The 114,239-nt window shown below is 61.2% G+C and carries 114 protein-coding genes (2 of these 114 cut by a window edge); 88 read left to right on the top strand and 26 right to left on the bottom strand.

Annotated elements, in window-relative coordinates:
- Nucleotides 1-902, bottom strand: the 5' portion of a protein-coding gene (locus tag BKK80_RS35240; RefSeq protein ID WP_071073871.1) for a conjugal transfer protein TraF. 91 nt of this gene lie to the left of the window's left edge; the window shows 902 of its 993 coding nt (coding positions 1-902); the start codon lies at nt 900-902; its stop codon lies off the left edge, out of view.
- Between the two features lie 295 nt (nt 903-1,197).
- Between BKK80_RS35240 and BKK80_RS35235 the strand changes: the two genes are divergently transcribed.
- The 22 genes from BKK80_RS35235 (at nt 1,198) to BKK80_RS35135 (ending at nt 26,458) form a co-directional block, all read left to right on the top strand.
- Nucleotides 1,198-1,800 carry a lytic transglycosylase domain-containing protein gene (locus tag BKK80_RS35235; RefSeq protein ID WP_071073869.1) on the top strand — a complete coding sequence of 201 codons (603 nt, stop codon included), beginning with the start codon at nt 1,198-1,200 and terminating at the stop codon, nt 1,798-1,800.
- A 60-nt stretch (nt 1,801-1,860) separates the two neighbouring features.
- On the top strand, nt 1,861-2,130 hold the full coding sequence (locus BKK80_RS35230; RefSeq protein ID WP_157903487.1) for a hypothetical protein: 270 nt from the start codon (nt 1,861-1,863) through the stop codon (nt 2,128-2,130).
- Nucleotides 2,127-3,428, top strand: a complete 1,302-nt coding sequence (locus BKK80_RS35225) for a GspE/PulE family protein (protein ID WP_071073864.1) — start codon at nt 2,127-2,129, stop codon at nt 3,426-3,428. The genes BKK80_RS35230 and BKK80_RS35225 overlap by 4 nt, the downstream gene beginning before the upstream one ends.
- The gene (locus tag BKK80_RS35220; RefSeq protein ID WP_071073862.1) at nt 3,425-4,078 is read left to right on the top strand and encodes a thioredoxin domain-containing protein; all 654 of its coding nucleotides are present in this window, start codon (nt 3,425-3,427) and stop codon (nt 4,076-4,078) included. Before BKK80_RS35225 ends, BKK80_RS35220 begins: the two co-directional genes overlap by 4 nt.
- A gap of 15 nt (nt 4,079-4,093) precedes the next feature.
- Nucleotides 4,094-4,876 (top strand): thioredoxin domain-containing protein, encoded by a 783-nt coding sequence (locus tag BKK80_RS35215; RefSeq protein WP_071073860.1) that lies wholly within the window; start codon nt 4,094-4,096, stop codon nt 4,874-4,876.
- Nucleotides 4,873-5,253 (top strand): hypothetical protein, encoded by a 381-nt coding sequence (locus BKK80_RS37015; protein ID WP_157903486.1) that lies wholly within the window; start codon nt 4,873-4,875, stop codon nt 5,251-5,253. Before BKK80_RS35215 ends, BKK80_RS37015 begins: the two co-directional genes overlap by 4 nt.
- Nucleotides 5,246-5,869: an OmpA family protein gene (locus BKK80_RS35205; protein WP_071073856.1), complete on the top strand. Its 624-nt coding sequence runs from the start codon at nt 5,246-5,248 to the stop codon at nt 5,867-5,869. Before BKK80_RS37015 ends, BKK80_RS35205 begins: the two co-directional genes overlap by 8 nt.
- 87 nt (nt 5,870-5,956) lie before the next feature.
- Nucleotides 5,957-6,235, top strand: a complete 279-nt coding sequence (gene traL / locus BKK80_RS35200; protein ID WP_071073854.1) for a type IV conjugative transfer system protein TraL — start codon at nt 5,957-5,959, stop codon at nt 6,233-6,235.
- A gap of 3 nt (nt 6,236-6,238) precedes the next feature.
- Nucleotides 6,239-7,105 carry a TraE/TraK family type IV conjugative transfer system protein gene (locus BKK80_RS35195; protein WP_071073852.1) on the top strand — a complete coding sequence of 289 codons (867 nt, stop codon included), beginning with the start codon at nt 6,239-6,241 and terminating at the stop codon, nt 7,103-7,105.
- 596 nt (nt 7,106-7,701) lie between these two features.
- Nucleotides 7,702-8,322, top strand: coding sequence for a TraK domain-containing protein (locus BKK80_RS38100; protein ID WP_236904061.1), 621 nt, complete (start codon nt 7,702-7,704; stop codon nt 8,320-8,322).
- Between the two features lie 5 nt (nt 8,323-8,327).
- Complete coding sequence (locus BKK80_RS35185) at nt 8,328-9,740, top strand: TraB/VirB10 family protein (protein ID WP_071073848.1); 1,413 nt, start codon at nt 8,328-8,330, stop codon at nt 9,738-9,740.
- A 10-nt stretch (nt 9,741-9,750) separates the two neighbouring features.
- Entirely contained in the window at nt 9,751-10,467 is a 717-nt protein-coding gene (locus BKK80_RS36115; RefSeq protein WP_084545965.1) for a TraV family lipoprotein, read from the top strand.
- 255 nt (nt 10,468-10,722) lie between these two features.
- On the top strand, nt 10,723-11,067 hold the full coding sequence (gene traA / locus BKK80_RS35180; protein ID WP_071073847.1) for a TraA family conjugative transfer protein: 345 nt from the start codon (nt 10,723-10,725) through the stop codon (nt 11,065-11,067).
- Between the two features lie 58 nt (nt 11,068-11,125).
- Nucleotides 11,126-13,654 carry a TraC family protein gene (locus tag BKK80_RS35175; protein WP_157903485.1) on the top strand — a complete coding sequence of 843 codons (2,529 nt, stop codon included), beginning with the start codon at nt 11,126-11,128 and terminating at the stop codon, nt 13,652-13,654.
- A 248-nt stretch (nt 13,655-13,902) separates the two neighbouring features.
- Nucleotides 13,903-14,409, top strand: coding sequence for a hypothetical protein (locus BKK80_RS35170; RefSeq protein ID WP_162287364.1), 507 nt, complete (start codon nt 13,903-13,905; stop codon nt 14,407-14,409).
- A complete protein-coding gene (locus BKK80_RS35165; protein ID WP_084545964.1) occupies nt 14,406-14,987 on the top strand; it encodes a S26 family signal peptidase in 582 nt (193 codons plus the stop codon). The genes BKK80_RS35170 and BKK80_RS35165 overlap by 4 nt, the downstream gene beginning before the upstream one ends.
- Nucleotides 14,988-15,069: 82 nt before the next feature.
- The gene (locus BKK80_RS35160; RefSeq protein WP_071073839.1) at nt 15,070-16,122 is read left to right on the top strand and encodes a TrbC family F-type conjugative pilus assembly protein; all 1,053 of its coding nucleotides are present in this window, start codon (nt 15,070-15,072) and stop codon (nt 16,120-16,122) included.
- A gap of 89 nt (nt 16,123-16,211) precedes the next feature.
- Nucleotides 16,212-17,357, top strand: coding sequence for a TraU family protein (locus BKK80_RS37725; RefSeq protein WP_335582983.1), 1,146 nt, complete (start codon nt 16,212-16,214; stop codon nt 17,355-17,357).
- A 10-nt stretch (nt 17,358-17,367) separates the two neighbouring features.
- A complete protein-coding gene (traN, locus tag BKK80_RS35150; protein ID WP_071073833.1) occupies nt 17,368-20,127 on the top strand; it encodes a conjugal transfer protein TraN in 2,760 nt (919 codons plus the stop codon).
- Between the two features lie 128 nt (nt 20,128-20,255).
- Nucleotides 20,256-25,505: an Ig-like domain-containing protein gene (locus BKK80_RS35145; protein WP_071073831.1), complete on the top strand. Its 5,250-nt coding sequence runs from the start codon at nt 20,256-20,258 to the stop codon at nt 25,503-25,505.
- A gap of 287 nt (nt 25,506-25,792) precedes the next feature.
- Entirely contained in the window at nt 25,793-25,948 is a 156-nt protein-coding gene (locus tag BKK80_RS37000; RefSeq protein WP_157903481.1) for a hypothetical protein, read from the top strand.
- A gap of 18 nt (nt 25,949-25,966) precedes the next feature.
- Entirely contained in the window at nt 25,967-26,458 is a 492-nt protein-coding gene (locus BKK80_RS35135; RefSeq protein WP_157903480.1) for a hypothetical protein, read from the top strand.
- A 460-nt stretch (nt 26,459-26,918) separates the two neighbouring features.
- On the opposite strand, the gene BKK80_RS35130 is transcribed toward BKK80_RS35135, so the two are convergent.
- Nucleotides 26,919-27,737 carry a tetratricopeptide repeat protein gene (locus tag BKK80_RS35130; RefSeq protein WP_071073825.1) on the bottom strand — a complete coding sequence of 273 codons (819 nt, stop codon included), beginning with the start codon at nt 27,735-27,737 and terminating at the stop codon, nt 26,919-26,921.
- 226 nt (nt 27,738-27,963) lie between these two features.
- On the opposite strand from BKK80_RS35130, the gene BKK80_RS35125 reads away from it, so the two are divergent.
- From BKK80_RS35125 to BKK80_RS35080, 9 genes are all read left to right on the top strand, one after another.
- Nucleotides 27,964-28,377 (top strand): hypothetical protein, encoded by a 414-nt coding sequence (locus BKK80_RS35125; RefSeq protein ID WP_071073823.1) that lies wholly within the window; start codon nt 27,964-27,966, stop codon nt 28,375-28,377.
- A 568-nt stretch (nt 28,378-28,945) separates the two neighbouring features.
- Nucleotides 28,946-29,485, top strand: a complete 540-nt coding sequence (locus BKK80_RS36995) for an OmpA family protein (RefSeq protein WP_157903479.1) — start codon at nt 28,946-28,948, stop codon at nt 29,483-29,485.
- Between the two features lie 98 nt (nt 29,486-29,583).
- Nucleotides 29,584-29,955 carry a hypothetical protein gene (locus tag BKK80_RS35115; RefSeq protein ID WP_157903478.1) on the top strand — a complete coding sequence of 124 codons (372 nt, stop codon included), beginning with the start codon at nt 29,584-29,586 and terminating at the stop codon, nt 29,953-29,955.
- Nucleotides 29,952-30,287, top strand: coding sequence for an HU family DNA-binding protein (locus tag BKK80_RS35110; protein ID WP_071073817.1), 336 nt, complete (start codon nt 29,952-29,954; stop codon nt 30,285-30,287). The genes BKK80_RS35115 and BKK80_RS35110 overlap by 4 nt, the downstream gene beginning before the upstream one ends.
- Before the next feature lie 160 nt (nt 30,288-30,447).
- Complete coding sequence (locus BKK80_RS35105) at nt 30,448-30,837, top strand: hypothetical protein (RefSeq protein ID WP_157903477.1); 390 nt, start codon at nt 30,448-30,450, stop codon at nt 30,835-30,837.
- Nucleotides 30,838-32,043: 1,206 nt separating this feature from the next.
- Nucleotides 32,044-34,062 (top strand): DNA-primase RepB domain-containing protein, encoded by a 2,019-nt coding sequence (locus BKK80_RS35095; protein WP_084545959.1) that lies wholly within the window; start codon nt 32,044-32,046, stop codon nt 34,060-34,062.
- A 653-nt stretch (nt 34,063-34,715) separates the two neighbouring features.
- The gene (locus tag BKK80_RS35090) at nt 34,716-35,165 is read left to right on the top strand and encodes a single-stranded DNA-binding protein (RefSeq protein WP_071073809.1); all 450 of its coding nucleotides are present in this window, start codon (nt 34,716-34,718) and stop codon (nt 35,163-35,165) included.
- A gap of 129 nt (nt 35,166-35,294) precedes the next feature.
- Nucleotides 35,295-35,459, top strand: a complete 165-nt coding sequence (locus BKK80_RS35085; protein WP_157903476.1) for a hypothetical protein — start codon at nt 35,295-35,297, stop codon at nt 35,457-35,459.
- Nucleotides 35,456-36,019: a hypothetical protein gene (locus tag BKK80_RS35080; RefSeq protein ID WP_071073804.1), complete on the top strand. Its 564-nt coding sequence runs from the start codon at nt 35,456-35,458 to the stop codon at nt 36,017-36,019. Before BKK80_RS35085 ends, BKK80_RS35080 begins: the two co-directional genes overlap by 4 nt.
- A 41-nt stretch (nt 36,020-36,060) precedes the next feature.
- Here BKK80_RS35080 and BKK80_RS35075 read toward each other — a convergent pair whose 3' ends face one another.
- The gene (locus tag BKK80_RS35075) at nt 36,061-36,540 is read right to left on the bottom strand and encodes a helix-turn-helix domain-containing protein (RefSeq protein WP_071073802.1); all 480 of its coding nucleotides are present in this window, start codon (nt 36,538-36,540) and stop codon (nt 36,061-36,063) included.
- A gap of 196 nt (nt 36,541-36,736) precedes the next feature.
- On the opposite strand from BKK80_RS35075, the gene BKK80_RS35070 reads away from it, so the two are divergent.
- Both BKK80_RS35070 and BKK80_RS35065 read left to right on the top strand, forming a co-directional pair.
- On the top strand, nt 36,737-37,750 hold the full coding sequence (locus BKK80_RS35070) for a hypothetical protein (protein WP_071073800.1): 1,014 nt from the start codon (nt 36,737-36,739) through the stop codon (nt 37,748-37,750).
- Between the two features lie 8 nt (nt 37,751-37,758).
- Nucleotides 37,759-39,912, top strand: a complete 2,154-nt coding sequence (locus BKK80_RS35065; RefSeq protein ID WP_071073798.1) for an HD domain-containing protein — start codon at nt 37,759-37,761, stop codon at nt 39,910-39,912.
- Here BKK80_RS35065 and BKK80_RS35060 read toward each other — a convergent pair.
- Nucleotides 39,863-40,828 carry a LysR family transcriptional regulator gene (locus tag BKK80_RS35060; protein WP_071073796.1) on the bottom strand — a complete coding sequence of 322 codons (966 nt, stop codon included), beginning with the start codon at nt 40,826-40,828 and terminating at the stop codon, nt 39,863-39,865. The genes BKK80_RS35065 and BKK80_RS35060 overlap by 50 nt on opposite strands.
- 96 nt (nt 40,829-40,924) lie before the next feature.
- Here BKK80_RS35060 and BKK80_RS35055 point away from each other — a divergent pair, with 96 nt between their 5' ends.
- From BKK80_RS35055 to BKK80_RS35040, 4 genes are all read left to right on the top strand, one after another.
- Complete coding sequence (locus BKK80_RS35055) at nt 40,925-42,124, top strand: CaiB/BaiF CoA transferase family protein (RefSeq protein ID WP_071073794.1); 1,200 nt, start codon at nt 40,925-40,927, stop codon at nt 42,122-42,124.
- Nucleotides 42,121-42,630 carry a MaoC family dehydratase gene (locus tag BKK80_RS35050; protein ID WP_071073792.1) on the top strand — a complete coding sequence of 170 codons (510 nt, stop codon included), beginning with the start codon at nt 42,121-42,123 and terminating at the stop codon, nt 42,628-42,630. The genes BKK80_RS35055 and BKK80_RS35050 overlap by 4 nt, the downstream gene beginning before the upstream one ends.
- Nucleotides 42,627-43,601: a tripartite tricarboxylate transporter substrate binding protein gene (locus BKK80_RS35045; protein ID WP_071073789.1), complete on the top strand. Its 975-nt coding sequence runs from the start codon at nt 42,627-42,629 to the stop codon at nt 43,599-43,601. The genes BKK80_RS35050 and BKK80_RS35045 overlap by 4 nt, the downstream gene beginning before the upstream one ends.
- A gap of 260 nt (nt 43,602-43,861) precedes the next feature.
- Complete coding sequence (locus BKK80_RS35040) at nt 43,862-44,101, top strand: hypothetical protein (protein WP_071073787.1); 240 nt, start codon at nt 43,862-43,864, stop codon at nt 44,099-44,101.
- A gap of 107 nt (nt 44,102-44,208) precedes the next feature.
- Here BKK80_RS35040 and BKK80_RS35035 read toward each other — a convergent pair whose 3' ends face one another.
- From BKK80_RS35035 to BKK80_RS35025, 4 genes are all read right to left on the bottom strand, one after another.
- On the bottom strand, nt 44,209-45,276 hold the full coding sequence (locus BKK80_RS35035; RefSeq protein WP_071073785.1) for a hypothetical protein: 1,068 nt from the start codon (nt 45,274-45,276) through the stop codon (nt 44,209-44,211).
- Nucleotides 45,249-45,488 (bottom strand): hypothetical protein, encoded by a 240-nt coding sequence (locus BKK80_RS36990; RefSeq protein WP_157903475.1) that lies wholly within the window; start codon nt 45,486-45,488, stop codon nt 45,249-45,251. Before BKK80_RS36990 ends, BKK80_RS35035 begins: the two co-directional genes overlap by 28 nt.
- A gap of 223 nt (nt 45,489-45,711) precedes the next feature.
- Nucleotides 45,712-46,602 (bottom strand): DNA-binding protein, encoded by an 891-nt coding sequence (locus BKK80_RS35030; protein WP_071073783.1) that lies wholly within the window; start codon nt 46,600-46,602, stop codon nt 45,712-45,714.
- 2 nt (nt 46,603-46,604) lie between these two features.
- The gene (locus tag BKK80_RS35025) at nt 46,605-46,871 is read right to left on the bottom strand and encodes a hypothetical protein (RefSeq protein ID WP_071073781.1); all 267 of its coding nucleotides are present in this window, start codon (nt 46,869-46,871) and stop codon (nt 46,605-46,607) included.
- Nucleotides 46,872-47,642: 771 nt separating this feature from the next.
- Here BKK80_RS35025 and BKK80_RS36985 point away from each other — a divergent pair.
- The gene (locus BKK80_RS36985) at nt 47,643-48,449 is read left to right on the top strand and encodes a papain-like cysteine protease family protein (RefSeq protein ID WP_157903474.1); all 807 of its coding nucleotides are present in this window, start codon (nt 47,643-47,645) and stop codon (nt 48,447-48,449) included.
- Nucleotides 48,450-49,245: 796 nt separating this feature from the next.
- Nucleotides 49,246-49,887, top strand: coding sequence for a hypothetical protein (locus BKK80_RS36980; RefSeq protein WP_157903473.1), 642 nt, complete (start codon nt 49,246-49,248; stop codon nt 49,885-49,887).
- Between the two features lie 1,212 nt (nt 49,888-51,099).
- Here the strand turns inward: BKK80_RS36980 and BKK80_RS35020 are convergent.
- Nucleotides 51,100-52,479 carry an ISNCY family transposase gene (locus tag BKK80_RS35020; protein ID WP_084545957.1) on the bottom strand — a complete coding sequence of 460 codons (1,380 nt, stop codon included), beginning with the start codon at nt 52,477-52,479 and terminating at the stop codon, nt 51,100-51,102.
- A gap of 935 nt (nt 52,480-53,414) precedes the next feature.
- Between BKK80_RS35020 and BKK80_RS35015 the strand changes: the two genes are divergently transcribed.
- Nucleotides 53,415-53,750 carry a hypothetical protein gene (locus tag BKK80_RS35015; protein WP_071073779.1) on the top strand — a complete coding sequence of 112 codons (336 nt, stop codon included), beginning with the start codon at nt 53,415-53,417 and terminating at the stop codon, nt 53,748-53,750.
- A 158-nt stretch (nt 53,751-53,908) separates the two neighbouring features.
- On the opposite strand, the gene BKK80_RS35010 is transcribed toward BKK80_RS35015, so the two are convergent.
- Nucleotides 53,909-55,288: an ISNCY family transposase gene (locus BKK80_RS35010; RefSeq protein ID WP_084545955.1), complete on the bottom strand. Its 1,380-nt coding sequence runs from the start codon at nt 55,286-55,288 to the stop codon at nt 53,909-53,911.
- A gap of 199 nt (nt 55,289-55,487) precedes the next feature.
- A complete protein-coding gene (locus BKK80_RS35005; protein WP_071073778.1) occupies nt 55,488-56,198 on the bottom strand; it encodes a hypothetical protein in 711 nt (236 codons plus the stop codon).
- A 135-nt stretch (nt 56,199-56,333) separates the two neighbouring features.
- On the opposite strand from BKK80_RS35005, the gene imuA reads away from it, so the two are divergent.
- The 28 genes from imuA to BKK80_RS34895 all read left to right on the top strand — a co-directional run bounded on the left by imuA (nt 56,334) and on the right by BKK80_RS34895 (nt 76,495).
- Complete coding sequence (gene imuA / locus BKK80_RS35000) at nt 56,334-57,038, top strand: translesion DNA synthesis-associated protein ImuA (RefSeq protein ID WP_071073776.1); 705 nt, start codon at nt 56,334-56,336, stop codon at nt 57,036-57,038.
- Nucleotides 56,965-58,428, top strand: coding sequence for a Y-family DNA polymerase (locus BKK80_RS34995; RefSeq protein ID WP_071073774.1), 1,464 nt, complete (start codon nt 56,965-56,967; stop codon nt 58,426-58,428). The genes imuA and BKK80_RS34995 overlap by 74 nt, the downstream gene beginning before the upstream one ends.
- A 9-nt stretch (nt 58,429-58,437) precedes the next feature.
- Nucleotides 58,438-61,593: an error-prone DNA polymerase gene (locus tag BKK80_RS34990; RefSeq protein WP_071073772.1), complete on the top strand. Its 3,156-nt coding sequence runs from the start codon at nt 58,438-58,440 to the stop codon at nt 61,591-61,593.
- 378 nt (nt 61,594-61,971) lie between these two features.
- Nucleotides 61,972-62,319, top strand: a complete 348-nt coding sequence (locus tag BKK80_RS34985; RefSeq protein ID WP_157903472.1) for a hypothetical protein — start codon at nt 61,972-61,974, stop codon at nt 62,317-62,319.
- Between the two features lie 36 nt (nt 62,320-62,355).
- Nucleotides 62,356-62,604: a hypothetical protein gene (locus BKK80_RS34980; protein WP_071073768.1), complete on the top strand. Its 249-nt coding sequence runs from the start codon at nt 62,356-62,358 to the stop codon at nt 62,602-62,604.
- Nucleotides 62,591-62,782 (top strand): hypothetical protein, encoded by a 192-nt coding sequence (locus tag BKK80_RS36975; RefSeq protein WP_157903471.1) that lies wholly within the window; start codon nt 62,591-62,593, stop codon nt 62,780-62,782. Before BKK80_RS34980 ends, BKK80_RS36975 begins: the two co-directional genes overlap by 14 nt.
- 14 nt (nt 62,783-62,796) lie before the next feature.
- The gene (locus BKK80_RS37715; protein WP_335582982.1) at nt 62,797-63,192 is read left to right on the top strand and encodes a DUF6283 family protein; all 396 of its coding nucleotides are present in this window, start codon (nt 62,797-62,799) and stop codon (nt 63,190-63,192) included.
- Entirely contained in the window at nt 63,122-63,673 is a 552-nt protein-coding gene (locus BKK80_RS38095; RefSeq protein WP_418235929.1) for a site-2 protease family protein, read from the top strand. The genes BKK80_RS37715 and BKK80_RS38095 overlap by 71 nt, the downstream gene beginning before the upstream one ends.
- Nucleotides 63,674-64,354: 681 nt before the next feature.
- Complete coding sequence (locus tag BKK80_RS36970; RefSeq protein WP_157903470.1) at nt 64,355-64,999, top strand: hypothetical protein; 645 nt, start codon at nt 64,355-64,357, stop codon at nt 64,997-64,999.
- A gap of 561 nt (nt 65,000-65,560) precedes the next feature.
- Nucleotides 65,561-65,851: a hypothetical protein gene (locus BKK80_RS34975; RefSeq protein ID WP_071073766.1), complete on the top strand. Its 291-nt coding sequence runs from the start codon at nt 65,561-65,563 to the stop codon at nt 65,849-65,851.
- A gap of 174 nt (nt 65,852-66,025) precedes the next feature.
- Nucleotides 66,026-66,247, top strand: a complete 222-nt coding sequence (locus BKK80_RS34970) for a hypothetical protein (RefSeq protein ID WP_071073764.1) — start codon at nt 66,026-66,028, stop codon at nt 66,245-66,247.
- A gap of 96 nt (nt 66,248-66,343) precedes the next feature.
- Nucleotides 66,344-66,820, top strand: a complete 477-nt coding sequence (locus BKK80_RS38090) for a hypothetical protein (protein ID WP_418235928.1) — start codon at nt 66,344-66,346, stop codon at nt 66,818-66,820.
- 110 nt (nt 66,821-66,930) lie between these two features.
- Nucleotides 66,931-67,701 (top strand): CBS domain-containing protein, encoded by a 771-nt coding sequence (locus tag BKK80_RS36965; RefSeq protein ID WP_157903469.1) that lies wholly within the window; start codon nt 66,931-66,933, stop codon nt 67,699-67,701.
- Nucleotides 67,702-67,937: 236 nt separating this feature from the next.
- Nucleotides 67,938-69,029 (top strand): hypothetical protein, encoded by a 1,092-nt coding sequence (locus BKK80_RS34960; protein WP_071073900.1) that lies wholly within the window; start codon nt 67,938-67,940, stop codon nt 69,027-69,029.
- A gap of 102 nt (nt 69,030-69,131) precedes the next feature.
- The gene (locus BKK80_RS34955) at nt 69,132-69,389 is read left to right on the top strand and encodes a hypothetical protein (protein WP_071073760.1); all 258 of its coding nucleotides are present in this window, start codon (nt 69,132-69,134) and stop codon (nt 69,387-69,389) included.
- 48 nt (nt 69,390-69,437) lie between these two features.
- A complete protein-coding gene (locus BKK80_RS36095) occupies nt 69,438-69,662 on the top strand; it encodes a hypothetical protein (protein WP_084545954.1) in 225 nt (74 codons plus the stop codon).
- Nucleotides 69,663-69,673: 11 nt separating this feature from the next.
- The gene (locus BKK80_RS34950) at nt 69,674-70,219 is read left to right on the top strand and encodes a hypothetical protein (protein WP_157903468.1); all 546 of its coding nucleotides are present in this window, start codon (nt 69,674-69,676) and stop codon (nt 70,217-70,219) included.
- Entirely contained in the window at nt 70,216-70,860 is a 645-nt protein-coding gene (locus BKK80_RS34945) for a hypothetical protein (RefSeq protein WP_071073755.1), read from the top strand. Before BKK80_RS34950 ends, BKK80_RS34945 begins: the two co-directional genes overlap by 4 nt.
- Before the next feature lie 215 nt (nt 70,861-71,075).
- Nucleotides 71,076-71,741, top strand: coding sequence for a uracil-DNA glycosylase (locus tag BKK80_RS34940; RefSeq protein ID WP_236904057.1), 666 nt, complete (start codon nt 71,076-71,078; stop codon nt 71,739-71,741).
- Nucleotides 71,742-71,942: 201 nt separating this feature from the next.
- A complete protein-coding gene (locus tag BKK80_RS34935) occupies nt 71,943-72,839 on the top strand; it encodes an HNH endonuclease (RefSeq protein ID WP_071073754.1) in 897 nt (298 codons plus the stop codon).
- Nucleotides 72,840-72,843: 4 nt separating this feature from the next.
- A complete protein-coding gene (locus BKK80_RS36960; protein ID WP_071073752.1) occupies nt 72,844-73,221 on the top strand; it encodes a hypothetical protein in 378 nt (125 codons plus the stop codon).
- A gap of 140 nt (nt 73,222-73,361) precedes the next feature.
- Nucleotides 73,362-73,532: an N-acetylmuramoyl-L-alanine amidase gene (locus tag BKK80_RS37710; protein WP_236904055.1), complete on the top strand. Its 171-nt coding sequence runs from the start codon at nt 73,362-73,364 to the stop codon at nt 73,530-73,532.
- A gap of 187 nt (nt 73,533-73,719) precedes the next feature.
- Nucleotides 73,720-74,298, top strand: a complete 579-nt coding sequence (locus tag BKK80_RS34920; RefSeq protein WP_071073748.1) for a hypothetical protein — start codon at nt 73,720-73,722, stop codon at nt 74,296-74,298.
- A complete protein-coding gene (locus BKK80_RS34915) occupies nt 74,295-74,567 on the top strand; it encodes a hypothetical protein (protein WP_157903467.1) in 273 nt (90 codons plus the stop codon). The genes BKK80_RS34920 and BKK80_RS34915 overlap by 4 nt, the downstream gene beginning before the upstream one ends.
- A 362-nt stretch (nt 74,568-74,929) precedes the next feature.
- Nucleotides 74,930-75,154, top strand: coding sequence for a hypothetical protein (locus BKK80_RS34910; RefSeq protein WP_071073745.1), 225 nt, complete (start codon nt 74,930-74,932; stop codon nt 75,152-75,154).
- A 156-nt stretch (nt 75,155-75,310) separates the two neighbouring features.
- The gene (locus tag BKK80_RS34905) at nt 75,311-75,502 is read left to right on the top strand and encodes a hypothetical protein (RefSeq protein WP_071073743.1); all 192 of its coding nucleotides are present in this window, start codon (nt 75,311-75,313) and stop codon (nt 75,500-75,502) included.
- A 164-nt stretch (nt 75,503-75,666) separates the two neighbouring features.
- Nucleotides 75,667-75,906, top strand: a complete 240-nt coding sequence (locus tag BKK80_RS34900; RefSeq protein WP_071073740.1) for a hypothetical protein — start codon at nt 75,667-75,669, stop codon at nt 75,904-75,906.
- Between the two features lie 184 nt (nt 75,907-76,090).
- Nucleotides 76,091-76,495, top strand: a complete 405-nt coding sequence (locus BKK80_RS34895; protein WP_071073738.1) for a hypothetical protein — start codon at nt 76,091-76,093, stop codon at nt 76,493-76,495.
- Nucleotides 76,496-76,521: 26 nt separating this feature from the next.
- Here BKK80_RS34895 and BKK80_RS34890 read toward each other — a convergent pair whose 3' ends face one another.
- Nucleotides 76,522-77,487 carry an SOS response-associated peptidase family protein gene (locus BKK80_RS34890; RefSeq protein WP_071073733.1) on the bottom strand — a complete coding sequence of 322 codons (966 nt, stop codon included), beginning with the start codon at nt 77,485-77,487 and terminating at the stop codon, nt 76,522-76,524.
- Nucleotides 77,488-77,882: 395 nt separating this feature from the next.
- Nucleotides 77,883-78,074, bottom strand: coding sequence for a hypothetical protein (locus BKK80_RS36085; protein ID WP_084545952.1), 192 nt, complete (start codon nt 78,072-78,074; stop codon nt 77,883-77,885).
- Nucleotides 78,075-78,433: 359 nt separating this feature from the next.
- Here BKK80_RS36085 and BKK80_RS34885 point away from each other — a divergent pair, with 359 nt between their 5' ends.
- On the top strand, nt 78,434-81,118 hold the full coding sequence (locus BKK80_RS34885) for a TrlF family AAA-like ATPase (protein WP_071073897.1): 2,685 nt from the start codon (nt 78,434-78,436) through the stop codon (nt 81,116-81,118).
- 240 nt (nt 81,119-81,358) lie between these two features.
- Here BKK80_RS34885 and BKK80_RS34880 read toward each other — a convergent pair whose 3' ends face one another.
- Entirely contained in the window at nt 81,359-82,402 is a 1,044-nt protein-coding gene (locus BKK80_RS34880) for a DNA-binding protein (protein WP_071073731.1), read from the bottom strand.
- A 160-nt stretch (nt 82,403-82,562) separates the two neighbouring features.
- On the opposite strand from BKK80_RS34880, the gene BKK80_RS34875 reads away from it, so the two are divergent.
- Nucleotides 82,563-83,798 (top strand): tyrosine-type recombinase/integrase, encoded by a 1,236-nt coding sequence (locus tag BKK80_RS34875; protein WP_071073729.1) that lies wholly within the window; start codon nt 82,563-82,565, stop codon nt 83,796-83,798.
- 502 nt (nt 83,799-84,300) lie between these two features.
- Nucleotides 84,301-84,702, top strand: a complete 402-nt coding sequence (locus BKK80_RS34870; RefSeq protein WP_071073727.1) for a hypothetical protein — start codon at nt 84,301-84,303, stop codon at nt 84,700-84,702.
- Nucleotides 84,703-84,891: 189 nt separating this feature from the next.
- Here the strand turns inward: BKK80_RS34870 and BKK80_RS34865 are convergent, their stop codons facing one another.
- On the bottom strand, nt 84,892-86,619 hold the full coding sequence (locus BKK80_RS34865; protein WP_157903466.1) for a hypothetical protein: 1,728 nt from the start codon (nt 86,617-86,619) through the stop codon (nt 84,892-84,894).
- 465 nt (nt 86,620-87,084) lie between these two features.
- Between BKK80_RS34865 and BKK80_RS34860 the strand changes: the two genes are divergently transcribed.
- On the top strand, nt 87,085-87,666 hold the full coding sequence (locus tag BKK80_RS34860) for a DUF4304 domain-containing protein (protein WP_071073723.1): 582 nt from the start codon (nt 87,085-87,087) through the stop codon (nt 87,664-87,666).
- A 200-nt stretch (nt 87,667-87,866) separates the two neighbouring features.
- Here the strand turns inward: BKK80_RS34860 and BKK80_RS38085 are convergent, their stop codons facing one another.
- Nucleotides 87,867-88,661 (bottom strand): surface-adhesin E family protein, encoded by a 795-nt coding sequence (locus BKK80_RS38085; RefSeq protein WP_418235932.1) that lies wholly within the window; start codon nt 88,659-88,661, stop codon nt 87,867-87,869.
- 853 nt (nt 88,662-89,514) lie between these two features.
- Between BKK80_RS38085 and BKK80_RS34855 the strand changes: the two genes are divergently transcribed.
- The 3 genes from BKK80_RS34855 to BKK80_RS38080 all read left to right on the top strand — a co-directional run bounded on the left by BKK80_RS34855 (nt 89,515) and on the right by BKK80_RS38080 (nt 91,091).
- A complete protein-coding gene (locus tag BKK80_RS34855) occupies nt 89,515-89,745 on the top strand; it encodes a hypothetical protein (RefSeq protein WP_071073721.1) in 231 nt (76 codons plus the stop codon).
- Between the two features lie 97 nt (nt 89,746-89,842).
- A complete protein-coding gene (locus BKK80_RS34850; RefSeq protein WP_071073719.1) occupies nt 89,843-90,280 on the top strand; it encodes an HU family DNA-binding protein in 438 nt (145 codons plus the stop codon).
- A 478-nt stretch (nt 90,281-90,758) separates the two neighbouring features.
- A complete protein-coding gene (locus BKK80_RS38080; RefSeq protein WP_084545950.1) occupies nt 90,759-91,091 on the top strand; it encodes an HAD family hydrolase in 333 nt (110 codons plus the stop codon).
- Between the two features lie 109 nt (nt 91,092-91,200).
- Here the strand turns inward: BKK80_RS38080 and BKK80_RS36070 are convergent, their stop codons facing one another.
- The 4 genes from BKK80_RS36070 to BKK80_RS34835 all read right to left on the bottom strand — a co-directional run bounded on the left by BKK80_RS36070 (nt 91,201) and on the right by BKK80_RS34835 (nt 94,868).
- The gene (locus BKK80_RS36070) at nt 91,201-91,707 is read right to left on the bottom strand and encodes a GNAT family N-acetyltransferase (RefSeq protein WP_084545949.1); all 507 of its coding nucleotides are present in this window, start codon (nt 91,705-91,707) and stop codon (nt 91,201-91,203) included.
- A 915-nt stretch (nt 91,708-92,622) separates the two neighbouring features.
- Nucleotides 92,623-92,889 carry a hypothetical protein gene (locus BKK80_RS36955; protein ID WP_157903463.1) on the bottom strand — a complete coding sequence of 89 codons (267 nt, stop codon included), beginning with the start codon at nt 92,887-92,889 and terminating at the stop codon, nt 92,623-92,625.
- Between the two features lie 253 nt (nt 92,890-93,142).
- Nucleotides 93,143-94,351: a hypothetical protein gene (locus BKK80_RS36950; protein ID WP_157903462.1), complete on the bottom strand. Its 1,209-nt coding sequence runs from the start codon at nt 94,349-94,351 to the stop codon at nt 93,143-93,145.
- A gap of 196 nt (nt 94,352-94,547) precedes the next feature.
- A complete protein-coding gene (locus tag BKK80_RS34835) occupies nt 94,548-94,868 on the bottom strand; it encodes a DUF5320 domain-containing protein (protein WP_071073713.1) in 321 nt (106 codons plus the stop codon).
- Between the two features lie 524 nt (nt 94,869-95,392).
- Here BKK80_RS34835 and BKK80_RS34830 point away from each other — a divergent pair.
- The 5 genes from BKK80_RS34830 (at nt 95,393) to BKK80_RS34815 (ending at nt 104,524) form a co-directional block, all read left to right on the top strand.
- Nucleotides 95,393-97,123 (top strand): P-loop NTPase fold protein, encoded by a 1,731-nt coding sequence (locus BKK80_RS34830; RefSeq protein ID WP_071073710.1) that lies wholly within the window; start codon nt 95,393-95,395, stop codon nt 97,121-97,123.
- 445 nt (nt 97,124-97,568) lie between these two features.
- Entirely contained in the window at nt 97,569-98,129 is a 561-nt protein-coding gene (locus BKK80_RS34825) for a hypothetical protein (RefSeq protein ID WP_236904077.1), read from the top strand.
- A gap of 2,858 nt (nt 98,130-100,987) precedes the next feature.
- Nucleotides 100,988-101,710, top strand: a complete 723-nt coding sequence (locus BKK80_RS34820; protein ID WP_071073708.1) for a ParA family protein — start codon at nt 100,988-100,990, stop codon at nt 101,708-101,710.
- Nucleotides 101,707-102,069, top strand: a complete 363-nt coding sequence (locus tag BKK80_RS36945; protein WP_157903461.1) for a stability/partitioning determinant — start codon at nt 101,707-101,709, stop codon at nt 102,067-102,069. The genes BKK80_RS34820 and BKK80_RS36945 overlap by 4 nt, the downstream gene beginning before the upstream one ends.
- 1,099 nt (nt 102,070-103,168) lie before the next feature.
- Nucleotides 103,169-104,524, top strand: a complete 1,356-nt coding sequence (locus BKK80_RS34815) for a RepB family plasmid replication initiator protein (protein WP_418235930.1) — start codon at nt 103,169-103,171, stop codon at nt 104,522-104,524.
- A gap of 107 nt (nt 104,525-104,631) precedes the next feature.
- Here the strand turns inward: BKK80_RS34815 and BKK80_RS34810 are convergent, their stop codons facing one another.
- The 6 genes from BKK80_RS34810 to BKK80_RS34795 all read right to left on the bottom strand — a co-directional run bounded on the left by BKK80_RS34810 (nt 104,632) and on the right by BKK80_RS34795 (nt 108,658).
- Nucleotides 104,632-104,934, bottom strand: a complete 303-nt coding sequence (locus BKK80_RS34810) for an H-NS histone family protein (RefSeq protein WP_071073706.1) — start codon at nt 104,932-104,934, stop codon at nt 104,632-104,634.
- A gap of 442 nt (nt 104,935-105,376) precedes the next feature.
- Nucleotides 105,377-105,616, bottom strand: a complete 240-nt coding sequence (locus BKK80_RS34805) for a hypothetical protein (protein ID WP_071073704.1) — start codon at nt 105,614-105,616, stop codon at nt 105,377-105,379.
- A 9-nt stretch (nt 105,617-105,625) separates the two neighbouring features.
- Nucleotides 105,626-105,769 (bottom strand): hypothetical protein, encoded by a 144-nt coding sequence (locus BKK80_RS36940; protein ID WP_157903460.1) that lies wholly within the window; start codon nt 105,767-105,769, stop codon nt 105,626-105,628.
- A gap of 391 nt (nt 105,770-106,160) precedes the next feature.
- A complete protein-coding gene (locus tag BKK80_RS34800) occupies nt 106,161-107,153 on the bottom strand; it encodes a S49 family peptidase (protein ID WP_157903459.1) in 993 nt (330 codons plus the stop codon).
- A gap of 33 nt (nt 107,154-107,186) precedes the next feature.
- Complete coding sequence (locus BKK80_RS36935; RefSeq protein WP_157903458.1) at nt 107,187-107,627, bottom strand: hypothetical protein; 441 nt, start codon at nt 107,625-107,627, stop codon at nt 107,187-107,189.
- A complete protein-coding gene (locus BKK80_RS34795) occupies nt 107,627-108,658 on the bottom strand; it encodes a ParM/StbA family protein (protein ID WP_071073700.1) in 1,032 nt (343 codons plus the stop codon). The genes BKK80_RS36935 and BKK80_RS34795 overlap by 1 nt, the downstream gene beginning before the upstream one ends.
- 186 nt (nt 108,659-108,844) lie before the next feature.
- Here BKK80_RS34795 and BKK80_RS34790 point away from each other — a divergent pair, with 186 nt between their 5' ends.
- From BKK80_RS34790 to BKK80_RS34755, 8 genes are all read left to right on the top strand, one after another.
- Nucleotides 108,845-109,540: a hypothetical protein gene (locus tag BKK80_RS34790; protein ID WP_157903457.1), complete on the top strand. Its 696-nt coding sequence runs from the start codon at nt 108,845-108,847 to the stop codon at nt 109,538-109,540.
- Nucleotides 109,541-109,601: 61 nt separating this feature from the next.
- Complete coding sequence (locus BKK80_RS34785; protein ID WP_071073695.1) at nt 109,602-110,081, top strand: hypothetical protein; 480 nt, start codon at nt 109,602-109,604, stop codon at nt 110,079-110,081.
- 81 nt (nt 110,082-110,162) lie between these two features.
- Nucleotides 110,163-110,528, top strand: coding sequence for a hypothetical protein (locus tag BKK80_RS34780; RefSeq protein ID WP_071073693.1), 366 nt, complete (start codon nt 110,163-110,165; stop codon nt 110,526-110,528).
- 222 nt (nt 110,529-110,750) lie between these two features.
- Entirely contained in the window at nt 110,751-111,026 is a 276-nt protein-coding gene (locus BKK80_RS36065) for a hypothetical protein (RefSeq protein WP_236904075.1), read from the top strand.
- Between the two features lie 19 nt (nt 111,027-111,045).
- Nucleotides 111,046-111,666, top strand: coding sequence for a hypothetical protein (locus BKK80_RS34775; RefSeq protein ID WP_071073692.1), 621 nt, complete (start codon nt 111,046-111,048; stop codon nt 111,664-111,666).
- 270 nt (nt 111,667-111,936) lie between these two features.
- Nucleotides 111,937-112,467, top strand: a complete 531-nt coding sequence (locus tag BKK80_RS34770; RefSeq protein ID WP_071073690.1) for a hypothetical protein — start codon at nt 111,937-111,939, stop codon at nt 112,465-112,467.
- A 445-nt stretch (nt 112,468-112,912) separates the two neighbouring features.
- Nucleotides 112,913-113,335 (top strand): antirestriction protein, encoded by a 423-nt coding sequence (locus BKK80_RS34760; protein WP_071073686.1) that lies wholly within the window; start codon nt 112,913-112,915, stop codon nt 113,333-113,335.
- Nucleotides 113,336-113,632: 297 nt separating this feature from the next.
- A protein-coding gene (locus BKK80_RS34755; RefSeq protein ID WP_071073684.1) for a hypothetical protein crosses the window boundary here: on the top strand, nt 113,633-114,239 show its 5' portion. 224 nt of this gene lie beyond the right edge of the window; 607 of the gene's 831 nt are visible here — the first part of the coding sequence; it begins with the start codon at nt 113,633-113,635; its stop codon lies off the right edge, out of view.

Here is a 114,239-nt window from a genome sequence, read left to right as displayed (position 1 = left end):
ACGTCGTCGGGCTTCAGGATGCCCCGCTGCTGAAGCGTAGCGATATCCGTCAGCTCCTTCGGGACCAGCTGCCTCTCCATCGCCGCAAGGGCGATCTTGTCCTTCAGGCCGTCGGCAGCCATCGCCCCGTGAGCCACCACCAGGTACTGCGCCGGCTCCTTGTTCGTGCCCGGCACCGCGAGTACGACCGCCGGGGCGACCTTCAGATCCAGGGACCGAAACACCGCCCGGTCCTTGTCCACGACAAACTCTGACCGGCCCATTCCACGCAGCGGCCGCCCGTCCAACGAAATCGCCTTCACCGGTATCTTGGTTTCACGCTGCACCTCCTGCATGGTCTGGTACTGTGCGTCGCAGAAGGCGCAGGTGCTGTCGAAGAAGAAGAACAGGCCTCCGCGGCTTGACAGGGACTTCAGGATCTCGCCCTTGGCCTTCTCGACCGTGAACAGCATGCCGCGCCGCGCGAACGTAGCGGACGGTACGCGGAACTCCTCGTTCAGGTAGGGGTCCGCCTGCGTCACGCGTTGCCCAGCGGTCGCGAACGCGTCGCTCATGTCCAACATGAGACGTTGGGCGTACAGGAACGCGCGCATGTTTTCGTCGCTTGGCTTCTCGATCGCGTTGTCACGCAGGATCTCAACCTTTTTGCGCAGCCAGGGGACCGAGAACGGCCGCTTCTCAGGTTCCGGGGGGGCTTGGGGTGGCCGTGGCTCGGGGGCCGGCGGCGGAGGGGGCTCCTCCAGGGACTGCTTGCGTGCTCGAGGATCCTTGTAGAAGTACCAGCCTTCCTCCTTCGACGTGTAGTAGCCGAAGTTGTCCCGCGGCTGCGCGAGTGCCTCAGAGCCGAAGGTCAAACAGATCGCGAGAACGCAGCTGACCCCAATCTCTTGACGGTAGTGCATCCATAGCTCCACTTGAACTCCAGCCAATCTACTGCAGCCCGACCGGTTCAGAAAAAGCAATTTGTCGAGCGCCGCGGCCACTGTCGATGTTGACAGCGCCAGAAACTGGCACTGGCGCGCGCTGGCCCGCAACCACGCCTTTCAGCAGACTATGGCCGCGGCCGAAAAGGCTCCCGCGCAGCCTTTAAAGTTCTTTTTCTGAACCCGCGATCGCGTGCAAGAATCCGCCGCAATCGAACTCGCCACGCGGGGAAAGTCAACGATGCATCGACACCACCGACTACCGGCAAGACAAGTGCGCACCGTCATCGGCGGCGCCGTGGCGGCCATGGTGTTCCACGGTGGGGCGCTTGCCTCTGAGAACTGCTTCGATCAGGCCTCTAAGCGTTTCGGCCGAGACCCTTGGCTGTATTACGCGATTGCAGAGGCTGAATCCTCCATGCGGGTCGGGATCGTCAACGACTCCCACTACGCCCGCACGAAAAGTGTCGGCCTGGGTCTCATGCAGATCGACTCGCGCCACCTGAAATGGCTCTCCCAGTATGGGATCACACAAGAGACGCTCCTCACCCAGCCTTGCCAGAACGTGATGGTTGGCGCGGCCGTCCTCGAGGAGATCATAGGCCGGGAGGGCGCGACATGGAATGCGGTCGGGGCGTACAACGCGGGCTGTACGCAGTTGAAGGGTGCGGCATGCGAGGCCGCGCGAAATGCCTACGTTAAGCGCGTATGGCGGGCGTACCAGAAGAAGTTTGAGCTGATGGGCGCGAAGGGGACACAGCCCGTCTCCGCGCCGCCTGCAGCAGCGCGGCGGCCGCTGCGGGTCAGCAGCCACGGGTCGCCAGTCGCGGGCGATCAAGGCACTCAGGGCGATGCCGCCAACGCAGGAGGTCAGTGAATGGGACGCCTACTGTCTTGGCTTCTCGCGGCTGGAACGGGCCTATGGATCGGATGGGTGATGCTCGCCGCTGACGAATCCGTGCGGATCGAGCGCGCGGCGGCGGCGTGCGGCACCGTAGCTAAGGCACTGGGCAGCACTGTGCGGATGGTCAGCCCAGCCGTCGGCGAGTCGCTATTCGCGCTCCACGACGAATGGTCGCAGCGCTGCCAGGAGTCGATCTGGTATGGGTTCTACAGTGAGAACCAGGAGCCCGGCGAGGCGAGCGAGAAGCCCGCCGCCACCGTTCGCGCCCGCAAGAGCCGGGTCGCGCCGGAGGACCAGCTTTGAACAAGCTAAGGGAGGGCGTGCCGGCATTCCACTCGTTGCTCATCGACCCGGTGAAGCAGCGAGCGCGGGCTCATGTACCCAAGCCGGCAACGCGCTTCTCCTCCGCCTGGCGCGGCGACGATGAAGTGGTCGCATTCCTGAACCACATCTTCACCGAGGCGGCAGCGCTCTGCGCGTCCGATGTCCACTTCCACGATCGCGATGGATGGACCGAAGTCCGGCTGCGGATCGACGGCGACTTGAAAACTCTGTACTGCCTCGACCAGAGCGCTTCTCGATTCATTGACGACCACCTCCGCGCCAAATGCTCCCTGTCGCCCTCCGAGCGGCAGATGCCACTGGACGGCCGATTCCGGTTCGACCTGGGGGACAGAATGCTCGATGTTCGCGTCAGCATCATCGGAACCGACGCCCATGGCGACGCTCAGTCGATCGTCTGTCGTGTCATCGATGCGGGCCTCGGCAATGGCACGATCGACGACATCGAGATGCCCTCATCGACGCGCAACGCGCTGGCTGTGGCGCTACAGGCGACTGAGGGAATTGTTCTGGTGGTCGGGCCAACGGGATCGGGCAAGACAACGACCCTCTACGCCTGCCTCGGCACGCTCGATCGCCCCGAGAAGCACCTCGTCACGGCCGAGGACCCCGTCGAACGCAGGCTCGAGCGGGCCAACCAAGTCATCAAGAACCCGCAAAGAAACTTTCCTACGATCCTGCGCGCATTCCTGCGTCAAGACTTCGACGTTTGCCTCGTGGGCGAGATCCGCGACGCGGAGACCGCTGCAATCGCCTATCAGGGGGCCAACACGGGCCATCTGATGCTCTCTACGCTGCACTCCAAGACAACGGCGTCGACTGTTACCCGTCTGGGAGACTTCGGCATTGACCCATACACCATCGGCTCCGCCACTCTCGCTATTCTCGCGCAAAGACTCGAACGCGCGCTCTGTCCACATTGCAAGGTGGAGTACTACCCGACAGAAGGCGAGTTGCATACCCTGGAGCACGAGGCAGGGTACGTCATCCCTGCGAGCTACGACGACGGCGCGCCATTTCACAAATGCAATGAGGCCGGCTGCGAGCATTGCCGGGACGGACGAAAAGGGCGCATTCCGATCATCGAACTCCTGGTTGCCGACGACGCTGTTCGTGCCGCCATCGCCTGCAAGGATCCGGGCGCGATCGCGGAGGCGGCGACACTCCAGCCACAGTTCCGCGCACTCCAGCACGCCGCATTGGACTGGAGCCTGGCGGGGCGCCTGGACTTCCACACAGCGATGAAGGTGGGCAAATGAACAATCGACGGCGATTCACGCTCGCGGCCGTGGCGAGTCTCTTCATTCCAGCCTCGCACGCAGGTGCCAACGATCGGCCTTCGCCTGGGCCCGGCCTGGGTGATGGTCCCGGGCGGGGCGACCTGAAGCCGTTTCTCAGTATCGGGGACTTCAAGGAGGATCGCCAGAAGGTTTTCTTCTTCTTCTCGTACGGCTGTCCATACTGCGCGCAGCACTGGCGCGCGATCAGCGCGTGGGGCGCCTCATTGCCGAAAGGCTGGAGCCTGGTGAAAGTACCGGTCCTCCTGACGGACGATGCAAGCCGCGCCGCCGCGATCGCCTTCTATGCCGTGCTCAAGCAGATGCCAACCAGGATCATGGAGTTCGAGGAGCACGCGTATCGCGCCGGCATGCCACAGGACCCGACCGTGTACGCAAAGATCCTGCGCGCGATGGGCATCGTAGTAGACCCCTCGTACGTGCGAGGCGACGCGTTCAAGCTGGCGGTCACGCGCAATCTCCAACTCACGCAACGCTACCAAGTCCAGGTCACACCGCACTTCGGGATTGGCGGTCTCTGGGCGACCAACAGTAACTTCACCAACGGCGACTACGCCGTACTGATGCGGTTGATCAACGGATTGATCTCTCAGCAGATCGAAAATCCCTAACGCCAAGGAGCATTCATGCGTCGAATCCTCACCTCGCTCGCGCTGTGCCTGCCGATCGCCGCCGGCGCTGCCGAGTCGCCGGCGAAGGCCACGATCGAGCTGTTGACGAGGGGCCTCAGCAACGTCAAGACCTTCGAGGGGCCTGCCGGTATGACCGGGGTCGTGGGAATGGCCCCCGCGAAGGCGGCGGGAGGCAAGGCCCAGCCGGTCACCTTCTTCGTGGATCAGACCGGCACTGCGGTCATCTACGGCATCGCGTTCAACACGAAGACGCAGCGCATGATCGGCGCTGAGACGATCGTCACTGTGGCCCAGTCCATCGGTGAGTTGCCCGCACCAGGTCGGCCGGCTGCGCAGTCCGTCGCGCCACAGGAACTGGCGGCACTGAAGAACGCGAGCGCCATCGAGACCGGGCCCGCGCAGGGTTCGACCATCATCTATGCGTTCATCGAACCCAACTGCATCTACTGTCAGCGCGCGTGGCGCGAGATCACCGCGGCACAGAAGGCGAGTCGCCTCCCGAACACCGTCGTCCGCTGGATACCGATCGGGTTCGAGCAGAGCGGGGTCGGCCGGGCCTCTGCGGGGATGGCCACTTCGGGGGACGGGTTCGCGAAGCTCGATCGGCTTTTCGATGGCACCCCCGCCGCCCCGAACGACTTCACGCAGAAGGTGATGGCGAACTCCGCCCTCTACGAGTCGCTCGGACTACAGGGCACGCCGACCTTCTTTGTGGTCAAGGGCAACGCCTCGAAGAAGGTGCAAGGCTGGCTGGATCTCGCGAGCCTCTCTCTATGAGTGGCCGTCATTCTCTGCACGGCATGCGGGACGTCATTGTTGCGATCTCGCTGGCCACGGTTGTGGCAACCCCTTCGCAGGCAGTTGCCGAGGCAGGGCCTGGCCGGCTGGACAGCTTCCAGATCCGCCACCCCATGGCCACGGCGCTGCTGTCGACCTTGACTGCGGGCCTCTGGCCGTCGCAGTTCGCGTCTGACCTTGCTCCCCCGCCCAATGCGTATCAGCACAGTTGGACGCCCCTACAGGTCGAGTATCTGCGGCCCCCGGCGGAGAAGTCGTTCCGCAGCTGGCGCCGCTTCTTCGCCAAGACCATGGTCGGTGGGGGCCTGGCGTGGTCATTGTGGCTCATCTACCGAAAGAGGAGACGAAATGTCTGACCAACTGCGGATTGCCGGTGCTCGCCTACTCGTCCTGGCCTTGGCGGTCGGCGCGCTGGAGGGCTGCGTGACCGGACAGGGGCGCCAAGGGCCCGTCACCTACGCCGCGACTCGCTCTCAGTTCCAGATCCTTGACGTCGTTGGGACGTCCGATATTGCGAAGACGGGAGACGGACCGCAGACGTACATCTGGCGCGGAGGGCAAGAGTACAGGGAGCTTCGATTCACCTGGCAGGCGCCAGTGCTGGACGACGCGGCCATCAAGGAGGGGTTGGCGGCCGCAATCCCCACGCCGATCGCCTCTCACCACTACGTCGTCACCTTTCCGTTCAATGGGTGGCAGCTTGGCACGACGCAGCGCAGCGTGCTCGACGAGCTCCCGACGTCGGCGTCCGAGTATGCAGTGACCGGGCATACCGACAGTGTTGGCTCGGACCGCTACAACGAGCAGCTCTCGGCCAAGCGAGCGGAGACGGTCAAGAACTACCTGATTGTGCGTGGGGTGGACCGGAAGAAGATCGAAACCCGCGCGGCGGGCGAGCGCGAGCCCGCCGTGCCAAACGATACGCCCGACCACCGAGCGCAGAACCGCAGGGCAGAGGTCGAATTGAACTAGAACGCACGGCAGACGCGATTCTTTTTCTGAACAGCGAGTTATGGGCCAGGATGCTCTCACGTCAACCACGCCTGCGCGGGACTCGCCATGAAAGACGTCAACATCGCCAGCCATCTCGATGCCCTCCCACAGCTGATCTGGTTCGAGGTGGATGAGCTTTTTCCCTTCTTCATCTGCCTCTTCGTCGGCATCTACTTCAAGATCATGACGCCTATGCTGGTTGCTGGCGTCGTCGGCAGCATGTGGTACATGCGGCAAAAACGGGACGCTCCCCGTGGTGGCCTCTTCCACATGTTCTACTACTTTGGCCTGCGTCCCTTGAACGGCGCGCATCAGAACGGGCTAATCGCGGACATGATGGAGTAGCTCGTGAACTTCAAGAACCTCTTCTCCACCTGGGATAACGCCATGGGTGTCGCCAAGATCGCGATGCTTGTGGCGGCTGGAAGTGTTGCTGTCAACGTCCTGCTGGCGGTCAAGTTGGTCATGTCCCATGAGCGGGTGACGCTCATCCCGCCGCACCTGACCGACAAGGCCGCGGTCGCGTGGAAATCCGCGTCTGGCAGCTACAAAGAAGGCATCGCTCTCTACGTCTCTTCGATGCTTGGCTCGGTGACGCCTCAAACCGCGCTCTTCGTTGCCGACGCACTCGCGTACTTCTTCGATCCGAAGATCTATCCGTCGGTGCGAACGCAGATCCTGTCGATCGTCGACGACCCCAACTATGCAAAGTCGGGGACCATCAACGTGTTCACACCTCAGAAGGTTTTTTATGAGGCAAGTACCGAGAAGACGTTTGTCACGGGTGTGCTTGCCACCACAGCGTACCGGACGAACGCGACGCCGATCGGAAACCTGGGAGTCACCTACGAGATGATCATCGAAATAGATCGGGGCCTGCCGAGGATCCGCCGATTTACGAGTTACGGCGGTGAGCCTCACACCGTGAAGTGGACACAGACCCATAAGAAGGAGGCCGACGCTGCAGCGGCGAAGGCGCAAAAGGGCGAAGACATCAATTTGCTCCCGCAGGACGCTGAAACGAAGAAGCGGCTCGAAGAGTCGGCCACGCAGGCTGCAGCGCAGGCGGCGGCGAGCGAAGCGGGGGCCTCGGCGCCTGGCGCTTCCGGCGAGCCGGCGAAGGATATGACCAACGATAGCGCGATAGACCCCGCTACGGGCGGTGGCCGGACCCCTGCAAAGAGTGACGGCGCGACGCAAGGAGGGCTGCTGTGAAAGGACTTCCCCCCTCGATTGCTCAGCTCATCGCGGCCTTGTTGGCGGTATACGCCCTGCCCAGTCTTGCTCAGACGCCGCCAAAGATTGGCGAAGATAGCCAGGAGGCGGCAGCTATTCCGTTCACCCGTAACGGCAACCCGGTGACGACCGGCGCGCCGGCAGTACCAGGGTCGCCACCTGCGCCAGGCACACCGGCCCCTACAGTACAGAAGCCTAGCAGCGGTCCGGGCCACGTTGCTGGACAGGCCGGGATGGACTCTGGGCGCGCGCCAGGGGCCGGAAGGGCGCCAGCGGGCAACTCGGCGGGTGCTCCTGCGGGTAGCAAGGCGGCTCTCGCAGAAGAGCAGGGGAAGCTGGCGGCCGCTAGCGGGGCCGCGGCAGCCCCTGCTGCGGCGGGAGCGGCCACGGCTGCGCCATCGACCCAGCCAGGAAAGCTGCGTAGGCCGATGGCGTTCCCGGGGAGCGCTGGTACCCCGTCGATCACGCCCCAGACCGTGGCGACGCCGCCCTACAACACCAGGCTGCCTGCGCTTGGGATGCCGCCTGGGGCGAAGCAGAGCGCGAAGCCGACGGTGATACGAACCCGTCCAGGTATGACTGAGATCGTGACGATTGCGTCCCAGTACCCGAATCGCATTGCGACGCCGTTCGCGAAGCCAAACGTCATCGATCAGCAGGACGTCGAGTTCAAGATCGTCGGGAACTCGGTCTATGTCAGCGCGATGAGCGAGCGGCCCGTCGCCATCTTCCTCTCGGACGTGGACAACCCGGCTGCGGTCATTTCGCTGACTCTCGTGCCGCAGAACGTGCCCCAGCAGACCATCACGCTCGAGCTCGACGTTGCGGGCAAAACCCCCGGTGCGGCCTCGGAGGAGACCGGTCGGGAGTCCGAGTACATCGTGAACCTCCGGACCCTCCTGCGGACTGTCGCGCGCGGCGGTACGCCGCGCGGATTCACGCTGGAAGAGCTCTCGATCCCGATGGCTGTCTCCAATGGTATCCAGGTCGTCCCGCAGACACGGTACTCCGGTAACAAGTACGACATCTTCCGGTACCGACTGACGAACGCGAACGCAGCGTCGGTCACGCTAAGTGAAGAGGCCTTCGAGAGCAAGGGCGTTCGGGCTGTGGCGCTGTTCCCTCGCTTACAGCTACCGCCCGGCGGCGAAACGGACGTGCTGATCGTCGCCGACAAAATCGACGCGGAGGAGTGACTGGTATGAATCTCGTCACCCAAGCACAGCGCTGGTACCAGCAAGCCTCCCCATCCAAGCGCCGCAATACCATCATCTGGGGTGGTTGCGCTGTGGCACTCGGACTCGTTGTGGCGGTGTCCCAGTTCCAACCGGACCGGCCGAAGAAGCTTGATGACCGCCTCGACGTGAAGGTCGTGGCACCGCCGAAGCGCAACGTGGATCTGGAGTCGATTGCCGGACAACTCACGGCCCTCCAGCGCCAACTGCAGGACGTGACGTCGAAGCAGGCGTCCGACCAGGCGCGCAACGAGACGAGCCTCAAGCAGCTGAAGGACAACGTCACGGATGTCGCGGCAGGGAAGCTCGGCGACGCGAACCTGAAGAAGCAGCTGGACCAGGCGATCGAGCATCAGATTGAGGCGATATGGGACAAGAAGAAGGAGGCGGCGGAGCGCGCCGGCGGCGGCCAGCCGATCGCAGGTGGTGGCACCGGCGGCGGCTCGGGGGGGCAACTTGGTTTCCCTGAGCTACCCGTCGTCTCGCAGCCACCGGCTGCCGGGACGGACAGTGCACCGCCGGCGAGCCGCCTCCGGCTTTCGGATGAGCGATCACAGGGTGGGGTGGACGGCGCAACCGCGGATGGTGCAGGCGGTCAGGGTGCCGGGGGGGGCACCAAGCACGCGGCCGGGGTGCCGCCGCTAGGCAAGCCCAATGCGCCCTCGGCAGACATACGGGGTCAATCTGGCGGAGTGGCCTCGCCAACGTGGCTGCCGGCCGGCTCGATTCTCACCGGGACGAACCTGACTGGTATGGACGTCCCGGTCTCGCAGGCGTCGCAGAAGCACCCGACTCCAACCCTGATCCGTATCAAGCACGAGGCGATCCTTCCGAACTATTACACGGCAGACGTCAGCGAGTGCTTCGTTCTCGCCTCAGGCCACGGCGAGCTTTCTACCGAGCGGGCGAAGCTGCGCACGGAGCGCATCACATGCGTGCGTAACGACGGCGGTGTCGTCGAGGCCAGCCTCGATGGCTACATTGTCGGGGAGGACGGAAAGGCGGGGCTGCGCGGCAAGCTCGTGTCCCGTGAGGGAGCCGCAATCGCCCGGACGGTTGCTTCGGGTTGGCTGGCAGCGTTCGGTCGTGGCTTGGGAGCGGCCTTTGCGCTGCAGAACAGTGGCAATTCCCTTTCGATCGGCCGTAGCGCGGTAGACCAGGGTGGCATCACGCTTCGCGGCGGGCGCAGTCCCACTGAGGCGATTCAGGGCGCGGCGCTCTCGGGGGCTGGGCAGGGGCTGGGAGACGCGTTCGAGAAAATCGCGGACTACTACATGGATCTCGCCAAGGAAGCGGTCCCTACGATCGAAGTCGAGCCAGCACGAAAGATTACGATCGTGCTCGTGCGCGGAACGAGCATCAAGTTCAACAAGAGTTGAGGGCGCAGCGATGGAAACGAAACAGCTTGGTGTGGCGGTCCTTGTCGTTTGGTTGCTGGGAGGCTGCGCGTCTGCATGGAATATCGGAGCGCCTGAATCGTCGTGCCCGGGCGTGAAGTCGGGAGTCGTTTGCAAGACCCCCGCGGAAGTCTATCGATTGACCAACAGTCGGGACTCTCTGGTCGTTGTGGATGCGGAGGGCAACAAGGGCGAAGCGCCAGGCGCTGACCAGGCGGGCGAAGCCTCAGGGAAGGCTGCCCGCGGTGGAGGTAAAACCGTGCAGTTGCCGCAGCCGCTTGCCCAGCCGCAACCGATCCTTGAGCCTGCGCAAGTGATGCGCATTCGCGTGTCGCCGTGGATCGACCACAACGGCGATCTGCACTATCCGAGCCTGCTGTTCACCGAGGTAACGCCGAGACGTTGGGCGGTGGGGAACCTGGTCACAGGCGCGTCGGGAAGGGTGCCGACCGCATATCAGGTTGAAGGCGCGGATGGCGACGAAGGGCAATCGCGGCACTCATCCGCGGTGCCGAACTTCAACTCTCAACAAGGTGGGACGATTCCCATGGCGCCTGCCGGTATCGCGCCCTATTCCAAGCGGTCAACCGGGCCCAACGGCAATAGCATCGCTAACGCGTCGAAGGCGGCAATGTCCGGAGCCGTGGCGGGCGCGCGCGACATGATCGACAAGGTAGGTGTGCCGAGCTTGGGCTCGTCATTACCCTAAGCGCGGCACGCGCCGCGTCCTCCGCCGGAGAACGGACGGGCCCTGATCGGGCCCGTTTTCCATTGTGAAGACCAGCGCGATGCCGTCGGCGCGCAGCGACGTGGTGAGGGTAGCGACAAGGGTGCGTCAAAAACCCCCTAGTTAGCGGAGCTTCTGCCGCACTGATTATGCAGCCGCAGGGGCTCATAGACTGCATTCGCGTCGCCGCCTTCTAGTCATCGGTGACCGTCCTTTGCAAACCAGGAGCCACCCAACATGAATGCTATCACCCTGAAACTCGGCGTCGCCGACAAGCTCGCCATGCTGCGCGATCGCAAGAACCAGAAGGCCCTCGCCACGGCCGCCGTCGTTGCCATCGGCCTGGGCGCCTCCATGGCGTTCGCCGGTACCGACACCACCTTCGACAGCATCGTCGCGATGCTGCAGAACTGGCTGGAAGGCTCCCTCGGTAAGGTCCTGGCGCTGGCGGGCTTCGCCATCGCGCTGGGTGCCGGCCTGGTTCGCGGCTCGGCGACCGGCGTGATCTTCGGCGTCGCGATCGCCCTGTGCGCTGTGTACGGCCCCGGCATCTTGACCGCGCTGTTCTCGGGCACCTTCTGACGCCCGCTTCCGGGTTTCGACCAGCCATCCCCAAGTAGCTGGTAGGGGCACTCCTTGAGTGCCCCATTTTCTTTTTCTGAACTCGATCATCTCGCGTAAAAAACCATCAGGTCTTAGCACTTTGGAGAGCATGGTGGGAGCGAATGAGCTTCGCATTGGCGCCTCAGCGCGCTACCGCCCCGCAGAATGGCTTACGCCACTGGCGAGCGAGAACGGGGTGATCTTTCTCGAGGATGGTGCGATCGGGTGCCTCTACGAGGGCATCCTGATGCCGGGCGTGGATGCCCAGGTACAGGCGGCGCAGGTGGCAGTTTTGAAGCAAGGCTACCCTGCCGGCACGGTCATGCAGTGCATTCAGCGTGGCGACGCAGACCTGCGGCAAGCCGTCGAGGATTACCGGAATGCTCGCGCGGACTACGCCCTTGCCGAGTTAGCGCCAGATCGAGCACGCATGCGCGATATCGCCATCTCGTTCATGGAGCGGCGCGGGGCATTCCTCGAGGCAGGGGCAAAAACACCGCCCCTTGGGGATACCGGTGCGCTGGCGCTCGACGTCCGCCTGTTCTTCACCCTGCGTGTCCCGATCAAAGGTCATCCGTTCCCGTCGGACGAGGACCTCGCTGATTTTGCCGAGCTGCGAGAGAAGATGACCGGTGCGCTGGAGGCGGCAGGACAGATCCTGCGGCCGATTACGGCGATGGAGGAGATTCTCGGGGTATACCGCTGGTACTTCGATCCATACGGTGACCGCGATACGTCGTACAACCCGCATGCCACGATCAAAGACCAGGTGGTACCGCCCGGCACGCATGTGCGGCGCCAACTCCGGCAGCTGCGAATCAAGCGGCCGACGACGGGCCAGGTGTTCGCAAGGACTCTGGTGGTATCGGGCTTTCCGAAGCGCACGAACCTGCGGGTCGTCAATCCGCTCGCTGGTGATCCCTCCGGTCTCGGCGCTCAGATCGGTCTGCCCTATGCATTGACCACCACGATCCACTTCCCTGATCAGGGTAGCAAAGTCTCCGGCTTCCGCCAGAAGCAGGCCGTGATCAACCAGCAGGCGTTCGGTCCCATGCTGAAATGGTCTCCGGTTCTTGCGGCAAAGAAGGAGGGCTTCGACTGCATGGGCGCCGCGCTCGACGGCGGCGACATCGCAGTCGAGATGTCGATGACGCTGACGATGTACCACACGAGCCCTGCCCGCCTGAACAAGGCGACCGCCCGAGTGCTCGGGCACTACAACACGCTCCAGTTTCGTACGTTCAACGAGTGGTTCATTACTTGGGCCACCTTCCTGAATCAACTGCCATTGCAGGCATCTCCTGAGACCATCAAGGGTACGTACCGCTTCGTCACGATGTCTGCCGAGATGGCTGCCCAGTTCCTCCCGATCATCGGGGACTGGCTGGGTTACGGCTCCGCAATGAAGCTGCATACCCGCCGGCTGCGCCCTGCCAGCTACGACGTCTTCCATCGCGCAAACAAGAACAAGAATTGGCTGCTGTTTGCTGAGTCCGGGGCGGGCAAGTCGTTCGCGGTGGAGCGCATCATTCAGGACCACCTCTCCCTTGGGGATGAGATCGTGATCATCGACCGCGGGCGGTCCCATGTGAAGTCGACCGCGGCCGCTGGCGGTCAGGTGATCGAGTTCCTGCCAGATTCGAAAATCTGTCTCAACGGGTTCACCAATGTGACAGATATCGACGAAGAGATCGGCATGCACCAGGCATCGATCGGGAAAATGGTCTCGCCGTCGAAGCCGGCCACCGATCAGCAGAACGCACGAATCGTCGAGGCGATCAAGTCGGTTTGGGCCAACAAAGGCCGTTCGATGGGGATCGACGATATCTATCGCTACTTCCAGGCGCAGGCCGATGATCCGGTCGCGCTCGAGATGGGGAGGATGTTGTTTCCATTCTCGGCGCGTGGGCCATATGGGCACTGGTTCAATGGCGAGAATAACCTCGATCTGTACGCACCACTCATCTGCCTTGAGTTGAACGGCCTGGAGCGCGACAAGCTGCTTCAAGACGTGGTGCTGATGCAGCTGTATCTGACCATCAACCAGCGGATCTACCACGGTGACGACCGGGTAAGGAAGATGGTGATCGGTGAGGAAATGGGGGACCTCTTACCGGACGAGGCGAACGCGAAGTTCTTCGCGCAGCTCTACTCGAAGTCACGCAAGCACTCATCGTCAATCGGGATCGTGCTGCAGTCACTGTCCCAGCTGTATCGCACCGGGTATGGGGCGGAGATTGCAGCGTCTGCCTCCACGATGTTCATCATGTCGCAGACGCAAGAAGCGATTCAAGCGGCGCGAGAGAAGAATTGGCTCGTCATGAGCGACGCAGCGTTCGAGCTGCTGTCGACCGTTCACACGCGCATTGGTGCCCACTCCTACTCCGAGATCTTCGTGAAGTCGGATTCGGGTATGGGGATCATGCGATTGATCGAGTCGCGATTCAACCAGATCCTGTTCTCAACCGAGGGCCGCGAGCGTACGGACATCCTAGCGGCCGTGAAAGAAGGACGGAACGTCGTCGAGGCCATTGAGGACTTCATGCGCGCGGAGGGAACGCTGTGAACGCACACACGGAAGCAACGGCCGCAGAGGCAGCCGAACTGACGAAAGGGAACCTGTGCTCCACGCACGTACTGGATCCGGACAAGGCGACGTCCCCTCCAGACGGAGGCGACGCTCTCGCGAGCGAGGGCGCCCAATCCCCGAGGTCAAGCCCGCGGCCAAAGAAGGAGGCCCGCGGCGACGGCGGGAGTGGGGTGTCGAGTCTTGGTGTGGTGGTGCTAAGCGTTCTCCTGTCGGTCAGTGGGACGTTGCTCTACATCCAGAAGTTCAGTCCTTCGCCCCCGCAGGTGCTCTCGGTGAATATCCCGCTGCTCATCAAGGCGAACGGTCTGAAGCTCAATGCACAGAAGCTGGACGTCCAGGCCCAGGCCGCGGCAATGACGACGTTCGCTGTTTCGCTCAATGAGGCGCTTGAGGAGATCGGTCGGAACGCCGTACTTGTCCGTGCGGACTTACTGGCCGTGCCACCACAGGGCACAGGCACCGACATCACCTCTGCGGTCGCCCAGCAGTTCTCGCTTGCGCCGTTCGTCGTCGAGGCGGCGACACAAGAACGCCGCGCTGCGACCGCCTACCGCCAGGCCCTCGAGGCTCAGCTCGGGCTCGTGCGATCTGGCGCGCTTGAGGGCACCGCTGGCGCGGCAGACGGTGTGGCCTCGGCGGGCGTTGAGGCCGTTCCGGAGTCACGGGCTGGAGTCGCATCGACTTCGGACGGCGAGGCCGCCGCGACGCGACAATCGGAGGGCGGCCGATGAAGCGGTTTGCAGCGTGGTGGCGTGGCCTATCGATGGCACGGAAGGTCGTTGTCGTGATGACGATCCCTGTGACCGCTGGGCCAATGTGGGCGGGGTGGTACGGGACGTACGTGTCGCGTGAGCCCGGTCTCACCGCGGTGCTGGGTGACTTCTCCCTCTGGTACGAAGGCAAGGCAACCGGATGCCTTCCGTGGAGCTTCTATCTGGGACAGGCGAGGCGGGGGCTGAGAAGTGCGGTGCCGACCGACATCAAGCGCGGCGATCTCCTTGTATTCCGATCGAAGGGGGCTCTGCCGATTTTTCCTGACGGCACGTTCCTGTTCAAGTTCGTAGCGGGGACGCCAGGCGACCACATCCTGATTCACCGGGACCAGGTCTACATCAATGGTGTCCGCTGGGGCGGACTTCATGCCTACCTGCGCAAGGCGGACCTGCCTGCAGGGCACTTCGACCGCGATTTCATCGTGCCACCTGGTGAGCTCTTCATGCTCGGAACGGAAGAGCGGACCTTTGACGGACGGTATTGGGGAACCATCAAGTATGAGCAAATCATCGCGCGCCTCGCGCTACTGGGCTAGCCTGGCGATAGGAGTGGGAATTCTCGCGGCTGGAGCCAATGCCCAGGGCGACGCTGGAGGCAGAACGCCGGCCGACTCGCTCATGCCGTTCGACGCTGCCGGTGCCGCTCAACTGCTCGAGCGCGCGGGCATCTCTCTGAACACGGTCCAGGGCGCCGACGCGGTACAAGCCGCCCAGCGACTTGCGGGGTCAAAGGGCGCGGTTCAGAACCTCGTGACGGGGCAGGGTAACCCCAATTTGCAGGGGCTGGAGGGCGTCACGACGGTCGTCTTCATCAGCCTTGCGATGCCGGCCCGCACACTCCAAAGTTACTTTCGGCAAGCCGAAGGGCGGAAGGACATTGTGTTTCTCCTGCGAGGCTGGGTGCCGCCTCTCTTCTCCGAAACCGTTGGCCAGGTCAACAGTTTGATGAAGGGCATGAAGAGCCCAGCCAACGTGCTGGTACACCCGGAAGCGTTCCGCACGTATCGAGTGGACCAGGTTCCTGTTGTGCTGCATCGTCGGCAGGCGGATCAAGGGTGGTACCGGGTGACGGGTGAGATCTCGCTGGCAGGAGCTGTTTCGGAGATCGAGGCCGGGCGTGTTGCGAAGATCGTTGGCAACACCCATCCGATCAGTGAACCGGACGTGATCGAGGTGATGGAGAAGCGCTACGCCGCCCTCGACTTCGAGAAGATACGGCGAAGCGCGATCCAGTCCGCAGCCGACCGATATTTCTCGGGCCTCGTGGTCCAGCATGCTACGCGGTCGGAGACCCGGCTCTTTGATCCGTCGATCACAGTCGAATACGACCACGTAGATCCGGTGAATGGGAACGTTCTCCTGAAGAAGGGAACCCGTATCAACCCGCTGGAGAAGCGGCCCTTCCCTTACACAGTGATCGCGTTTGACCCGACGGATCCGAAGCAGCTCGAATTCGCGAATGCCTTGTTGCGCACCGCGCAGAAACCGATGGTGTTCGTGACGCGCAACGCCCTCCATGAGGGCGGCCGCACGACCGAGCAGGTGCTCGGCACGCGCACCTACCCAATCAATGAGCTCTATATGCAGCGCTTCGGCATCTCTGCTGTGCCGGCGGTCGTGCGCCAGCGCGGCCTCCAGATGGAAGTGACGACCTACGCGGGGACACAATAATGCGCCGACTCCTGGCAGCCGTTCTCTTCGTTTGCGCTATGGCCATGACGGGGGGGTACACCGATCTCCGTGCCCAGGGAACGTCGGGGTTGACGCAAGGCCTGAACAAGCTCTCGTGTCCGGACGCGGGCATCCTGTCCCGGCTCTTCACCGGTATCTGTTGGTCGTCGATGTTCCCGCTACGTATCGCAGGGTTCAGTACCTTTCACCCGAAGGACGGCATCGAGGAACCGTACAACGCCACCAAGCGGATGGTCTGTACCTGCCGAGGCGGTGGCGGGCAGCTGCCGACGGTTGGTTTGACGGTTGGCTTCTGGACGCCTTCGAAGCTGATCGAAACCACCCGATACCCGTACTGCTCACCGACGCTTGGCGGCATTTCGCTCAATGGGAGCAATCCAAGCGGTGCCGGGCCGCTCGGCCGCGGTGCCCTCGGCGGCGACGGGGCCCTCAGTGGGTTCCGACATTTCAACATGTACTCGTTCCCGCTGATGACAATGCTGCAGATGATGAACGTGCCAGGCTGCAGCGCCGACAACACGCTTTCTCTCGACCTGGCAGAGATGTCGATGTTCTATCCCCAGTGGGATGCCCCGGAGAGTGGGTTCTTCCTCAACCCGGAGACCGCATTTTTCGCGAATCCAGTAGCAATGCTGGCGCTGCCTGTCAGCTGTACCTTGGCCAGCAGCGGGATCAGCCAGGAAGCGGACGACATGATGTTCTGGGCCATGGGTTGCTGGGGCATGTCGTACCCGGTCAACGGATACCACGGGAACAGCAGCTCCGTGACGGGTTCGTCGCTTGTAATGGCACGCGCACTCTTCATGATGGCGCGCTTGCCGTGGACCACCATTGCATATTCTCGGGTCGGCGATGATGCCATCGGTGGCACCTGCGAGCCCGTCTACCGGCCGATGCTGCAAAAGTCGGCCTACAAGGTGTCGATGATGTTCCCTGTCTCGGAGTCGACCAGTGGGATCGGGGGCGCACCGACCGCTGGGGCCCCGATCAACCTTACCGCGCCGCCGGTCATCTCCAGTCCTTCCGCGCCGTCCATGCCATCAAACGGCAGCGCACGGGAGATCGATTTTTCCACCATCAGCGGGGGGCGGTGCGCACATCGTATCGGAGAAACCTCCCTGCGGTGGGGCGAGTGGCGGACCCGTCCGGGTACTGGTGAAGATCAGGTCTACATGTTGTGGCAGTGGGTCGACTGCTGCGTTGGTGTCTTCTGAGAGGTGGCCGATGGCAAGCATCTTCTCCCGCTACGTCGCGACCTTCACCGCGGCGTCCCTGGCGTTTCTGCCAGTTGCCCAAGCACGCGCACAGTCCGGCATGACGTCGGCTGACCAGGGCGACTTCACCAGTGGCACGTCCATGGGGATCGACACGATCCTGACGCTCTCCAACTTCCTCCTGAAGGGCGAGTCGCAGGTTGGAGCAGAATGCGACGGATCCAAAGTGTGCGCCTCCGACTCCGTGCCCGGTTCGCGGGCGAGCCTCCAGAACTTCACCGCCCAGAACGGCGGGAGCGGCAACGCCGCGAACGTCCAAGCGAGATCGAAGCAGCAATATGACTCGGATCGTGCTGCGGCCCAATCCGGCGGGAACGACCCCGTCCAGTGGCTCTACAACTCCGCCAACACTGGGAAGGCAACCCGCGATGAGGCTGCCGCACTCGCGAACAACATGGCCAATACCGCCACGGGTATTGGGATGGGAAACGATCCTGCTGGCAGTCCTGGTCTGATCAGTTCATTGTTCAGTGGCTGTACCCAGACCGCGGACGGTGCAAATGGGGTCAACGAAGTCTGTCAGACCGCGGTGCGTTGCATGGGGAACGAGTGCTACAAGCCGGCGGGCGAGAACAACTCCGACTTTGGTGCCGCCGTGACCGCCGCGCAGATCGTCGAGACCATTCGAAATGGCGCAGTCTGTGCCGAAACCGGAAAGCCACCCCGTGAAGCGAACAATTGCACGCCGAAGCGGTCTCAGGAGACCGTCAAGCGGGCGAAGGACTGCTCCCTGGATGTGTATCACGCGGACCCGGATTGCGTAACGGAGTCGCTATGCGAACCCGGCATGTGGGTGCCTGACCCCTTTTTCTGGGGAACGGGTTACTGCTCGGGCATGGCGAACATCACCGTGGTCAAACAGGTGGATATCTGCGCGGAGACGGGTGAGAAGGTGCCGTTGCAATGTGGCGGCAGCATTCGGCAGCTGGATGGCGTCCTGGCTGATGGGCTACCAGCGGGCTGCACCTTGGCCAAGCCGAGGGCAGCCAACCCGGGAGAGTATATCCAGCAGTGCACACCCGAGATCTTCCGCGGCCAGATGAAGTATTGCAGCAACTACTTTGGCTCTGGCGTCGGCCTCTCGAACGATTGCTGCAGAATGGCCGCTCAGATTGCCGCACCCGTGGCGGCGGTGAAGCTCATCAGTGCCGCCTACAAGATGCCGTTCATGGCCAGCTTGCGCAGCCAGGTCGATGCCATGGCCATGGACTGGATCAAAGACACGATCATCGACGACGCGCGGCAGGCGATCGGGGACCTCACGCAATCGCTCTCGACGGAGTTTGGTTCGATGCTGCAGTCGTTCGGGGCGGACGTCGGGACGGATGCCGCAGCCTCGAGCGCCGCCAGCGCGATCTCGAGCGAGGTCGGGGCGCAAGCCGGATCGACCGCGGCGGAGCTGGGCGCGGAGATGGCCGCCGAGGCAGGTGCGTCAGCCGGGGCGGAGGCTGGCGCGACGGAAGCCGCAAGCCAGGCGGCGGAGATGGCCTCAGCGGCACTCCAGTACGTCAACATGGCCATGGCCGTCTATACGATCGTGTCAACCCTCGGGAAGCTGTTGACGTCGTGCTCGCCCACGGAGATGACGGTCGGCATGGAGAAGAAGGGGGGGAAGTGCGTCACCTTCCCGCGGTACTGCGAGCAAAGCGGCCCCTTGGGATGTTTGAAGGAGACGGAGCGCAGCTGTTGCTATAGCTCTCTGTCGACGCGTGTGCTCGGGCAGCAGATCAAGGCGCAACTGTTCCCGTGGCGGGGAAACGGCGGATATGGCTCCCAGGAGACGCCGGACTGCAGCGGATTCAGCCCGGCGCAGCTGGCGCAGGTGGATTGGTCCAGGATAGATATGTCGGAGTGGTTCAACGCGCTGAGCGCAGCCAACATACGGGTGCCCCAGAACGCCAACGACGTGGCTGCCTACAATATCGGGTATGGCGACTCCTACTCGACGCTCATGGGAGAGCAACAGGGGTTCTCCAAGCTGGTCGATATTCCTGCCATGCAGCGGGAGCGGATCACCAACAGCGCGACCGGCTCTGTCGACGGCAGCGGTGTGACGCTCGAGCAGAAACGGGACACGGCGATCAAGAGCGACCCGGTTTGCTACCAGACTGACACGTCCATTCCGGCCTACGCCCCGAGCGCACCCAAGACGCTTCAGCCAGAAGACATCCTGATCGTCTATGGGACGCCCCAGTCGGACTATGGCTACGACAACATCACCGCGTGCACATCGATGACCGGATCCAGCAACTGCATGCAGGTCAACCTGGGCAAGCGCGGGGACAACTACATTTCGGATTGGTGCACCCGGATGTGGAAGCAATCCTACGACTTCTACGTGAAACGGCCGGAGCTGATCCGGAGCGCCCGCATCGTCGAGGGATCCTGGGATGACATGGTCCGGCTCAAGGTGAATGGAAAGGATGTCCTGGTCAGCCCGCGCTTCTACGAGGCGCCAGGGGTATGCGAGCTCTATGATTCTTGGCGGCTCTTCGATCAGTACACCCCGGCTGATACCAAGTGGGATCCCTCCGGCCGTCCATACGTCGACGTCACCTCGTACTTCAAGACGCAGGGACCTGTGAATACGCAGAGTGACCTCTGGGTGGGAGGCGATGGCGAAGGGTTCCTGACGATCCAAATTGAGTACGACAACGCGCTGCCAGCCCCCCCTCTCAATAACTGCATCGCGCCGCCGAACCCGACCTGATTCGGTGCAATCACCGAGCAGTCGTGCGGCAGAAGGTACCTTAACTAGGGGACTTCTGCCGCACGGATTAAATCCAGCCTCTCGCCGCTAGTGTTACCGGTGTGGAAATGTTTCCAGAGGGGCAGGAAATGAATAGGGTCAAAAGCCGCGCCGCCGCCCTGTCGGCGGCACTCCTGGCCGGCACCGCTGCGCTCGGTACCTCATTGTCCGCAAACGCCGAGCTGCTCCAATTGCAGTTCCAGGACAAGCGCGGAACTGTCAAGACGGTCGCTCCAGGCGACAAATACGTGAACCCGGTGGGCGACATCACCTTTGCGCTGAGCGGCGGTCTTGCTCGCTCGGTTCGGATCACCATCCAGAAAGAGCAAAGTACGCTCACGGTTGGTACGGCACAGAGCGGGGTGCTCGGTGCGGACAGCACGATGACCATCGGCGGGCAGTCCTACTATGGCGCCTTGCTCAAGCTGCCCGCCCCGGTCGACGGCAGCTACATACTGAAGGCGGAGATCCTTGCCTCGAACGGCCAGACCGTCCAGGCCGATACCTACCCTATCGTGATCGACACCGTTGGGCCAACGACCACCGGCGCGATGGATGTGAGGCGCAACTACGGCAGCTTCGGCACGATCAGTCAGTTCGGCACCGGGAGCAGCCAGATGCTCGCGGGACTGCAGCTCGATCAGATCTCAGACCCTTCCGGCTTGGCCTCTGCGAAGTACTTTGCCGTCAGCAGGGTCGATGGCGTACGCCGGGAGGCGGCTGCTACGCTCGATGCAGCTCGCGGCGTGGTGACGGTGCCGATCGAAGTCGCCGCGGGAAAGGCCCTCGCGCCGACGAATCGTAGCCACTACACCGTCGGTTTCACGGTGACCGACAGAGCCGGAAATGAGACCACCTTCTCGCGCGATAGTGCGATCGACAATGAGCTGCCGCAGTACTGGCTCGAAGTGTATGACTCGAGGCAGGCGAAATGGGTACCGTACGTTGCCGGCACGGTAGTCTACGAGAACCCAGTGAAGACCCGCTGGAAGTTCCGGAAGTCTGACCACGTCGCGTACAACGGGTCAGAGTACGGTTGGAAGGAGGTTTACAAGACAAGTGAGGATTCCTCGTACGTCTATCACGAGCAGTCGATTCCGATTCCGATACCGAACACCTACTACGGGTATGTCGCCACCAGCGCGGGCATCGCGTTCCCTGCGTACTACTCGAGCTTCTCAGGTCTCAAGCTCTCGCCGGACGTCGACCAGGCGCCCAAGGGTGTCAAGGCGCAGATGCAACGGGACGGCGGTCCATGGGAGGACCTCGTAGCAGCGCCGGGCCTACCGCGGTATGGGAACAAACCATGGACAGTGACCGGGGTCAAAGTCTTCGTGGAGGCCCGGAACTACGACCAGAAGGCGAGAGTGCTGCTGCGCAGCATTCCATACACTTGCCTGATCCCCACCGGGCAGACCACCTGCGAGATGCAGACGAACGATCGGTTCGACAGCGGCTTTGGCTATGACTCTGGGCCTTGGTATCTCGCCAAGGCCAACGGGGCGATGGAGGTGTTTGGGGGAACGTATGTGTATCGCTGGTGGGACTTCAATCCCCCGGTGGTGGACCAGATGCAGGTGGACCTGGCGAAGGGCACCGCATCGTTTCGCGCGACCGACTTGGACTCGACGGACGATTGGCGGTACTACATGTGGACGGTCTCATCGATCCGGGCCTATCTGAAGGACGCCTCGGGGGCCACGTACGCCCTGCCCAAGCAGGTGACAAACAAGCTTGCCTACAACAGCTGGTCAACCAGCTTTGGCCTCTCCGGCGCGCCGGACGGCGTCTACACGCTTGTGGGAGAGGCCGAAGACAACTATGGGAACGTCGGCCAGGCCGTGTTTCAAGGCTCGGTGACGCTGGATCGCACCGCACCGGCAATCGCGCTGACTGTTGGCGACGGCCAGGCCATCCGCTCGCTCGACGACTTCACCATCAGTGTCTCGGATACGGTAGATCCGTCACCGCGGGTCACGTCTGCGGTTCTTCAAGGCGGCCCAGCCAACCAGACCATCAACCTGGCGTGGCGTCAGACGGCCGCAGGCGACGGCGCCACCCCGGCGCAATACCGCCTCGAGTATCCGGTGCTGGCGCCCAGCCTGGAATCCGGCAGGCCCTATGTCCTGACCGTCAAGGCGGTCGACTCCAGTGGCAACGTCGGAAAGGCCTCGCTATCTTTCAACTACGCGCCGGCGCAGGTGCCGCTCCAGAACGAGCGTAAGCAACCGATCCGCATCCCGGCGCTGAAGACGCGGAACACGATCTTCCAGGAGACTCTGCAGTCCGAGCCGATTCGCCTGCCTGATAACTCCCTCGTTGGGGGGGTGTATCCGATCTACGCTACGTTGCGCGCCGACTCGACGGCGCCGATGGTGGTAGGTGGAGTCACGGTTCAGCCAGGTGAGACCAAGACCGTCGATAGCGCCTATGACTTTTCGGCCAACAAGGGGCGTTACTCCCTGGTCGTGAACTCGGCGTCCGACTCGACCGTCGCTGGCGGCGTATCCACCCTGATCATGACCACCGCCGCGCCGAACGCGCCGGTTGGCATCGCGACTGTGACGTTCTGGGATCCGGCGGACCAGATCGGCGTGACGACCTTCGACGGCAAGTCAGACTATGTTGCCGGCCTGGAGACGTTCATTCTCCGGGCGAAGGTCAACACCCAGTCAAAGGACTGTATCGGCGGGGTCTACTCCATCGTGCCCGGGAGCCTTCAGGATCCAGCCTTTCAGACCACCCGGCTTGCGACGCTTGCCGGTGGCCGTGCTGTCTGCGCGGTGCTCTTCGACGACACCATTGGCGCAATGGACAAGACGTTCACAAACTACGCTGGCAAGCTCAAAGAGACCGGGCCCTACGACGTGAAGTACGAGGCGGGCCTGCTATACCGTGACCCAGAGACGAACGTTGTCACGTTTTTCTCGGCGGTGAAGCCGCACGCCTTCCCGTTGACCGGCGTCGGTATCCAGTCGGCGAAACCGGAGGTCAAGTTCACGCCCGAGTCGGCCCTGGCTCGCCTCGGCTCCACGATCGACAGCCCGCTGACGTTCGTGGGCAACGTGATCGCTGGCCGCCTGACGATCGCCGGCCGGTTCCCTGGACTGCATGTTAAGGTCAACGACGGGGAGGCCGTCAAGGTCGTCGGGAGCAACAACTCGATGGCGCGGCAGCTGACGACCGACGTTCGCAGCCTGTGGGAGACGACACCGTACAAGCTCACCTATTGGTACGACGCCGCCCCCGATCAGGTCTGGACAACCGATCTGAGCATGCTCTCGGTGCCTACGACGATCTCGATCTACACCGCACCTGTCCGCGAGAAGCAGATCACGACGGAGGAGACTACCGTCTCGGGGCAAATCGGCGCGATCGTCGCGGGTAAATTCGTGTACGACCCTGTGAAGATGGGGGAGTGGCGGATCTCGGTCTTCCAGAAGAAGGTCCGGTACGTAAACAACAAGGGCGTTGTCACGCTCGAGCCCCTCACGACGGAGCCGCTGGCCACAGAGGCCGATGGCTCATTCAGTGTGAACCTCGGGGCGCTGCAGGCCGGCGGGAACTCCGTCTTCGTCGAAGCGGAGTTGGTTCGGGACGGCGCGCTGACTGGCAGAAAGGTGAAGGGCTTCGATACCCAAATCGGCGTGGCCAATGGTGAACCCATTGAAGCGGTGCTGAAGAACATGCGGCAGGATTCCGGGATGGTCGGCGGAAAGACGGCCTTTCGCCCAGTGATCGGCGCGTACATGGACTCGAAGCGGACCATGGACATCGGCACATTGACCTGGTACGAGTCGCGCGACCGGGGCACGACATGGAGTGTGGTCCAGGAGTCCCGGCAAACAGGGTACACCCCTGTGATCACCGAGCCGGGTACGTTTATGTATCGTGCCACGGTGAAGAACCGCCATTCCGGCGCCACGTTCGACACCAACACCATCACCGTGGAAGGCTTTGCCCGGCCGGACCTGGACATTCACATGCCACGCGCCGGATTCGTCGGGAGGCCCGTTACAGTCACTGCGGAGTCGTCGGTGGCCAACACCGTGTACACCTGGACGGTGAAGGGAAGCACCAAAGACGCCGTCGAGCAGACCTTCAGTGGCAGCTCGTTCTCGTTTACTCCCGAGGTCGCCGGGGTCTACAAGATCGCGCTTTCCGGACGGGTTGACGATGGGCAGAACATCGACAACCAATTCCGCGTACGGACGGCGTCCGCGAGTTACCGGGCAATTCCCCTCTCCATCCCGGTTCCGATTATCCGCGGTCCGAACGTGACCGAAACAGGAAAGCGCTACACCTTCACGGTACAGCAGGGGAGCCCTTTCACGTCGACCGAGACGAACAACGAGACGATCTCCGGCAAGTGGATTCTCCCCAATGGAAGGGAGGTGGAGGGCTTCGATCCGGTCGACTACACCGTGCTGGCCGGCGATCAGGAGGTGCGTTTCGAATCCTGGGTGGACGGCCGCAAAGGGGAGTCGCTGCGGACGGGGAGCTACCGCCTCCGCTCGTGGACGTATCAGTTCCCGCAAATGCGGATGACTGTCACCAAGTACGACATGCGCGTTCCGGCGCGAGCCAACTTCTCAATCGGCTATGTGGCTGCAGCTGACGCAACGAAGACTGGCGGCGAGAAGTTCTCGTTCGAATGGACGCTGCCGGCGGGCGCCGCGATCGCCTCGCAGAGCGGCAATGCTATCGGTGTGGACTTCACGATCCCAGGCGAACAACGTGTGTCCGTCACGGTACGCGACACTCGCGGGAACGAACAGGTGCTTCAGTCTGACCAGATTGCGGTTCTGCCACCAACAGACCTGAAGGCTTCACTTTCAGTCACCGTCGGTGACAAGTGGATGCGCGCGCCAGACAAGGTCCAGGCGAAGGTTGCGGTCGAGCAGTTGCCGAAGAATGACGTGGTAGCGCGGATCGACTACTCCGTAGATGGCGAAGTCGTGCTGACCACGACCAACAGCCTGACACCTGCGGTGCTGGAGATCGCGACACCTGGCGAGCACACTATCGTAGCAAAGGTCACAAGCCGCGGTGGTGCGGTCATCCAGGCGGCGGGCAAGGTCACGCTCGTCAGTGGCGCGTCGCCCGTCTGCAAGATTGAGGCATCCGGCTCGGTAAGCGCCAGCCTGCAGCTCACAGCGCGCTGTTCGATCGAGACCGGTCGCATTTCGGGTCTGCGGTGGCTCTTCGACAAGAGGCCGACGTCAATCACGTCGTCGCAGGTTCTCTTCAATCCTTCCACGATTGCGAACGTCAACTACGTCGAGGTGATCGCGACCTCGGATAAAGGACAGACAGGCACCGCATCCTGGTCAAAGTAATCGGTGCACATCGGCGGACGTGAAAAGTTGCTTTGCTGGGCGCGGACGGACGGTAGCGATCACGCTACCGTCCGTCACTCTTTGTAGTGAATGCAACGCCTCTTCTCCTATGCAATGTCAACCCGGGAAGCGCGCTTGCGGTCGCCCGCAAACCGTTACCCAATCACGGAGAAGATGCCATGAGAAATAGCTGGTCGTGCCTCTTGAGGGCGCTGGCGAAGTGGGTGTACGATGTCATCACTATGACGCGTATGACTGCACCCAACGGTCTGGAAGTGGAGAAGGTCGTGACTCCCTCGGGAGGCACGGTCTATATCGACGCGTCCACCTCCAAGGAACTCCTCGATGCGATGCTGGACAAGGTCCGGGCACGCCTGAGCGAGATCGCGAACGAGCGTACCGCTCGTGCTCGAGTCAGCGACGACAAGCGCCGTCATCCCTGATCGCCGAAAGGATCACCGATGTCTACCTCGCGTTACCCGCGAGGCACGATACTGAGGTGTTTCTTCCCGTACGATACCCATCCGCAAATCCCTGGACCCAAGGCCCATTACTGCTTGCTTGCCGAGCAGGTGGAGCTTCCCGGCGAGTCACTGCTCGCCGTTTGCTATGGGACGTCTCGTCTTGACAACAATCTCATCCGCAAGCACAACGGCGTGATATTCAGCGTGCCTTCCGGGTTGATTCGCGGGACGATGACCGGTCCGGTGACACATTTTGTCGCTGACCACGTGGCTTTGATCAAGCCCACGGAGCGCTGGATGGAGTTGGATTGGAGCGCTAGATTGGATTTCATGCGCCCAGAGAAACGGGAGAATGACCCTCGGCGAGCGCGCCTCTATACCGAGTTTCAGGCGGTTGAAGAAGCCGCACTGCGAATGGTGGAGGAAGCTGTCCTCCATTTTCAGGCGACTGGAACAGTAGGCTTGCTACCCGGCAAGACACTACGCTGATCACCGTCCTGGTGAGCTGACCCACCCAAGCCCTTGATCTCTTCGGAGGTTGAGGGCTTTTTCTCTTCCCTGTGTCGATCCCACTGCCGGGCGCTCGCGGGCTCTCTGCATAGGCGTGGCTGCCCCGCATTTGTCTCTAGTCGCTCTTTGGCACCGCTTTGCGCCCGGCCAAACCGGACGTAGCGATTGGCTGGGGATGCCTTCGCCTGGAGAGGATCAACGACCGTGTGCAGCGGATCCACAAGGGGATACCGAAGAGCATGTACGCGGTCACCGATAGCGCGATGCTCCGAGGAGAAAGTCCAGTTAATTTGAAGGCCACTGTCGCCAAGGGAGCACACAGCAACCAGGCGTACCAGACGCTCAATTCCCTGTGCCAAAGCCAACGGCACAACTTCAACGCAACGGCATTCATCTCGATGCTCCAACGCAGCCAGCCACTACAACTGTTGGGTAGCCCCTATTTCGCGCCCGGTATTGCCCGTGGCTCGACGTTGAGCGGCGCGTTGTACTCAATTCGCTCCGGGACGCGTTGGTGCCCTGAGACCCAGATTTTCGCGCTCTGGGCGACGCGCTGTTGCTCCTTCTGTGTGAGGTTGGCCAGCATGCTGTCTGCCGCCTTCTTGTAGCGAGGGTCGCCTGTCGCGGCGATGACTAGCCACTTCGCCGCCTCGAACAGATTCTGCTCCTGGTAGTCGGAGCCATTGGCATAGAGGCCGGCCAGATAGTACATGGCAGGGCGATTCCACTTGTCGGCGGCGTTGCGCAGGGAGTTCATGCCTTCGAAGTTGTTCTTGTCGAGCCCGATGCCTTCGATCAATGCACGCCCGAGTTTGAACTGCGCCACGGGCTCGCGCAGACTGGCTGCGATCCGGTACCAATGGGTGGACAGCTGCGGATTCTTCGGGACGTCCTGGAATCCCTTTTCGTAGATGTTGGCCAGTTGCATCGCGGCGGGCAGGAAGCTCTTTCCCCCGACGTCCCGATCGCCGGCGGCCGCCGTGAACCAGCGCACCGCGTCCTTGGCGCTCGGCGCGCCGGTGTTCTGGCCCCACAGGTAGATGAGCCCCAGGTTGTAAGCCGCGATCGCATTGCCCGTGAGCTTCTCGTCGTCCGTGGTCTTGCCAGCGGCGAGCTCATACGCGCGCATGGCGATCTGAATGTCCTTTCCACCCGCCCGTTCTCCGTGCTTCGGCGCTCTGCCGACATGGTAGAGGTAGCCGTACTGCAGCGCGGCGGAGCGATTGCCATTGTTCGCGAGCTCGCGCAACTTCGTCATGGCCTTCTCAGACCCGTTCTCTGACGCCCGGTACAGCTCGTAGGCTTTCTTCTCGTCCGCTCCGGCAAAAATGTCCAGAAACTGTGCGTGCGAAGCACCAGGCAGTACGGCAGCCACCGCTGAGAGCCCCAGGAGCAGTGTGAAGAGACACCGGCGAATATTCATTTTCTGAACCTCTTACGCACAAATATCATCGTCGGAAGTTCATGATACCGGCCGGTGTCCCATGCAGAAAAAGAGTTCGATCGCACGTCCGATCCTCGGGGCGCTTCTGAAGAGGAAACGCGGAGGTCTATCCGCCAGCGAACTGGCGGACCAGCTTCGCTCTTCAACTGACGATGACACCAAGGTTCTGGTTCGGCTGGTTCGTGTCACCTTGTCCAATCTCGAGCGATATGGGTGGATTACCGAGGCCAAACTCTCCGCCCCCCTCGAATCGGGTGCGGCGGATCAGGACCAGCGGGACGAGAAGCGCTTTCGAATGACTCGGCGGCATTTGCCCGCGCCGACCACTGCCTTGTTTAGCCAAAGCCGCCTCGAGCGGGAGAGGGAGCGACGAGCGCAGGCTGAGTTCACCGGAAACGGCCCGACAGCCATGCCGGGATCGTTCTTTCGCCCTATCCATACTGAGGAGGAATGAGATGCCTAGATGCAAGGCTCGACTGCTGCATGTGCTGATCGTTGGCGGACTCGCGTCACTGAGCGTCCGCGCGAGCCATGGCAGTACCGTTCTTGTCGACTCGTGGGGTACTCCAATCGAGAGCGGCTCTGGCCTGCAGCTCGGCGTCCCGGAAGAGAGCCCGGCTGAAAGGTGGCCGAGTGCTGGTCCATCTCTCGGTCCCTCAAGCGAGGCGCTTCCCCTCGCCGCGAGTCCTGCCAGGCGTCGGCCAGCGCCGACGACCTGGGCCGGCCTCCCCGGTTTTGAGATCATCCCCGCGCACGATACGGTATCGTCCGAGATTTCTCGGCCCTTGGAGGGGGGCGAACGTGGGAGCGATCAAGGAGAGAGGGCCGTCGAGATACCGCCGGCGTTCGCCCTCCTGGAGATGACCCGGAATGCGTTGCTGCGCGACGTTCACGCCGGGCAACAGAGTCAGGCGGTTGCTGCCGCACCCGCGCTGGACGAGCCGTCACCCGGTGCTGAGCAGGTGTTTGGCGGGTACGGAAGCGCTCGCCGCCCCGCCCAAGCTACGCACGGCGTGGGCGCCGTGCGGGCAACCCAGCTGACCGGCCGCCACGATGCGCCGGCAGCGCCTGGGCTCAGCGACCAACTGATCTCCTTGGCAACTGTGGCCAGGGTGCGGTCGTCCACGCCGGGGACACTGGCCGAACCGGAAGCACGGCTCGCGACGTTTGCCACGGCAAGACCGTTCGCCCAGGCGGCTTCGCCATCGTTCGGCGCGAGTCAGGACGACATCCTCTTCGCGCGTGGTAGTTCGACTCTCTACGCGCCGGCAAGGGAGAGCGTCGAGCGGGCTGCCAGCGGACTGAAGCGGATCCTTCAGGACGGTGGGACCGTTGAGGTGATCGGCCGGGCTGACGCCACAGGGCAACCCACGGCGAACTACCGCCTGGCCTTGCGCCGAGTCGCTGTCGTGCTGTCCGCGCTCAAGCGAGCTGGCGTTGATGTGAAGCGAATTGGCGTGCGGACGTCGTTGGAGCCCGCCAATGCGGGGAGTGACGGCCGTAGGCACGCGTGGCGCTCGGTTTCGTTCGTGGTGAGACAGGCCAAGGCGGGGACGGTATGAGGTGGATCGGGCATTTTCGTCGCGTTGCATTCAATGCCGTACTCGCGGCACTCTTGTACGCTAAGGCGGGGGAACTCCGGAGTGGCAGGCGTCATCTGGTGGTGGCCCTGGCTCTGGCCCTCACGTGCGAGTGGGGTTACGCATTCACCCGCGGCTATGTGGAGCCCCTGCTCAGCGCCATCTTCGTTGGCTTCACGCTACCTGTCATTTACCTGATTACGCGAAACGCGCCGCCCTACGCGCGGCGCAAGCTGGGCGAGAGCGGCATCTATGTCGTAGCACTGACGCTCATTGGTGTGAATCTAGTCTTGATCGCCGCCAACGTCTTGTTCCGCTACGCGGACGCCGAGCCCACAGGCTTGTCGTGGCTTGTCCTGGGTGGCGTAGCGAGTGTCTGGAAGGTCTGTGCGTCGATCTACAACGTCATTGCCGTCTCGGGGCCACGCGGCGCAGAGGAGCCTGAACAATGACCGGAAAGAGGAACATCGTTCGCAGAAAGAGGAACATGGTTCGCAGGATCGCCGAGAAGCACGGGCTCTCGCAGCGGTGTGTAGAGCGGGTCATGGACGACCTCAAGCGGCAATTCATCAACGATATCGCGACGACGGGGTTCGCGCGTTGGGGGGGATTCGGGGTGTTCCGGGTCGATATTCACCGAACGCCTCCGTTCCGGAGCCCCCGTCTCCAGTTCAGGCCTGCGCCGGAACTTAGGGATGCAGTCAAGGCTACTCTTGTCCGCCCGCAGGTAGATGATCCGACTGACGCTGACGCTGCGGGGACCGTGACCAGCTCGAACCCTTGATCCGGCGCATCGGCCGCTTCAAGCAGGGGATGATGTCAAGCCGGGAGTTTGCAATTCGTTACGGTGTTACGGAAATTTATACGCTCCTGCTGTGATAAAAAAACATCTTGACGCGGTGTCGTTGTGGATGCCGCGCGCGAAACAGCTATGGGGATGGCTTATGACGCGCAAGATGGTTGTCGGTCAACAGGTGTTGGCCGCGATTGAGAAGCTCAGTCCAAAACGGCACGTGGAAGGAGAAGGATGGGTGACCGTAGGCGAGATGGCCTCCGCCAACCCGGACTGGCCGGCCTCTCAGGTCCGCACTTCCTTGGAGTACCTCGCGGCAAAGGGCAATCTGATGAAGACCAGAGCGATCTTCTCGGGAAAGCTCCTCGTTGCGTATCGCCTGGCGACAGAGAGCGAGAGGGATCCGACCTCGAGTTCCTTCGCGAACTCTCCGGCACTGGCCATGCAGTTGGCCATCCAATCGGCCTTATGCGGCCAGGAGAGGCTCCGACTGCCGATCCACTGGGCACGCGGCAGCCAATCCGCTCCATTCAACCTGTAGATGCATATCAGGGTGGCCGGCTCTCATCAGGGTGGCTTTCCTGATCGATGTAGGAGCATTTATGTCCGAGCGACGACACGCGGATAGGGCCTTGGAGGCGTTTCTCACGCGGTTCAGGGCTCGCCCTGGTACGGAAGAGGCTGGCGAATCGGGACGTCCGGTTGACGTGGCGACGCCCACTGTTGCCGAACCTCAACCGAGCACGGAGTTGCTTGCATACCGTGCGCAGGTGCTCGAGTTTGCGCTAGTCCGATTCGTGACCGGATCGACCTTCGATGCTTTCCCACTGGATGACACTGCCCTGGCGGTGGGGGGGGCCCTCGGACGCGACTGCGAGCCGCACAAGAAGACTCCTGCACAGTTGGCCATCGGTCCGGCCTTGCAGACGCTGCAGTTCCGCCGATTCGACGAGATGCCCGCGTCCGTACGTCAGGGGCTCCCGGCCGCCATTCTCGAATACATCGGAGTCGATGCGACGAGCGGTACTGCTTTACTCGGTGAATCTGCCTGGTTACGCGTGGCGGCCGCATACGAAGCGTTAGCTGCGACGCCCTCTCGCTCAGTACCTGAAGGGCTGCGACTTGCAGTCCGACGCGTCCTTCGATTCTGATGCGCCTGCACTCCTGACTTGCGTGGCGCACAAGCGGGGCTGGGCGCGCCTACGCGTCACCGGTCCCAACTGAGATCGCCGGAGTCGTGCGAGCCGCAACGCTCGCCCTCCGTCGGTGTCGCTCCGCGTCTATCCAGTGAGATTCGAGCTTCTGCGGGCCAGGCAGAAAGAAGTCTCGTGCTCGTGATGAAGCGACCGGCATTGCCTCGGGAGTAGGGCATTGCGAGCCTTGCAAGTCGGGCTCCAAAACGCAATTAACCGACAAGCATAGACCGTCAACCGTAGACCCTCACCTTCAAGCGCTTGGCTTGCACTAAATGCATCGTGCGGTGTTTTTTCTCTTGCCGCGTTGCAATTCACGGAAGGGTCATTTAGACTCTGACGCAACAAAGAAAAACCCCGCGTGTATACGCGGGGTTCTTTGCAGCAGGAACTCAGCGATGCTTGGCCGGCGGACTGAGTTCAGGATCCTGCGGAGCTACACATGTTAGGGGCAAGGGCGCTGGGCACCCAGGGCACCGTAGGATTTGACTGATTCTAGCCCCTGTTTTTTGGGAGTGCAACCGTGCACGCAAGAAACTTGTCAAGGGGCCCCGATGGTCGTTGCGACGCGCCCACAGCCTGAAGTAGCGCCGCTACTTCAGCAGGTTCTCACTCCGCTCGAGCACCTGGCCGCGCTAGCCCCGCAGCGCAAAGGCGACCACATTCTGTGGCGTCGTTCGCTTGCTGATGCTGGGAAACCCTCCTGGTTTAAGATCAAAGCAACGGATGGCGCAGCGGCCGTGCAGGCCATGCTGGAAGTGGTCGGAGAGGACGATGTTTACTGCACAGTGAACTCGTTCCGCGGTTGGCGACAGACCCGGTGCTTGCATCGACTCAACGCGTTCTGGGTTGATATCGACGCGAGGCAACCCTCCGCAGACGTCGGCCGCCTCGTCACCGTTGCGCTGGCACGGCTACAGAACAACCGAATTCCTGAGCCAAGCCTGATCGTGTACACCGGTCGCGGGGCGCACCTCTATTGGCTGATACACGACACCCCCCGGGAAGCGCTACCTCGATGGACCGCCGCCCAGCATCGCCTCACGAAACTCGTTGGCGGCGATCGCCAGGCGATCGATTGCACGCGAGTGTTGCGAGTGGTGGGAACCACCAACTCCAAGGCCCCCGCGCACAGGCGTACGGTCACAGCTGAGGTCCGTCATCCGGAGCGCTACCAGTTTGACTGGCTATGCGACCAGGTGCTCGAACACTCGAGAGCCGAGCTGCGCGAGATTCGCGCGAACCGAGCAAGCCGGCAACGCGACAAGCGGCGACATGGCCAGCGCGGCTCGAGCATCTTCCAGCTCTGGTACGACCGGTACCGCGACATGCTGGCCATCCTCGAGGCGAACTACATGGAAGGGGTCCCGGAGGGTAGCCGAGACTTAGTGCTCTTCCACCTTGCGAATGCGCTGTCGTGGTTTACCCAGTACGACGGCTTGTACAACGAGATCCATCACATCGCTTCGCGTGTCATCAAGACACTGTCACCGAAAGAAGTCGCCAGTTTCACGACCTCGATCTGCACCCGCGCCAAGCAGGCCCAACAGAAGCAGTTTCTCGCGTGGGGAACCAAGCAAGTCGATCCGCGCTACCGCATGTCCAATGAGTACCTCTGGGAGTTCTGGGGACCTTTGGTATCACGGCATCCCGAACTCATTCCCAAGCTGAAGACCATCGTGCCACAAGACGTGCGCGACGCACGCCGGCGAGCCCGTGAGCGCTGCCGTGACCGCCGGGCAGAAGGACGCTACAAGCTGCGTCGAGTCGACTACCTGGCCACGTGCGCCGACTTGCGCCGCAAGGCGGTTCGCATGCGTGAAGCCGGTCACACCTGGCACGAAGTAGGGAAGGCCCTGGGACTGTCTGCGGATGCGGCACGCATGCGCGCTGGACGAATTCGGCCACCGACGACGGCACCGAACAAGTGCGCCCGCGCTGTATACGCGAAGCCCGACCCTGCGCCGCCCACCACGCCCGAGAACTCGTCGTTTTCGCTCGCCGGAAAGCGAACATCTGCTCCCCCGCTGTATAGTGGCCAAGGGCCGGGGCGAAGCCCCTCGCCCGAAGGGGTTCTTTTCGGCAATATTCCTATTGCGAATAGTGGGGTTGGGATGGGGCGCGGGGAAGGGAAGGGGGCACACGCTCAATTCCGCCCCTTGGCGGCGGCCGACTTATCCACAGATTCCATTCGCGCTGTGGATGTCCCCGCGGCGCAGCTCTGTATCGACGTCGATGCGGAAGCAAAAAGGGGGCAACAGCGGCCGCGCCGGCGAATGGCCATCTCCCCGGATGTGGTGGCTGCGCAGAGAAAGATCCCGTTGCGAGAAGCCCTGGCGCGATTGGGCACCTATGTGAAGCAGGACCCGGACTTCGCACCGAGAAAGAACGCGGCCACAGCTTGCGTTCATGTCGGGCTGGGCAGCACCGTGTGGCAACTGATCCTGACCGGTGACTCGTGGTTCGACGTGCACGCGCGACGAGGCGGCAGTGGCGCAATCGCCCTGGCCATGCACATTCTCAAGGTGGACTTCCTTCAGGCGGTTAAGACGCTCGTCGACGGCACGGCTTGACCGCCACGTCACTCATCATCCGATCAGCCCTGCGACCGCACGTCAGCGTCTCAACTCTCCCAATGCCTGCAACGGGTCCGCGGTCGCCGAGGTGCAGAGGAGGTTCTCGTCAGGTGCCCTCGATCCAGTCGTCAGGACCTCACGATACAGCGGCAAGGTAGCCACCACGATCCCTGCTGTCAGCGTGGCGGAGCGACTCGGGTCTCGAGCGAGCCTCGAATTACCACCGCATAGGGATGCGTCAGGAACAGAAACACCGCATCACGGTGAAATTATACGCAGCACGGTGTTTAGAATCCGGTGAAGCGTAACGGATACTACAGCGTACGCAACACCTTACGCCGTTGCAAAGACGACTTCCCGGAATGGGATTGCATCGGCACTCTCCCTGCGAGCTGAGCCGATGCGAGAACTGACACACCCTGCCGTCGCAGTGCACCTCCTTTCGGCGATGCCTGCGCTCGGTCGTTCTGATCCGTCATACCCGTGGCGGCGATCCAGGAAACTGGAGCAATCGGGTGACACCGATTGTCGCTTCTTTACTCCCCAAAACCCCTCTTGAATTCAGTCATGAGTTCTTGAGGGGTTTTTCATTTCTCGCTTTTCCACCCGTCCGCCTGGCTGCGGCACAACAACGCTCGAAAGGAGTCTCCATGTCATCCGTCAACAAGGTCATCTTGTGTGGCAAGCTCGGTGCCGATCCGGAGATCCGCTATCGTCCGACCGGCGAGCCGGTTGCGACAATGCGGGTCGCCACGTCCGAACGTTGGACCAATGCCGACGGCGAGCGCAAGGAACACACGGAGTGGCACACCGTCATCGAGTTCCGCAAGAGCACGATCGAAAAGTACATCGTGCCTTACCTGAAGAAAGGCCTCGAGGTCTATGTCGAGGGCCGGAATCGCACCCGTTCCTACGACAAGGACGGTATCAAGCGCTACACCACCGAGATCATCGCGTCCGACGTCCAACTCAACGGCAATCGCCCTGATGCCGGGAAATCCGACAGCAACACGCCGAACGACCCGGGGGGTGATTTGCCGCCGGGAGACCTCCCGCCGGCGGACCTGCCGCCCGCAAGCGACGACAAGCCTTTCGCCTGATCGTTGGCAAGATCGAGCGGATGGAGCGCCAGCGGCCCAGCCGCTGGCCTCCAGCCGCCCGGAAGCGCTGCGGTGATCATGCTAGGGACGATCCGCGAGCTCGGGTTCTCCGGCCCTGGTGAGTTGCTCATGGCACTGTTCGTTTGCCTGGGCGTGCTCGCCATCATCTACTTCCTCTTCCTCCACACGCTCGTCGAGATAGCATCGGAAGCGAACCTCAACTCGGCCGACGATTCGGCCGGGCCACACGCCGGACGATCTCCCGTCGACGCACACCCCCAAGGTCGCCCATGAACATCCTCACGCAGGTCTCGCTACTCCTTCTGGCCGCGGGCGCGGCGCTGGTCTTCCTCGCGCGAAGCGCGGCCGAGATTCCTCAGACGCAATTGGAGATCGGGTGGTTGGCTAGCATTGCCGGGACCGTGCTCGCCTATATCCGGTTCCGGAAGTGGGCGATGCGACAGTATGCAAGGCGAGCGATTCGGCGGACAAAGTTCCCACCCTTGTGGCAGGTCTCCTTCGGACCGGATCCGACCGTAGAGTCCGCCGACGTCTTTCTCACTGGGCCGGACGGCAGCGTACGCTACGCTGTGGCCATTGCCCGGTGGAAGGGGGTCGCCGTCACCCGCACGCTGATCACGCGCCAGCAGAAACTGGTCGACCAGAAGGGAAAGCGAATGCGCTCCGGCCGGATCCGCGATCTGACCGACCAGTGTGCCACCGCAAAATGGTATCCGGTGCTATGGCTCCCAACAGCGCGCTCGGCGGCCGCCATGGTGCTCGACGATGGTCTACTCATCATCCAGGGGGGGGCGCACGAGCTTCGCGCTGCCGTCGCGCCACGAGAGAGCTGAGCGCTGCGCGTTACCGTGGCACGAACGTACCAGCGCCCCCCTTACTTCGCGGCCTTGGCTACCGGCCGGCCTGCGGCCGCCTGGCTAGGGTAGGGGCGCTCGAGCAAGTCTCGTTGCAGAAGCAGCTCGTACAGGGTCACCGCCAGGTGCTTGGCCTCCAGGGAAAAGCCTTCCCACACCTTGCGCGGCGGCAACAGGAGGCCCTTGAGTGCTGGGTCCGCCGTCATCGACTTGAACACGGCGTCGAGCCGCGACCCGACATCCACCTCGGAGACAAAGAAGTCCGCGGTCTCAAGGATTCCTGCCATGTGATAGACCTTCGCCAGCGGTACATCGAGGAACTTCGCGGTCAACTTGAGCTTCTCATCGCCCATCGTCGTCCACTTCCGGGTCCCATTCAGCAGCAGGTAAAAGTGCTGTGGCGACACCCCGATCTCGCGAGCGGCATCGTCCGCCGCCAGGCCAAGCTCCTCCATTCGCGCCTGAATGGCCTCACGAAGATGCGCGCTTTCGGCAAGCATCTGCTTTTTGGCGGTAGTCGGTCTACGCGTTGCCATGGCACCTTCAAGTTGATGTCGATGTGAACGGATTATAAACACAGTGCCAGATTATGGCACCGTGTTTTCACCGCAGGATGCAATTTATACGCTCCCCGCTCTTTAGAATAGGCTGAGATGCCGTCCAGTCGGCCAAGAACTCATTAGACCGGAGAGAGCTATGTTGTCCAAAGAGCAGCAGGTGGAAAGCGATCTGTGGAAATACCGCAACGGCATGGTCAATGTGGCCTGGCTTGTAGGCGTTGCGCGTAACGTGACCAAGCGCGGCGGTGACCTTCAGCAGACCAACAACCTCAACCATACGATTCCCTTTCACCTGAATGAGGGTGACTCCATGCCCAGCCGGGTGTCCGACAGAGCCACCATCAAAGTTGTCGGCCGCCTGGGCGGGGAGAAGGTCGGCGACGATTACTCGGTTGTGCTGCGCGTGCTGTCATTCCACACTCCATCGGTGATTGATTTGCCGCCGCGGCGCTTCTGGAACCAGGTCCTCCGGCCAGGCATCCCCCAGGACGACGTGCGTCCCGACACTTACGCCGAGGAAAGCGTACAGGCGCTCACCGGCGGCAGGATCAACGAGGGCTCCAGCAATACCGTGCGGGTTGCCGGCTTCGTTGCTGCCTATCGACTTCAACGCGCCGGGGCGAAAAAGGAAAACGGGGAATTGAGCAACGGCGCTCTCCTCCTGTTACTGCGACAGACGAAGGATGAAAAGGATCTTTTGCCGATCATGATCTATGGTCGGCTCGCCGAAGCCCATGCCAATCGCATCCAGATTGCTGATGCTCTGCTGATCGACGGCAGGCTTCGTGTCGATGCCAAGCCGACTGGCGAGCCCGCCGGTCCCGACGGGATCGTTCCGGTCAAGCGACGGCTGTATATCCAGGCCAACACCATCAGTAGCGTCGACTTCGGCTCGGAGATCAAGACCGTGCCGGACTGGGCGAAGGACCTCTACGAATCCGTGAGGAAAGAACCTGGTCGGCGGCCGACGGGCGCCGCGCCGCGCCGCGGGCCGACGCAACCGTTCTCCGTCCAGCAAGCGTCGCCCAGTCCGGACTGGAAACCCCCGATCGAGCGAGCAGGAAGTGGTCCGGTCGACGCCGAACTCAGTAACGAGCAGCAATTGCTCGATGGCGTCGATCCAAGCATCCTGCAGTCGTTCGGCCGATAGGGTGTGGCGTGCACTCCAGCGTCATCCAGGCCGCCGGTGTCGTTGTGCTGTTCTGGTGGGTGGTAACGGCCTGTTACGCGATCATTCAGTTCCCCGGTGAATGGCTAGATCGCCTCGGCCAGTCCACCGCATTGGTCCCCCTTGTCGCAGCAGCAACGGTCATCGGCGGTGCACAGGCCTGGCTTCGAATCTGGTCAGCCAAGCGCCGCACGATCGAGCTGCTGCGTCCAGACACGGCAAGAGGGTTGACGTGTGGCATCGGAAGGCTTCCGCTTATCGCCCGGGATCACACGTCGACAGCGGAATTGCCTAGTTTCGAGCACATACCCGATGTCCCCGCGGACTGGTATCCCAAGTGGATGGAGCGCTATGCGCAGTCTCATCCCGCGCACGTCGCGCTAGCCCGGGACCTGCTAAGGACGTTCAACGCATGCGCCTGGCTACCGGCCACGCATATCGAGGGGCATCACGGTGGGCGGTCGTTGCTCGAGCACTCGATGCTCATCGGCTACATGATGCACCGCCTGGGTGAGAGTTGGTCCTACAAGGGTCTTCGAGATCGGTCGGGCAAGAGAATCATCCTCAAGCTGCGCGACCCGGCCTACGAGTTCAAGGGGGACGACCCGATGTTGATGATCATCGGGTTGGCGCATGACATCGGAAAGATCGAAGCCTACATCTATGACCCGGGCAACCCGAAGAAGGTCCTGGGGATCCACCACGAGCACGACCTGACCGGTGGGAAGATGCTTGGACGGATGCCACTCGTTTGGGATCTCCCGGACGATGATCGTCGGGCCCTTGTGCAGGCCGTCTCCCACTACCATCACCCGATGCGGTTACCCCTGGCCAGCGATCGCCGCGCCAAAGACGACCGGGTCGTGGCATTGATGGAGTTGCTGATCCGCGCCGACTTCTTTGGCTCACGTCTTGAGCACGAGGGCCGCATCGATGTGACGGTAGACCCAAGCGCCGCAGCAAGTGCCTCGCCCGAGCTCTCGGACGACGCCGTGTTCAGCGCCTTCACTGCGATCGTGTTGGAATCCGGCCGCATCAATAGCGCCGATGCGCGCTTCAACGTCGGCTCGCTGTGCGATGGACACGGCTTCGAGAAACCAATGCTGCTCATCAACGAGACAGCGATACGCGGTGCGCTAATGAGCCGATTGCAGCTGCCGGATGCCATGCTGCTTGGCGATGGCCGGTCCCGCATCTCGATCGCACTACTCCAGGAGCTCGATGCCCGCAGCGCGCTCTACAAATCGCACGAGGGCCGTGCATATAGCGCCGAGAACTCTCTCTGGAACGTTGACTTCTGCTCACGGCCGGCGGAAGGCGCAAAACCCGTCAAGAAGTCCGGTTGGAGCGCCACGATCATTCTCGATCCGAAGGTGATTCCCGGCCTGGAGACCATCGACCCCTACTGGTGGTACGCCATCATCAATCGCCCGACGATGGGGCAGGGGCGAGCATACAAGAAGGTGCCGCCGGCCCACGCCCGCAAGTATGAGGCAGTCACCGACCCCGAGCAGTTTGAAGCCCAGCTGCGGCAGGCCAGGGCGCACATGGAGCGCCTCATGCCAGGGGACCACGAGGGCGAGGCCACGTCGGACGACTTCGAGCCCGCGCCAGAAATGGACGAGGCCGACGCGTCGGTCGCCGATGACAGGACGGATGCCGAGCAGCCCAGTTCGGACAACCAGGACGACCAGGACGACCAGGAAGGCCAGGAAGGCCAGGAAGAGGTCTTCGTTGAGCCCGAGTATGCTCAGACCGCTCCCGATCCCGAGGCACCGACCCCCATCGTCCCACTCGATCCGCCGGTGGCCAAGGAAGCGCCGCGCGGGATGATTCCGACCGTGTCAGAAAAGAACGTAGCGCCGATCGACATCACAGCGGCGCTTGATCGCGCCATGGCTGCCGCCCAGGCTGGAACGGCGAAAGCTGTCCGGCGCGGTGACCATCTCTTCTTCAGCAATCTGCTCCTGGCCAAACACACCCCCGAAATCGACTGGGTGGCCACGCGGTACAAGATCAGGAGCTTTTGCCAAGCGAAGAAGGTCGTGGCGGAGTTCGTCGAAACCTCCGACGGCGAAAACTACTTCCTGGCCATCAGGATCCGTGACTCGGACGCCGTCGAGGACCCGTGCGCCGCGACGTAGGCGTGCCGGCGACACCTAGCGCCGTCCTCACAAAATGGAGTACTTGGGGGGAACTGTCCAAGCCGCGATGCGCCATCGACAAAGTGATGTGCTTGGTCGGGCCGCCCCCCAACAGGCGCAGGAAGCGCACCCGCTGGCTCGCATACCTCGCGGTCGCCCCCGGCACCAGGCCGATACCCAAGCCGCTTTCGACCATGGCCACGAGCGTCTGGACCTGAAGAACCTCCTGGGACACGCGCGGGGCCAGGCCGGCCTGGTGGAACAACAGCCGGACGATGGCATTCAGGTTTGGCACCCCCGCCTGCGAGTACATGATGATCGGCTCGTCGCGAAGCGATTCCAAGTGGATCGAACGGCGCTTAGAGAACCGACCGTCCCGCGGCACGGCGAGCACGAGCTCATCGGTTTCGATCGTCGTCAGCTCAACGGCGGTGGTCTCCGCTGGCCCGTAGGTGAGGATCGGGCCTCTGACGAACCCCACATCGATCTCGCCACCCTCCACGCCTCGCAGGATCGCCGTGCTGGTCGTTTCCTGCAGGATCAACTCGACGTTCGGAAAGTTCCCTCTGAAGAGGGGTATTAGCTTAGGCAGTAGCGCATAGGTCGCACTTCCAACGAATGCGACGCGTAGTTTTCCGGCCGTTCCGGCGCGCGTTGCAGCAGCTACGACTCTGGTTTGCTCCGCGTGGAAGAGCGCCTGCCGGGCCTCTGCGAGCACTGCCTCGCCGGCTGAAGACAGCTTGATGCCGCGCATGCCGCGGCCCGGCCGCACGAAGAGTTCCACCCCAAGTTCCGCCTCCAGCTTGCGAATCGCGATCGACAACGGTGCCTGCTGCATGCTCAGTCGTTCCGCCGCGCGATGGAAATTCCCGGTCTCCGCGACGGCGACGAATTGATGTAACTGACGGATCTCCAACTGATATCCCTCCTGAATCACTACTCGTCGCTACAAATATTAGACGAAGTTGTTACGTACATTTAGGCTCTCGGAAAAATGCAAGGAGACAGAGACATGCTTCCACTCCAGGGAATCCGGGTCGTTGATCTCAGTTCAGTCGTTATGGGCCCGTATGCCAGTCAATGGCTCGGCGATTTCGGCGCGGAAGTCATCAAGGTCGAACCGCCGTCCGGCGACTCCACGCGGCGCACGGGACCCGCGACCGAGCTCGGCATGGCCGCGCTGTTCCTGGGCGTCAACAGGAACAAGAAGAGCGTGGTACTCGATATCAAGACGCCGGCTGGCCGCGACGAATTGCAATCGCTCATCGCCACGGCTGACGTCTTCATGCACAACATCCGCCCGCAGAAGCTCGCTAGGCTCGGCCTCGACGCCCAGACTCTCCGGGGCAACTACCCCCGACTCGTGTACGCGGGGCTGCACGGCTTCGGCGAGGATGGCGTCTACGCGGGGCGGCCGGCGTACGACGACGTCGTGCAAGGCCTCTCGGGGGCGGTAGCTTTGATGCAAGCCAAGACGGGCGACGCACAGTACTTCCCCGCCGTGGCGGCCGATAAGACCAGTGGCCTCATTGCTGCGCTTTCCATTCTCGCAGCCCTTCTCAAGCGCGAGCGCGTAGGGCAGGGGAGCTATGTCGAGATCCCCATGTTCGAGTCCATGGTGGCGTTCAATCTTGTCGAGCACCTATACGGCCGCCACTTCGAGCCCTCGTTGGGGGCCGCGGGGTATCCCCGTGTTCTCGCGCCGGCCCGCAAGCCCTATGCGACGATCGACGGCTTCGTTTGCCTCATGCCTTATACGGACGCGCAGTGGGCGGCGTTCTTTCGCGCCACCGGCAACGACGACCTGGCCACTGACCGACGCTTCACATCGATTGCCGCAAGAACCGCGCACATCGAGCTGCTCTACGAGACCACCGCCGGGATCGTCGAGGAGGAGGCTACAGCCTACTGGCTCGCCTTGTGCGAGACGCTTGAGATCCCGGCGGCAGCGGTGCACAGCCTCGCGTCGCTGGAGGACGACGAGCACCTCCGGTCCTGTGGCTTCTTCCAGATGGTCCAGGATGGGCGTAACGGGACCCTGCGTTTCCCCGGAGTTCCGGTGAAGTTCGACGGCGAGCGCCCTGGGATCTCCTGCCCGCCGCGACTCGGCGAACACAACACCTCGCTTTTCGGCCGCCGTGGACCTGAACTGTCTCGCGGCATCGACGAAGCCCTACACGCAATCCAACAAGCGAACCAGGAGACACCATGACAGACTCGGTAGTGAAACAGCTCGGCCAAGGCTTCTATTGGGAAGACCTGACCGCCGGCGAGCGGTTCCGGACGCCCGCACGCACCGTGCGCGAATCTGACCTGACCGCATTCATCTCCACCACAGGCATGCTCGAGGCGATTTTCATCGAAGACAATTTCGACGGCAGCCGAATCTCCGGCAAGCCCGTGCCGGCTGTCCTCACCCATAGCCTGATCGAGGGGTTCATCCTCCAGACCATGATCCAGCGCACGGGGCTCGCCATGCTCGAGCTCGCCCTCAAGGTGCATGATCCCGTCCGCGTCGGCGACACCATCTACGGTGAGATCACGGTGAAGAGCGTCAAGCCGACATCGAAGACGAAGGATGCCGTCGTCGTCTCCGACATCGAAGTCTTCGTCAAGAGGCGAGACGGCTCTGGCGAGCCTGACGCTCTCGTGATGACTTACACCGCGACCCGCCTCCTCGCCGGCCGCCCCACCGACCCAACCGGTACTGCAAAGTGAAATCCCGATCGCTCACGCTTCTCGCCGCCGCCGCGGCCGCACTCACCGGCGCTACGGCCGCACACGCACAGGTGTCCTATCCCGACCGACCGATCCGTCTCGTCGTAGGTTTCCCCCCGGGGGGGCCAACCGACCTCGTGGCGCGCGTGCTCGCGAAACGGCTCAGCGATGAACTGGGCCAGAAGGTGGTGGTCGACAACCGCCCGGGCGCGAACGGCAATGTCGCTGCAGACACCGTTGCGAAGGCGGATCCCGACGGCTACACGGCGCTCTACGGCACCTCGGCGCTGGCGATCAGCCCTGCGCTCTACAAGAAGCTCACCTACGATCCGGTCAAAGACCTTGAGCCGGTCGCGCTGACGGCCGTCGTGCCTCTGGTACTGGAGATCGCGACAAGCGTGCCCGCCTCCACCGTCTCGGATTTCATCCGCTACGCCAAAGCCAATCCCGCGAAGCTGACATTCGCGTCCGCAGGGAACGGCAATGTGACCCATCTCGGGGCAATCCTCTTCAACCAGGTCGCGGGCATCGAAGCGGCCCATGCTCCGTATAAGGGAAGCGCACCGGCCGTCCAGGATCTGGCCGGCGGCCAGACACAGTTCATGACCGATACGGTCAATTCATCGCTCGCCTTCATTCGCGACAACCGCGTGAAGGCTCTCGCGGTACTGGGGGACAAGCGCAGCTCTGTGCTGCCGAACGTGCCGACGCTGGCAGAGCTCGGCGTGAAAGGCATGAACGTCGGCGCCTGGCAGGGAATCCTTCTGCCGGCGAAGACTCCTCACGCCATCGTCCAACAGATCAACACTGCCGCCAACAAGGCACTGACGTCCAAGGAGGTCGTGTCCGCGCTCGCAGCTCAGGGGGCTGAGCCACTTGGCTCGACACCCGACGAGTTCAAGGCGTACCTATCGAAGGAGACGACCCGCTGGGCAGCTGCCGTCAAACAGTCGGGCGCCTCAATCGATTGATTGATGGCCAACCGGCAAAAGGGAGTTCCATAACAAGAAGAGACGTGGCCAATAGGTAGCCATCATCAAGGATGATGGAATGTGCATACCTCACAGGCCAAAAGCGACAGGTTCTCACGGGCAATGCCATCAGCGTTGCGCCGAAGGTCACGTTTCGCCCAATTTCTGTTGCCTCGATCAGATTAAAGCATTGCTTTAAAGAGATATTAACAGATTCTAATTCGAGCGGGGAATTCTTTCTTCAGACAGCAAGGTGTCATATGCGAAATAGCATCAGCCTTACGATTGGGCAAAGCTACTTGCCCGATCTCTCGGTCAAAGGCAGCTCACTCATCCGCCCGGCGGTCGAAGCCATTGAGAGGAACCCAGGGGCAGCGGCCGATATCGCGCTCGCGACAACGGACCGGCTGATCCGGGACACACCGGATCAGCCGCAAGTACTGCGTGCGATTCTGAAGGAATGGGTTGCGGCGGTTTGCGTCGTGCGGGACCGGTCCTGATACACGTGCCTCCCGCAATCAGCAGCTCTCGGAGTATCAAGACGAGATGGTCGAGGACTGTGAATGCGCTTGAGCGCGCAGGCCGGGCCAGCCTGCGGCGCTAAGCGTCACCTCGTCGCGTCCTGAATGAAGGCATCAAGCCTTCTTTCGTAGTTTTCGAGCATACGCATAGACGGGCGCATATTCTCCTCGCGCCAACGCCAGAGTGTTGCTCGATTGATCTGAATCACCGCGTCCAGAGGTGCGTCGATGCCGCTGTCGGCCAGGCGCTTGATCCACTGATCTGTCAGCTCCCGCATGGTCGCGGCGCGATAGCGCTCCTGCATGCGCTGCGCTTCATTGACACCTTCTGCCTTCAGGGCCCGAGCTTCCGCTAGCACGGCGGGGTCGACGACTTTGACGACCCCATAGAAAAAGGATGTCAAGCGACCCGGCTTGATGTTGAGAAGGCTCGCGAAGTCCTTGATGCTATGGCCCAACTCCTTCCGGATAGCATTCAACTCCAGACCTTCTGGAGACGGTGTGAGTTTTTGCTTGTCCGCGGAAGTCGCCATGAGTGATCGCCCCGTGTCGGCGGCCGGCTCTCCTGCGATCGCGCTCTGCACGAGGCGTTGCACTTGGATGCGTGCTTCATCGCCAAAGATCAGCCCTGGGTTTTCAAACATACCACAGGGATCGTCACTGCCGACGGATGCTTGATAAATTCGCTCGGCCGCCTGGCACGCACGCTTCTCATCGACGGTGTCGTGTTCCGCCTTCGCGGCGGAATCACCGAGCAGCAAAGCCTCCTTGGAAGCGTCGGCCCAGGACGAATCGTCATACCCCGACGTGTGGATGAGCAGCGCGTCGAGCGAGACCTCGGCTCGCTTGCGTTGCATGGAGAGGCACAGGTTGCTGGCCAGGTTGTACAGGTGCAGCCAGATCTCGGCCGCGACCACCGGTTCGCCGATGGTCTTGGCAACCAGCGTCAGGCCGATCTCTTGCTGGATGTCCTCGAACCGCTCGAAGGAACGCAGTCGCCTCCAGCACGCGGCGCGCAGAACGCGCCTGGCCTTTGGCGAGCGGAAGAATGCCTGGATGACCGCCGTTCTGCAGCGCCGCGCGGGCGGGGCATCGAATGCCAGAACGAGACGCTCGTCATGTGGGGTCAGGTCGACGTATCCCGTGCCTTGCATGATTTCGTCACGAGATCTTCGAAAGCACCGCGCAAATCCGCTTCACTGCGGCAGTCTTTGAGCAGCTGATCTGCTGCCGCGAGCATGATGTCTGCTGCGATTGCAGGATTGGAGCGTATCCGGCTGGCGGTACGGTTGATGAAGTTGGCTGTAGTTGCGGCGCGAGTCGGCAAGTAGCTCCGACCGACCAGCAATGAGTGGCTGACGGACATTGGTACCTCACAATCGGATTGAAAGTCGCTTCAGTTGCCTCGCTCCCCAGCGAGGGAGAATGCCCGCTCCCCAGCAAGGCATCCTCGCGCTTATCGTAAGCGCCACAGTTTGGATTTTCAATACGCTACGCGAGGTGCATTTATATTATTTTTTCCGAATTTTAACTTCTGCGATGGAAGATCTTTCTTTTAAAGAAAAAAGAAGGTTTTATTGTCGATACGCCTATCGCTTGCGTGCGGTGCTGCGAGGATTTTCCCACGACCAGGCCCTACGGGACTCTGGCTTGCTGGCCATTGCCTCGTACTCCGCGAGATGCTCACCGCAGAACGCAGCCAAACGAACCACGTCAGGGAAAGCCGCCGAGATACGCTCCTCGCCCGCCGCGAGAAAGATGGTCTCGCCACCATCGGGTGCGGCTTGCACCACCACCGCGCTGGCGTACAGCGCATTGACACGAGTGATCGTGGGCATCGCGCTCGCGGCCGCGGACAGTGTCGCGGCCCAGACTTGGCGCTGCGCCGCGGCTCGAGCCTCCGCCCGCGTCAACTCATCACGCATGTAGGCGAGCGTGGACTGCAGCTCGGAGATGGTCTTCGACAGCGTTGAAGCTGTCGCCGCGGAATCCTCAAGCATAGCCCTGAGGCGGCCGATCTCTGCCTCCACGTGTTCGACCGTTCTCTCAGCCGCATCGGCAATAGCGCGTGCACGCGACATGTCTTCCGAAGCCCGGGCCCGCGCCTTCTCGAGATCGGCACGCTCCTGGGCGATCGAGGCCTCCACGTGCTCGCTGACGTGCGAAAAGATACTTTTGAAACACTGGCCGACCACCCGGGTCAGCTCCGGCGGAAAGGCCTCGGAAAGGTCGCCGGAAAGCGCGGATGCGTCTTCCAATTGCTCGCGGAACTCGGCCAGATCCTTCCCGATATCTCCCAGGCTTCCGCGCTGCGTGAAATGGAGGACCTTCTGCACCGACGGGTACACCCTGTACCCCTGAAGCAAGCGTGCGACGAGATGGCTGAGGTCCTTGCGCGTCGCACCGTCCTCCCGTGCGCGCTCGACAGCATTGCGAATGGTCGCGGACTGCTGGTCGTTGAGCGTTGTCCTGGTCGCCATACCTATGCCGCAAGGTGGCGAGGCTGGATCTGCAGCGAGACGAGTTGGGACTGCAGCCACTGCTCGACGTCGGCGTTGCCCCGATACGTGGCCGCAGCATCGTGGTCGAGAAGTAACTCACTGTTCCGATAGACCACCAGGCGATTGCCGTCCCGCTGCACCGCCGCGCCCTCGCGGCCACAACGGTTTCGCGTCACCTCTGCACGGAATCCGTGCGACGCCAGGTGGTCGTTGATCCATTGACCGATCGTATGCAGTTTCCGCGGCATGACGCGCACGGTTCCGCATTTGAAGCAGTCCCTTCTTCCCACCCTGTTGGGCATACCACAGTGATCGCAATGCCAGGCCATTTCACCCCCGCCGACGGAGATCTGTATGGCGAGAGGGTACTTCCGCTCTCGCGGGTAGTCAATGTAATGCCTTACGTATCACGTATTACTCACTGCAGTCGCGAAGTTGCCTTCCCTTCGGACACTTGGCCGCACACACATCGCCAGCTCGGCCCGCTTTGCCTGCTGCACGCTCTTCGTCAATAACGCAATGCGTCCAGATCAACAGCAGGTGTCCTGCCGTCGCACAGAAATGAATATGCACCTTGAAGTCCGTCGGACAAGAGTCTTAAATATTCCCGTGAGGCAGAACCCGTCGATGGAGGGTCCAATGTTGAAACAATTCGCACTTGGCCTTGCACTATCCGCTGCCGGCTTCTTGACTTCCGCTTATGCGCAAGACCTCAGCAATCCAGGTGCGGGCTCCTTGGAGGGTGATAGTTGTCGATCAAATAGCGATTGCGATCGATCGACGGGACAACATTGTGTTCACAACGCGTGTGCATATTCATGTCCAGGGGTCCCAATTCCATCTGGATATACACTCATGTGCCAAGGCATCGCCAATGGGAAGATCTACAACTTATGCGGCCGTGAAGACGTAAAGCCAGTTCGAATCGGCGAACAATGCGTGATCGGTATTCGCCCGGGAATAGCTGTTGCTCAGTAGCGCCGCACCTTCAATATTAAAATTTATAAAATGGAGTTGCGATGATAGATGATATCCGACGGAGTTTCATTATAAGATTTCTATATACATTTCTTATAGTCATCAACCCAGTCACTGCGGCTGAAGAATGCGGCTTCGATTCTGCCGGCCAGATCTGCCACGCATGGGCGGAAGCGACTAACGCAAATCTGCCATTCGTTAGACAGAAAACCTTCGAAACTTGCTGGGCTGCAAGTGTGGTGAACCTCTTGCGATACGTTGGCGTTCCATTCAATGACGAAGACCAAGTCATCCAAGAGACAACAGGCGTACCAAAATTAGGGAGCGCCAGCGAAGTGAGTCAAGCGCTAAATCAGACCTACATCTATGGGTCAGGACGAACTGTTAGTTTGTCTGTGGAGCGGTCTACCGACAACTACACTTCCACCAGCCACAGCCTTGATAATCTTGGCATTCACAATGCGCTAAAAGAAAATCGGCCCGTCTATTACGGCGACCTCAATCACGCAATGGTCGTTACCGACGTGTGGTCGCGCCCAACACCTTTCGGTCTGCAGGTGATACGTATGCGAGCTATTGACCCGGCAATAGGCAGCGTGCGTGATTTGTCTCCCAATGAGATGATCGGTACGTATGCGGCCATAGTCAATTTCACATTCGGTCATAGAAATGCGGGTGGCAACCACGTTAGCACACGAAACACCTGCCTAGAAAAGAGAATTGAAAAGTGCGTGACTGCGTGCACAGATCAATACGGAAGATCTCAGCAAGAATGTGAACAGATCACGTGCCGCCCAGGAGTGGGAGAAAATATGGACTGGGTGGCCGACTGCAGCGAGGACAATTGAGATAGCGGGCACAATCCGGCCGCAATTATCAGATGCCAAAGCGCACGCACCGGCACTGTGTCAACCTTCCCCGCGCCTCCAAAGCGCGGCTTCTCCATAGCATCTGACGTGGCGCGCTGGAAAGCATGATTCGACGTTCAAGCGGACATTTCAGCTTTGCTGGAACCGGACATTACGGCGTTGCTCCTAGACTGAATGTCCAGGCGGTTTTGAAGCGTCGGGGCACCAGTCACATTCAGTCGTCGGCACGGGCGTTTGACTTGTACGGGGTGGGAGGCTTTGGCGGGGCTTTGGTGGGGCGGTGGGGCTGGCCGGAGACGGCCGAGTCCCGCGCACGGTGGGGCGGCTCGGTCGCCACCGGCCAAGCCAGCCTGTCCGCGTGCCTTCGGTGTGGAGTTTAGGAGGTCTGGCGGCCTATCCCTCTAGTGGATGGTGGGCTTCCGTAACTCCGTCCCCTAAGCTTTATGGGTTGGCCAAGCGCGGCGTTAGCTCAAACGATTTTCGGGGGAGGAACAGAATGCTGCGGCGATTCGCGGTCGGGCTTTTGTCGATGCTGGCTTTTGCTTCGACATCCAACGCAGTCGATTCCCTACCACCCCCCTCGCCAGGCTCAATTCAGGCACCGAGCCCGGGAACGCCAGCACCTGGAATGCCGCCTATCCCAGCACGGTCATCCCTCCCAGCTGGCTACAAATGGTGCGTGGTTGACATCGCGTTGCCCGGCGATCCACAGAGTTTTTGCCCTACAAAGGCGACCGCAGGGTCATGCACCTGCGAGGCCGCGCCAGGCTTCTCGATGATGAAGCCCTCAAAAGGGCAAGTGGCCGCCGACATCCCAAAACTGGATCGGCCGCCGGTCCAAGGTGTCGACTACCCGGCTGACGCGCCTACCGTAGGCCCCGCACCAAAAGGCTACCGTTGGTGCATGGTTGACCCTCGGTTTCTGAAATCTGGAGCGCCTCCGGACTACTGCCTGACCGACGCCCTCGCAGGGGAATGTGCCTGCAAAGCAGTCAAAGGATGGTGGGGAAAGAAGAAGGCTGAACTCGGCTACCGTGGCATCGTTTTTCAGGATTTGACATTTCAGTACGGTGCGCTCCCCATCGTGTGGCCAAAGGCGCCGGGCGAAGACCGTCTTTGCGCGAAAGCGAGATCCCACACGAACAATTACTATTACTACAGCGAGCAGTATGCGGAGATCCGAGCCTATTCGTGCGACGAGCCTGACAAGAAGGTGCAAGCTGATCGACTGCGGGTATCTTGGCGTTTTGAGGGCGAAGAGTACAAACACCTCGAATGCCGTAACACCGACATATGCACATACGGAGAGCGCCTATATGGTCCCGGGGCCAGCAAGACAATCCAGTGTTCCGCGGGCACCGTCTATGGGCCCAATCAGCGAGCAGGCGCTTCGACCAACCCGTACTACTGCCCATGAACCAGCTTGTCGCGTTGCCGCGGCACCCCAACCATGAAAGGCGTCCGAACACGGAGCCTTTTTCGCGCGATACGCCAATTTCTCGGCATACTAGGCTGATGCGTGGCGCAAGTCCGCGCCAGATTACCGGGCCGCAATTCGCCGTCTTCGACCGCCTGGACGGTCTTGAGCCTGTCTAGCTCGCGCATGCTTACCGAAATGACCTCAGATCTAGCCATCGCTTGGCGTCTCCATTGCATCCAACCGGGCAGGCTGGATAGCATGGTTCGGCGTTCAAGCGGACATTTCAGCTTTGCTAGAACCGGACATTACCGCGTTGCTCCTACATCCGTTCGTTGTCCAGGCGGTTCTCAGGTGTCGTGTGGCTGGCTATATTCAAATGTCGGCACGGGCGTGCGGTTTGTGCGGGCTTGGAGGCTTTGGCGAGTTTTCGGTGGGGCGGTGGGGCTGGCCGGAGACGGCTGAGTTGCGAGCAGGGTAGAGCGTGGCCAGGCCCCAACAACGGGCCTTCACCGACCTGACTGCTCGTCTTGGCCCGGCCGAGAGCGGGCAGCCAGGGTCCTTTTCGCATTCGTATCGCCACGCGATCTTTCATGGGTGATCGTTCTTGCAATAGCACTTACTTGATGGCCAGCTACATTTCTTGCACGCCTTGGGCATCCACCTTGGAGCCACGAAAGGACCCACGAAGAAATATAGATAAGGTGTTCCGCATCTTGGACACCGGAAGATCGCATTCCATATAGCGAACGCGATCATGAGGATGAGCATAACCGGTACCATCACACCGATTTTCCGGGCGCCAGCAAGGTAGCCGCAGGTCAACCACGCGATCCAGAACCCAAAGAAGATGATGTAGAACTTACGTCGCGGCGACATGGAGTCCTCTTGGTATTGATCGATTTTCCTTTGACCGTTCGTATTTTCGCGGCCGTGTGTTGCTCAGCACCAATACATGTTTATTCATTCCCCCCCCCAATCTGTACTGAGCCCCCTGACCATCAGGTCAGTTCAGCGTCTTACCGTGCCACACCCCGAAGCCCAAAGCAATTGCCTGCATGTCGGACATCGCACATATGGCCGTGTCGCGACTGAGCAGCCCTCTACCGATAGCATTCATCGCGGCCGAGGTCTCTCGGTGACAAGGGGGGCAGTAGCCGCCCTTCGGCATCGGGCGGGCCCGGCGTCCGCTATCGGGCAGCAAGCGGCCAATTAGGGCCGGGGCGTGCCTTTGATCGCCCGCTCCAGGTCCAGCCGGTTGATCAACCGCTGACGCTTCACGTGCCCCGGCGGGTGCTGCGGCCGCGGTGGCTCGCCGGCCAGCGTCCGCGACGGGCCGGCCTGATGCCGGTCGTCGCGCAGCGCTTGTACCTGGGCGGCGATATCCAGCACGTGCCCCAGCCGCTTGTTCTCCACGATGGCGCCCTGGTCGATCTCCGAGAGCCGGTGGTAGGTGGTGTAGGGCAGGGCAGCGCCGTCGGCCCACAGCTCCACGTGCCCGTCCGGATAGTCGGCCACCTCGATGTAGCGGTGGATCAGGCGGCGGTGCTCGGGGCGGTCCTCCAGCAGGTACATCACCTTGTCGTATTGCAGCGTGAGGCTAGCCGACACCTTGCGCCACTCGCGCCAGCTGAAGATTCGTTCCAGATCCTCGTCGCCACGCAGCGGCCGGTGCGCGTTGAAATCGCTCTTTGGCTCCTTGGCAAAGCGCGCGTTGAAGTCCGCGATGAACGTCGGCGCATAGGCGTTGGCGGCGTCCATCGAGCTGATGCCGCGCAACCGTAGCTCCTTGACCAGGCGGTCCTGCAGCGTGCCGTTCATCCGTTCGACGCGGCCCTTGGCCTGGCTGGAATTGGCACAGAGGCTGTCGATATTCAGCTCGAACAACGCGCGCCCGAACTGCGTGTAGCCGCAGCCTTCGGCATTCGCCTTGGTGTTGACCCGGAACACGCTGAACTTGTCCGAATAGAACGCCTGTGGCTTGCCGTGCCGCTCGAGGTAGGCCCGGGTGGCGGTGAAATAGGCGGGGGTCGACTCGGTCGGCACGAACAGCAGCTGCATCAGCCGGCCGGTGGCGTCGTCGACGTACACCAGCAGCGTACAGGCCGGCGCGCGGCCCTCAAACCAGCGGTGATCGCTGCCGTCGATCTGGACCAGCTCGCCCAGGCACGCCCGCCGGTTGCGCGGCTGGTGGACCTTGGGCGGGCGCTGCCTGCGCGGCACCCAGAAGCCCGCGTCGACCATGATCCGGCGCACCGTTTCCTTGGCTAGGTCGATGCCGTGGCGCTCGCGCAGCTTCTCGGCCGCCAGCGTCGGACCGAAATCCGCGTAGCTGTCGCGGATCAAACCGCGCACGCGCGACTCCAGGCCGAGCGGCAACTGGCGATGGCCAGGTTGGCCCCATTTGCGCGATACGAGGCCGCGCGGGCCGTCCTGCCGGTAGCGTTGCACCAGTCGCTCGACCTGGCGCTTGGAGATCCCCAGCTTCTCGGCGGCGCGCCAGACCATCAGGCCGTCCTGCACGACGGCCTCGATGACCTTGCACCGATCCAGCTCCCGCATGCTCATGGTGATCGTCTCGGGTCGGCCCATGCTCGTGCCCCTGGCTGGCCACAAAGGTGGCTAGCTTCGCACAATCCTGGGGTACGACATTTGAATTCATCCCAAGTACGACATTAGAAAAAATGCCCAACATTCGTTGTCCAGGCGGTTCTCAGTTGTCGCGTGGCTGGCTACATTCAAATGTCGGCACGGGCGTGCGGTTTGTGCGGGCTTGGCGGGCTTTGGCTGGGTTGCTCGGTGAGGCTGGCCTGACGCGACGGAGACCCGCGCCAGGTGGGGTGGTGGCCGCGCGGTGGGCTCAGTTCAACTGACCGCGTGCTGGCGGGGGGGGGCTGCGGGGCCGCGCGCTCAAGCCGGGGCTATCGCGCGGACGCGCTCCGCAAGGTGTCGCGCCTCGGCCAGACCGGTCAGGGACGCTTGGCTCCGATCGGTGGCGACCAGGCGGCTGCCGACCGGGTTCGGCCAGAAGCCGGCACTCGACATGAGGGCCCTGATTGCACACAATCCTGAGAAGCGTTCGCCGCAGCCGCCCCTTCCGGGCGGCATACCAACATTACTGAACTGATTGCCGCAGTGATGTCCATGGACCTTCAGGCTTTCATTAGGCGCTCGAGGCGAACAGTCTAATGAAGGCAGAATGTAGCCAATATCGGAATTACATCTATCCTCGGAGTTTGACAATGAGATGCCAGATTTGCGCGCGTGAACTGAATCGAGGCGACGATCCATTGTCCGTGGACTGCGGTGGCGATTGTTGGGGATGCATCGGAGAAATTGAAGCGGAGATGGGTGACAAGGCATCGCTGGAGAAGGTGCGCGACGAGCATTCGCGCGGACTTCGACCAAGTTGGACGGCCCCTTTAGATGGCGACTGACGGCCAATCGGGGACAGTCACCGCTGGACAATCGCTATACTCCTCCGCTGATATGCGACGCATTAGCGACGCAGGAACCGAAGGACGCTTATGTCGGAAAACGATTTTGATATCAAACTGGATGAGTTGGTGGATCGCTCTGTCGGCAAGCTTCTCACGGCCGACAGTTTCGATCCCTCAGCATTTGATGCCCTCAAGGAATATCTATGGCAGAAGGGTGAGGGACTTCAGCATGAATACTGCGTGTCAAAGCAGATTCTGCGCACCCTCCGGTCGACCGTAAGTGCCATAACAAGTCGAGCGGAGTATCTGCCTTCCGTGCGCCAACACCTTAAATTGGCCCGAGAGTTCGACGGAATGCTCGACAGCCTGATCGCGGGAGAGACCCGCGCAACTCGAACTCCTGGGGTTCCTCGGGTGATTTAATCCGACGCATGGAATGTCTGCTTCCAGCAAGGACGACTGACCGCTAAGGGTTCGGTGGCGGTCACCACTACCAGGTTGCCCAATGAATGCTTAGGGTCGGTAGCCGCCCTTCAGCATCGGGCGGGCCCGGCGTCCGCTATCGGGCAGCAAGCGGCCAACTAGGGCCGGGGCGTACCCTTGATCGCCCGCTCCAGGTCGATCCGATTGATCAGCCGCTGACGCTTTACGTGCCCCGGCGGGTGCTGCGGCCGTGGTGGCTCGCCCTGCAGCGTCCGCGACGGGCCGGCCTGATGCCGGTCGTCGCGCAGCGCTTGTACCTGGGCGGCGATATCCAGCACGTGCCCCAGCCGCTTGTTTTCCACGATGGCGCCCTGGTCGATCTCCGAGAGCCGGTGGTAGGTGGTGTAGGGCAGGGCAGCGCCATCGGCCCACAGTTCCACGTGCCCGTCCGGATAGTCGGCCACTTCGATGTAGCGATGGATCAGGCGGCGGTGCTCGGGCCGGTCCTCCAGCAGGTACATCACCTTGTCGTATTGCAGCGTGAGGCTGGCCGACACCTTGCGCCACTCGCGCCAGCTGAAGATTCGTTCCAGATCCTCGTCGCCACGCAGCGGCCGGTGCGCGTTGAAATCGCTCTTTGGCACCTTGGCAAAGCGCGCGTTGAAGTCCGCGATAAACGTCGGCGCATAGGCGTTGGCGGCGTCCATCGAGCTGATGCCGCGCAACCGCAGCTCCTTGACCAGGCGGTCCTGCAGCGTGCCGTGCATCCGTTCGACGCGGCCCTTGGCCTGGCTGCAATTGGCGCACAGGATGTCGATATTCAGCTCGAACAACGCCCGTCCGAACTGCGTATAGCCTCGGCCTTCGGCGTTGGCCTTAGCGCTGACCCGGAACACGCTGAACTTGTCCGAATAGAACGCCTGCGGCTTGCCGTGCCGCTCGAGATAGGCCCGGGTGGCGGTGAAATAGGCGGGGGTCGACTCGGTCGGCACGAACAGCAGCTGCATCAGCCGGCCGGTGGCGTCGTCGACATAGACCAGCAGCGTGCACGCCGGCGCGCGGTCTTCGAACCAGTGGTGGTCGCTGCCGTCGATCTGGACCAGCTGGCCCAGGCACGCCCGCCGATTGCGCGGCTGGTGGACCTTGGGCGGGCGCTGCCTGCGCGGCACCCAGAAGCCCGCGTCGACCATGATCCGGCGCACCGTTTCCTTGGCCAGGTCGATGCCATGACGCTCCCGCAGTTTCTCGGCGGCCAGCGTTGGGCCGAAGTCGGCGTAGCTGTCACGGATCAGTCCGCACACGCGAGACTCCAGGCCAGGCGGCAACTGGCGGTTGCCGGGGCGGCCGCGCTTGCGCGAAGCGAGGCCGCTCGGCCCATCCGCCCGGTACCGCTGCGCCAAGCGCTCCACCTGCCGGCGCGACAAGCCCAGCTTCTCGGCGGCGCGCCAGACCGCCAGGCCGTGCTCCACCACGGCCTGTATCACCTTGAGTCGGTCCAGTTCGCGCATCGTCACGGTCAGAATCTCGGGCTTGCCCATGGCGGCCTCCAGTCTCGGACGGACGGAAAGCCGCCAGCTTGCCAGGACTGGCAAGCACTGCGACAGTTCTAATTGGCCCAAGTACGACAATACTATTTGGCCGTAACATTCGTTTCGCGCATAAGAGTTTTTATGGTAAATTGGTTTCGAACGCAACCAAATCTATTCTAGCGAACCTGTCGAGACGAACTAGCGGGTCCTAGTTGATAGCAAGCGATCCCAGTCGAATACTGCTAAGCCGCGGTGCGCCAGACAGTTCTGGCGATTGGAACCGCTCCCCAAGGATCTCAAGGCAAGCCTGCAGTAGGGATTCGACGGTACCGGTCGAAAGCTCTCGACCGATCGCGATATCGAGCTCGAGCGCCGGTCCGCCGGCGAGCCGATCGTCCAATTCAGCGACCGCGGCGTAGATCGCGTCCGCCATTTGCTGCATGAAGCCGAGTCCCAGCCCGGCATCCCGGTACGGCCCCTCGATCCACGCTTCACACAGCGTCGCGAACAGCGCCCCATAGTCGTCGAGGTTGATCGCGAACGTGCAGAAGCCAATCGGATCCAGATCGCGCGTCAGGATGAGCCGGTAGTTGACGATCTGGCCAACCACCTCGTCCAGATCGTCGCTCGACAGGCTGACTTCTTCTGCCACGCCAACCGACCAATCTTCATCCTCCAGAGTTTCGCCAAGCATCGGCTCGCCGGTCCAAGGCAGCGTCGTCGCGTCTCTGGCCAGCTTGGCGCGCAGCGTCGCCAGGAGTTCGGCCCTGCCTGGCGCATCCTGTGGCTCCGTGTAGATCGCGTAGCGCTCGGCGTCGTCGGCGCCGAGGAAGTCCGGGCCTAGCAGAGGGGCCCGGCGCATTGGGATAGAGCCGGCCTGCAGCGCGACGCGCAGGCGGGAGTCGTTCGTATCGTTCATGTCGGTTGGCTTCCGTCGTGGTGTGGAGCACTATGCACCGAGCTGGTCGGAGTGGCAATTGGCTCGATTGCTGTATAAATAAACAGTACAATGGACTGTATATTCATACAGTATCGTGTTTGGCAGGAACCCGCCATGACCGCGCCCGCCCCCGAAACCATCCATCCATGCCTCTGGCTCGCATCACAGTTGGCGCGGGCAGCCGGCCGCACCGTACCCACGGGCTACGCCGCGTTGGCCGGCGAGTTGCCGGGCGGGGGCTGGCCGACGGGCACGCTGGTGGAATTGCTGGTGCGCCAGGCGGGCGTGGGTGAGTTGCGCCTGTTGCGCCCAGCGCTGGCCAGCCTGGCTCCGCGCCCGATCGTACTTCTGGACCCGCCCCACGCGCCCCAGGGGCTGGCCCTGGCCAACTGGGGACTGCCGCCGGCTCAGTTGCTGTGGCTGCGCAGCGAGCGCACCGCCGACGCTCTTTGGTCCGCCGAGCAGATTCTGCGCGCCGGCACGTGCGGCGCCCTGCTGTTCTGGTCGCAGCACCTGCGCAACGATGCGCTGCGCCGTCTCAATCTGGCCGCCCAAGCTGGCGATACGCTGTTCTACCTGATGCGGCCGGCCACCTGTGCGCGCGACGCATCGCCCGCGCCGCTACGCATCGGCATAGCGCCGGCTGCCGGAGGCGCCGAGCTGACCTTTTTCAAGCGGCGCGGGCCGCAGCAGGACAAGCCTGTCTTGGTACCGCTGGAACCCTCGCCCATCCTGCTTCGCCGCCATGTATCGCCTTTGGATCTGCCTGCGCCTACCGCGCCTGTGCCTGGAAGTCTTCCGGCCACGCTGGTCCACTGAGCTGGCCGTCGCGGTCCTCGACAAGGACCGGGTCCATCTGGCCTCCGCGCTGGCTGCCGCCGCCGGCGTGCGGGCGCAGATGCGCCGCGGCGGCGTGCAGACCATCGCCCCTCAGACCGTGCTCCTCGAACGGGCACCCACACGCGAGGCGGAAGGCCTTCGCGCCTTCGCGCTCGCCCTGCTCCAGTTCTCGCCATCCGTGGTCGAGGCTGAGGAAGATGCCGTTCTGGTCGACGTGTCGGCCAGCCTGCGGCTGTTCGGCGGTGCGCGCCGGCTGCGCGCGCGCATGCGTGCCACGGCCGAAGCGCTCGGGTACACGGTGGCGGTTGGCTGCGCACCGACGGCGCAAGGCGCTTGGCTGCTCGCGCGCGCCGGCGGCGGCGTCGCGCTCAAGCCGGCCGGTCTCGGCCGCCAGTTGGCAACCCTTCCCGCCGCGGTGCTGCCGGCGGCACGGCCGCACGCCGACTGGCTGGACGGTCTGGGCTGCCGCACGCTGGGCGACCTGCGCCGCCTGCCGCGCGCCGGCCTGCAGCGCCGCTGCGGCGCGGCGATCAATGAGGCTTTGGACCGCGCCCTGGGCGAGGCCGCCGAGGTATTCGACTGGCTGGAGGCCCCGCCAACGTTCGCCGCGCGCGTGGAACTGCCCGACCGCATCGAACACGCCGAGGCTACCCTCGCCTACGCCGGCGGCCTGATCGAGCAGCTGGTGGGATGGCTCACCGCGCGGCACCTGGCCGTGACCCGCTTCGCCGTGTCGCTGCAGCACGAGCGCGGCCGCGAGGCCATCCCGCCGACCGTGGTCGAGGTAGCGCTGGCCGAGCCGAGTTGGCACGCCGCTCACCTGAACCGCCTGCTGCGCGAGCGCCTCGCGCGGCTGGCTGTCGACGCGCCGATGATTGCGGTCCACCTGGCCGCCGTCGACACGCAACCGCTGGCGCCGCCGAGCGAAAGCTTGTTCCCGGAGCCAGGCGGAACGCCCGAGGACCATGCCCGGCTGTTGGAGCTGCTCACCGCGCGGCTGGGCGCCGAGCGCGTGCTGCAGCCCGCCCTGCAGGCAGACTACCGGCCCGAGGTTGCCAACACCTGGGTGCCCGCCGGCACCAAGGTGGCCGCGGGCGGGCCTGCGCCGGCATTGCCCCGCCCGGCTTGGCTGCTCGATAAGCCGATTCCGTTGCTGGAGCGCGACCACCGCCCGTACTACGGCTCGCCGCTGCGCATGGTCTCCCCGCCCGAACGCATCGAGGCCGGCTGGTGGGCCGGCGAGGTGGTGACGCGGGACTACTACGTTGCCGAGGGCCAGGACCACACCTGTTACTGGGTGTTCCAGGAGCGCATGGGCAGCCGCGAGGGCGACGCCGCGCACTGGTACTTGCACGGGCTCTTTGGCTGAGGCGTCGCCATGCTGCCCCAACCTTCCGGCGTCGGCCTACCCGACTACGCCGAGCTGCACTGCCTCTCGAACTTTTCCTTCCTGCACGGCGCCTCGCGGGCGGAAGAGCTGGCGGAGCGCGCCGTGGCGCTGGGCTATCAAGCGCTCGCGATCACCGACGAATGCTCGCTGGCCGGCATCGTGCGCGCCCATACGGTCGCCAAGCAGCACGGCCTGAAGCTGGTGGTCGGCGCCAGCTTCCGTCTCAAGAATGCCGACGGTAGCCCAGCCCTCTCCTTCGTCGCGCTCGCGCGCAACCGCGCCGGCTACGGCAACCTGTGCGAACTCATCACGCTGGCGCGCACCCGGGCCGCCAAGGGCAGCTACCATCTGACCATGCGGGACCTGGCCGCGCCCGAGGCGCCTTACTCCCACTTGCGCGGCCTGCCAGACTGCCTGGTACTGTTCACGCCCGATTACTGCGCGCCGGCCGACCAGTTGGACGCACAGGCCGTCTGGATCTCGGCGACCTTTGCCGGTCGCGCCTGGATGGCGCTCCACCTGCTCTACCGCCCGCTCGACGACATCCACCGCGCCGGCGTCGAGGCGGCTGCGGCCCGCCATCGCCTGCGCCTGGTGGCGGCCGGCAACGTGCTCATGCACGTGCGCTCGCGCAAGCCGCTGCTGGATGTGCTGGGTGCCATCCGCTTAGGGCGGCCGATCGCGCAGTGCGGCTACGACCTGACGCCGAATGCCGAGCAGCACCTGCGCTCGCGGTTGCGCCTCGCCAACCTCTACCCGCATCGGCTGCTGACCGAGTCGGTCCATATCGCCAATCTGTGCAATTTCTCGCTGGACGAGTTGCGCTACGAGTATCCCGAGGAACTGGTACCGGACGGCCGCTCGCCCACCGACTACCTTCGCGACGAGGCCTACGTGGGCGCCCACCGCCGGTTCCCTCAAGGCATCCCTCTGGCCGTCCAGCAGCAACTGGAGCACGAGCTGGCGCTGATCGCGGATCTTCGGTACGAGCCCTACTTTCTCACGGTCTACGATTGCGTCAAGTTCGCGCGCTCACAGGGCATCCTGTGCCAGGGCCGGGGATCGGCCGCCAACTCAGCAGTCTGCTACTGCCTGGGCATCACCGAGGTCGATCCCGCCCGCGGCAACCTACTGTTCGAACGTTTCATCTCAAAGGAACGCGGCGAGCCGCCGGATATCGACGTCGATTTCGAGCACCAGCGGCGCGAGGAGGTGATCCAGTACCTGTATCGCAAATACGGGCGCGATCGCGCAGCACTAACCGCCGCGGTGTCCACCTACCGGCCGCGCGGCGCGCTGCGCGAATCCGGCAAGGCCCTGGGCGTGGACCCAGCGATCGTTGACCTGGTCGCCAAGGCGCAGCACTGGTTCGATGGCAAGGCCGACCTGATGCGGCGCTTCGCCGAGTGCGGGCTCGACACGGAAGCGGAACTCACGCAGCGCTGGGCCAGCATGGCCACGCAGCTGCTCGGTTTTCCTCGCCACCTGTCGCAGCATTCGGGAGGCTTGGTCTTCGCCAAGGACAAGCTGTCGCGCCTGGTACCGATCGAGAATGCCGCGATGGCGGACCGCAGCGTGATTCAGTGGGACAAGGACGACCTCGACGCACTCGGCCTGCTCAAGGTCGACGTGCTGGCCCTGGGCATGCTGTCGGCCATCCACCGGGCGCTCGACCTGGTGGCCGAGCAGCGCGGCGAGGCCTTCGAGCTGCAAGACATCCCGCCCGAAGACCCGGCGACCTACGACATGTTGTGCCGCGCGGACAGCATGGGCGTGTTCCAGGTGGAGTCGCGCGCGCAGATGTCGATGCTACCCCGCCTGCGGCCGCGCACGTTCTACGACCTGGTGATCGAGGTGGCGATCGTGCGGCCAGGCCCGGTACAGGGCGGCATGGTGCACCCCTACCTGCGCCGCCGGCAGGGCTTTGAGCCGGTGTCCTACCCCAGCCCGGACATGGAGAAGGCGCTCTCGCGCACGCTCGGCGTGCCGATCTTCCAGGAACAGGTCATGCAGGTGGCTATGTTGGCGGCCGGCTTCTCCGCCGGCGAGGCCGACCAGCTGCGTCGCGCCATGGCGGCGTGGAAGCGCAAGGGGGGCCTGGGCAAGTATCACGAGCGCATCGTCACCGGCATGCTGGCCCGCGGCTACGATCTCGAGTTCGCCGAAAGTATCTTCCGGCAGATCCAGGGCTTCGGCGAGTACGGCTTCCCGGAGAGCCACGCGGCCAGCTTCGCCCTCCTGGTCTACGCCTCGGCTTGGCTGAAGTGCCATGAGCCGGCTGCTTTCCTGTGCGCGCTGCTCAACAGTCAGCCGATGGGCTTCTACACGCCTTCACAGTTGGTGCAGGACGCCAAGCGGCATGGGGTCACGGTGCTGGCCGCCGACGTGGCCACAAGCGGCTGGGATTCCGCACTCGAGCGGCCAGCCGACGGCGCGGCGCCGGCGGTGCGCCTTGGCCTGTCGCTGTTGCGGGGCATGCGCCGCGAGGCCGCTCAGCGCATCGAGGACGCGCGCGCGATCCGGCCCTTCTCCGGCGCGGCAGACCTGGCCCGGCGTGCTGGCCTCGACCGTCACGACCTGCAGGTACTCGCCGGCGGCAATGCCCTGGCATCGCTCACCGGCGGGCGGCGGCAGGCGCTGTGGCAGGCCGCCGCGGCCGTGCCCGACAAGGATCTGCTGCGCCCGGCCGACGTGAAGGAGGAAGCTGCCGCCCTGGCGCCTCCCACGGAAGGCGAGGAGATCGCGGGGGACTACCGCGCGATGGGGTTGACGCTGCGCCGCCACCCGCTTGCCCTGCTCCGGCCGCTGCTGGCCGCGCGGCGCTTCGTGCCAGCCGACGTTCTGGCTGGCTACCAGTCGCGCCAGACCGCGCGCGCCGCCGGCATTGTGACGGTGCGCCAGCGCCCGGGCACGGCGAACGGGGTCGTCTTCCTGTCCTTAGAGGACGAAGCCGGGGTCGTCAATGTGATCATCTGGCCCGACGTGTTCGAGCGCTTTCGCAAGGAGATCCTGGGCGCCGCCATGCTTGGGGTCTACGGGCAGTGGCAACGCGAGGGCGAGGTGAGGCACCTGATCGCCCAACGCGTCGAGGACCTTTCCCACCTGATGGGTAACCTGGTCACGGTGAGCCGCGACTTCTGTTGAGTGCCAGTCGACTGCCCCCCTCAGACGCTTACAATCAGCGTGGGCCAGCCAAAGGGGCGAGTCCCTCCTTAAAAAATTATACTTGCGTACCCCACTGGAGCAGCCAAAATCGATGTCATGGTGACACCATAATATTGACGACTATCGACGTCCGCGGCAACCCAAGCGAGTAAGGCGCAACCAGTGAGGACACAATGGCATCCCGCAAGACCATACCGCTATCGATCGTTCAGCAGCACTCGGTAATCCGTGCGGTAACGCAGACCGCGAGCAGGACGCGTGCAGCCACCCATCGGCAGACACCGGAACCGCGGTACCGGACGGTACTCGCTCCGAATGCAAACTGGCCGAAATAATGCCTGGACAGAGGACCAGCAAATGGATGATGCAATTTCGACGGACCGCACTCTGATGCGAAAGGCCGCAATCGCGGTCGGGTACGAGGTAGTGCGGCTTGCCGACGACAAGCGTGCGCTGCTTCTTTTCGGTGTCCAGAAGCCATGGAACCCGCTCGACAGCGACGCGGAAGTGTTTCGTCTAGCCATCATCGTCCCTGGCATCGATGTCACGAAGATCCTCGCCGAGGCCTTCGTGCTTCACCCTAACGACGAAGGGAAGCGCGCAGGGCACGTGAGGCGCGCGATTACCGAGGCTGTTGCAGCAAAAGCCGACGAGGGCTCGCCTACTGCGGCCGCGTGGCCAGCCCTACCGCGCATGGGCAACTGAAGAATTATTCGGCAACGCCGCCCAGGAGAAGGCACCATGTCTACCAACCTCACCGACAAGCAGGAGGCCGTACTTGTGTTCGCAGCTCTTCATGGCAAGATCGATTTCTATGAGGCGACCATGATGGGTGCGACAGGGTCCACCTTGGCCAGCATGACAAAGAAGGGCTGGCTGGACAAGCAGGAGAGCGAGGCTGGCAACGACTGGACCGTAACCGAGGCTGGCAAAGCATTGGTCCCCCCCTCAGTTCAAGTGACCACGGATAGCCGCGATGACCACTTCTGACGATGGGAATGATGCCGACAGCGTCTTTGGACTGTGGTGTGCGAAGCGTGACCAGATCAATGCCATTGACTATGGCCGCCGGACGGAAGCCTACGACGGTCAGCGCGACGATCTGCGTCGCGACGCAGACGACCTCGCGACGCGCTATCGCGGGCTGACGGGCCGCGCACCAACATAACGAATAGGACATCGATGACATCCTGCAGCATGAGCCAGCTGGCGAGACCCTGTGGTTCCTGCCCTTGGCGGTGTGACTCCATGGCCGGCGATATTCCCAACTTCGACATCGGCCTTGCGGAGAGCCTGGCAGCTACCTGCCCCGACGACCGAGGCATGGGGCCGGATTTCGGAGCGAGCATCTTCGCATGTCATCAGTCGAAGTTGGGGGCGGAGTTCGCGTGCGCTGGCTGGCTCGCCAGGGTCGGACATCGCCACCCAAGCGTACGGTTGGCAGTTGCAACTGGCCGGCTGCATCCAGCCGCCCTCACGCCTCAAGACGATTGGCCTCCGCTGCACGATGCCTATGAGCAGGTTCTCGAGAAACTCCGCGCATCGTGCGCGGCAGGCGAAAGTAATCAAAAGGAGTAACCCTCCGATGGGAATCCGTCGAGTCTTTGACCAGGTCATGAGCGTTTTCGAACGGACCGTTTCCTTGTGCTTTGGAGCACATATCCACCTCCTCGTCCATGAACTGGGACATTTGGTTGCCGGCCTCGTTTTCGGACAACGGGCGACCGCTTTGAGAATTGGGACTGGGCCATCAGTGCATTTTTTTCGCCGAAGCCGCTTTCCGATACAAATCGGACTCTACGCAACCTCTGCGCATATCGAGGTACTCCCGCCAAGCAAGCCGTGGCAAGCTGTAATCGCGTACGCGGCAGGGCCAGCTGCCAGTATCATCGTCGCGGTAGTGTTCTTTGATTTTCATCCTCATGGATGGCTGTCGTGGGGGCTAGATATTTGGCTCTTCGTACTCTGGGCAGTGCCGGGAGTCCAAAACCTGCTCCCTCACTATCCCGACGGCAAGGCGATTTTTGGAATTGTCCGAGATCATTTTTCCCAAGGATGATCCGGGGGAACCCGTTGAGAAGCGACAAGAAAAGGCGTTACGGACGCGATTCCAGGGTGAGCTGCAGCGGCTACGCCAGGGTGCAGGCGATGCGCGAGCGGGCATCCCCTCCCGAATATGTTCTGAATGACGAGGAGAAGCATGGCAGACTTGGTGAGCCGAGTGGAGCTGTTGCGCAGCGCCATATATTGCGGCGGTGTCTATGCCCTGTGGCGAGTGGTTTTGTCAGTGTTGTTCCCGTTCCTCAGCGGGTCGCTCTGGCAAAGTGTGATCGGGCCCATCTTGGTGCAACGGTGGCCGGCATTGGGGCAAAGTGAAAACCAATCTCGTCCCTCATACCTTCCGACCTCGCCAGGCCAACCGTCCGTTGCCTCGTTCGGTCTGTTCCCGCCACCAGTGGATGATCTGACGGACGGAATTCGAGATGGCCTCGTGTTAGGGGTTTTGTACGCACTGCTTCCCGAAGTAGTCCAGCCAGGCTTTCTGACCTTTCTGTTGGCCTTTGTCGTTGGAAAGGTCGTTTGGCGTATTGTCAGCACAAAGGGTGCCGAGGCCACCGACCGTACAATATTGGCAATTCGAGAAGTCCTGATGTACCTCGGAGCAATCGGCGCACTCCGGGCGTCCGAACTGCTCCAATAGGCAACGGATCATCCTTGCACCAATCGGAGAATCACCACGATGGCTACCAAGCCCCTGCACCGGGTACAGCCCGAAACCGAGCGGATTCTGACCGGAGGCCAAGGTTGGCCATCCTTCACAGCCGGCCATGAGCGGGCGATTCGGCGTGCTTCTGCACACAATTGGTTCGTTCAGCCGGAGACCCCCATCGGAGTCATTGTGGACATCGAGGAGTGCCGTGACGATGTGAACAGGCTAAATGCAGTGATGACCGAAGCGACCCGGGAGTTGCTTGCGGAAATCAGTGATCGCATGGCTCAGGATTATTCAGACCGTAGTCATATCCTTCAGGAAGTATTTGCACTTCATAGAGAGGGGCGCTATCTCGCTTCCATCCCACTATCGCTAGCGACAGCCGAAGGAATCGGATTGGGCGAGACAAGAAAGTCGATATTCAACGTTCGTGGACCTCGTCCTGAGATTGCTCCTTGGATTGACAATGCCGGCGTGCAACGGCATGAATTGGCGTTCCTCTCGGCGTTGCTTGAAAACCATCCGATGGCCAAGCCGAAGGCGGGCTATCTGAGCAGGCATGGCGTTCTTCATGGGAGGCAACTGGACTATGGAAGTGAAATATTCTCCCTGCAGGCGATATCGCTCCTGGGATTCGTCGGTTGGGTTTTCTCCGATGATGGCCTGACGTAAGTTGACGTCTGCACTTAACGAAAACGTTAGGGAAGGCAAAATGCAGTTGAATGATTCCGATCGACGTAGCGCCATGTTCACTAAGAAGAGTGTCCCGCCAGCGCCGCCTGTTCTCGCTAATGACGACAACGCTGGGAGTCCCTTCGCGGCGCACCTACAGAACGTGGTACGGCGCTTTCCGCCCCACGTGGTACCTGTCACGCAGGATCCGAGGATGTTGGACGCTCTCTGTTCGGCTGGCACGCCGAGAGGCGGGACTGCGCGCACTGGAAATGAGTACTTGTTCACACCAGGAGGCGACGTTAGGTACCAGCCGAACTTGGCCGATGCTGGAACATTCGAAACAGAGGCGGATGCTGCCGAAGCGCGCCGCGAGCATAGCGATCCGGGCTTCTTGGTGACCCGCGCTTCAAGAATGGGTAAGCTCGTCCAATGAAACACACGAACTACCTTCTTGGCGATGCAAGCGACCCAGCGAACTGGGGGGACTCCGCATTCACTAGAGGCGGTGTCTGGGCGCCACTCGAGTTAGTCGTAGCACCCGTTTTCCGTGCAAACTTCATGTTCATGGAGATCGTTCCCGCACTTGTTGGTGCCGAACGGATCGAAGTGTACCTGTACAAGCATGACCTCACACGCGAGTACGTGAACGTCGATCAGTACGGCCGGCTCTATGTGTGGGACGGAGACGAACGCTATCTCGAGATACCGCTTGAGCAGGCCCGCCACCGTCTCGTCGGTGGTCTAGTGTCGGCCCTTGAGAGTGGCGTCAACATCAGCCAAGACATGCGAGCCGCGTACGAAAGACTTGCTCGAGTAACCGGCCTTGTGACTCGCAAGAGGACGGACTAGGACAAACTCGTGCCTCGCCCATGGTAACGACAGTGGCCCACCCGATAGTCGCCTCAAATGAGCACATACCCAAATGGGCCGGGTCATTGCGGCCCATAATTACCGCAATGCATCAACTCGTGACCGAGGTGTATCCGAGCCAAATCACGATGTCTCATGATTGTTAGGACACCCATGGAAAACAAACTCGATTTGCAATCGCTCCTTGAGGAAGCTGACAGGTTGATTCTGGTCGCCGGCCTGCAAGCACTACTTCGCGAACGCATCGCGGCATACAACACGGCCATTTCCGTCGCGATCGGTCGCGGCGCGCCCCAGCCTGCCCGTTCGATGTTCGGCCTGGACGAAGCACATGCGATGCTGCGCCGCGTCGGTGCCGCGCCTTCGGCATTCTGATTCTCCGCGTGAGCGCCCCATACCGGGCTGTTACCGGACGGGCAAACCTCCCGGAAGAGACAACGGAAATCGACGTGCGAAAAAGTAGAGGCAAACATGGGACAGTTGTATCGTGGTGTCTGCGACGCGCTCGATCGAGCCAATGAGGGACGGTTGCAGCCAAAGGGCAGGCTTAGTGCGGTTAGCATGACTCGCGGTGATTCGAAGTTGTTAATCACGCAAGGGGGAAATGGAATTCCCCGCGATGGTTCCATAACGCGCTACCCCTCCGACGAAAACGCAGTAAGATCTCAACACATCCAATCTGGACTGAACGATAACTGTTTTCTCTCGTTCACCCGATCTCGGGAGAAGGCACTCTGGTACGCGACAAGGACGATTGATGGCGAGCGAACAAATGGCTTCATCTATGTTGTAGATGAGACTCTCCTTGCAGTCCACGGTGTCACTCAAAGAGAAGTCAATAACGCCTACTTCCCAGACGAAATGGAGGTAAGCCTGAGAGCCACGGATTGCGGAGATCTTCCGCCAGGGATTGTCGTCAAGAAAATACCTTGCACGCCGGAGGATTGACCAGAAGCACGGCGAGCCAAGAGCCACGCCCATCCAGTATGAGATATTTCTGCCCTTTGATCACGGAATACTCTCAAAAACACTTGATCAAGTGCATCGGAAGAACTTAGATGGACACGCTTCAATGGCCTGAGCGCCTTCACTACAGAGACCGTCTTCGGACAGCGAGGTACGCAGCATTGGCAGACGCCGAGGCGTTTGGCGAGATTTGTTTCACGGTAGAAGCAATCGGACTTCGCCTCTCCCGAAAAGAAGGCACGCTGGGTTCATATTTCGACCCTGTCAAGGTACTTGCCGAACAGTCTGTGGTCTTGAGTGAAATGCCAGGTATATTTCCTCAGCTATTCTCTCGGTTTGGTGCACTATATAGGACCGCGCAGGCCGCTCGCAACGATGCAATGCACTCGGGTGTATACGCCCGTCACGCAACGACAGCAGCGATTGAGTTATGCATAGGATTGGAGGAGGCCCTGATGGTAGAGCAGCAACATCCGCGGACGAAGGTCGAAGATTATATGGTCCGCTCTCCGATTATCGTTCAACCATGGCAACCTGTCGCGTACGCTAGGCAGCTCATGCTCATGCATTCGTTCTCGTTCCTCCCTGTCAATCTTGATGGGTGGAAGCTGGTTCCCGAAGCATCAATGGCAAAATTCCTTCATCGAAACGGTGAGAGAAAAGCCGTGCTCGCTAGGTCGATCCAAGAGGCAGCTAGACTTGACGAACGTCCGCTCGAACTGGTGAACGCACAGGTCGTTACCCCTCACGATAACGTCGAAGTATTGCTCAATGCGGCCGACGTAGGTAAGCCTACGTTGTGGCTCGTTGACGACGGCCACGGCGGCCTCGCTGGCGTGCTTTCGCCGTTTGAGCTCATGTAGCCAAGCGTACTTGGTGACTTGAAACCGGGAAACACATGCCCCTAATGGCGACAGCGGATGCGTTGCGCCTCGCAATCAACCTACTTCGAGTCGCGGCCGAGTCTCGGCGGCTACCGTCCGGTATCGAGTTGGACGACCCAACTGCAGGGTTGCATGCTGATGCCGCCGATACGTTGGCCACATCGCTGGCCGACTTGGAGGACCACGAATGAAGTGCAGCGAGACGGAAGATGGAAATGCGCCGAGAGTATGACCTTCAAACTGACGTGCTTGCGACAGTCGTCGCGACGACGCCGGTGACGCTGAAGCACGTTGCGCTGCTAACCGCCTTTGCCACGCGCACAGATTTTCGCGACGCGCGTTACGTCACCACACGCGATACTTGGTCCGCACGGCCGGCGCGCCTGGTAACAGCGGACGGCATTGAGATCGCTTCCGACTACCGTGCTTGGGTTGAGCAGCAACTCGCCGAGCACGGCGGCAACGCTGAGGCTGTCTGTACGGCCAATCGGACCAAGGGGTATCTGCTGACTGAAGTGCAGCCCGTGCTGCATTACTTTTCCCATGACCGCGGCGGCGACCAGGACAATTTCGTACAACTCGAAGTCTGGGAAGAACAGGAGTTTATCGCTCGCGAGCTGTTTGCCCGACAAGCAACAGACTGGGGGCGCCCGACCATTGACGACCTACGCAATGGCCACCCCGACTCAGGCTTTGAGGAGCGCCTTGAGCGGCGGGATCTCGGTACTCCTCGCTATCGGCTTGGACGCGCGATCGACATGCGGGTCTTCACCGCACTCGTTGAGTCGCTGTTTTCCGATCGCCATCGCCGCGACGGCGACCGTCTCCTACGGGTCACGGACACCTCTACAGGTTCGGAGTCGGTGCGATCGGTACGCGAGTTCACGCCCGGCTACGATCAACATATCTCGCGCGAACGGCGCTTCTTTGACGACTGGACAGAATCCAGTGCTGGGCAGTCCGGCGAACGTATCTGCACGCGCTGGATTTTCCAAACTTCAGACTGGACAGATCCGAAAGCAGTCCGTTGGATTTCCTTCGTGCCGGGGTGGGGTCACAACCAGAAGGTCGCCGCGGTGAAGGACACCCATCGGCTCGATGCCTATGGGCTGTTTGGTCGATTGAATCAGTTTGATCGTCGCATCGGAATGCCGTTTGCCTGGTACTTTTACGGGCTTCATGGCAACCTGGTCAAGGATGGACACCTCGAACGAATCCTCGAAGCCGCAGAGCAAGGCTTGATCGTACTGCCAGAGAACAACTATCGGGTGCTGCGGCGCTGGCGCGATCTGCCCTACGGTTTCTGAGAAGCACCGCGAGTTGCGGAACGGCGGATATCGTAGCCTCTCGGCGGCAATGGCGAGCTGCCATGTTGAACATTCGAGGTATCGAGATGAGCGAAATTTCTGATGAAGCCCTACCTCATTGAAGTGTCCTCACTGCGAGACACGGTCTGGGTCACGGCAAACGATGGCTCGTGCATCGGGAGGTTCAGCAAGCGATTCGGGATTGACGTTCACCGCACCGTCGATGACCAACGGGCTGGCGCCGGCCAGTGCCTTTTCTGCACACACCGACCAGCGGGTGAAGCTGAATGGCACACGTTCCGTGCAAGGATTCGCGATCACTACGGCATCGATATCCCGGCAGACACGATCATCTTCTGAAGACAAGAACTGGTGTCAGCATTGGCACCTTGCGACGAGAGACTAACCATGATCGCGATCCTTTCCGACGTCGAGCGGACAGCTATTCGAAACTTGGCTGCCGGTGACAGATCGCAATTGCCGCTGGCGACGGCCGCTTTCGAGCGGGCCGCACGAGAATTCGGTGTGGACGCCTGCGTGGAGCTTCAGTTCATGTCGGAGGTTCTAGCGCCAACTCCGGATCTCTTGCTTCGCGCACGGTATCCCGCGGCAGTCCTAAAGTGCCCTCTTTGACAGGGAATCAAATGGAAGCACTGACATCGGAGCAAGCTGCGCACGTCGCGAAGGTCTACCCGGAGATTCGAGCCCGAAAACTGCCGTCGCGGAGCGAAATGCACGAGATTATTGCCGTCGACTGGGGCACGACCATTGTGGGGGTCATGAACGTGCTCACCGGCTCGTACATCGCCTACCGTGACGGCGATCAGGCTGCCGGAGCAAGACGTGTTCTCGATGCAACTGGGACCATTGTCAGTTTCAACGGGACAGACTGCGATCTCCCAAGACTTTATGAGTTGCTCGGTCTCGACCAGGACAGTCACGTCCTCAAAGCAACGCACGATGACATGCGACTTATCACCTCCAGCATTCGCTGGCCATGTGACCCCGGCACGATTCCGATCTACGGCCACAACCTACGGGCAACATACGAGCACTTCTGCGGACCGCTTCCCCCCTCCCCTCCCGAGCCAATTCCGGACAAGTACGAACTGGACAACTGGAATGACTGCTACAGGACTGCCGAGCTGTGGAAGAGATGGAAGCAAGGCACCCTAGTTAAGAGAACTTGAGCAACCTGATCAAGCGTGCGAAGTTGGGCCGCCACCTGCTTGAGGCGTGGGTGCGTGCCGTCGAGAAGGACTACTGCAGCGGGCATATCAACTCCGAGCGTAGCCTCCAGGCTTTGCTCGTTGCGAATCTGCATGAGGTGTTCAGAGAAGCGCGAGTCAAACGACGCATCTTCGTCGAGCCAACGATTCTGTTGAGGGATCGGAAGTTGATTCGCCCGAACATCGTCATCTGCAACACACGGGAGGCCAGTGGCTTCCTTGAGCTCAAGTACACGCCGCGTGGAAAAGCCTCGACAGCAAAGGATATGCAGAGCATTTCCTCAATCGCACGCGACGAGCAGGTTTCCATCGACCTGCAACGCTACCAGGGTCCTGAGCTGCCTCCAATGACCCTTCGGATGTCCAAGATGACACTATTCGGTGGGCTGGTATTTACGCTGACGCTGCCGCGTCCTCTCTGGACTGGGAGACCGCCGACACGTTTGCGACTCACTGCATTCTCGAACTGCACGCAAGGACGATTGCCGGCTGCGTACCCGAGGTGCACTACCATACCAACGCGTTCTGATTCTCTGGAGGATTCGGCGATGGAAGTCAAAACCGACCCGGGGGACTGGAAGGAAGAGAGTACGTACGGATGATCGCATACTTCTGGGCTGAGGATCGGCAGGTATGTCCTCAAAGGTGTGTCGAAATTCCTCCTATGGCGCGGCGAGACAATCCTCGGCAAATTCGATACCCTCGAACAGGCCAAACGAGGTGCAACCGCGGGAGCAAAGCGCCCGTGAGTACGCCGTGGAAGTCTGTACTCTGACCTCCTCCCACACCGCAGCTTGCTCTCGGCCGGCGGGAGTCTATGAAGGAAATCATGTCCATCGGCACTCAAACACAAGCAATGGTCCATCCCGTCGGTGGCCAAGTCTTCCCCCTCACCGCACGAGCGCTAGCGGACTCAAACATGGTCGAGGCGCGACGGCAGCTGCTGCATGCTCACCACATCGCTCCGCTCACCGCGTATGTCGCCGAGCTACGGGCGCGGCACCCCGACTGGGAGTTCCCAGACTTCGACCCGCTCGACGGAGGAATCGAAGCAGATCTGCTCTTTCTTCTCGAGAAGCCAGGCCCCAAGACTTCCCCCGAGAACAAAGGTTCCGGCTTCATCTCGCGCGACAACAATGATCCCACTGCTCACGCGATCTTCGAGCATATGGGAAAAGCCAATATTGACCGCCGGCGCACCGTTCTCTGGAACACAGTGCCAGGCTGGAACCGCACGCGCGCCATCGCCGCCGGCGAAGTGAAGGCGGGCCTTCAAGAGTTGCACCGGCTTCTCGAACTCCTGCCTGCACTCAGAACGGTTGTCCTCGTTGGGAGGAAGGCGCAGCGCGCAGAAGCGATCCTGACGACGAAGCCTCTGCGGCTTTTCCATTCGGCGCACCCAAGCCCGCTGGTTAGGGGCCCGAACCCCGCGATGTGGAATCAGATCCACCATCAATGGGCCGAAGCAGCCGCGCCCTACTGAATGCCTTTTCAACGCCAGGACCACTACCGGCCGCGGACGTCGCCTGGCAACTCGCGGTAACGTGGCATCGACACGGGCCCATCGTCAAGGCCTGTAGCCGTGTCTCTTTAGAGAGACATATCCTGGTCTCTCGGCTACTCTTGCTGAAGGACCGCTCAACGAATAGCTCTGCGCCGAAGTGCCACCCACGGGAGATCCAGAATGGCCTTTCATCGGTTCAACATTGGCAACGTCCCGGAACACCGGAATGAGTGGTGGCGTGAGAATATCCGGCGCGGTGTCGTCACGGCCGGGTTCGAGGGAGTCCGCGGCGACAAAGGAGATCGCGCTCTTCATGCCGTGAAAGCAGGCGACTGGCTTTTCGCATACGTCAGCGGGAAAGGCTACGTCGGTGCCGGTGAGGTGCTTGCCGAATCTACCTACGTATTGCACCCCCATTTTCTCGACGGCTCGTTCTCAGTTCACCGCCACGAGCGCGGAGTCGCATGGCGGTATGTTATTCGCGACGTCGACCTGGCCATCGAGTTGCACGAAGCGCAGCTGGGGCATCCTCTAAGCACTCGCTCGCGTGTCAAAGACACTCAAGCGGCGGAACACCTTCTTCAGCTGCTGCGCGAGCGTGGAGAGCATCTCCACGCAGGCGACAGCTATGGCCAACTTGACCACGATCTGCAGGAGCTCGCAGAACGCGCCTCGATTCCCGAGACACAGCGGGAGGCCCTCGTCGACGCCAGATTGGGACAAGGGGCATTCCGATGCCGGATGCTGGCGCGGTGGCAAGGCCGTTGCGCCGTCACGGGAGTTGGCATCGACGCTGTGCTCATCGCCAGCCACGCCAAGCCGTGGCGCACGAGCACCGACGAGGAGCGGCTCGATCCGTGCAATGGGCTCCCGCTGGTGGCCACACTCGATCGGCTGTTTGATCAAGGTCTCGTCGCATTTCATCCGGAGACAGGTGAGATGAAAGTCTCGCCCAGGCTAGCGGGGGACGATCAGTCGGCGCTCGGGCTACCAGCAGCCCTACGCCGCCAGCCAAGCGCCCAGGAAGCCGCGTACCTTGAGTATCATCTCAAGCACGTCTTTCATTCTGGATTCTGATCGAATGCACTCCTACATCAAGCATGCTTCTTCGCTGTTTGGCATTGCCACGCTTTGCAGCGGTTGCGCGTCGGCCCCGCCTACCCATCTCACGCTCAGCGATCCTATGCACCGCGTGATCGAGCTCGATGCAGCCTTCACGGAATCAGGTACCGCTCGCCGGTGCGCCGAGAACATGCTGAAGCACTCGCCGGTCACTGAGGCGACCGACATCACGACCCGCGTCAACACATCGGGAAATGACATGATCGTCGATGTAACGGCCAATCTGGTGTTGCAGCCGGGCATGATTGGCGGGCCCCTGCCGGTCGCGTTCCGTTGCACATACCGCGACGGAAAGATGGTGAAGGCCACCTGGACCGGCGGCCTGAAGGGCAGCTGACACTTCCCCCTGGAGTTCAGCAGGCGCTACGCAATGCTACTGGCCATTGGCCGCATCCCGTCATTGCATCACGCGCCCATTTAGGGGGAAAACAGGCCACTCGCCGACGCGCGTCGGGAGTCTATTGGTTCGACGATCTGGTGGTCCTCAAGACTGCCACCCAACCGGCGGTCCTGGTAGAAGCCGCCGTCATCGTCAATCCTGACGAGGATAGCTTGGTCTCCGACGGCCAGAATCGGACTGTGATCGCCCGGGCCATCGCAGCAGGCATCGGTACCTGCCTTCGCGATCGGCGTCTGCAGTCGAGGTAGCACTTTGCCGCGGGCCGCCACGCCGCGCTCACAAGCCCGATTGCCTCTGCGCGACGAGAACGGGCCTTCCCGTGAATTTATACGCTGCCATTTGACTACAGTATCGAGCAACGCCTCGCGGGAGGATTGGGGTCTTCTTTGAAGGGCCCCTACGCGAAGCACCCTCCTCTCGGCCCTGTGAGTTTCCATGAGTCCAGATCTGTACCAGACCTTGCGAGCAGACGTGATTGCGCGCGGCTTTCAATGCGATATTGACTGGTCGGAGTCATTGCACCCAGTGACGGATGCTGACGTCTTCGGGCGGGAGTATGTCTTCGTGATCTGCAACTCTGGAATGAAAGCGCAGATCGCCCGCGCCATCTACAGCCGCGTCATGGAGGCCCTGGTCGTCGGAGCGTCCGCGAAAAGTGTCTTTGGGCACCCCGGCAAGGCCGGTGCGATCGACCGGGGTTGGCGTGGACGCAAAGCATGGCTCGATGCCTATCTTGCGGCAGAGGACAAACTCACCTTCCTCGGCGCCCTCCCCTGGATCGGCGAGATCACCAAGTTTCACCTTGCCAAGAATCTCGGGGTAGACGTAGCGAAGCCAGACCGGCACTTGCAGAGAGTGGCTGACGTCTATGGTCTCTCTGTCGACCAGCTCTGCGCGGAATTGTCGCGTTCGAGCGGTGACCGCGTTGCGACCGTCGACTACGTAATCTGGCGCGCCTGCAACCTTGGCATTTTGCTCTCGCAGGAAGCGAATCGGTACCGGAAATCTACATGAAAGCTCATATGAATCGGTGGGGATTGAAGCTGTTCTGTTGGCTCGCCGTAGCCGTATCGGCCTACGCATATCACACGGGACGGCTCGCGATCGCAATTGCCTGCGGTGCGTTGGCATTGCTCGCACTACTGATCGAACTGCGTCGGGCGAACCGACAATCGTCGCTCGAGCACGCTGTCACCATGACGCGCGAGGAGCGCCTCCTGAGCGTCGCGCTGATGCTACTGCTGATAGCGGCAATCCGGTTCGTCCAAGTCTTGAGGCATTAGGGAGAGTTGCGCCTGCACGCAGTATTGGCAACTTGGCATACTAATGCCACCCGCTAAACTCATGGTTGCACAGGTTGAAGCACACGGCGGGACGGTCTTCGTCTTCGATCGCTCCCCCTCGACGGTCCGCTGCGGCAGGCGGCCCGCCGCCCGCGCCGGCATCGCTCGCACTAGGTGAAGGTGGACGTGCGGCGTGCCACGCGCTGCTACGGCGCCTCCCCCAAGCCGGAGAGCTTTGCCGCCGTGCTCGCCGCCATGCCCAAGGGCCACGCGCGGCCTTGAGTCTTGGTACGGCGCCCACAGACAACTCGGCGCACCCTGCGCCCCGCACCGGCCGGCAGCCGAAGGAGAATAGATTTCCCATGACCCATCACACCCTACTCGGTCGCGAGCCCAAAGTTGACCGCCCCGGCTTCTCGATTCCCTGGTTCGCCACCGTCGACGTGGCCATGAACGGATCAACCTGGCAATGGTGCTTGGTCGACCAGGGCAAGCCTGTGGGCGCGGTGAATCCGGGCTTTGCGACCGAAGACGCGGCCAAGGCCGATGCCCTCGAGACGCTAGACGGCGACGAGTGGGAAAGCTGACCCCCTGCTCGGCCCAAGCCGCCTGCGGGCGGCTTTTGGTCGGCCGCGTCCTTGCCGATAACTGGCTTTGCCAGAAAACGCCTCTTGAAACTCAGCGAGGCGGCCGCCATCTATGTCTCCGGCCAATGTTGGCCATCACCCAGGAGATTTGAGCGCATGACGGCCGTGGACCTGACGAAAGCGAAAGAAGTAATTGACCGCCCGAACGCCAATGAGGCGAACCGGTTTCTCAAGCTGGGCTGGACGCTGATTAACACGGCGTCGGGGAAGGATGAGCAGGGCTATCCGATCACTACCTATTCGCTCGCATGGTGCGGCGAGGGTGAGCCGAAGAATCCCTCGTACTAAACTGAGCGTACCGGGCTAGTGCGCTGCTCAACGCCGCCCACGGGCGGCGTTTTCGTCGGCCGCCGCCTTAGCGAGGACAGTCTCACTAGACAACGCCCCTCAACGGGCACCAGGCGCCCCGCGCGCCCCACACCGGCCGGCCGCCGTGACTAGAGACTGGACCGATGGACGACAGCAGCTGGGATAAGGCGGATTGGAAGGCGCGGGCCGAGACGCTGGCAACTTTGCTCGACAGCTTTCGCGAGGATGCTCGGCGCTACCGACACCTGATGTCGCTGGCCCAACCCGAGGCGGATGGCTGGCACATCCACGTGCCGGGGGATCTGGAGATGCCCTTTGCCCAAGCCATTGACACGCACGCCAGTGCCACGCAGGCCATTTCGGCCTTGAATCGTCGGCGCTAATCGGTAACGGGCCGCCGGCGAGGCGCCTTTTTTTGATACCGTGGTCCTTGCCGATAACTGTTATTATCGGCAAGGCCAGTGTCCACCGGCAGACTTAGCACTATCCAAGCAATCGTTGCGGATGGGCCGATGATTGGGATATGGAGGGGATGACGCCCCATTTCGCTGCGCTGGAGGAGGCGTGATGACCACAGCATTGCGCTTTGCCGCCGAGGAATTGAAACTGGGTTCCCGGGATGTGTCGATGTTGGAGCATTTGTTGGCCAGCAATCCGGTGGCACAGGAAGGTCACGAGGCGCTCATCACCAAAAGAGACTTCCTTTCATCACTGTCTCCCACAGCGATCGCTTCGTCCACGAGGGAGCATCTTCGGCAACAGCATGCGATCAAAGGGGCGGTCAGTCAGCTCGCGACGCTCCGCGGAACGCTTCGTCCACCGGGCGACGATACGATCGAGATCCAGGTGGTGCCCCTGGAGTCCATAACCTTCGTCACTGATTCCAAGTTCATCCGGTATCGCTTCAACACTAGCTTCCTTGAACTCTTGCGCCTCATCGCGCAGCGTCACCACCTGAAGGCCCTCTTCTGAGTCGTCAGCTCACGGCGCACAGGTTCTTATGCGGCGAGGCGGTGCCCAAAGTACATGGGAGCGCGATCGTCCAAGATCGCACCAATCGCATTGAAATCAGTCGGATCGGGGCGCAACCAGGCGTCGAGGTGTTCCCGTTTGATCGGCACGATGCAGCGATCGTGACCCGCGGCCGATACCTCCGGAGGAGGCTCATCGGTAATCGCGGCAAACGAGAAGAATCCCCCCTCCCCTTCTTCGTCCTTCGTGTACGACCATAGGCACGCAACCAGCATGTCCTGCTCGGGCTCTGGCTTGAACTCCAAGACGACATTGCCCTCCGGCTCGCCGGGGGCCAGTTCGCGGTGTTCGGCCCTGTGCCGCGCCACGTTCTCGTAGAAGCCAGTCGCCACCATCACCCCGTGCTGATACCCATAGAGGTTGCGCCAGGCGTTGCGAAGGTTGTCACGGCGGGCATTGTACGTTCCGGGCCTCTTCCTTTCGTCCGCCCCGGTCCAGCCAGGGAGGCGACACTGATAGCGCATCGGGACAAGGTGTCGCTGGCCATCCCGTTCGATGATCACCGGTGCGAAGTGGCCAGGGAATATCCGAGCGTCCCTGGGCAGTAGTTCGGTACGCTGCAGGTCGGTGAGATTGCGTTGCGCCCTGGCGATCTTGTCCGTTGAGATCCGACGATCGCTCTCCGCCTTCTTTGTCGGTTTCTCCGCCAATGCACGTTCGGCAGTGGTCAAGCGGGTCTTCTGTTGGAACAGTTCAGCCTCAAAGATACGAGCCTGGTCGGCATTGGCCTTGACGATCAACTGAGCGATCAACTGCTCCTCCTCTGACGCCGGTGAAGCGAACTCCTCCCGCATTGCTTTCGGAATGCGCAGCCAGTTGGAGTGTTCTGCTGCCCGCCAGAACATCTCATAGTACTGGCGCAGGCTCACCTGGACGCCGAATTCTCTCTCGAACTTCCGGTGCTCGGTTCGCACCAATGCGGAATAGCACATGGCGTGTCGCTCACTGATCTTTGGTGTGCAGAGAAACAGGAAAGGTCTGAAGCGCTGCGTATCCGCGCCACGCCGGCGAGCTAGAACGTGCGGGGCGAGAGGGGATCTGCAGCCGTCAGACCAGGATTAGGGTAGCGGAAGCTCAGTGGCCTCGTCCGACATGCGCTACTTTATCGCCTCAGGCTTGAAACTGCGGAAGTCCGCACCGCGCTGCAGGCCGAACGCGACGTTTCGGCAAGGCGCAGGCCTGTTTCCAGGCGCCGGCCTCCTTGGGCGTTCGCGAGCTGCGGAGTAAATCTCTAGCAAGCTGCTGCAGGTGGACCAGGTTCCTGCCGGCCCCCGACGGAAGGTGGAGATCGGCGAGAAGCGGCTCTTAATGTCGTTGCCTGAATCCGTCACGCGCGCTGGCCGCTAGCGTCAAGCACTCGGGTGGAGACGTAGGTACGGGCCCCGTCTTGCCATTCCACGCGCACCTCGGTCGGGCTCACGACATGGGTAACGGTCAGGCGCTTGCCGCGAAATACCCAACTGGTGCCGGGCTTGTACAGGCTCGCCCGGCAGGCCGAGCGGCGTTGTCTGCTGTTCATGGTTGGTGGTCCGGATTCCGGCGGGTTGTGGCTTTCGTCAGGTGGGTAACGCGTCGGTCGCGCACTCGACTCAGGGCGGAACCGTCACGCAAGCCAGAGCTTACACGACCCCGCCCCAGGTGCCGACCAGTGGCGGAGTCCGGCCATCATGACTCATCCGCCGGAAGCGCCGGCCGGACATTCAAACGGCTAAAGCAGTCCGAAAGCGGGTATCGCCGCACGCGTCAGCCTGCAAAATTCGCGCGCCCGCTGCCCAGCGCAGGGTATAGACAGCTCGCAAGTATCGCACCCAGGCGCGATACTATGGAGGCAATCGGCGCAGAACGGGGCTGTCGATGCCGCATATAAGGGAAATCAACATGGCAGAGAAATTGCAAGAATGTCTTGTGGAGTCTGACGGCGCGCATTTTTACCGGGGCGACCTCCATATCCATTCCTATCCAACGTCCCACGATGTCACTGACAAGGCCATGACGCCTCAGGCCATCGTTGATACGGCGGTGCAGGAGAACCTGCGAATCATCGCGATTGCCGACCACAACGAGATCGGGAATGTCCAGGCAGCGGTGACGGCAGGGAACGCCGTTGGCGTTCTCGTTATTCCTGCCGTCGAGCTATCCACACCCGAAGGACATTTGCTCTGTTATTTCCCTTCAGTGGCAGCGCTAACCCAGTTTCACGGCCGCCTTGATCTCGCCGATCGCGGACTTCCCAACAGTCGTTGCCGTAATTCGATGCACGCATGTCTTGATATAGCGCGGGGCTTGGGCGGCTTTTGTGTTCTCGCTCACGTTGACGGCGGTAACGGGTTGGAAACTAACTATCCTGGTGGCTCACCCCACAAGACGGACATCATCTGTCACGACGCCTTGCTCGGGATCGAACTCAGCAGTTCGGCGTCTCCGGTGCGATATGCGCCGGATGACCCTGATCAGGTGCGTGCGAATATTGGTAGGCAGCGTATTGAACGGTTGGGTCTGGGCGAGCGCCAGTATCTGGCGCGCATCCTTAGTTCCGACTCTCACACGGTGAATGCTCTTGGCCGCAACGCCAGTCAGGATCGCAAACTCACCCGCTACAAGATGGCGACCCCTTCGTTTGATGGTTTGCGCCATGCACTGGAAGAGGGGGACTCCCGGATACGCCTGGAAGATGAGGTACCGGCCGCGACGCCGTTCATTCTGGGGATGAAGATCGGCGGCGGCTTTCTGACAGGGCAGACCATTCATTTCAGCCGCAACCTGAACTGCATTATTGGCGGTCGTGGAACCGGGAAATCCACAACGTTTGAGGCTGTGCGCTGCCTGACAGGCAGCGAATCCGGTGCAGAGGTCGTCGACTCAGAGGTATGGCCACATCAGTTGCACCTGTTTTGGCAGGATGAGGCCGGCCAGCAGCACTCGTTGTCGAGAGCAATCGGCGAAAATTTGACAAATCTCGATGATCCACTCGATGGGCCGATCGAATTCGGACTCGACTGTTTTGGACAAGGCGAAGCGGCCCGCGTTCGCGAGCAGGCGAAGGGTGATCCGCTCGCGCTTATGAAGTACCTTGATACCTTTACAGGCGTTCACGACGCAATCGGGGAGGAGCATCTGTTCCGGGGCGACCTCGAGACGCAGCGTAACAAGATTGTGGAGGCAGAGAAGAACGTCGCAGCCGTCCCGCAGACGCAGCGTTCATTGACCGTGGTGCAGCAGCAGTTGAAATTGTTCGAGGCCGCAAAGGGCGCTGAAGTGATCAAGCTGCAACGCAGCCTGGCAATCGAAAAGGCAAAGCGGGAACAACTGAAGGAGAAACTGGGGGATCTGAAGGAATTGGTCGAGGACGCGTCGCTCGCCGAGACGGGAGCAGCCCTTCGGTCGATTGTCGATGCCGGTGACGTCGTCACAGGACGTAACGAGGCGGCAGAGATCGTCTTAGCGCTGGACGAATTTGCTGCAGCGGTAAAGCAGGCGCAGGCCACCATCGGGGCAGCGTATACGAAACTCAACGCCACGACGACGTCATCGATTACCAGATGGATGACCAACGAGCGTCCGATTCGCGAAGAGATTGAGGCAAAGCGGGTCGCGCTGGAGGCGCAAGGCGTCAAGCTAGATATGTCGCACGTCACGAAGCTGACGGCTGAAGAAACGAAGCAGCAGAAACTGCTAACAGACCTCAAAACGTGGGAGCCGTACTTGAAGGCTCTGCGTAGCGAGTATGGGACAATCCTTGAGAAGCGGTGGCAGGCACGCAAAACGGTTGCGGCACTGCGACAGGCCTATGCGATCAAGGCATCGCGCGCGCTCGCGGAGGTGCTCTCGGACTTGCAAGTGAAATTGCAATACGTGGAAAGCGGATTTTCCGAAGAGGCGGTTGGCATCATCGCATCTGCGTTGAGCTGGCGAACGGTAAATCACTACAAGGCACGTGTCATTGTCGAAAAGCTGACCGTACCAGGACTGATCGGCGCGATTGCGAGATCCCAAACTGCGCCACTGACGTCAATCAGAATCGAAGACGATGTTCAGCCGTTTTCGAATGCTGATGCCAGAGAAATTCTGGAGAGGCTCAGCGAACCGTCGATTCGTGCGGCGCTTGAACAATGCCATGTCGACGACCTGCCGAGGTTGACCGTGACACGACGCGTCGGGGAGGGGGTGAACGTCCGATATGTGCAGCGCGATTTTTCCCAGCTCTCGCTTGGTCAGCAGCAATCGGTTTTGCTCGCACTGATCCTATCGTCGGACAGCAAGCGCCCGCTGATCATCGATCAGCCGGAGGATAACCTGGACAGTGAATTCATCTTCCACACTTTTGTGCCAGTCCTTCGTCGTGCGAAAGAACGAAGGCAGGTCATCATCGTCACGCACAACGCGAATATTGCTGTCCTCGGTGATGCCGAACAACTGATCGTCTTCAAGAGCAACAGTGATCACAGCAAGATTGTGGCTCGTGGCTCGATCGACGATGCCAATGCCCGGGATGCCGCATGCAAGATCCTGGAGGGGGCACGCGAGGCCTTCACCCGGCGTGCCAGGATCTACGGGATCAAGTGAGAGTTTCGGGTCATCGCTGTGTTACGTCACGCCTGAGCGATTTGCGACAGCGTGAACCGAGGAGTGGGCCCCGAGATGAGAACACGTTGCATATGCAGCACGAGTTGAGAGGGGGCCGGGATACGCAAAGAATCCGCCACATCCGCACTAGGCAGGTAATTTGGATCGGAAATCGACAGCGGCAGCTCACGCCGCTGGAGATCCTGCTGGCGGTTCCCAAGCCGGTTGGCACGCCGGCAGCTAGATGATCGTGCCAGGCTTGAACTTGGTGCGCTTGACCGCAGGCGGGCGCCTGGGTCCCGCCGCCAGCCGGCGCGCGGCCACGGCCTCGGCCCGCTCGCGCTCCGCCCGCCACCGTGCTTCGTCCAGTTCGACGTGCAGCGCCTGCCGCGCGGCTTCCGCCTCGGCGCACGCCTGTTTCCAGGCGCCGGCCTCCTTGGCCGCTGCGTCGCGTTCGGCCTGCAGCGCGGCGCGGTCTTCGGCGGCTTCCAGCGCTGCCTGCTGCGCCCTGCCCTGTTGCGCCGCTAGCTCGCCCCGCAGGTCGGCCGCCGCCTTCTCGGCGGCCTGGCGGACACCGCGTTCCTGGTCGATCTCGCGCAGCGCGCGCCGTTCGCTCGCGCTCGCGCGCTCCTGGGCGAGCCGGACCTGCTCACGCATCTGCTCCAGTTCTTGTGAGAACTGCGTGCGCAATTCCAGCAGTTGACGCTCGAGCGCAGCGATCTGCTGCTGCGCGGACTCGTGGCGGGCGCGGCTGGCCGCATGGGCCTGCTTTTCCGCCTCCAGCTCGTCCTGGCGCGCGGATTCGGCGAGCCTTGCCCGCTCCAGCGCCGCGCACACGGCAGCGGTTTCCTCCTCCGCGGCGGCCCTCGCCGCCTTCGCCAAATCGCGCTCGGCCCGGGCGTCCTCGGCCTGCAGGCGGGTCTCGGCGCGCAAGGCGGCCAGCTCGGCCGCCGCGGCTTCGTTGGCCGACTGCCAGATGGTCTGCACCGCCTCGGCCGCGATCTGCTTGAGCGCCTCCGGCAGGTCCGGGTGATCGATCTTCACGCGCGTCTTCTCGCGCAATGCCTGCCAGAACTGCGCCAGCACCTCGGTCGGCGTGCCCATGCTGCCCTTGCGCACCAGCCCGTAGAGCTTGTTGGCGGTTGGCGTGATGCCATAGCGGAAGAACAGCAGGCCGCAGACCTCCTTGTACAGCGCGCGCGTTTCGGTGACGTGTGACCGCAGGGCGGCGACATCGGCTTGCAAGGCCGCGTCCAGGTGGGGCAATTCGGCGGTAGCGGTCATGGTTTCCTGGTGGTGGGTGCTTGGATTCTGTTGAGATTACTACGTAATACGTTTAATTACGTATCATTCATGCAAATCTTTAGACATAAACAGTATTCTGTCTATAATTGAACATCGGCCGTCGCGACGGCCCCGTCTTGCGTCCAACCGCGAAACGCCCATGGATCCGACCTCCCTGCCCGCCCCCACCTCGACGCAGCTTGCGACGCTGCCGGCCACGCCGCTCGAACGACTACAACTCACGCCCGAGCTTTCCGGCGAGGCTGGCACCAACCGCGCCGAGGCTGGGGGCGCGCAGATCGCCGCGCAGAACGACGTGGCGGCCATCACCGCCTGGCTGGCGCGCTACGCCGACAGCCAGGCGACCTTGCAGACCTATCGGCGCGACGTCGAGCGCCTGCTGCTGTGGGCCGTGCAGCAGCGCGGCAAGCCGCTTTCCTCGCTGACGCACGAGGACCTGTTGCTGTATCAACGCTTTCTCGCCGACCCCCAGCCGGCGGCGCGCTGGGTGATGCCGCCGGGCAAGAAGCTGGCGCGCAGCCATCCGGGCTGGCGGCCTTTTGCCGGACCGTTGTCGCCGGCCAGCGCACGGCAGGCCATGGTGATCCTGAACGCCTTGTTCGCCTGGCTGACCGAGGCCGGCTACCTGGCTGGCAATCCGCTGTCGCTGGCGCGCCGGCGCCGCAGCCAGACGCCGCCGCGCGTGACCCGCTACCTGAGCCATGCCATGTGGGATGCGGTCAAGGAAGCCATCGAGGCCATGCCCGGCACGGGCGCCGAGGCCTCGGCGCGCGAACGGCTGCATGCCGCCCGCTGCCGCTGGCTCTGCACCCTGCTCTATCTAGGCGGCCTGCGTGCGGCCGAAGTGCTGGACACCACCATGGGTGCCTTCTTCTGCCGGCGCGATGCGCTGGGGGTGGAGCGCTGGTGGCTGGAGGTGGTGGGCAAGGGACGCAAGACGCGCCTGGTGCCGGCCACCGATGAGCTGGTCGCCGAACTGGCGCGCTATCGCCGCGCCCATGAGCTGCCGGCCATGCCGCAGTTCGGCGAAGAGCGGCCCCTGGTACTGCCGGTGATCGGGCGCGACAAGGCCTTGTCGCGCGGCGCCCTGCACCTGATCCTCAAGGAGGTCTTCGCCATGGCGGCGGAGCGGATGCGCGCGCGCGGCCCGCAATGGGAAGCCCAGGCGGCGGTGCTGGCGAGCGCATCGGCGCACTGGCTGCGCCACACCGCCGGTTCGCACATGACGGACCAGCAGGTCGACCTGCGCTTCGTGCGCGACAACTTCGGCCATGCCTCCATCGCCACCACCAGCGCCTACCTGCACAGCGAGGACGACGCGCGGCACGCGGCCACGCAGGAGCGTCACCAGATCGGCTGGGGGCGCAAAGCCTGAGCTACAGCACTCTTGCCCTCTTTGCCATCTTGGCCGACGAGCGCCAAGCGCATCACCAATCCGCCCCTCAATGGAAATGGTTCGCCGGCAAGGTTATCCGATAGCTATCGGATAGCCAATGGATATCCTGTTCACTTGCAGACGCCACCGCACGTCGGTCTCAGGGCTCAACGCGACTTTGCCTTCAAGTTCCAACAAGGAGCCCACGTGTGCCGCAACGATGGCCCGTCTGTCGCAGTCGTAGACCGCTATATAGTCAGACCGACGTTGCGTGCTAGATACGCCCCTGCAATCCGTATCCGACAGCGGCTACAATGCTGTTCCCGCGCGCCGTTCGGGCTGGTGCGCGGGTGTTTCCGCCCCTGCCGGACGCGTAATCTTCGCGCCGTTGCCCGCTTACCCGTCGTGCCCTGGTGCGGCCGCGCAGTTCGAGGTTCCGAGTCACCACCGAAAGTCCCTAGAGTTTTCTCTTGGGGGTTTTAATCTCTTGTGAGCCCGATCTATGTTTGAATCCCTTGAAGTGACTTTTCGCACGCGACACGGCAAGCATTACAAAGATGTCGTGATCGACTTGATGTTCGAGCGCCGGACCGCGATTGCCATGGCGTTCCTCGATGCAAGGCGAACGGTGGCGCTGGTGCCCAAACAGCCGCTGCAATTTCACGTTCGTTCCGGGCCGTACGAAACCGATCCGATGCCAGTGGCCGAGGCAGTGATCGCGGCGTGCCTGTCGGACCTCGAAGACGAGCTGTTCGTAGAGGTGCGAGCTGGTCGCGACCTACGCTGGACGAGTGCGACGTTTGACCACCCGAGAATCGCGCGGTGGGCCGGTTGGACGTCGAAGATTCGGCGCGTCGCGCACTCATATGCTGCCCAGATGAAATGCCGCGCTGTCGCGTCATAAATTCCCGCGCCTGATTTTTTCTGACTGAAAAAGGTGGCAGTAGTATCGCCAATGTGAGCTTCGCCTTGAGCGGAGCCGCGAGATACTGCGACAAAGCCCAATGGCCCGCCGAGCACAGAAAAAGAGGTGAATGACTATCGCAGCCAGCGGAAGCTGCTGGCTGCGGAAGACTCTTGTTCGGTCGGCCTACTATTGCTGCACCGTGCTCGCGCCAAGCGACGCCTTCGCATCGTTGATTTGCTTCTGCAGTTTGATGATCTGGAGCTGCGCCTCAAGCATCGACTTTTGGTTGCTGAGCGATTCAAGTTGCGTCGCGTCTGCAGACGCCGTACCTGTAGCAAGTGCGACTCGACGCTGCACGTCCGCCAGGGCCTTGAGGCTATCCGCTGCCACGGAAGCATCGGCGGCGGCGCGGCTCTTGTCGTAGGCAATCTGGGCGTTCGCTGTGTCGAGGCGATCCTGCTGTCGTGCTTTGGCAAAACTCAGATACGACTGACTGACGTCGCTCATGGCGGCTGCAGCATTGGCGGCTTGTGCTTTGGACTGAAACGCAAGCTGGCTCGGTGCTCCATTCGCGTTGAAAGCAACTTTCAGAAGGTTGTCGTCAAAGATCTCGTTGTCCAGGTTCAGTGATCCGATGGGCCCGAACTGTGGTACCTGGGTCATCTTCTCCACCAGGACGACTTCGCTCCCCTCCTCCTGTTTCAGCGTGACACGCAGCTTTCCCGTGGCCGGGAGGCGGTACATGAGTCCGTAGCTTGCCTGTGACGCGCTCCACGTTGCTGTCGCTGCCGTCGTTGCGCCGCCGCTTGCTCCGGTCGGCACCACCAAAAGTCCGACACGCGGCAGAACAAGACAATCCGCAGTTGTACTGGTCCCGTTCGGCTTCCCGGGGACTTGCGCGGAACACACTTGCAAGCTCAAGGTGTCGGGGAGAAGCTTGGCCACGCTGCTCAGCGCCGGTTGGTGGTCGTCAGGTCTATCACCGACTTTCGGAATGTACTCGTACTTTTCCTCGAAGGTCAGTTTGGCCTGTGCATCGGATAGTGTTTTCGCTGCTTCATCCAGCGTCGATTCACCAAGCGCTGAAAGCTTGCTAGACGAATCCTTCGCCGCATCGGTCACAGCGTTGAGCTCGGCAATGGCTGCATCGAGTTGCGCCTTGGTGCCATACTTCTTGTAGAACTCTTGGTCACTCTGCAACTGCTTCTGCTTCAGCTCCAGGTCGGCCAGGTCAGCTTTGGCCGCTGCACGCTTCTTGTCATTGTCCTTAGCCGTTATGACGGACTTATTCGCCACGGCAAGCGCATTTTTTGCCTTGTCAAACTCGGAGCATATGGTCTTGGGCTCCTCTGCTGGCGTGCTCTTACCCCCACGGACCCTCTCCCTGTTGACACGCTGTTCCGACATGGGTGTTGTGCCGGAGGTCATGGTGTTGGCCGACGGCCCTAGCGCTGTTGCCGCGAGTGAGACCTCAGGAAAAACAAACGCCCGAGCGACATTCGCGACGGTTGTACCAACATCTTTGATAATTTGCCCACTCTGGTCCGTCACGTTCGTGTTGAATGCGGTGAGCAATCCCGACTCTGAAACTTGAATCTGAAAATCCGTCACCTTGGTCCTGGCGTTCAGTTGCCCGTAGTCCAGGCGATACGTTTGCGTGTCGTCACCGATGATTGCCTCAACAACCTTCGCTGTGACATTGGCATTTAACTTCGCCCCGCCGGATGAAGCCAGAACGCAGCTTTTCATCTCATACGTGACATAGACGTCAAACTGCTTCTGGGGAAGGCGGTAGAGAAGCCCTGGAGCGGCAATGTCACTCGACTTTCCGACCGGCGTGCTCGTTAGGTGTGTGCTGCATCCTGTGAGTCCAATTATTCCGAAACAGGCGACTACTGTAGCGGTCAGGCGCATATTCCCCCCTTCTCTGTTTGTGATCGGTTCTAGTTCGACCTCGGCGCTCTTCGCGCGATGGTCGCAGCGATTCCATCAAGTCGGCGCCCCCACGAAGGAGGGAGGGGAGGGTCGGAAGCTCGCACTCGCGTAGACCGAAATGAATGTGTCACCGTTGCGACAGTAAATCTGTCAACACGTCAGGTGATCTCCGTCGATTCCGCTCCAGACCCTTACTGGATAAGCGTTTGCGGGCCGCGAAACAAATTTGTCACTGGAAGCTGGAGCCAGGCCCGACCAAGGGCAGACAACGGCCAAAAGCAGTCACTTGGCCACAGCGTAGCATTGGGTTGAGACCGGTCATTGGAACACGTGCGTATCATGGAGAATTCGCCGCGGAAATGGATTGATTCGGCCCTTCGGGCGATTCGACCAGTGGCTGCTCATGTTTCGCCCGGAATCGGACGTTAGTTCAATGGAGGTGTTGTGAAAGAGGTCTTAAAGAAGATAGCACCGAGCCTTCGTACGCTCGGCTTCCAGGGCTCTGGCCAGAACTTTCGGAAGCAGGAAGGGGATTTCGTTTTCCTCATCAACTTTCAGGGTAGCAGGTGGGGAGATAAGTTCTACGTCAACCTCGGGGCGCAAGCCGTTTTCATTCCGGCCGAGGGAAATGCGGACTTATCGAAGTTGAAGGAGTACGAGTGCATGCTACGACGGAGGGTTGGCGATGATTGGCCTTGGCAAATGTCTGATGAACAGTTTGTGCAACTAGAGGCAAAGATCCGTTCGGTGCAGGCCGAGTTCTTCGGAAATGCACAGACCTTGAGGGGTGCACTAGCGATCGACGGCCCTGATGACTTGCTACGGAAGTTCGACTCGGGAACGACAAAAGCACGTGCGGCCCTTCATCTCGCGCGGGGGGCCGCAGCGCTCGGGTACTTTGTGACGGCCCGCAATCTCGTCAACCGCGGCGTGGAATTGGCTGGGGCCCAGGCGAACGGTCTTAGGGTCGAACTTGGCCGCGTTCTTGACGAATGCCCCGCGATTCCGCACAACCCGGCGTCGTAGCTGACGGGCCTGCGGTCAACTGAATAGTTTTCGCCAGGACGACGGGTCGCCGTCCGGGACCGGCCAGTTTCGGTCGGTCGGATGGGATCGGACAAAGACTGGATCAGCACAAGAAGCTGCCATAGGCTCAGTGAGTCCAGCACCGTGACCGCGGGGCTGGGCCCTCTTGCACGCACCACCTGCGAACATCAACCCGGTCACTACACTGGGGATCTGGTGCGTGCCGGGGTGCACGCAAGCTCGTAATACTGCACAGCGATTGAACCTGGCGCAATGGGCCGCAAGTCGATTCTCGATGGCTCGATGGAGATCTGAGTAACACGCTTGCCAGCCCCCGCTCGGCCCTCGAATTCGTAGAGCGAAACGTAGCCGATCAACTTCGCACCGCAATCGACGGCCCATTTCTCTTGAGCAGAGCGCGCGCATGCCATTGGCATAGCTGAAGCTTCCAAATAGCCGGAAGCGAACTCAGTGTGTTTGGTCACGAACCGTAGATTGCTGGGCGCGAGTTGCGGTGCTGGATCGTTTCGCAAATAGACTAGATTCCGTGCAGTGTCCATTAGCGGGCCACGCCAACCTCCACCCAAAATTCGCTGGACCTGTTCCGGAAATCTAGTCGGATCAATAGGCTTCGATGCCAACGCAATTCCCGCCCTATCCCCATCCGACGCCGACTTCGCAGCTTGCTCTAGCGATGTCCGGCAGATATCGCCTACAGACCGCTGGCCAAATTCGGACACGTACACGACGTGCCACCCGAATTTTGATCGGAAGGGTCCCACAACCTTTCCAGGAGTGGCGCCAAATACGGCAGTTTCGAATGTTCGATCGATCTCACCTTCAGTTAAGGTGCCCAGATCACCGCCAGATTTCTTGCTGGCTTCGTCGATAGTAGCCTTCCTTGCTACCACCTTTAGGGCTTCCAAGCGGCCAGCGGGTGGCGCAGCCAAGATCTCGCGCAGAAAGCTGTCTGCTGCCGACCTATCGCGGGCCATGACGTGGTACACGTGCGCGGTTCGAACTACGCCGGATTCATCTAGTCTTTGCCCCGACTGCGGTTGCGCCATTGGAGCAGTTACAACACAGCAGCACAGCAGAGTTATCAAGAGCTTTTTCATTTCCAGAGGGTCGCATCTAGTTGGAGTCTTCGGCGTTGCCGAACTGGCAGCCCCGAGGTTATCAGTGTCACAAGCTCTGAGATGGTAAATCCAGAACCCAACCGATGGAGGGTGGCGTGCACGGATCGAAGTGTTGCCGGCGCCCCCCCAATCCCGCGAACGATACGAGAGTGACCCTGTAATCAGATCCCGCCTGCAACCATCGTCAGGAAGTGAGCGTCCCCACATCGGCATATAGGGGTCGCTCGCTGCTGGTAACCGTCTGTCTCCAATGGGTCGGAAACGGTCCTCGGCCCGCGCGACGCGTGTGTACAGAGATAACGGACATTATCTCTGTACCGTCTTTTCGGTACCAAACTCGTTGTCGCGAGAATACGCTGATCTGTGCCTGGTGGCGTCGGGCGGCTTGCTCCGGCCCATCGTGGACCTCGCAGGAACGCGAGGGGCGACCCCGCACCGTAGCTGGCAGGTAACCATCCACGCAATCAACGACTTACGGACACGATCCGACCTGTGCGAGGCGAATTGACACAATTAATGCGGACTGCGGCGAGTTGACACTTTCATTGCGTTTCGAGTGGAAGCAAATCTGTCAACCCAGCGACGCTGAGCCGCGTCACGTCGCGGCAAGGGTGGTGACAAATTCAATGCGCTCTACGGCACTCGCAGGGGCGTGCCTTTGATCGCCCCTCTAGGTCCAGCCGGTTGATCTGCCGCTGGCGCTTCACAGATGACCTTCGGCCGGATTGTGCGGGCGGCCCTGAGCGCCATTGGCGTTTTCACACCAGACATGAGCCCGCGGATTCTTCGCAACACGTTCGCGCGGCGCGCGTTGCTGGCCGGCCACGACCGCGATGACCTGAGCCGCCTTCTCGGGCTGGCCAGCAATCGCATCGTGGACCGACTTGCTGCGACGACTTCCGCCGAAGCCGGCCTCAACTCGCCGCCTGGCGCTAGCTAGCTCGGGCCCCCGCCTCTCCTCAAGCCCGCAGCGCTTTGCTATGCTGGCCGCCAGCACGTCCCTGACGTGCTCCATTAACTCAAGGACCACCAGACACATGGCAACGAAAACAACCGCTGCAAAGAAGGCCGCTCCTGCGAAGAAGGCAACCCCGGTCAAGAAGGCCGCTCCCGCCAAGAGCCCGGCGGCGGCGAAGAAGGCGGCGGCTGCACCAGTCGTGAAGCCGCTGAAGGACACCTTCACCAAGGCCAGTCTGGCGGCCCACCTGGTCACGGCGACGGAGCTGGATGCTAAGACCGTCAAGACCGTCCTGGCCCACTTGGAGAACACCATTCTCAGCGCCATCCACAAGAAGGGCGCCGGCCAGTTCACCCTGCCTGGGTTGCTGAAGGTCACCGCCCAGCAGGTGGCCGCCACGAAGAAGCGCTTCGGCAAGGATCCCTTCACAGGCGAAGAGCGCTGGTTCCCGGCCAAGCCCGCGACCGTAAAGGTCAAAGTGCGCCCGATGAAGAAGCTGAAGGATGCTGCGCTGTAACGCTCCAAGCGCGGCCGCACGACGGCAGAACTCGCACGGCCGGCCGCGATGCCGAGGCCGACGGCAGAACTCGCACGGCCGGCCGCGATGCCGAGGCGAAGAATGGAAAAAGCCCCGGACCTCTCACGAGACCGCGGCTTTATCAATCGTGCATCCGGGTTATCGGCGGCTTTTCGAGGATCTTGGACTCTACCGTCCGAAGCAAGCTCAGAACGCCCCAACTTTGCCTGCCAGCGTTACGCCCGACAAGTGAGCGACGCGCCGCGGTAACGGCCGAATGCTCGTCCAATAGTTTTGCAGCCAACACACAGGAAAGTGTTCGAAGTTGTGCGACCAGACGTAGACTTTGTCACTTTGCGTCGTGAGCGTGAGTCAGTCGAGAACGTCTATTCGGTTACCGCGGGCGATATTTACCCGGACGTAGTTCCTTGCCTCAAACAATTGCGGGAAGCCGGTATGGTCGTGGGCATAGCCGGTAATCAACCCAATTGAAATTGAACAGGCGCTTCGCTCGCTTGGCGTGCCTGCCGATATCGTCGCCTCCTCCGCATCATGGGGTGTTGAAAAGCCAGATGCCCGCTTTTTTGAACGCATCGTTGCCGAGACCAATGGGCTCGCCCCGTCTGAGATCGCATACGTGGGCGACAGGCTTGATAGCGACGTCGAGCCTGCGCAGCGCGCAGGCATGATCCCCATATTCCTACGCCGAGGTCCGTGGGCGCTGGTCCAGTCAAGCTCCGCGTGTTTCGCGACGCCTACCCATGCCATAGAAAGCCTTGTATCGCTTCCAGATCTTCTACAAAGTCTGTAATGCGATGGCAGTAAGCAATTGTATGTGCAGCTCGAGGGCGAATTCTTCCACTGCTCACATCCGAAAGACGTGTTCATGTAGCTCCTATGGTGCCCAGCCTCGCTCGTTGCTAGGATTGCGGCGACTCAGTTGGTAGTGTCGCAAGCTCATAGCGAGCAAAGGACCAGGAGCCCTTTTGGACGAGGCTGTGCAGTGCAAAGCCAAAGCGCTCATAGACCGAGCGCAACTTTGCTCTGTCTGCGGCACAGTCGAGCCGGAGGTACTGTCGTTCCAGTTCGCGCGTGCGCCGCTGTGCGAACTGGAGCAGGCCAGTGGAAATGCCCTTCTTTGCCCATGCACGACGAACCGCCAATTTATGCACAAAGGTCGAAGTTCCCGCCTCGATCTCTGGCCAGAAACTTGGGTCTTCCAGTTCAAATCGCATCACACCAGCGATCGTGCCGCCATCGCGTGCGACAAAAAAACGTCCAGCCTCTGTATCCCGAAACGTACGCTCAAAGCCTACTTCTGAAGATGTCCACAGCGGTCGGCCGGTGTCGGCAAGCCACAGCGCGGCCTCCTGCAAGACTGCAGCAACATCATTCGCGTCATTGACGCTCGCACGCTCAATCAGCATAAGGGATCCGGATGTATCTCAGGATGCGAGACATTCTAACTTGGCTGGCACCCGGACATCAGAACCTAGCGTTGACAAGAGGCGTCATCAAAGGAGCGCTCACGTAAATTTTGATGGCCAGTGGGAGTCGCCGGACAATCAAGATGGCTTCACCGGTTGCTTACTTCTAGCCTGCGAAAAATGGCGAACAGGGCTGGCCCAAGGTAACAAGCACGCGTACTACTCAGACCGACCGCTTGTTGGCGATCCAGATGGCCGAGACGGGTCAGAAACGGTCCTCGGCCCGCGCGACGCGTGTGTACAGAGATAACAGTTAATCTCGGCTAACCCGCCTCCTTGGCACCGCGGAATACCTTGGTGAGAGACGAACTCTAGATGAACGCAGGTGCGAGCCTCTGGCGCACGAATTCAATTCTACTGGCTAAGATCACCTCCGGACTGTCTAAGGCGGCCCACACCACTCCGCACACCTTAGAATCACTTGGCGTCCAAGGCAGCCCTGCTTGGTATTTCTCGACGAAGCGGGTGTTCCATAGAAAGCTACCACTCATTCCCTTTGGCTGCGGAAGAGGAACGTCATCCCCCCCGCCATCTTCTTCGCAGTGCTCGGATAGTGGATTGCAATGTGCGTTTGACTATCGAACTTAGAATGTTGCAACTCTTGGCCTTGTAGAGCCTGTGAGAGCATAGGAAGGCCTGTGGTATGCAACTCGCCAAACAGCGTTGCTCGACGCTTTCCCGGAACGACCGGGTCCCGTCGGTCTAGTCTGTATCCAGGAAATCCAATCCAAAAAAGAAGCTCGCCACTCACTGCGGAATAGCGATCTAGAACCTGTTCATTGGGGACCGGTTTCTGGCTTGAGTGATCAGGAATTGAAGGCACTTTAACTGCTGCCGCGTCGACGGGCCACGGCGCTAGTTCCGGCGCGTTGGCGACTCCGACGTACTCGCCCCTGGCACCGGCAGATGTGCAAGACGCCCTCCCGTGGGAACGTCCTCGAAAACATGGCTTGCCGTAATCAGCCAGGTGCCTTCGTTCGCATCGAGATAGCCACCACTACCCCATGCAATGCCGGAGCCTTGCTCTTCGGACATGCTGATCGGTGTTACGAATGGCGCCACGTACGACGCCATCTGGTTCGTCACGCTGGCGCAGTGGTTCTCCCACTCTTCCTTGGTCATTCTCGTCCTCATACACGCATCGCTTGAGTGCCACAGTATGCAGTGCGGCGAGCATTGTGACCATTGCCAGGGTCGCGCAGGGCCTGAATGCTTGTTGACCACCGTGGCACGGAACTGGTAGGCACCAGGCTCCGTGATCACGGGCCTATAGCCGATTTGCCTCGATTCCTAGCAGGCCGCATCAGGTCACGGCAAGGGTAGTCACATAGTTAGTTCGCTTTACGGCTTGGGAGGGGGCCTCAAGCGCGGTTGACTATTCTTGCAGGGGATGGTGAGCAGGTGACTTCGCAGGTACTCTGGTTGCTATCGTCGCGACCAGGGGTAGCCAGCGTGTGCGCCAGCTACGAATAGTTCCGGGCTTGATCCCGGCATGGCCGGCATGAGTCAATCGCGCCCTTTTTGCCGTCGTCGCATCCACTGTGTTTTTGCCAATGCGCGTGTCGGCCAGAGCAACGATCAAAGCTGCGGTGGCGCCCAGCAGTTTATGAAGGGCCACAGGACGCGCGTCGTACAAGTCTTTGCGCTCAAGATCGACGTCATGGAACAACGCGGCAATACGACTAAGCGAGCGATATTGCGTCTTTGTGGGCGCCAGCAGCATCTCCTCAAAGTCACCATATCCTATGACCTCGAAGTTCCGGTTTGACGCCTTGGTCTCCCGGATCATCATGTCGCCTATCGCCGTCTGCCAATCCCGATAGAGCCACGCCTGTCGAATGTCGATTTGGCATATGGATCTCGCTTGCGTCTCTTTCAGCACAACAGTTTGAATCGTCTTGCAGCCGGACTTCTCCGCGATGAGGTCGGCCAACTCCCGGCAGAGTTCTAACTGAGCAGCGCTTTCAAGGTCAGCGGCCCGCGTTGCGACCTTGCCGTGCAGGGCGCGCTCGATGCGGTCCTCGACGGCTACGGCCGAGCGCTCCTCCGCGCGGGCGTCGTTGATCAGCGGAATGCCCCAAAGCTCCTGTAGTCCACGCAAGCGCAGGACCTCAACCTCGTGGCCATCCGCCAAGGATTTCTCAAAAGCGTCCAGCGCCGCGTCAAGCTCACCTATGCGCCTATGACCATAGGCTCTTAAGAATGACAGCTCACGGCGAAGGGCTCGAAGCCATCCGAGGACTGCGGCTAGACGGAAATATGTACTCAGCAGTTTGTACTGATCAAACTCATTTCTCGGCTCCTTGGCTGTAAGAAATGATGCTCTTCCATTGCCGCTGACCATCTCATTGAGCCGCCAATAGAGGGCAGTCGTGGCTGACGCAAGCGGCTCAGCGTAGCCTCGAAAGACTTCTTTGGCCGATTCTTGATGGTCTCTCTTGTCAGACCAGGACTTAGCGAGAAAGTCGCGCAGAACACCGGACAGAACGGTTGAGACTGCGCCGACCAAGGCCGCAAAGCAGGCACCAACCAGCGCAGCTTCGTGCGGTTTGAGACTGCCAATCAACAACAGAAGACTCCCCATTGCACTCCCTCCTTCGATTCGGATCCTTTTTCGCCTCACATTCGGATCCAGACGTCCAATGAGCCGCTGTGCATCTGCTGCCAGAACGGGCAATCTAGACTGGCGCGGTCGACGCGTCAACCCGGTGTAGTGAACGTCCGTCCGATAATCCTTCCACTGCTTGGCCGGCCACACTGGTACCACGGCAAAAAGGCCACTACTGCGGTACCGTGCTTGCGCCGAGCAATGCCTTCGCGTCGTTGATTTGCTTCTGCAACTTGATGATCTCTAGCTGTGTCTCAAGCATGGCCTTTTGGTTACCCAGCGACTCAAGCTGAGTCGCGTCTGCAGATGCAGTACCCGTGGCAAGCGCGACTCTTCGCTGCACATCCGCCAGAGCCTTGAGGTTATCGGCTGCGACGGACGCATCGGCAGCAGCGCGACTCTTGTCGTAGGCAATCTGGGCGTTCGCTGTGTCGAGGCGATCCTGCTGTCGCGCTTTGGCAAATCCCAGATACGACTGACTGACGTCGCTCATGGCGGCAGCTGCATTGGCGGCTTGCGCCTTGGACTGAAACGCAAGCTGGCTCGGTGCTCCATTCGCGTTGAAGGCAACTTTCAGCAGGTTGTCGTCAAAGATCCGGTTGTCGAGGTTTAGTGATCCGATGGGCCCGAACTGTGGTACCTGTCGTAGACCGAAATGAATGTGTCACCGTTGCGACAGTAAATCTGTCAACACGTCAGGTGATCTCCGTCGATTCCGCTCCAGACCCTTACTGGATAAGCGTTTGCGGGCCGCGAAATAAATTTGTCACTGGAAGCTGGAGCCAGGCCCGACCAAGGGCAGAGAACGGCCATTTGCTGCCGGTCGAGAACGGCTGCTTCGGAGCGGCCCATAAACTCGCGGTGGCCCGGTGCTGACTTAGAATTGCGATATGGCGACGCGTTCTCCTCGAATCTCGAACAATCTTCACAGGAGCTGGCTGGTCGGGTGCGCCAGTGATGCAACCCAAACGTCGTACTGGCGGGACCGCCTGCTGGATTCAGCACCGAATAAAGCAAATGACGATCGAACAATCTAAAACGCAGTTGATCTCGCTCATCGACAACGCCGACCTAAAAGTCATCGCGCTGACAGGCGCATGGGGCACCGGCAAAACCCACCTCTGGAACGAGATTCGCAAAGAGTCGCAGGACCCGATCGTCGAAGGCGCGCGCTACGTGTCCCTCTTTGGCTTGAAAGATATCAATCAGCTCAAGCTCAAGGTGGTCCAAAGCGCGCTCCCAGTAGGCGGTGACAGCAGCTCGTTGACCGAAGGTCTGATGAAGACTTGGAAGGTCAGCGTCGACGCCTTGAGGAAGGTCCACGAGGGGTTTTCGGCGCTCGACGAGCTTGCGCTGGTAGCAGTTCCTGTTGCCTTGCGTAACCGATTCGTAGTCATCGATGACATCGAGCGCAAGCACGCCTCGTTGTCAGTTGACGAGGTCCTGGGCTTCGTCGACGAATACTCTCAGAATTTTGGTACGCGATTCCTCTTGATTCTCAACTCGGACCAGCTCTCCGCACCTACCGACAGCGCGCTCTGGGCGGCGTTCCGAGAGAAGGTGGTCGAAGAAGAACTTCGTTTCACGCCGACACCTGGGGAGGCGTTTGACATCGCGGTTCCGAACTTGGAAAGCCCTTACCGCGCGACGGCCAGGGCTGCGATGGACGCGTGCGGGATCACCAATATCCGGGTCATCCGTCAGGCTTACCGTCTTGTGGTTCGGCTCCTCGGTGCCACTGGGGACATGCCTCTCGCGATACAGGCACGAACTGTTCCCTCGATTGTGCTCATTTCTGCTCTCGCAAATAAAGCCATCAAGGACGGGCCGACTCTGGAGTATGTCGCAGGCTACAACCGAGGTTCTAGCGACTTTGTGAGGCGCTACCTCGGGCAGGAAGGCGATGCGTCAAAGGAGAAAGCCGAGGGCTCAACGCCGGCCGCATGGAAAGTTCTGCTGTCAAAGCTAGGGATCAATTCTTCGGATGAATTTGAAGAACTGGTTGTTGCCTTCGTTTGCGACGGAAAGCATGACGCAAAGGCGATTGAGACCATCGTCCAAGGCTACCAACGCAATGAGAATCGCACCGAATCTAGAAATCTCGCGCACGCATTCTTTGAACGTTTCATTTGGGACGTCACAGACTGCGACAACGATCTCGTAGCTGATGCGGCCAAGCTCATCGCCAGAGTCGGCGACCTTGACGCCTACACTGTCACGGCGCTCGGAAAACAAATGGCCGATCTACCTGGTGGTGCCAAACTTGAAGAAGCTTTGATTGATGGTTGGTTGGCTCACTTCGCGACCATCGCCGACAAGGCCGAATTTGGGGAATCACCGTTCCGTCAGCCGCTACACCCAAAACTTAAGGCAGCAATCGACAATGCGCGCGATGCTCGAATTCACAGTGCGACCGTCGTCGATGCCGTCAAGCACCTTCTTGAGAACGACGGATGGGGCCATCGGGAAGAAGCGGCGATGAGAGCGGCTACGATCGACGATTTCGAGACTGCGATGCGCACGTTGAAAGGTCGTGATTTCAAGTTTTTCGTACTCAAAAGTTTGGACATTCTCGAACAGCACGAAATGTACGAGAAAAACTTTGGCCAGGCTGGGATGAATTTCTTGGAAGCATGCCGGCGCATCGTCAGAGTCGAGAAAGAGAACCGTTTCGGACGGTTGTTGCGAACGTTGTTCGCAGAGAGCAAAGTTCCAGCGCTTTTGGCCGAGGGCGGAATTGGAGCCTAGCCCCAGAGGTAGACAGCGGTCGACTGCAATGCAGCAGTACCAGGGCGACTCTCCCCGGCCCTCTAAGGGCAGCCAGAGCACCGCAGTTCATCGCTGAGAATTCGTCAGCGATCTATTGGATATCTATTGGTTATCGGATAGCTATCGGATATCCAGTAGATATCCGATCTAAATACCGAATCAGCTTTGGCGAGCAGTCCGAAGTCACCCGCAACTCCCCCGCCGAAGAACGCGCCTCTTGGGCACGCGCGAAGTTTGCGGATTCCATGCCCGCTGCTCCGTACTACTGCGACCTGGCAGGGTCAGCCTAGCCGTTCTCATTTGGGGATACCTCCATGCCATAGCATCCGTCAGCCCTCCTACATTTCTCAGTTCCGCGCGGGAGGCATTGAAGCGGGCCGCGCAGCCCGGCGACTTCGTGATGTCATGCTGCAACGCGCCTGCGGTGCTCAAGACCAGCATCAGCGACTTGTCTTTCTTTGCACAGCTGTCGGACGATTGCGCCGCAGCGCCCGACACGAAATCGCACAAGGCCGGGAGAACGTCCGTTCTGGCCGGCTTGGCCAGCATGGGCATTGAGGGGCGCGATGAGGTTCCGGGAAGGACTCCTGGCGGCGAGAGGTGGGATGCCGACGTTCTATTCTTTGTCCCCCGGGCGCACGATCGTGATCGAGTTGCAACACTGCACCTTCGCGACTTCACCCGCCTCCAGGAGCGGTACTCGGCCTCGTCCGTAGAGTGCTATTGGTTGGTCCGCAAGGAGATCTTCCGCACTCTCAGCAAAGCGACTGCGCGCCTGCTTTTGAATCGCGACTTCGGCGATGTGTTTCCCGATGCCGCCATCGGCACCGGAACGCTGGCCGAGTTACCGATCGCGATGCTGGACCCCGAGCAAGGGCAAATGGTGCTGTTCGGTGGCCTCAAGACTGCGACGGTATCCTCGTGGCTGGTTGGTGTCGTCAACGGCACCTACCAGTACCGAGGCGGCTCATGGAACCTTGGCTGAGGGCGGTAGCCAAGCCCGCCCTCCCCTGTGGGCATCTCTTCTCGAGACTATGGTCTCAGCGCCGGCGACCCCGGAATGATACCGCTGGCGCACCTGCACGCTCAACGGCAGGCTAGCTAGAGGATATCCGATAGCTAGCCGATACTATTTCCATGCTGGAATGCCTGGCAGCCACCGGTAGCGCACCGTGCCGCAGCGTTAAGCTGCGCAAAAGGCGAGGCGGACGCCCGGCGCTGACGGAAGTAGGACCAAAATAATTTACATTCGATTTCTGGTGCCGAAAATGGCTTGCCCGGCATGCGATCTGCTTATTCCTGTTGTAAATCAGGCAGTTGGGGCGTGGCGGCGTGATTGGGAAAATGGCCCTGAACGAGCATTGCAAGACCATCTTGCCCTCCTCTTCGTCCCTTGCTCGAAAGCCTTTCCCTCCACCTTGGTTGTAGCATTCGGCGACTCGCCCCATATCCTTGCTCCCCGCGGGAGCAAGGCCCGTCCGATGGAGATAGCTTGGATCTGTACCTCCAGAGCCAAATGCCCCGCGAGGAGATGTGACGCTACCCAGTGCAGACCGGACGCTCTTGTCGCAACACCGACGGCCGCTCGCAATTGGATAGCTATCCGATAGCCAGCTATCCGACGATAGCGGCGATCAGGTCAGCATCGGCTATTTATCGGCTAGCCTCTATGGGACCTCTCCCCGCTGCACGGCAGTGACCCGGTCACAACCAACACCGGCTATCGGATAGCTATCCAGCTCAGCTGAGTCACCGGAGGTAGGCGAGGCGTCGTCAGCCTGAGTAGCGAGCTTGCATCGGCTATTTATCGGCTAGCCTCTATGGGACCTCTCCCGGCTGCACGGCAGTGACCTGGTCACAACCAACATCGGCTATCGGATAGCTATCCAGCTCTGCCGAGTCACCAGAAGTAGGCGGGGCCATGGAATCGGCAAGCCGGCCAGTCTCAATGCCTCAACGCACGCGTCAACATTACCCCGTGCCTTGCTCGCCTGCCTCATCGGCTATCGGATAGCTACTATCTAGCTCGGCCAGATCGCCAGACATTGTAGGTGCGCTACCAGACTCGGTAGCGAGCTTGAACCGGCTAGCCATCGGCTAGCCTCTGTGGGATCTCTCCCGGCCGCGCGCCAGTGACCTGGTCACAACCAACACCGGCTATCGGATAGCTATCCAGCTCAGCTGAGTCACCGGAGGTAGGCGAGGCGTCGTCAGCCTGAGTGGCGAGCCGTCAGCTTGAGTGGCGAGCTTGCACCGGCTATCCATCGGCTAGCCTCTGTGGGATCTCTCCCGGCCGCGCGCCAGTGACTTGCTCACAACCAACATCGGCTATCGGATAGCTATCCAGCTCTGCCGAGTCACCAGAGGTAGGCGGGGCGTCGTCAGCTTGAGTGGCGAGCTTGCATCGGCTAGCCTCTGTGGGATCTCTCCCGGCCGCGCGCCAGTGACCTGCTCACAACCAACATCGGCTATCGGATAGCTATCTAGTTCGGCTAGGTCGCCAAAACCGGGCGGGGCGTTATCAGGCTGGCCACCGAGCTCGAATCGGCTATCCATCGGCTAGCCTCTATGGGATCTCCCTCGGCCGCGCGCCAGTTGCCCGGCCTCTGCCTTCATCGGCTATCGGATAGCTATCCATCTCCGCAGGGTGGCCGGAAGTCGACGATGCGTCGCCAGCCGGGGCCGCGAGCCTGAATCGGCTATCTATCGGCTAGCCTCTACGAGATCTCCCTCGACCGCACGCCCGTGACCTGGTCACTGCCATCATCGGCTATCGGATAGCTATCTAACTCGTCTAGGTCGCCAGAACTGGGCGCGGCGTCGTCAAGCTGGGCGCCGACCTTGAATCGGCTATCTATCAGCTAACTTTTACGGGGTCCTCGACGGCTGCTCGCCTGTGACCCAGTCGCCGCGACCATCAGCTATCCGATAGCTATCCATTTCGAATTGGGCGCTAGAGATCGGGGCGTGTCACGAACCTGCATAGTGAGTTTCCATCGGCTATCTATCGGCTAGCCTTTGTGGGAACCTCGACGGCCGCCCGCCTCCCGCTCGCCGCCACCATCAGATATCGGATAGCTATCCATTGGGTCTGAAGCGTCTGGAGTGATAGCGGGTCCCAGCTTGGTCAACGACCCAATTGGCTATCTAACGGCTAGCCTTCGTGGGATTCCCGACAGCTGTTCACCGGCGTCCTGGTTACCACCGTCTTCAGCTATCGGATAGCTATCCATTTTGTTTGAACCGCCTGAGGTCGATGGCGGCGGGGCCCGTCCAGGTCAACGACTCGACGACTCGAATAGCTATCCAACGGCTAGCCTTCAAGGGGGCCACGACATCTGTTCGCTAAGGTCCTGGCCGCCACCAGCATCGGCTATCCGATAGCTATCCATTTCGACTAGAGCCAGTGAGATCGATGGAGGTCCCAACCTGGTCAATGACTCAATTGGCTATCCAACGGCTAGCCTTTACGGGGTCCCCCGGCAACTGTTCGCGAGCGTCCCTGGTCACCACCGTCATCGGATACCTGATAGCTATCCAATGACGGTGGTGCGCCAGCGAAGGGTGATGGGGCACCAACGTGCGCAGGGAGATTCCATCGGCTATCTATCGGCTATCTATCGGCTAGCGATTCTGGAACCTGCGACGTCAACTCGCTCGACTGGATAGCCAAAGGTCAGCGGTGCGTCGCCAACCTTCGACGCGACACAATCGGATAGCTATCAGATATCCATTGATATCCGATTGGTATCCGATTAGAATGATACTAATCGGATACTAGATAGCTATCTAGTATCCTCAAGTTGGCGGGCGCCGCCACGATTGAATTCACTAGGAGCCTTCATGCCGGTAATCGCGTTTGTGAGCCCGAAGGGTGGGGCAGGGAAGACAACATCGTCGCTGATACTGGCGACGCAAATCGCTGAGCTCGGCCAGCGCGTCGCGTTCATTGATGCGGACCCGAACCATCCAGTCAAGACTTGGGCTCAAGACGGTGGGGCACCCGAGACAATGACGGTGATCTCGGACGTCACCGAAGATGACATCGATGACCGTATCGACGAAGCTCGACAGCACTCTAACTTCGTCATCGTCGACCTCGAGGGCACCGCCGCCACGATCGTCGCGCACGCGATCAGCGCAGCGGACTTCGTGGTCGTCCCGACTCAGGGTTCGCAACTCGACGCCGAGCAAGCCGGGCGGGCGTTCAAACTCATTCGCGCGCAGGAGCGAGTCGCCCAACGGCACAACCCCGGCTTCAAGCTTCGATTTGGTGTGTTGTTCACTCGCACCGCAGTGGCCATCCAAAGCCGAGACACCACCTACATCCGCAAAACATTCGCCGACGCAGGCATCCCTGTCTTCAATACGGAACTGAAAGAACGTGCGGCCTTTAAAGCGATGTTCTCGTACCGCCGCACACTGTCGAAGCTCACCAAGGCCGAGGTGTCGAACCTGGACAAGGCGCTCGACAACGCAAACACCTTCGCCGCAGAGGTCCTGGAGGTACTGAAGAAGGGCTTCCAAGAAGTCACCCAAGAAACAACCCAAGAGGCCGCACAATGACCGCTCCCACCCAACGGGCCAATCCTCTGGCCGCGGTCCTGGAAGACTTTCAGGAGGAGACCCCTCGCGAGAGGAGCAACCGCCCCGACAGATCTGCTGTCGCAGCGGCGGCAAAGGAAAACGGCTTTGTGAGCCGGGATCCGAGCAAGCTGACGGCACCCGCCCGAACATCAGCAGCAGACTCCGCCCCGATACGAAAGCGCCGCACCTACATTACCGGCCGCAATAAGCAGTTCAACATCAAGGCCACCGAACAGACGATCGAAACTTTTCGAGACCTGGCGGACAAGCTCGGGCTATCGTCTGCGGAGACCTTTGAGCTTGCGGTAAGGGCCCTGGCAGCTCAGCACGGTGCGTGACCGTAGCTGCGCCGTAGCACCACCTGTGAAGATGGCCTAGCAGGATCTCGTTAACAACGAGACCTGGCTAGGCAGTCACGCACGGGCTAGGCAAAAGGCACGCACTTTGCACTTCCTTTGCCTCCCCGTGAAGACTCGTCATCCGGACAACGCGAACCAAGGTTCCCTTGCGTCAGGTGCATGCCTGATAAGTAAGCATTTGCTATGTCCTCGTTCCACTGTTCAGACAGTTTCACTGCATAGGTGAACGGAATTGGGGCTGTCCGAGAGGACACTAGCCCCTTTAAGTGTTTGGTTAACACTGTAAACCCTTTAAGTATACCTTTAGCATCCATAACCCATTGTTTTTAAAGCAGTTTCTCGCCCCAAGGTGAAACCCGCTGGGGGCAAGGTGAAAACGGTTGGGGCGAGGGGGCTGTGGATATGGGGCATTGGTGTAAACCGTTGGGTCCACACGGTTGTGGATATGGGGTATAGGTGAAGTCCGTTGAGGACCGTCGATCTAGGCCTTAAAGGTGAATTGTTTTGGGGTGCGGCCTATGGGATTCCAGGTCTGGAAGAGCTCTGTGGAGTAGCTCTCTGCCCGATTGCACCAGCAGGCTCGCTAAAGGTGAACACCTTTGGGGGATGTCAAAGGTGAAGAAGTTTGGGGTGAAGATTGTCTTGCTCCGACGTACAGGCAAGCCGCCAACGCAAAGGTGAACGGATTTGAGGCGATCGAAAGGTGAAGGACTTTGGGGCCTGAACACCATTGGCACCTGGCCTTGCCTTCGCCACGCGCGGCCGCGAGCTCCGCAAGGTGAAAAGAATTGGGGCGAGCGCATCTGCGTCGAACGCCATCCGGGATGTGTCTTGCTGAAAAGTGCCTAGTAAATAACAAAATGTGGTGGTCAGCGCTGTAGCTACCCAAATGGCTTCACCTACGGCGGGCTGCAGTGGCGACAAGGTGAACGCTGTTGGGGCTTCTGGGTGGCGAAGGTGAAAAGGTTTGGGGTTCAGATACTCTGACTTCACATCCAGTCGATGCCCTAAATAGCTGATTTGTATAGAGAACGAGCAGGACCCAAGTATCAGCTGGGTGCGAAGTTCCCCTTGATAGGTGAACGTCATCACCCTAAGATTTCACCAATCCGAGCGTACCGACGACACCATGGCCAAAGGCAGTGCCGCACCGAAGAATACCCAGATCGCGCTGTTTCAACAGGTCGAGGTCCCAGAGCCATTCAAGAAGGCTGTTCAGGCAATCCACGTGTCGCCGGTCGGCGGCGCTCTAACCTTGCAACAGCGCCGGCTGTTCAACTCGCTGATCAAGAATGCGATAGAGCACCGACTCGAGCGCAATGATGGAGCGAACACGTTCCAGATATCCATCCCCGAGATGATGGCCGAGCTCAGTCTGACGACGAAGGACACCGGCTATATCAAGGAGACGGCAAAGTCTCTGATGCGTACCGTGGTGGACTGGGATCAACTGAACAGCGATGGAACCGCGACCTGGACAGGCTCGACTCTGGTCGCGGGGGCAAAAATCACAGGGGCGATCCTCTCGTACTCCTTTGCCCCACAGATCTGCGAAGAACTGTTGAATCCTGAGCGGTACGCGATGATCGACATGCGCATCGCCAAGCTCTTCCGCCGGGCACACGCACTTGCGCTTTGGGAAAACACTGTCCGTTACGAGCGGATCGGTATCACTGCAAAGATCCCTCTCACGGTTTTTCGTAACCTCATCCTGGGAAGGGAGGAAGGGGAAACGAAGTACAAGGAGTACAAGATCTTCAAGCGGGCGGTTCTGCTACCGTGTATCGCCGAAATCAATACGGTTTCCGACCATACAATCGAGTTGATCGAGCACAAGGTTGGGCGAACAGTTGCGGAACTGCAATTTCGGATCGCACGGAAGGAAGCCGCCGAGAAGCCGGACGAAGAAGATTTCGAGCTGATCCAGAGCGTGGTCAAGCTTGGCGTGCCGCTGTCAGAGGCGCGGAAAGCTGTCCGCTCGTTTGGAGCCGAGCGTGTACGCCAAGCTGTGGCGTATACGAAGGCGAGGCTGGGCAAGAAGAACGCCCCGGCGGTCGACAACGTCGCCGCCTATTTTCGCAAGGCTGTCACGGAGAACTGGGCGAAGGGGAGGGAGGCTGAGGAGCCGCCCGAGGAAGCCCCACGAGTCTCAAGGCCTGTTTCCGCGAGAACGCCCGCGGAAGCGAAAGACCAGTATGTGGCGGCGCGGATCAACGAAGTGCAGGGCTATTTTGGGGAGTTGGACCCTGAGGAGCAAACAGCCGCGATCGGGCGCTACAACGATCAGTGCACCGTGCCGAGCCAGCGTGTGGTTACAGGCAAGAAGCCGTCCAAGGCCGCACAGGCAGCGTTCTATCAGTGGTTGGCGCTTGAGACATGGGGCGAGCCCAGCGCGGACGATCTGCTGAGATTCATCCTTTCCGGGCAGGTGTAGGAACACTCCACGCAGCGCCAGAGGCGGGCTGGTCCGATCGAGTGTTCACCCCGCACCGTCGTCGAATCGCCTTTACCCCAACCGGCAGCCCATCTGCGCCAACTGTGTCACTCGGCGATGAGAAAACGGTCCCGTTTCTTCCCTGCGATCCAAGCAGGCGCCCGACCTCGTCCAGACCAGGTAGCGCCCGTCTTCGGATCGAGGTACTTCGGCGCCACCGTGGACTTCTCAGCAGCTGCACCCTTTGGTCGACCGCGGCGCCGAGGCGCGAGGTCATCGACCGTCAGTTCATACTGCGTCATCAATTCGCGGATCTGCCCGATCGCTGCGCCCACTTCCGCCTGGCGCGCTTCTGCCATCTGTTCATCCAGTGCATTGCGCTGAGCCAGCAGCTCCCTATATGTCGCCATGGTTCTACTCCGTTCAATCGATGTACGCAGGAGTACGGATCATACCCGCTTCGCATTCATTAAGATAAGCCGGAATGCGTTGTATCGCCGTTACGGAAAATTACGCTAGCGCGACCTAGAGAATTGAAGGCCCACCCGGCGCTGCCGGCCTGCCGCGGAAATCACCACCTACGAGAAGGCGATGTGCGAGATACCGGTCGAAGCGGCGTTATCCGGATACATGGTGCAGTTCTTGAGTCCAGATTGATATGCAAGGCCAACCGGTCTGGATCTAGCTGATCCAGAGACCCCACACATTGGCGTTACCTGTGGAGGTCGTGCCGCGCTTACGCGCGGGAGGAGAGTTCGAAACGGCGAATTGGGACCTGGCTACGAAACTTCGTCTCGCGTTCGCCAGGTCTGCAGGTGTCACGGCCAGACGGGGCTGGCCGTTCACCCGCGATCAGACCTCAGCGTCGTCGCGGGCCTGCGTCGCCTCGCTGACCAGCAGTGCCATGGCGGCGCGCAAGACCTCGTCGCTGACAGGTGCTCGGTTGAGTAAATGGTCCGTGGCTGCCAGTGCGATATCCATGGCGATCTTCGGATTATCACCGATCGCTGTGGCGGCTGCTGCAATAAAAGCGGGCGTGGAAACGGAAGGATGGGGCAGATAACTCATACCCATGGTGAGACTGACGGACATATTGCGACCTCATGCGGAAACTTCGGACAACGCTTCTTCAAGGATCTCGCTCCCCAGCGAGGCACTGGATTTACTCCCCAGCAAATCCAGTGGATCGTCGTTAGAAACGACAGATACAACTGCCGCCAAAAGAAGGAATGTGTCTACACCCATTCATTTCCACTTGGCTGCCATGAGCACACGATAACAAAAAACACACGGGAAGTAATAGAAGCGCGCGAAATGACAACGCTAAGGACGCTTGCCTTTCAGAACAGCGATAGTTGCTTTGCACCGTAGACGACGGCGGCTTCAACATACTGCTTGGCCGTGCGGAGGTCGAAAGAGTGGCCGGAAACACCGGCGGCGGACCAGGCGTACCCGTTTCTGCGTTGCCCATTCACGAGTACGACCTTGCCAAGCGCTTGTTTGCCGTTGGCAGTCCAGAGGACGTGCTGAAGGTATGCCCGTTCCCACCGCGGGCGCAGCTGAGCCTGCGCCCGCGACTGGGAGGGGATAGGGGAGGATCGACGCTTGGGCACGGTCGATCTCCAGGCTGGATGGATCAGCGAACGGCCGGCTGGTCGCTGAGTAGCTGCTGAGCACTGCGCACGAGCGCGTCTTGCAGCCACTCCGATGCGGACGTGCCGAAGAGTCGCAGGCTTGCAGACTTCGGCCCATAGTCCCGCACATCCACATCTCCGAACGTGGAGGCCACGCTCTCGACGGTCCCTATCTCGTCCACCAGCCCGAGGTCCTTCGCGGCTGCACCGTCCCAGACCTCACCGGTACCGTACTCGGCCAGGTCCTTCAGATGGCCGGCGCGCGTGCGACGCAGCTCGTCGAGGAAACGGCCTCCCATGATGTCGATCAGGTCCTGAGCCTTCTTCTCGGCCGCCGGCGAGCTCTCGACGAAGGGGTTCGCCATCGCCTTGAGAGGGCCGCTGGCGTAGACCTTCTGGTAGACGTCAAAGCGTGCGAGGGCGCGGTGCACATCCCAGGTGCTCATGACCGCGCCGATTGAGCCGACGATGCTGTAGCGTCCGGCATAGATCTTGTCGGCGTGCAGCGCGATCATGTACGCAGCGCTCGCCCCCATGTTCTGGATCACCGCGTGTACCGGCTTCTTGTGGCGCTTCTTCAGGTCATCGATGAGGTAGGTGATCCGCTCGGCCTCGACCGGCGCGCCGCCCGGCGAATCAATTGCGAGGATCACGGCTTTTACCTGGTCGGCTTCGAAGGCGCGCTTGAGCGCCGGAATGATCTTGTCAGCTGACGCGAGCGATGTCTGCATGATGCTGCCCTCGATATGGATCACGGCCACCGTCGCCTGCCGCGGCTCGAAGCTGAACCCATACACACGGGAATAGAAGATCACGTAGTGAGTCAAGCCCATGAGAAATGCCAAGGCGATGCCGACGCGCCGCACAAGACGCCAGCGCCGCTCGGTCCTGCGCTCCTTGAGCAGGTCGCCGATGACAGCACTCGCCATCGTGTGTTGCATGTCAGAAGTTGGCACCGCGACGCCTTGGGCGGCATCGGCTTCGGTGGCTTTCAAGGGATCCGGTGTCATGATGAGTTGGGTCCAATCTTAAGATTCGTCGTCGAGGTTCAGGAGGGTGTTCGCGGTCCGGCTGAGACGTTGCCGTGTCTCGACCGTTGCGCTTCCGGGCACCTGGCCAATCGGACGTGGCAGCGCCTTTTGCGCCGGGTCGGTGATCACGGTCGGCGGGGCTGGCGCGCTAGCTGAAGCCTGGGCCGGCACCGACGCCGTAGTGCTTGGTGTAGTTGAAGAGGGTGGCGAGATTGGAGGAATCGGCAGGGGGTGTTGAGCTGGCACGGCCGGCACCGACTGCTGTAGCAACTCGGACGCGCCGCGCTTGAGCGCTTCGAGCAGGTACTTGTTCTGCTGGCCGTGAGGCAGCCGTAGGATGAACTGCTCTAGCGCAGCGACCGTCGGATCCCCTGTTTTGTAGCTGACCACGAGCCGACGGCGCTCGGGAGGCGTGGTATCTCGGATCCAATTGGCCATCACGCCACCTTCGAACCCTGCCCGACGTTGACCGCCGCTTGACTGCGGTGGTACGCGATTGCAAACCGGCAGAATCCCTCCGCGACGGCGAATCGGGGATCCTCGACGAGGCGGGCATGCCGCCACTGCGCCGCAAGATGGGGTTGAATGAGTGATGCACCGCCCCCGGCAACGAGAATACCGTTGAGCTTTCGAACGGATTGGCCGAACAACTGCTCGGCTTTCTGCGCTACGACATTGGCAAGCGGCCGCACAGCTTCGAGCACGAGCGGCTCGACGTTGATCGATTCGCCGAAATGACGAACGACCTTCTTCTCGAGAATCTCGGTCGCCTCGGGCAGGTCGATCGAGATTCCGCGGTGATTCTGCAGCTCGCGAATGAGCTGCTCGGCGGCCAGGCGCATGCCTGGGCCGGAGTCGGAGGCAGTTTCGATGACCTGCCCGTGCTCGAGCAAAGCGAAGTCCGTCGTGTACTGACCGATTTCGATCACGGCCCAGCGTTCGTTGTCGGGGTCGATCTCGGGGTTCTCCCGGCCGTCGTCGAGGAAGAGGGCGCGCATCAGCGGGCCGAGCGGTTGGGGGCGCAGACGCACCGTGCAACCTGGCGCCTGCGCCGACAACTGCTTCGCCAACTGCTTGTGCTGGGAAGCGTAGTGCTTGGCCGGCAATCCCAGCACCAGGATCGCGGTGTCGACGCGGGGCACGCCGCCGAGGCGTAGCTTGTGCAAGCTCCCGAGGAAAAGGGCCATGTGCTCCGGGCGCGCGGCCCAGTCGTCCCGCAGTCCACCGGTCATCTCGTCTTTCCCCTGTAGCAAAGCCGTCTTGCCGATGAAGAAAGTCCTCTCCCCGACCGCGACGATATCCGAGCGTGCGTGCTGCGCCGTTGTCGCATCGGTGATTTCGATGGCCGGAGATACCGCCGACGGGAATATCAGGTTCTTGCGCTGAATGCTGCCGTCGTGATCCCAGGCAGCAACAAGCTTGGTGGAGGACCGCCCGATGTCGATCCCAATGTAGGTCTGCTGCATCATTCTCGCCCCATTCCTCGGTGATTGAGTGAAGGTGACAGAGCAGAGGCACCGTCACCCGGTCACGGTGAACAGTACACAAGGCACAGCATACTGACAAGAGAGAATACATGCTAGTGTGCATGTATCGCTTTGCAGTTTACGTGGGTAATGGGTAGGATGATGGAATCATAATAAGCAAGGACAACCATGCCGAAAGGGCTGCTCGGATCCATCCGATACGCACCGACACCATTGCACAGTGAACAGTTGCTTGTGCAGAGTGCAGTGGAGAGTGTGTACAAGGCAGTGTACGAACTTGACTGTACGCTGGCGTCACACGTCTACGCACTAGAGCTATTGCAACCCTCGACGGCCGGCAAAACGTCCGTGCGATTCCTCAAACGATCGCGCGGCGACGGGAGTGGTCGCCACCCGCAGTTTGTGCAGTGGTACAAGTCGAAAGGTGGCAAGTTGCTGTACAAGCGCCTCAAGCGTCAGGACGTCCTGCGGCAGGTGAAGACTTTCGGGCCTTTCGGTGGAGTCGAAGACGACGTAAAGGCCATGGTCCGGGAGATTCAGCGGATGATGGAAATCCGGGAGAACCTGCTCCGGGTCGTCGACAACCTTCGTCAGAAGGCCAAGTTGATTGTCGGGATATCGGAGAAGACCCGGATGGCCAAGGATGCGCGCGTCACGCTGATCGTGCCTGCCTTGGTAGCAAGGCGAGCCGAGATGCAGAGGGCGCACCGGGCACAACTCAGGGCTGCCGATGAGGCCTTGCCAGTCGATGCAACGGAGACACTGGGAACGCGGCCGGGTATTTCCCGGGTCGGCCGGACGCGGGGCAAGTTGCATCCGACGACAAAGGGCAGACGGGCGCGGACCCAGCCGACGAAGGCGTGAGGGGCATTGGGTGCGCCGGCGGGTCCAGCGCGGCGGGGTCTAACTTATGGAGGAGGTCAGAATGATGGGGGTGTTGTTGGGAATAGCGATCGTCACCTGTGTGGTCCTCGGCGCGGCGTGCCGTACGCAGGCAGCACGCGCAAGAGCGAGCGAAGATAGGGCCCGTGAACTGTGGGCTGAGGTGGAGGCGATGAAGGGCTGCATGGACGCGATGATCGATGCATTCAACACCGATGGGGGCGGCGAGTACCGCGAACTCCGCGTGTCGGCGAACTGGCTGCCGCTAGGCACGGCGGTCCTGGCATATGCGAGAGGTGGGAACGGGAGCGGGTTCGTGCAGCCCTGGTTTCCACGGGAATCTGCGCTGCAACTGGTGGAGCTGATGCCGAAAAGGCTGACATTTGATTCAGTCAAGAACGTGGTTCGCGTGGCCACCAAGGATAAGGGGTTGCTCGAAGTGCATCCGGACAAGATCACGATCGACGGTGAGGCCGCCGAAGCGTACGCCATTGGCGATGGATGGTGCTGGGAAGCCATCTGACCTATTGCAAAGGACAGGAATGGCGATCCCCGATGGAAATGGCGCGAGCAAGCCGCGAGGGCCTTCCTGGAGCTGTTTCCGGTGCCCGATAACGTCTTGGTCGGAAGTGAGGCGGTCTCTAACACCATCAAGCATGCCGACGTGCCGATCCACGAGATCAGCGGAAAGACGGCGGACGAGCTCTGGATGGATACCGGGAAGCTGCGCTCAGAGTTGGCGGACCTCAAGGCCGACCGCGATTCGAACCAACGCGCAGGTCAGGTACGGATCCCAGACTTCGACGAAGTTCGCGACAAGCGTATGTCCGAATTGAGCGAAGAGCAACGAGCTGATGCGAAGGAGTTGTGGATCCGCGAGCAGTACGGCTGGTTTCCCGGTGCCGCGGAACATTTGAAATTCCTCCTGGAGAGATTGGACCAGGCGCGCCGAACGGTTAGCCAGGTGTAGACGCCGCGTGAGTTGGACACACGCATGCGTGTTGCCGACGTCCCCCCCCCCCCCCCCCAAGCCGTCATCCCTCGGGAGACGGCTTTCTTCACTCTGGAGCCCCAAGCGAGCGGCGTCCACGTGCCGGAGTGACGGGCCACGGCATATAGCAGAGCACGCAAGGCCCTAGTCATGGGCAATGCCAAAAGCCCGGACGCCGGGAATTGTCGCCCAAAGGAGATCATGATGAGAAACGAGAAGCAGACGAGCGAACACTGCAAAGAGGGACTGCTGGAGATGACGGGCGCGGAATGGGATGCCATCCACCCGGATTACAAAAGCATCTGGGACACTGAGCGCAGCGATTGGCCCGATTGGCCCGCAGTGCGCAGCCGATACATGGGAAAGCGCACGCTGTTACGTGAAGGCGCGCTTCACGTCGAAGGTCTCAGCTTCCGCATCGTGCCATCAATAAACGCATCTAGCCAGGCTTGCGGACGGCCTCTGATTCGCCGATGAGAATACCTGGAGAGTCACGATGACAGGCGAGATCAAAAGTACGTCGTACGGGAGTGAGTGCGACTGCCACGACCAGGTCCTCCACACCAGCGGCCCGGAGGCATCCAAGCGCTTCATGAACGAGTTGCTGGAGTCGGTCGAAACCCTGATGGCAGTGGCTGACCAATATGGGGCCCGAACCCTGGCCGATCTCTTTCACCTCGCGAGTGCGGTGCTTGAGGGGAGTTTCGTTGAGGTGTTCGATCATGAGAGCACGAAGGTTGTGGATGTCGTGCGTCGCCTGCGATCGGCGGCAACCTGGTTGACCTTTATCCGTGTAGACGGAGAGAAAGCTTGCGGCGTGGCGTACCGCGAGCTCCAAGTCTCGGGGAGTTGGCTGCCGCGCGGCACAGCGGTACTGGCGTACTCGAGTGGCGGGAAATGGAACGGGTTCGAGCAGCCCTGGTTTCCACGGGGATCTATGTTGCAACTGGTGGGGCTGATGCCGGAGGAACTGACATTTGATCCAGTCAACAACGTTGTTCGAGTGGTCACGGAGGGTAACGAGCCGCTTGAAGTCTATCCGGACAAGATCATGATCAACGGCGAGGCCGTCGAAACGTACGTCATTGGCGATGGATGGTGCTGGGAAGCCGCCTGACCATTCATTGTCGCTAACCCAAAGCCGTCATCCCTCGGGCGACGGCTTTTTTTCATACTGGGCCTCAAGCAGGAAAATCGTGCCTTGATCGCCGGCGGCGAGTGAATGCGGCGGGCGCGAGGGTGTCCACGCTCTCCCTGACGGCCGAGCGTAATGCCGAACGACGGGATTCCCGGCTACAGCGCCAGGAAACTGATAGGCCCCGCAAGTCCATATGGGTAGGCAATGCCAACAGCCCGAGCACCGGGCCCAACCCAAAGGAGAATTGCTATGGATACCACCAACGCCGTCACGTCCGCGAAACAGACCTTGTCCGATGAAGCCGCGCTGCCGGATAGCGCAATGCCACAAGTTGGTGAAGAGGATGTCTCGGAACTGCAGCTTGCCGGGTTCCAAGTGCATCTAGGCAGTGTCGTGGATGGCGAGGAGTTGAACGGTCGCTGGTGGTGGACGTTGAGTCAACCGCGGTGGGCTGAAGCCGAATGTAGTCGCGACGACTTCGACACCGAAGACGCAGCCTGGGCGGATGCGGTCCGATGTCTTCGCAGCGATCCGTCGCTGTTGGACAAGATGGACTACGTGGTTCGTGCGCATTGCGTCCTGGGAGATCGCTGGCTCACTGTACCCAGTGACGAAGATGAGCCTGGCACGCTGGTGACGACGAGTGATCCGATGATGACCGCTCGATTCAGCGACTTCAGGGAGGCACGACAGGCCATGATGACAACCGCGAGACAGCATCCCGAGCGCATGTTCCGCGTCGACACGATGGATTCTGACGAACTGACGGGGTCGAAGTGACTAGGGTACTCGTGCCAGAGTCGCTGGCGATCAACATGCTCGGCCCGTACCTACGCGCCGACGTTGTTTGTCCGTGGTGCCAGCACGGGAACGTCTTGGTCCATGTGGAGGGCCCAACGAGCCCGGTGAAGCCGGTCGACGTCTGCTGTCACATCCGTGCTTACGTCTGGGATGACGAAGGCAACGGACAGTTCGAGTTCGCACTGGTCGACTCGGATTCATAGGAGGCAACGCGACGTTGCCCTAGGTGCTCCAGGGCCTGCGGTCCGGCCCAAGCATAGAGCGATACTCATCAAAGCCGTCCTCTCTCGGGAGACGGCTTTTTTCATTGCGGTGTCGGAAGGCATCGGAGCCGATCGTGCGGACCTCATAGGTGGCGCAAGGCCCTACGAATGGGCAATGCCAACCGCCCGAATCTCGGGCTTGATTATCTAGGAGATCCGCAATGGTTCAAGAGTTCAGTGTCCCAGCTGTCATCAACAAGAAACTGGTCCCGGCGCACCAGCGTACCGGATTCTTTCCCAGGCATTTCCCCGTGGCATGGATGAAGGTCGAACTTCAGATCTACGGTCACCTCTCTGCTTTGGCGGACGGCTACAGAGGTGGTGGATGGGATTTCGTCGAGCTCGACAACGGAGGGTGCTTCATCGCGCCCCACGGTGTCGACCAGGTCCGTCTGTGCAATGCCGACAACGGGTCCGACGAGACCATCACTGGTGAGGCTGCAGGAGTCGTCGCGTGCCTGTACGCCTTCAGCCACCTCTCATTCGGCGCGGGACTGGGCTACTTGGGCGACAAGTTCCACCTGTTGCGGGACTTCGCACTCGAGCATCCAGAAGCCGCGAAGATCTTCGCGCTGATCGATTGAGGAGGGGCCGATGATTCATCGCCGCTATGAGATCGATGTCGAAGGTGCGGACGAAGGGGCGTTTGAGGCTGCACTTGCCGAGGCGACGCGCCGTATCAAAGCAGGAATCTGGAAGGTGCCGACAGAAGCACGGATAGTGGCTTCTACTTCACGTCGCGGTCTGCCCAGCACACGCAGGACTGAACGCCCGCTTCTGCGGCGCGTGGGGACAGCGAAATTTACAAGCCACGCAACGCCATATGGATGGGCAATGTCAACCGCCCGAAACCCGGGCCTTACCCCTTTAGGAGAACGATCATGGCCGTTACCAAGACCAACGCTTCGAACAACACCTCCGAACTGCGCGTGCACAAGTACTCGGCTTTTATCGGCCGCATGTACGAGTCCAATCCCGCCAACGATCAGTCGATGGCAGAGGCGGTCGCGCTTGCTGGTGGCGACGATGTGCGCAAGGCCGGCTTTCGTGGCACTGGCAAGGACACGCCGTCCGGCATCGCTCTGGCCTACCTGGTCGAGAAAGAGGTCACGGCGTGGAAGTACGTCGTTTCCGGTGTGCTGAGCAACGTGAAACTGACGGAGCGCACCCAGGACAATCGTCGAACGATCTACCTGGGCTTGTCTCTGGTCGATGAGAGCGGAACGGATTTCATTTCGCTCGACATCACCAGTGAAGCTGCGCAGAACTTGCTCATGAAGCTGGCGAAGGCGGAGCCCGGCGTTCACACGTCGGTGTCGATGTTCGGCACGTACCAAGCGCCGGCTGAAGGCCAACGCTCCTTCGCGCATCACGCGGCCTCGCTGAAGCAAGGTGAGGATCAAGTGGAAGTGAAGGCAATCAGTTGGAACGATGTTGTCCAACCGGTGATCGATCAGAAGCTGGCTCCCGTCAAGGATGAGATGGATA

Origin of the sequence: Cupriavidus malaysiensis (assembly GCF_001854325.1) — a bacterium.
Taxonomy (GTDB): Bacteria; Pseudomonadota; Gammaproteobacteria; order Burkholderiales; family Burkholderiaceae; genus Cupriavidus; species Cupriavidus malaysiensis.
The sequence above is the reverse complement of the archived record's forward strand: the minus strand, read 5'-3'. Positions and strand labels throughout refer to the sequence as shown.

Bases quoted from the DNA above. Each gene is read 5' to 3' on its own strand.
- BKK80_RS34895 (WP_071073738.1), top strand. From the start codon at position 76,091: ATGACCACAGCATTGCGCTTTGCCGCCGAGGAATTGAAACTGGGTTCC.
- BKK80_RS34950 (WP_157903468.1), top strand. From the start codon at position 69,674: ATGGAAGCACTGACATCGGAGCAAGCTGCGCACGTCGCGAAGGTCTAC.
- BKK80_RS35055 (WP_071073794.1), top strand. From the start codon at position 40,925: ATGCTTCCACTCCAGGGAATCCGGGTCGTTGATCTCAGTTCAGTCGTT.
- BKK80_RS34805 (WP_071073704.1), bottom strand. From the start codon at position 105,616: ATGTCCGTCAGTCTCACCATGGGTATGAGTTATCTGCCCCATCCTTCC.
- BKK80_RS35040 (WP_071073787.1), top strand. From the start codon at position 43,862: ATGCGAAATAGCATCAGCCTTACGATTGGGCAAAGCTACTTGCCCGAT.
- BKK80_RS34775 (WP_071073692.1), top strand. From the start codon at position 111,046: ATGACAGGCGAGATCAAAAGTACGTCGTACGGGAGTGAGTGCGACTGC.
- BKK80_RS34955 (WP_071073760.1), top strand. From the start codon at position 69,132: ATGAAGCCCTACCTCATTGAAGTGTCCTCACTGCGAGACACGGTCTGG.
- BKK80_RS34915 (WP_157903467.1), top strand. From the start codon at position 74,295: ATGAAAGCTCATATGAATCGGTGGGGATTGAAGCTGTTCTGTTGGCTC.
- BKK80_RS34920 (WP_071073748.1), top strand. From the start codon at position 73,720: ATGAGTCCAGATCTGTACCAGACCTTGCGAGCAGACGTGATTGCGCGC.
- BKK80_RS34835 (WP_071073713.1), bottom strand. From the start codon at position 94,868: ATGAGCGACGTCAGTCAGTCGTATCTGGGATTTGCCAAAGCGCGACAG.
- BKK80_RS36990 (WP_157903475.1), bottom strand. From the start codon at position 45,488: ATGTCCGTCAGCCACTCATTGCTGGTCGGTCGGAGCTACTTGCCGACT.
- BKK80_RS34885 (WP_071073897.1), top strand. From the start codon at position 78,434: ATGGCAGAGAAATTGCAAGAATGTCTTGTGGAGTCTGACGGCGCGCAT.
- BKK80_RS35035 (WP_071073785.1), bottom strand. From the start codon at position 45,276: ATGCAAGGCACGGGATACGTCGACCTGACCCCACATGACGAGCGTCTC.
- BKK80_RS35185 (WP_071073848.1), top strand. From the start codon at position 8,328: ATGAATCTCGTCACCCAAGCACAGCGCTGGTACCAGCAAGCCTCCCCA.
- BKK80_RS34935 (WP_071073754.1), top strand. From the start codon at position 71,943: ATGGCCTTTCATCGGTTCAACATTGGCAACGTCCCGGAACACCGGAAT.
- BKK80_RS38100 (WP_236904061.1), top strand. From the start codon at position 7,702: ATGACTGAGATCGTGACGATTGCGTCCCAGTACCCGAATCGCATTGCG.
- BKK80_RS36085 (WP_084545952.1), bottom strand. From the start codon at position 78,074: ATGAACAGCAGACAACGCCGCTCGGCCTGCCGGGCGAGCCTGTACAAG.
- BKK80_RS35005 (WP_071073778.1), bottom strand. From the start codon at position 56,198: ATGAACGATACGAACGACTCCCGCCTGCGCGTCGCGCTGCAGGCCGGC.
- BKK80_RS36115 (WP_084545965.1), top strand. From the start codon at position 9,751: ATGGAAACGAAACAGCTTGGTGTGGCGGTCCTTGTCGTTTGGTTGCTG.
- BKK80_RS37715 (WP_335582982.1), top strand. From the start codon at position 62,797: ATGACATCCTGCAGCATGAGCCAGCTGGCGAGACCCTGTGGTTCCTGC.
- BKK80_RS34855 (WP_071073721.1), top strand. From the start codon at position 89,515: ATGACCTTCGGCCGGATTGTGCGGGCGGCCCTGAGCGCCATTGGCGTT.
- traN (WP_071073833.1), top strand. From the start codon at position 17,368: ATGGCAAGCATCTTCTCCCGCTACGTCGCGACCTTCACCGCGGCGTCC.
- BKK80_RS38095 (WP_418235929.1), top strand. From the start codon at position 63,122: ATGCCTATGAGCAGGTTCTCGAGAAACTCCGCGCATCGTGCGCGGCAG.
- BKK80_RS34940 (WP_236904057.1), top strand. From the start codon at position 71,076: ATGAAGGAAATCATGTCCATCGGCACTCAAACACAAGCAATGGTCCAT.
- BKK80_RS35085 (WP_157903476.1), top strand. From the start codon at position 35,295: ATGGCACTGTTCGTTTGCCTGGGCGTGCTCGCCATCATCTACTTCCTC.
- BKK80_RS34985 (WP_157903472.1), top strand. From the start codon at position 61,972: ATGGATGATGCAATTTCGACGGACCGCACTCTGATGCGAAAGGCCGCA.
- BKK80_RS35165 (WP_084545964.1), top strand. From the start codon at position 14,406: ATGAAGCGGTTTGCAGCGTGGTGGCGTGGCCTATCGATGGCACGGAAG.
- BKK80_RS34785 (WP_071073695.1), top strand. From the start codon at position 109,602: ATGATGGGGGTGTTGTTGGGAATAGCGATCGTCACCTGTGTGGTCCTC.
- BKK80_RS34910 (WP_071073745.1), top strand. From the start codon at position 74,930: ATGACCCATCACACCCTACTCGGTCGCGAGCCCAAAGTTGACCGCCCC.
- BKK80_RS35090 (WP_071073809.1), top strand. From the start codon at position 34,716: ATGTCATCCGTCAACAAGGTCATCTTGTGTGGCAAGCTCGGTGCCGAT.
- BKK80_RS34865 (WP_157903466.1), bottom strand. From the start codon at position 86,619: ATGCGCCTGACCGCTACAGTAGTCGCCTGTTTCGGAATAATTGGACTC.
- BKK80_RS35095 (WP_084545959.1), top strand. From the start codon at position 32,044: ATGGTCGTTGCGACGCGCCCACAGCCTGAAGTAGCGCCGCTACTTCAG.
- BKK80_RS35145 (WP_071073831.1), top strand. From the start codon at position 20,256: ATGAATAGGGTCAAAAGCCGCGCCGCCGCCCTGTCGGCGGCACTCCTG.
- BKK80_RS34900 (WP_071073740.1), top strand. From the start codon at position 75,667: ATGGACGACAGCAGCTGGGATAAGGCGGATTGGAAGGCGCGGGCCGAG.
- BKK80_RS34970 (WP_071073764.1), top strand. From the start codon at position 66,026: ATGGAAAACAAACTCGATTTGCAATCGCTCCTTGAGGAAGCTGACAGG.
- BKK80_RS36065 (WP_236904075.1), top strand. From the start codon at position 110,751: ATGATGAGAAACGAGAAGCAGACGAGCGAACACTGCAAAGAGGGACTG.
- BKK80_RS35130 (WP_071073825.1), bottom strand. From the start codon at position 27,737: ATGACGAAGTTGCGCGAGCTCGCGAACAATGGCAATCGCTCCGCCGCG.
- BKK80_RS34760 (WP_071073686.1), top strand. From the start codon at position 112,913: ATGGTTCAAGAGTTCAGTGTCCCAGCTGTCATCAACAAGAAACTGGTC.
- BKK80_RS34810 (WP_071073706.1), bottom strand. From the start codon at position 104,934: ATGGCGACATATAGGGAGCTGCTGGCTCAGCGCAATGCACTGGATGAA.
- BKK80_RS37015 (WP_157903486.1), top strand. From the start codon at position 4,873: ATGAGTGGCCGTCATTCTCTGCACGGCATGCGGGACGTCATTGTTGCG.
- BKK80_RS36070 (WP_084545949.1), bottom strand. From the start codon at position 91,707: ATGCTGATTGAGCGTGCGAGCGTCAATGACGCGAATGATGTTGCTGCA.
- BKK80_RS34980 (WP_071073768.1), top strand. From the start codon at position 62,356: ATGTCTACCAACCTCACCGACAAGCAGGAGGCCGTACTTGTGTTCGCA.
- BKK80_RS35075 (WP_071073802.1), bottom strand. From the start codon at position 36,540: ATGCTTGCCGAAAGCGCGCATCTTCGTGAGGCCATTCAGGCGCGAATG.
- BKK80_RS35125 (WP_071073823.1), top strand. From the start codon at position 27,964: ATGCAGAAAAAGAGTTCGATCGCACGTCCGATCCTCGGGGCGCTTCTG.
- BKK80_RS36975 (WP_157903471.1), top strand. From the start codon at position 62,591: ATGACCACTTCTGACGATGGGAATGATGCCGACAGCGTCTTTGGACTG.
- BKK80_RS35025 (WP_071073781.1), bottom strand. From the start codon at position 46,871: ATGCCGCGGAAACTGCATACGATCGGTCAATGGATCAACGACCACCTG.
- BKK80_RS36945 (WP_157903461.1), top strand. From the start codon at position 101,707: ATGACCGCTCCCACCCAACGGGCCAATCCTCTGGCCGCGGTCCTGGAA.
- BKK80_RS36940 (WP_157903460.1), bottom strand. From the start codon at position 105,769: ATGGGTGTAGACACATTCCTTCTTTTGGCGGCAGTTGTATCTGTCGTT.
- BKK80_RS34975 (WP_071073766.1), top strand. From the start codon at position 65,561: ATGTTCATGGAGATCGTTCCCGCACTTGTTGGTGCCGAACGGATCGAA.
- BKK80_RS34905 (WP_071073743.1), top strand. From the start codon at position 75,311: ATGACGGCCGTGGACCTGACGAAAGCGAAAGAAGTAATTGACCGCCCG.
- BKK80_RS34830 (WP_071073710.1), top strand. From the start codon at position 95,393: ATGACGATCGAACAATCTAAAACGCAGTTGATCTCGCTCATCGACAAC.
- BKK80_RS36950 (WP_157903462.1), bottom strand. From the start codon at position 94,351: ATGGGGAGTCTTCTGTTGTTGATTGGCAGTCTCAAACCGCACGAAGCT.
- BKK80_RS35070 (WP_071073800.1), top strand. From the start codon at position 36,737: ATGTTGTCCAAAGAGCAGCAGGTGGAAAGCGATCTGTGGAAATACCGC.
- BKK80_RS34960 (WP_071073900.1), top strand. From the start codon at position 67,938: ATGCGCCGAGAGTATGACCTTCAAACTGACGTGCTTGCGACAGTCGTC.
- BKK80_RS35080 (WP_071073804.1), top strand. From the start codon at position 35,456: ATGAACATCCTCACGCAGGTCTCGCTACTCCTTCTGGCCGCGGGCGCG.
- BKK80_RS38085 (WP_418235932.1), bottom strand. From the start codon at position 88,661: ATGGCCCGCGATAGGTCGGCAGCAGACAGCTTTCTGCGCGAGATCTTG.
- BKK80_RS34890 (WP_071073733.1), bottom strand. From the start codon at position 77,487: ATGTGCTATTCCGCATTGGTGCGAACCGAGCACCGGAAGTTCGAGAGA.
- BKK80_RS35020 (WP_084545957.1), bottom strand. From the start codon at position 52,479: ATGGGCCGACCCGAGACGATCACCATGAGCATGCGGGAGCTGGATCGG.
- BKK80_RS34870 (WP_071073727.1), top strand. From the start codon at position 84,301: ATGTTTGAATCCCTTGAAGTGACTTTTCGCACGCGACACGGCAAGCAT.
- BKK80_RS36935 (WP_157903458.1), bottom strand. From the start codon at position 107,627: ATGGCCAATTGGATCCGAGATACCACGCCTCCCGAGCGCCGTCGGCTC.
- BKK80_RS35105 (WP_157903477.1), top strand. From the start codon at position 30,448: ATGACGCGCAAGATGGTTGTCGGTCAACAGGTGTTGGCCGCGATTGAG.
- BKK80_RS36985 (WP_157903474.1), top strand. From the start codon at position 47,643: ATGATAGATGATATCCGACGGAGTTTCATTATAAGATTTCTATATACA.
- BKK80_RS34995 (WP_071073774.1), top strand. From the start codon at position 56,965: ATGTATCGCCTTTGGATCTGCCTGCGCCTACCGCGCCTGTGCCTGGAA.
- BKK80_RS35030 (WP_071073783.1), bottom strand. From the start codon at position 46,602: ATGGCGACCAGGACAACGCTCAACGACCAGCAGTCCGCGACCATTCGC.
- BKK80_RS34990 (WP_071073772.1), top strand. From the start codon at position 58,438: ATGCTGCCCCAACCTTCCGGCGTCGGCCTACCCGACTACGCCGAGCTG.
- BKK80_RS35215 (WP_071073860.1), top strand. From the start codon at position 4,094: ATGCGTCGAATCCTCACCTCGCTCGCGCTGTGCCTGCCGATCGCCGCC.
- BKK80_RS36980 (WP_157903473.1), top strand. From the start codon at position 49,246: ATGATGAAGCCCTCAAAAGGGCAAGTGGCCGCCGACATCCCAAAACTG.
- BKK80_RS34790 (WP_157903457.1), top strand. From the start codon at position 108,845: ATGCCGAAAGGGCTGCTCGGATCCATCCGATACGCACCGACACCATTG.
- BKK80_RS38090 (WP_418235928.1), top strand. From the start codon at position 66,344: ATGGGACAGTTGTATCGTGGTGTCTGCGACGCGCTCGATCGAGCCAAT.
- BKK80_RS34850 (WP_071073719.1), top strand. From the start codon at position 89,843: ATGGCAACGAAAACAACCGCTGCAAAGAAGGCCGCTCCTGCGAAGAAG.
- BKK80_RS36970 (WP_157903470.1), top strand. From the start codon at position 64,355: ATGGCTACCAAGCCCCTGCACCGGGTACAGCCCGAAACCGAGCGGATT.
- traL (WP_071073854.1), top strand. From the start codon at position 5,957: ATGAAAGACGTCAACATCGCCAGCCATCTCGATGCCCTCCCACAGCTG.
- BKK80_RS35110 (WP_071073817.1), top strand. From the start codon at position 29,952: ATGACCGGAAAGAGGAACATCGTTCGCAGAAAGAGGAACATGGTTCGC.
- BKK80_RS34880 (WP_071073731.1), bottom strand. From the start codon at position 82,402: ATGACCGCTACCGCCGAATTGCCCCACCTGGACGCGGCCTTGCAAGCC.
- BKK80_RS35220 (WP_071073862.1), top strand. From the start codon at position 3,425: ATGAACAATCGACGGCGATTCACGCTCGCGGCCGTGGCGAGTCTCTTC.
- imuA (WP_071073776.1), top strand. From the start codon at position 56,334: ATGACCGCGCCCGCCCCCGAAACCATCCATCCATGCCTCTGGCTCGCA.
- BKK80_RS35010 (WP_084545955.1), bottom strand. From the start codon at position 55,288: ATGGGCAAGCCCGAGATTCTGACCGTGACGATGCGCGAACTGGACCGA.
- BKK80_RS35160 (WP_071073839.1), top strand. From the start codon at position 15,070: ATGCCGTTCGACGCTGCCGGTGCCGCTCAACTGCTCGAGCGCGCGGGC.
- BKK80_RS34795 (WP_071073700.1), bottom strand. From the start codon at position 108,658: ATGATGCAGCAGACCTACATTGGGATCGACATCGGGCGGTCCTCCACC.
- BKK80_RS35050 (WP_071073792.1), top strand. From the start codon at position 42,121: ATGACAGACTCGGTAGTGAAACAGCTCGGCCAAGGCTTCTATTGGGAA.
- BKK80_RS34770 (WP_071073690.1), top strand. From the start codon at position 111,937: ATGGATACCACCAACGCCGTCACGTCCGCGAAACAGACCTTGTCCGAT.
- BKK80_RS36960 (WP_071073752.1), top strand. From the start codon at position 72,844: ATGCACTCCTACATCAAGCATGCTTCTTCGCTGTTTGGCATTGCCACG.
- BKK80_RS35015 (WP_071073779.1), top strand. From the start codon at position 53,415: ATGTCGGAAAACGATTTTGATATCAAACTGGATGAGTTGGTGGATCGC.
- BKK80_RS34820 (WP_071073708.1), top strand. From the start codon at position 100,988: ATGCCGGTAATCGCGTTTGTGAGCCCGAAGGGTGGGGCAGGGAAGACA.
- BKK80_RS35230 (WP_157903487.1), top strand. From the start codon at position 1,861: ATGCTCGCCGCTGACGAATCCGTGCGGATCGAGCGCGCGGCGGCGGCG.
- BKK80_RS36095 (WP_084545954.1), top strand. From the start codon at position 69,438: ATGATCGCGATCCTTTCCGACGTCGAGCGGACAGCTATTCGAAACTTG.
- BKK80_RS35135 (WP_157903480.1), top strand. From the start codon at position 25,967: ATGTCTACCTCGCGTTACCCGCGAGGCACGATACTGAGGTGTTTCTTC.
- BKK80_RS36965 (WP_157903469.1), top strand. From the start codon at position 66,931: ATGGACACGCTTCAATGGCCTGAGCGCCTTCACTACAGAGACCGTCTT.
- traA (WP_071073847.1), top strand. From the start codon at position 10,723: ATGAATGCTATCACCCTGAAACTCGGCGTCGCCGACAAGCTCGCCATG.
- BKK80_RS34875 (WP_071073729.1), top strand. From the start codon at position 82,563: ATGGATCCGACCTCCCTGCCCGCCCCCACCTCGACGCAGCTTGCGACG.
- BKK80_RS36955 (WP_157903463.1), bottom strand. From the start codon at position 92,889: ATGACCAAGGAAGAGTGGGAGAACCACTGCGCCAGCGTGACGAACCAG.
- BKK80_RS35205 (WP_071073856.1), top strand. From the start codon at position 5,246: ATGTCTGACCAACTGCGGATTGCCGGTGCTCGCCTACTCGTCCTGGCC.